Below are 85016 nucleotides of genomic sequence, written 5' to 3'. Positions count from 1 at the left end.
ACCATCAGCACCGGTATCCCCTTTGTCACCTTTTAAGCCGGTCGCGAAATCAGCAGGTGTTTTGTTTTCATTGCCCGGAATCGCTTTATAAATCTCATAAGATGATTTACCATCAGCACCAGTATCCCCTTTGTCACCCTTCAAGCCGGTTGCGAAATCAGCAGGTGTTTTATTCTCATTGCCTGGGATTGCTTTATAAATCTCATAGGACGATTTACCATCAGCACCAGTATCCCCTTTTTTACCATTAATATTTGTCCAGACCCCAAGTAATGGATTATACAACCAGGCCCCACTGTCATTTGTGACCATGCTAGTGCCAGTTGCCGGCCCACCAGGATTTCCAGGAATTCCTGGTGGGCCTGTTTTACCAGACTGATCTTCAATAGAGACAGGCTGACCTTTACTGCCTTTTACGGCAATCCACTTAGTCCCATCATTGTAATAAATTCCTGGTTGAACATCATTATTAGTTACGGTATTGTAAACCATCATACCGGCAACATGAGTTGCTAAGGGAGAAGGACTTGTAGTTAAAGTCAAAGAAACACGAGCATGTAACAAGCCCTTGTTATTACTTTCTAACTCCAACAGCGCATCTTTATACGCTATTTTACTGCCAGATACACTACCATCTTTGATTTTTTGTTGAGCTGCTGCCCCAAACGAGAACACTAGTAAGGGCAAACATAAGAGAAGTTTGTTTTTCATTAATTTAGCTATTTGTAAAACTTAAACTATAAACCTGCCTCTTACTGAAAATTGCAAATCTTACTTTGCCAATAAAAAGCGTTAAGGTAGACAGAATGAACATTCGTGATAATTTATATTCAGGAAGCATTCATTTAGTCACCTGTAACAAAGGTGCTCAAGGAAAGTATCTGTTTAAAAAAAACGGCTACGCACATCTACGCACATTTTTCAACAGACTCAAAAACAACTACTTAAATAAAAAACAGAAGGATAAATATGAATACAAGATGACAACAAAGCTAGAGTAGCTATCCAGGAATGTTAAAATGAACTGATTTACAGCTACGACATAATTTACCACTAAAGCTTAACAGTTTAAATCAACATCAATCATCCAAAGAAATTCGGATTCCACAAATACATAATTAAGAGGGATTTGGTGCTTTCAAAAGCAAAACACAGGAGCAAGCACTCCCGGAAGCAAATAATACAACCTAGACCATTGACATCCAGATATTCAAATCAACCTCAGAGGAAACATTCAGTTTCTTACGAATTCTGAATTTTTTACTTTCCACTGCCCTTACCGATTGACGGGTATAACGGGCTATTTCCTTAGTTTCAAAATTCAAACGCAATAAGGCGCACAGTTCAAGCTCAGTAGCGACCAGTTTAGGACATATTGCTAATAATTTCTTTATAAATAAGGAATCAAACTCTTTAAACTTAACAAAGAAACAAGGATCATTTGTCATCGCTAAATGAACGATATATTTAAGCTCTTCAGCATCGGATTTTGGCAGGCCTGACTGTTCTTTAAGCAGGAACATTTTTTCATTTAACAAACATTCCAGTTCGGTTTTATCTAATTGCTCCTTCTTAAATTTTTTAAAGAAAGTAAGGTACCCTGTGAAAGATAAAATGAAAAACACCAAAACTACAGCCAGAACAAGAATAAAAATCATCATTCTTACCGACTGCTTTTGCTCATCCACCCGCTTGATGCTATTCATTGAGGTTTGAATAGAAGACTTCTCTGCTTTGGCTATGCTGTCAGACACAAGGTTGAACTTATTCAAGTAAAAGGTTGCAGAATCCTGTTTTTTCATCTCTGCATAACTATTCCATAAACCTTCATAAGCATTCCTAACCAAATAGCTGTTATTATGGGCAATAGCTGTCTTCCTACCCTTATTGAAGCATTCAATTGCTTGTGTGTAGTCTTTCTTTTTAAGATACACCCATGCCAGACTATTGTAACCAAGACTCAGTACTACATTATTTTTATCTCTGATTCCTAACTGAATTGCTTCTTTTAAAAAACGACTGGCTAAGTCAAACTGGTGAAAAAGAGACAACGTTGCGCCATAGTTATGTGCCGCGATCCCTAGTCCATTTTTATACTTACTTTTTTCACTAATCTTTTTAAACGCTCCATAAGCCAGCTTATTAAAAAGAATTAAAGAGTCTTTTAAAGAATCAGACTCCTGATAATTGACACCCAAATTTGTATAAATATGGCCAAGACGGTAAAATTTCTCATCCACATCCGGTACTTTCTCTGCATACGCTTTAGCAGCTATCAAGGTCATTTTACCCTCAGAGAGAAAACCAATTTTAGTGAAACAATATCCCTTTATAGTAGTCAGGTGAGCTAATGCAGAAAAGTTATTTAATTCATGTGCCAGAACTTCAGCAGAATCAATAAACTTCAGGCTCGCCTTCCAGTTGCCAGTATCCATTGACTTTGCTGCCATAACACTCAGGGACCTGAGCATCCCCCTTTTGTAAGCTAACTTTTCAGAAGTAGCATAAGCTTGTTGTGCCAGCTTTATAGCATCCGGAGGATTATCTGTTTGATCTGCTTTGAGAACCAACTGTTCTATTTTTTCAAAAGAGTTTTGTGCGAATGCTGGGGTAAAATAGCCTGACAGACTAACCAACAAAACAATTCTTAGGATCATTGTGAACATGGAAATTTATGTTTAAAATTAAAAATTCAGCACTGAAACTGTTCCTAAAACACTCCCGATACCCTCATGAAATACCAACCTAAACCATTGACATCCATATATTCAAATCTACATCAGATGAAACATTCAGTTTCTTGCGAATTCTGAATTTTTTACTTTCCACTGCCCTTACCGATTGACGGGTATAACGCGCTATTTCTTTAGTTTCAAAATTCAAACGCAATAAGGCGCACAGTTCAAGCTCTGTGGCGACCAATTTAGGACATATTGCTAATAATTTCTTTATAAATAAGGAATCAAACTCTTTAAACTTAACAAAGAAACAGGGATCATTTGTCATCGCCAAATGAACTATATATTTAAGCTCCTCAGCATCGGATTTTGGCAGACCAGACTGTTCCTGAAGCAGGAACATTTTTTCATTTAACAAACACTCCAGTTCTGTTTTATCTAATTGCACCTTCTTAAATTTTTTAAAGAAAGTGAGGTACCCTGTGAACGATAAAATAAAAAGGACTAAAACTACAGCAAGAACAAAAATAAAGATCATTTTTTTATAGTACTGCTTTTGCTCATCCACCCGCTTTATACTTTCCATTGACGTTTGTATGGAAGACTTCTCCGTTTTGGCTAAACTGTCAGACATAAGTTTCGCCTTACCCAAAAAAAGTGTTGAAGAATCCTGTTTCTTCAGCGCTGCGTAACTATTCCCAAGGCCCTCATAAGCATCCCTGGTCAGATAATCGTTATTATGAGTTATAGCAGCGCTCAAGGATTTATGATAGTAATCAATTGATTTACTGTAGTCCTTCTTTCTGAAAAACATCTTCCCCATGCTATTATAAGCAAGACCCAGTATGACTAGATTTTGCCCTTTGATTCCTAACCGAATTGCTTCCTGTAAATAATAGCTGGCAGAGTCAAACCGCCGAAAAAGAGACAAGGTTGCGCCATAGTTATGTGCTGCGATCCCTAATGCATTTTGATACCTGTATTTTCCACTAACCTTTTTAAATGAGGTATAAGCCAGCTTATTATAAAAAATCAAAGAATCTTTTAATGTACCGGATTCTTCATAATTGACACCCAAATTTGTATATACAAGACCAAGACGATAAAATCTTTCATCCGGATTCGGGATGCGCTGTGAATAGGTTTCAGCTTCTAACAGGACCGCTTTGCCCTCGGAAAAAAAACCTATTTTAGTAAAACTATATCCTTTTATCGTATTCAGGTGAGCTAATCCACCTATGTCATTTATTTCATTTGCTAAGATTACGCCAGTATCAATAAGCACGAGACTACCTTTCCAGTCACCAAGATCCATTGTCTTTGATGCCATAATCCTTAAAGCCCAGACCATACATTGCTTGCAATTTAATTTTTTAGCCGTAAAATATCCCTGCTGTGCCAACTTTAGCGCATCGCGGGAATTAGGCATCTGATCTGCTTTAACTAGCAGTGCTTTTACCTTCCCGGGAGAATCATTTGCGAATCCTGGTGTAAAATAGCCTAACAGCCAAATTAACAAAACAGACCTCAGGATCATTGTGATCATAAGTGATTAGATTTAATACATATATTTAGCTCAAAACATCCTATAAAATTATCTGTCCAGGAACATCAGACCCATTTTATTCCAAAATGTTTTGACTAAAATAATAATTAATTATTTAACAAATGAGACCGGAAGGCCGTCAGTTCTGTTCATTTTTAATTTACTTTAATTAGAATATTTTATAATTAAAGTACACTAATTAATTGACAATAAGGTTAGCAACGTCCTAAAAAGAGTATTCAGCAGAGAATCTATATGGCTAAAGAAAAAAGCACCCTGCTGTAAGCGTATTTTAGAGTTTTGGCTCATTGATCAACCCTATCTAATTTATATTAGCAATCTTTGGGAAAATCTGTATCAAAAACCGTTGGTTGTCTGCTTCATTCTCTGTGCGCCCAACGCCTCCCCAACCATTACCTGAAATCTGAAGGTCAATCAGGTTCTTATATTCCGTGGATTCAAAATCAATGTTTTGATTGTACTTCCAATAAGCCCAAAGACTTAAAGCCCGCTTATAACTCAAATCGTAATTGTGGTTCAGCGAGTTCGAATATTTATCCTTTGAGGCATAGCCTGAGATCACCAGGATATAAGAAATGTTTTTCATCCCGGGATCACTATCCTTCTTCCGCTTTAACCCATCAATCACCATTTTCAGTTTTTGTCCGGCATCACGAATCTTAACCCGGGTATAGACCGGGTTAATCAGGTCTGCATTAGAAACAATACTGGACTTATCCGGATTAAACTTAACATCGAAGGCCAGTTTATACCGGTTATACTCCTCTTCAAATTTAAAAAGCATCGTATCTCTTTTTAAAGGTTCAAGGTTCGCTTCAACCGTTTCAATAATTTTAAGTTTCTCTTCCAATACCGTATTTTTCCGCTTTAGCTCCACATATGTGAGTACATACAGTACCAGCATGATAAAGAATAAACTGGTCATGAGATCGGCAAAACTCGGCCAGAAGAAATCGTTTTTACCTTTCATTAAGCTTGTAGTTTATGGAAGATTTTCTTAAAAAACGGTTTCCTTACATCACTTTCAATCCGCTGTAAGGTTAGGTTGGAAGTGGTCATACTGGAATTCAATTCCAGAACCTGACTGTATAATTTCTCCGTACCAGCATGGCTGTTCTTCATCGCTTTCACCTCGTTTAAAAGCGCTTCCAGATGTTTTAGATAGTCCAGACTAGATTTTTTCTCTTCCATAACCTCTCCTACAGACTTCGCCTGATCCGCAAAAGATACTTTCAGGTCATTGGAGAAAGCCTCAAATAAAGCTTTGCTATCGATGTTTCTGGAAACTGCTTCCAGACTCAATGCCTCACTGGAATGCTGTAATGAAGTATTTAACTGGTTGAAAGTATCCTGTATGCTAAAGCTAATCTTCACGATAGCCTCATCCACTTTAGCTTTGTGAGTCTCCAGATCATTAAAGTGGCTGGACAAGAAATGAACCAGCTTTTTGTTGTCGTTGAGGTTTTCCTGAATCGTCATCGCGATACTTTCAAAATTCCCGGTTCGCTGTAGTAATTGCGTAGATTGTTCTGTTAGCTTGTACGAATTTTCGATATACCCATTGATGTTACTAAACAGGGAATTGAATTTACCAAACTGGGCCATGGATGTTCTCATCTCCCTGAGAACATCCACATTGTATTGAGTAATCTCCCCCACTTTGGAGCTGTCCATCAGCTCAAGCAATTGTTTTTGCATCAGAATCGAATCATAATTCTTATCAAATACCGTAGATAACCTATCCAGATTCGTATCAAACTTCTCATTGAACTTGAACAGATTGCGTTGCAAAGAATCAAATGTTGCATTCATTCCCTGATTTAAAGAAGGCAAAAGCTCTACCTGAATCATGGTATAGAAATCATTTTTCTTGGATTCCAGCTTATATTTCGAGCCCTTAAAGGTAACAGCCGAATTATAAATCGTTAATAACAGTCCAACGAAACTTGCGATCATCGCCACCTTAACACTACCAAGCAAAATACTAATCCCCTTCCCTATGGCATCGGCTGATTCAGTAGCTCCTCCGCCAATCACACTAGACATGCTAAAAATACCAATAACTACGCCCAACATCGTACCCATCAAGCCCAGATAAAGCGGCGTTGATAAGGTTAAATTAACCTCTTCCTCTACCGTATCTGTATTCCTTTCCACGATATCCTTAATCAGGCTGAAATCTGCAACCGAATGCCTGTTGCGCAAAAGGTATTTATTAAGAGAATTTAAAATATTGTTGAACACCACACTCTTATTATTTGCACTTTCGACCAGTTTTATTTTGATCATCGTTTCCTCAGCAGGCTCCTCTTCCTGGTCTGCATATTCCAGATCCAGCTTTTCAGGGCCTTTTGCGATCTCAAAAATGTCAGCCCTGCTCGAAAAACTGTTTACCTGCCGCTCTGTAAGTTTCAGATCGGCAATGTAGATACTGGATATTTCAGCGATGGAATGGTTAAACTCAGCTATCTTTTTCCTTGTTCTGAAAAAGAAAACAAACTGGCCGGCCAGAATCACCGCGAAGGCCATATACTCTATAATTTCTAAAATCATCCCTAAACGTATTTTATTTGAGCCTTCTGAACCAGTAGCCATTTATTGTCAACCAGCTGAACTCTGCCCATTTTCCCTTTATAAATCATCACTTTTTTTGCACCAGCGTATTTTCCTTCCATTTCCTCTGCAACACTTAGGATTAAGTCATTTCTATTGTGGAGTGCCATGCTTATGGAAGAACTGTCTTCGCAAAACTCAAATAAGGCATCGGTATCGGAGGTCAGCTTAAACCGGTAGATACTTGCCCCTTCCAAAAAGGAAGTTTTGCCATCAACTTTCCGGAATGAACCATCGGATAATGGACTTGGGAAATATAAATAACTGGTAGCATGCGGTTCCTTAACCAGCGTTGATTCCTGCTCTTCAAAAGGATCAGCGTTATGTTTTATCCCAGTGGGTACGGAAACCGATTCTTTTAAATCAGCCAGCTCAACTTCCAATTTAGCCATCTGAATTTCAGCTGCTTTTAGCCTGTCTTTATACACTGAAATATCCGCACTAAGCTTTGCTACCAATGCGCTGGACTCTATAATTATATTATTTAAATGTTTATCTTCTGATGGAGTATTATTCATTTTTCGATTTCTCTTTTTATTTCTTTGCTGCTTAATAAGCCAAATCAAAAGGACAAGCACAGCACCACTTAAAAAGAACACCCCATACTGTAGGTAAGCCTTTTTATCAAAAAAGCTTGATTTGTTCTTTTTTACCGCAGGTTTCTCCGCAGGAACCACCGGAACCGTTTTGCTTTCCACCACAGTTGCGGTATCGGAAATTTGCTTCGTAGTATCTCTTTTTAAAGAGTCCTGAACTGCTGGAACTGCGGAACCTGTTGCGCTTTGAACTTTAGTGGTATCCCTGGCGTTTACATTTATAAAAAATAATCCGCATAGTAAAAATGGCAGGATGGTTTTTGATCTTTTCAACATTATGCTTCCACCTCCACAACAGCCAGTTCATTAATTAATTGCTGGATGGTTTCCACAATAGGAACGAAAAACAAAGTCTCAGATAATTCGGCTGCGACGCTTACTGCTCCCCCTTCCATGGAATTGTTAAAAGCGATCCCGGCCAATAAGTATTGTTTTAAATGTTTGTTGGCAATGTCCTTGAAAACAGAGATCGACTGGTACGAAACCCCGAATTGATCCTCACAATCAAACGCCACCAGTAGTTCAGCAAAATATTGGTTAAATCGCTGTACCTCTTCCACAATTTCATCCTGGATATCCCCATTAGCAGCATCTGCATACGTCAGGTTCCTGAATCCTGAAGAGGTTACACAACTCAGTATTTGCTTAATATCCTTGACATTGGTTTCAGCTGCTCCCTGAAGTGAATGCACGATGCTTCCTTTGGCAGTAATGGCTTTGGGGATGGCATCTTCTACACTGATTTTCAGATCAGTATCAGGATAGGTATCCAGTTCATAGACAAAAGCAAAAATAGCTTTGGTAAACTCACTGATCCTTTTTTTATTCGAAGAGATGATACTCAGAATCTTTGAACCATTGCCACTAAAAATAAGGTCAATCGGAAGCGCCTGCTTATTAGCTCTCATCAACTTTGCAATATGATAGATCTTAGCGGCATAGAAATACAGGAAAACAATCTTTAGCTCTGTATCATCAAATAGTTTCTTGTTAAAATCTAACGCAGCTTTTTCCTTAATTTCCACGTTATTGACCAATGAAAACAAGAAAGCATGGTAATCCGAAGACTTTTGACTGGCATAGATATAATCAGACATGCTCTTTAAACCTGAATTTTCCTGTTCTAAAAGTGCATCAAACTTACCCTTATACTTCTGAACCATTTTATTCGTCTGCCCATTCCCAAATTCACTAAAACCATCTCCGAAAATCGTATTTCCAGCAAAGCGATAGGAAGAAACCATTTTAGGTACATTATTAAGATAGACCACCACATCGGATGTACCTCCGCCAATATCCATCAGCACACTTGTTCCATAACCCTTACCGTTTAAGGCATTGCTATTGCTCGTAAAATAATAGTAGGGTGCTAAAGACTCAGATAACCTGGTGGTCTGCTCCTTTTCATTGATATATTTTGTAAAGAGTCCGTCCCAATATTCGCTCAATTTATCTTTTCTAACCGTAGACATACTGATTGGATAAGTCCAGACGATTTTGGTAGCCGGCAAATTCCCGCCATTTAGCAATACCTTGCTCCTGATCATGAGTATAATCTGCTCCAGAAAAGCCTCAATCCGATCTGCATTGTTCGGATCCTTGCTATCCCATTTCAAATTAGTAAAGAACTTACTGTTAAAATCCAGTTCTTTTTCGAACGCAAAGGGAATATTAAAGTCCAGCAACGCTTTCCCTGCAGTAATTGGAACATGCATTTTACTCTGTGAAAGTGCCGTACGGATGGGGAAATTAAAAGCTGAATCCGCTTTGATAAACTTCGGAATAAATTCCTTCGTGATAGCGTTCCTGATGTCAAGCGCATTTGTTCCGGAAAAGTTATGTTCTACTTCATCCGAACACAGTGATACCGCCTGAATATCCTCCAGGCCGATATGGAAAGGCTGAGGTGCCGAACCATTTATCGAATACTCAATATGGGTATTGGTGGTTCCAAAATCTACTCCAAAAGTAAACTGGTCTCCTGTGTTATGATTGCTATCCCATTTAGGGATCACAATTCCCTTTCCAAACTTACTATCGATCTGGATATAATCGAACGCAGATTCCATGGCATAATACTTAGTCGTCACTTTTGCAAAGTCGCCTTTAACCTTTCTCCCTCTATTTCTCTCCGCCTTCACCTCCAGTGGAGTTTTACTGCTATCGCTATAAAAGGACAACTTATAATCGATATCAAATAAATTCCCTACGATATTTCTATCTACCAATTGCAGGTTATAAAAGGGCTTAACCCCATGATCGTGCCTGATAAAAGGGAAAAGCGTGAGTCCAACTTGTTGCTCCACAATACCACCCTTATTTTGAGCTTGATCGGCAACACTGTCATTATAATAAATCCGCTCAAAAACGATGAAATCATCGCCGTTTTTAATCGGAATCTGTAATAAAACACGTACGCCACCTTTTAATCCTTCCTCAATCAAAATATGAGGCTTACCCGGGCCGGCATCCAAAAGATCGGCAACATTAAAAAACTCAAAAAACAGGGGCTTGATTGGCAACAGGTAACTCTTGGTTTGATCTTCGTTAGCTAGTTTAAGATTCCCGTCAAAATAACGCGCAGCATCAATCGGATACACCAACCTGATTAAATTATCCTCCAGAAAATCGCCATAACTTAAATAAGGATACTTAATATTTAAGCCCGGTAAAGTCCTTTGACTCAGCGAATCTGTATCCTGATATTTCACCTGTGTTTTAGATTCCCAATTGCCATTTACATATTTATAAGGCTTATTGAAATTATTCTGAAGCACCAAAGGCTTCTTAACCTGGCTATACTTGGAGGAATAAATGACAAAGTCACTTTCATCCACCGGAATCTTTGAAGCATCGAGGGTCTTTAAATTTACGCCCAGAACTTCTACAATCTGCCCCACTGATCTGGTTTGTAAACTGGAATAGCTGGCACTAAGCTCCGAAAGGTTTAAGGTATTCAATGTGCTAAAGAGCGTAGGGTTAAGTTTACCCACAAGCTCCAGACTCTTATTCAGGTACTCCCTTACCGCAGCCATTTTTTCGGTTAAAATAACGTTGCTTTTGAAAAGCCAATGGATGTACTTTTGAAAATTCTCGTCTCTTTCATGCAAAGGCACGATATCCTTAAAGAACACCTTCCCTTTTGTACTTTTCAGATTCAGGTTTGCACTATCATTTGCTGTATTAAAAAACAAGGTTAAAGGGGAAGTGCCGCCAATAACTTTATGGTTATACCTGATGATATAAATGTTATCCATCAGCTCAAAATTGAACGATTTTTTGTCCTGTCTCAGGTACATTTCCAAAACATCACCGAGCTTCTGATGTCCCTGGTTTGGGCTTTTCTTCAGCTTATCCAGCTGTTCCGCTTTATTCCAGGCAATGATCTCTAATTTATCCTTATAATTATCGTAGAAAAACAACAGCTCTGCAAGATCAAAACACTGAGATACCGTTCTTTCATCTTCCTTGCTGGCAATCACCCGTTCTCCCCTTTGGAAAAAGCTTAAATCCGGACTTTCCCCAATATTATAAAAGGACTTTCTAACCATATCCATTCTTGCAAATGGACTGGGAATAGCTGTTGGTGCATTTAAAGCATGTCCACCTTCCGGATCAGGAATACCTGAGATTTCTTTTGTACCGAAGGGTGCCGAATCAAACCAATCCTCACCAGAATTTTTTGTAAAACCTAAACTTATAGTCATCTCTTAAACTTTTTGGTATCCGTATTTTTCTTGTGAAATATTCTCTGTTGTGGTATAAAACAGGTTGATCAATTTTTGCTCTGCTGATACGTAGGTAACATCCCTAACCAGCCTGTTTAACTTCATATCATAGCTATCATAATCGAAACTACTCACCAGGAATTTTTTGGCGATAAACCTGCCGTTAACCAATGTCATCAGATCCGCATCCAGATTAAAGGGCTTAAAGGACCTGGAATTGTTTTGAAGTTCATTTAGCCAATCGGAATACTGCTTTAAAAATCCGCTCAGATTAGAAGAGAAAAACTGACTGTTCTTAAATTGCTTGTCAATTGCAGGAGGACTGGTAGACCAGGTCTTGTTTTCAATCGCCTGATCCAGATGGACATTCAGGTACTTATTAAACAACGTAAACTGGGTTAAACATTTACCCAGACGCTGACTTGAACCATCACCAAGATGACCAAAAAACAATTGTTGGAGGTCTTCTTTAATCCCATATTCCCTAAACCTGGTACGCTCAGGTTTGCCATTCTCAGTAAGCAAATCATCAGTATTCAGGTTCATAAAATCAAGGATAGACATGGCCCCTGCCAACTCCACGAAGTGGGCATCATTTTTCTGTCCATTGTTTCCAGGATCATTTTCATACGCCTTTCCCACATAATCATCACCGATATAATACATCGCATTGAGGTCGTCATTCACATTGTTCCGGTAATAATCCAGTGCAGCTTTTGTTTTCTCTACAAAATCAGACTTATTGATCGGGCTGTTTTCGTCCACAGCAATATTAAAATACGGCATTACCGTTAACGCGCCAATGGAAGCATCCCTCAGGAATCCTGCATTGCTAATTCCAGATTGCTCATTCGCATCGCGGATACTCTTCAATATCGTTGGAAAGCCAGCTGCACCGGTTCCACCGAAAATAGAACTGATGATGAAAACACGGTCTTCCCTACCGAAGTTATTGGCGAAGGTTTTAAACTCTTCTGAATGTTTAAACTGGTTCAGGACTACACTGCCTACGTTTGGATTTCCAACAAAACCGATGTCCATTGGAATGTCCAGCAGGTTAACGGGATCCTTCGCATGGTTGATCGTTTTCCCGGAGAAAATCAAATCAGCCAGGGCCATATTCTCCTCATCCAGGGAGTTATAAGAGAAATAATCTTTGAACTTCGTAGATTCTACGTCCTTCAGCTTAAAAGTATAAGTTCCTCCCAGCCCGAGTTTCTGATCCAGGGATTGTAAGGTAGAGACCTTGGTTCCAAAGAAACCATTGTCGGAGCCCACCTTTTCCGTGATCTTCTGATAGTTATTTAAAGTAGCCACTGTCCTTTTCAAATCCTCGTTATCCTTATGGGGATCGATGATGATGGGAACAATTTCGAAGTTATTGCTGGATTTCATTCCAGCAGCCAATAGCATAGTCAAAGACTTGATCACTCTGGAACCAGTCCCGCCTATGCCGAAAATAAATAGTTTAGCCATGATAATTAATAGTTAAGGTTTCCAAAAAGTGGTTAATCTGGCATTTGTACTGAAGTTTCTCGGAAAAGGAAAAGAGGTTAGCAATGCGAAAACAACTAAGCTCCAGCAGGCATTGGCAATTCCAAAAAGCATCAGATCACCAGCGCCAAAATGAAGGTCCTCACAAGCCGGAACGGTGCCGGGGATAGTATAAGCAATTCCGAAATTTAGCGCTGCAGCAATAGCAGCAGTCATCCACCAGGATGCTTTTGAACTGAACTTTGAGGTAAACTTATCGATGATCAGATACATCAGGATAAACAAGCCCAGGTTAACAAATACCATGATCAGGAAAACCTGAAGGTATAAGTCTGTACCTATAAACCCAGTGCAGAGCTCATCCCATCCTTTTAAATGGGTTCCCAGATTACTATGGTAACCAAACCACTCATAAATCATTGCAATAAAATCTGTCATATTATTTGTTAATTTTAATTTTGATGTCGGTTATGATGTTCTGATTTGCATTCGGATAATAGCTAAATGCCTGAGAAACTCCGTTTACGAGATACTTTAAACCGAAGGTTTTTGCCTGCTCTGCCTGATCGGTTTTGATCTTTGAATCGTCGGTTGAACTGTAGCTATTTACCCAGGATGGAACTTTGTCCAGAACTTTGATGCTCAATTCTTCCTTTTGCAGTCTTTTTGTTTTGAGGCTCAGTAGGTGACTAAAGCCGGATAGCGAAGGTGTTTTCTCCTCAATTGGCGTCAAAGGCCTTACCGTAAGGCTATAATTTGGATTACTTAGCTGATACACCCCGGGATCAGTAAAGAACTTTAATCCCCTGATGTTGTTCCTGAAATTAACGGCGACACTAAAGCCAAACTCTCCCTTTTTAGCTTCCGCATTCTCGAGCTCATCAGATTTCACAGGTGTAAAATCCCCGATTTGACCTTTGTTTACCACTATTTTATAGGATACCGGTTCGGTATGCTGCGTACTCTTAAATACAGCCTGATTTAACAGGTGGCTATCGGATTGATTGATGATCTGTCTGTTTAGCACCTCCTTTACCTGATCTTCTGTCCCGATAAACCAGATATAATAAGGGCGATCCATTGCTAAAGGAATCGTGTTCAGCTTATGGTCATAATAGTACCCCTGAAAATAGGCTTTCATTTGAAAAATCACCAGGGCCAGATTCTGCGCGGTTAACTTACTCACTAAGGCATCTTTTACCGCAACCTGCTGAAGTTGAAGATAACTGAGTGCATCTTTCCCCTTTGGTGGGGAGAAAACGAAATCAGAGATTAATATGGAAGGGTTATGCTGATCCGTCCTGGAAAGTACATTTTTGAGGATATCCGCAATATCAGAGGTTCCCTGCTTCCCACCCATTTTCTTAAATGCGGCCGGACTTAGGCCGGTACTAAACGATTGAATATTATTCCCCGGCATTTTAATCACATTGCTGTTGATATAATGCAGGTTTAGTGTACTTGCCCCCTGTTTAACATTAACCAACATATTGTACAGCGAACTCTTGAGATCAGCTTGAGAAACATAGCCATTCATACTATAGGAGTTTTCAAAGAATACATTGACGTTAAAGGGCCTGGCCTTTGCCTTTACCACTGGATTCCAAATCCTGACCTGCTTATTTTTTTTAGTGCAATAAGTTTGTAGATATTGATAAAATGCGGCTGCATCTTTAAATTTATTGTATTTGCTATCCTTTACAACTTTAGCATGTAAGTCTGTAAATTCTTCTTTTGTAATGACCCGATCATCAGTAATCTCCTCGATTTCCTCCTGGAGGTCTAAACTTGAACAACCAGAAACAGCGGTTGCGAACAAGGTGAGCAGCGTTAAGCTTAATGCTTTATTTTTCATTATGAATTGGTGATTTTATCCTTTACCCTGGCGTCGTCTAGTCTGGCCAGCACTGCTGTTAAACTACTTACATGCTTATAAAGGTCATCTACACTTTCCAATTCGTATTTAATTTCCTTTTTGTTTTCATCCAGTACAGCCAGATATTTCTTGTTGTTCAGGTATAATCTACAGATGGTCTTCCGGTTGTTATCATCCAATAAAATCGCGAAATAAGACAGTGCATCCCGGTAAGTAATCCTTTTAGGGTCAATGGTTTCTCTAAGAATAGATTTCACAATAAAAAAGCCTTCGATCTCTTCTTCGGTGGTTACGATACCTGATTCTGGTTCTGCAGCAATGAGTTCTTCGATTTTCACCGCTTCTGCTACATCTTTTTCTTTTTCCTGATTTAAGGCCAGTTTCAGGCGGTCATTGATGGCATCACTAATCAATTGATTAAAAGAGCGCTTAATGATTGGTGCAAACTGTTCTTTCACTCTAGCAGTGATCACCTTTGGATATACCTGCTTGGTAAAGTAAGTGATGAAGCCATCTGATGGCTCTGCAATCTCCTGATGAAGCAAAGTTTTCAATTCATTTAAATACTTTAGTTCACTTGCGGTATTGGTAATATTATCCACATCGAAATATGACTTATGGAATTTTTTCAACTCGGCAATCTCTGTCTCTTTGATTTCGGTTAATTTGAATTCGAAGAATGGAGTGCTGTCCATTTTATTCTTTTCAACCAGGTCGGTATAGAAACGATAAACCAAACCGTTTGTCAGCAAGCCAAACTTGGCGGTGGTGGTATGGAAGTATCGGAACAATTGCGAATTGTGTGGGTCCAGATTCTCCATATGGTGTTTACACTCAATTAAAATGGTGGGTTCAGCATCCTTCATAATCGCATAATCCACTTTCTCCCCTTTTTTAATGCCCAGATCGGCAACATATTCAGGGTTAACTTCAAATGGGTTGAACACATCATATCCCATGATCTGGATAAATGGCATCACCAAAGCATTTTTTGTTGCCTCTTCTGTTTGTATCTGGGGCAACATCTTCTCTACCCGAGATGCCAGTTGCGCTATTTGATCTTTAAAATCCATTCCGCTGTTTATTTTTTAGAGTTTCATGCAGATCAACCGATAACAGGTCAATCTTTCATTTGATCAAAAATAGAGAGTAACGGAGTGGTAATTTTACGGGAACCCGTATTCAGAAAAGATATTTCAAAGGCCATAGTTTATGGCCTTGAGTTTATGTTATTGCACCAAAAATCACGTTCTGCACCAGTTTTCTTTGTTTTCCCATTGCTTCAGTCTCCCTTCAGGATGATCACCATATGCTGATTTATTCTCTTCATCATTCAACCATGGTTTCTTAATGGTTGATTAATCCTTCATAGGTCTAATTGACCTTTTAACCATGGATTGAGGATGGTTAGAGATTGTATTTAAATTTAATAGGTCTTGAATTTTTATCAAAATCAACAAGAGCAGAGACCGAAATAATGACTACATTAACCAGCGGTAACAAGCTGCTTACCAATAAACAACAACACTATGGGAAGTTTACAAAATGGACTGTTTGGTGGATTTAACGGCCGGGTAGGCAACTTAGTAGGCTATGAGCTGAACGGCAAAAACGTCATCAGGACGATTGGTCATAGTACCAGGCCCCTCAGTCCTGCCAGAAAGATCAATTGCGACCGCATGACCATCGTAAACAAGTTTCTCCGCCCTATCAGTTCTTTTATTAAAGTCGGCTTTAGGCTAAAAGTGGTAGGTACGGATAGAAACTTCTATAATGAAGCTGTTTCCTACAATAAAAAACACGCTGTAACAGGTGTATATCCTGATGCGGAACTTGATTATCCTAAGGCAATGTTGAGTATGGGGACACTTTTGAAAGCAGAAAAACCGTCCATACAGTTTGTAGAGGGAGCAATTGAATTTAGCTGGGAAGTTCCTGCCGATCTACCCTGGAAAAATCAAAAAGACCGGGCCATGGTATTACTCTACTGGCCGGACCAGAATCAGCACACGCGTATCCTCAGTGGTTCCCACAGAAAGGATGGAAAACAAATGGTGCAGATTGATGGCAATCTGGCAAATGAACGCGTAGAGGCTTATATTTCCTTTATCAATGATGATGCAACGGAAATTTCGGATAGTGTACACGCGGGAAGTATTGCAAAGCAAACGCAGAAAACTGTACCTCCTGTAGCAAAGTCAGCTTCCACTGAAAAAGTAGCGAAAACTGATAAAAAAGAACTGAACACCGACAAAAAGCACTTTAAAAGTAAAATAAACCCAGTCATCAACACTAAAACTATTGCCAGAATCAAACTGAATTCCTACGTAAATATTAAGAATAAACCCGATATTCCGACCGGATTTAAACCGAAGAAAACAAACCCTGATTACCTGGAATGACCTCAAAAAATCAGCTCCTTAAAAAGAGATTTACCTATGCCTTATTAATCCTTATCGTAATCGCCGCGGGACTCCTTTCCAGGAAAACGACGCTGGTGCCATTATTTGTGGGCGATTTATTATATGCGGTCATGATGTTTTGTGGCATCAGGTTCCTGCTTATTAAATCAGGTTATCAAAAGATAGCCATCATCAGTTTAGCGGTATGTTATGGAATAGAACTTGCTCAACTTTATCAGGCGCCATGGATCAATCAGCTCAGAAGTACGACTTTAGGCGCGTTGGTTTTAGGACGTGGATTTCTGTGGAGCGACATGGTTGCTTATACAGCAGGGATCGCTATCTGTGTTTTTATAGGCTTATACAAAGTACATTTTCAGTTCTACAGAAAGGGCGAGTAAAAGGTTCAGCTGGTGCTGTAATGTGCCTTCGTTATCGTTGTATTCTTCTTCAATTTTATCGGCATGAACTACTTTATTGATCATTCCCAGATTCAGTTTGCTGCTGTGCTGTACACAATATTCCATATTGCTTAAAGCTTCCACCAGGATCCCTAAGCCCGCATCCTGTTGTAGATTTTGCTTTGCAGACAGCGATAAAGAGGCAATGATGGAGTTGATCCGGTAACTGAGGATTTGAATGGCATAGATCCCATGCATATCCAGTTCCTTGCTATTTGGCTCCAAATGCATGTATTGCAGCGTTTCTGAAAATTTAGCCAGCTGGATATAGCTGTTTTTCCGCGCTAGTTTTGAGGCTGTAACGCCAGGTTCTGTACCCGAAAGTTCGGCTTTTACTTTAAAAAGGTAATGGCTATTGGCTTCCAGAATATTCGAAATCAGCGTTTTCAAACCCTTAATCTCCCATATTGGGAAAAGGAATGCCGCAAGAAAAGCAATTGCACAACCCAAAATCGTATAGATCACGCGTTCCATAATGACATGATCACTATGTCCGTCGTAAATGCTCAGGCAAAGGATCACCATGGCGGTAATACAGACCACACTGACCGAATACCGGATGCGGTTAAAAGTGAAAAATCCAAGTAGCAGGAATGCCGATATAATGAGCAAGGCAGCGGTCTGATGAATGATTAACAGTAAAATAATGCCGATCACTGCACCTATTAAAGTGCCGGATAAGCGTTCCACATTCCGCTTCCAGGTCAGTCCGAATCTGGGTTTTGCGACAATAACAATGGTGAGTAGCAGCCAGTAACTGTATTTACCTATAGGAAAAACCAGGGTAATCAGGTAGGCGAAAAAACACAACAAGGCCAGTCGCAGGGAGAACCTGAATACCGGGGCATGGAAAGAAAAGTATGGTTTGATGGCGCTGAACTTCAACAGCTGAGGGGATAAAAAACCGGCATAATCGATGTCTTCCTCTGCCTCCAGATTGTCAGGGATAGCAGATAAGGGTTGATCCTGCTTGATCACCTGGATGTGTAATACGATACCTTCCAGGTTTTTTAATACTTTAAGTATGATGTGCGCATTCGTTTCATCTGTAGCCTGCGAAAGTTTGGTCAGTTCCACACGGGCCTGTTCAAATTTAACCAGTCGCTGGGCCGATTGCGTTTTATTTGGCCTTAAGAACACCCCGCTGAGTACCTGTAACTCTTCTGCCAGGGTTTCTATCAGTTCAATGATCAGCTGTAAGGCGCCGGTTTTATCCAGGCTCTTTCTCACATAGGCATAGTCATAATGGATGGCCGTTACCTGCTCATAGAGGTCGATTACGCTGACAGCCGTCCGCAGCAGTTGTTGTCCGCGTTCATTGCTGGGTTTCATGGCCCTTTTATCACTCAGTAACAGGTTCCTGACCAGCTCCTGCTTTTCGCTCACTTTAATGTGTAAAGCAATCGTTTCACTATAACATTCTTCCAGATTTACTTCCGGATCATAGTAACGGGCTTTAGATTTCAGGAAGACCGAAGTTGCGGTAATACACTCAAAAATGGCCTGATGTAAGGAACGGTATGGCCAGATGACAATCTGAATCAGGCTGATCAGGTAATACCAATATCCACCAAGCAGCACATACCAGCTAAATAATAAGGGGTTTACCGGATGTAAGCCAAGGGTAAAAATCCCGAGGATAATGGCCATCGTTCCGATCAATGCCATTCTGCTTCCAAACATCGCCAGCATAGAAAACACGAAGCTGAGCAGGAAAATACTTCCGGCAGTAAGCCATGGATTTCCCAGGGAAGAAGAAATGATCAGGGCGGTAAAAAAGAAGGATATGATACTGATGATCGCACTTTTAAATTTGTTGGCCCTGTTTCCTGGCGCGTCCGTCAGACTGATCAGCAAAGCACCCACACCTACCCCAATGGCCATATTTGGCTGATGGTAAAAGAACAACAGGGCAAAAGGAAGAATTATCGTGATGGTGTTCCGCAAGGCATCGGTAAAGTATTCTCCGTACACTAAACTGATCAACCTGGCTTTTATGCGATCCCATTTCACCAAATCCTTACTAAACATATTGCGCTATGAATTTATTATTTCGCCGCAAAATTATTGTAAATAAAGCTAATGTGGTTGAAATTGTCCCTATTTATTCTTCTACCCTCGTCTAAAGGCATTTGAGGCCGCTCCAATTCCTACTGCTATTGATCATCTAAGGTTTTCAGGAAGGCGACAATGCTGTTTATTTCCTTTTTACTCAGATTTAAGAGATCCGGCGATAAAGTCTGGTTCTCTAGTTTAATTCCTATCCCGGCACCGCCCCCACGGTTGTAAAAATCCAGCACCTCTTCTAAGGTTTTATAGACACCATTATGCATATACGGTGCCGTTTTAGCAATATTACGCAGCGTAGTGGTTTTGAATGCATATTTATACTGAGGGTAAGGGTTTAAGGTAAAACGACCAGGGTCTTTGTCAATTTTAGCATTTGCAGTATCCGCTTTAGCAGGTACACCCAATACTTCGGCCTCGCTTTTCTCAAACAATGGCGATTGCGTCCCGTTAAAAAGTGGTGCAAAATGACAACTGCCACACTTCGCCTTGCCCATAAACAAGTTAAAACCGGCTTTCTCTTCTTCGTTTAACTTCGTATGATCTCCCTGCATATACTGATCCAGGCGGGAAGAAAATGGCGCCAGAGAACGGATATAACTCGCTAAAGCATGTTGTATTTTCCATGGGTTTGCATTGGTGTTTTCTGCTCCGAAAGCTTTGGCGAAGGCCACTTTAAAAGTCTGGTTGTGGTTTATCCTTTTTGATGCCTCTTCCAAAGAACCATCCATTTCGTGCTTATTATGAACTACATCAAGTGCCTGATCTTCCAGTGTACCCGCTTTCAGGTCGTAGAAAAAACCACGTTGAAAACCTGCATAAGCCAGTGTAGGCGTATTTCTAAGGAGTGGAATCGTTTTTCCGGAAGCGTCTTTTTGCGTACTGCCCGCAGTAACGAGGCCATCAGAAAACGCTTTACCTTCATGGTGACAACTCACACAGCTTTTATTCCCGCCATTGGAAAGGATCGTACTGTTAAAAAGCAATTTGCCCAACGCCACCTTTTCATTTGAAATATACTCCGTATGATTACCTACAAACTTATTGACATTCAAGGCTTCTTTTTGAAACAAACTGATGGCGTCATCAGTCATGGCCGAAGCCCCCGAAACCACTTCAATACGATGATCCCTGCGCAATTGATCCATAGACTTACTGATCGGTTGCAGGTGTTTAGTCATAAAATCCAGGCGGTTAAAGGAATTGTAATCCGGAAATTGCTTCGTGTAACTGATGGCATTATCGATCATTTCGACCTGTTTATCGTTGTTTTTATATTGCTGGATCGTTCTTTTGATCCCCTGTAAAGCAGAAGCCGCTTCGGGTATAGAAGCCAATGCCGTTGGGTTGTCGAATCCGGTAATACCGAGACTGGCAATCCTGAATACCTCCAGCCTTAGCGCATCAAAGACCTGTGCATCGGTGATTTCGTATTGCGCATGGTATCTCCCCACGCGTTTTAGGTTCAACTGCATCTTCCGGACTTCATTGAGCAGCGCCTCCCTGTTTTCTTTGTTGGGCACTTCATAGATCAGTTCTTCCATCACCTGAAAACCTGTAGGTTCCTGGATCAGATTTTCACCGAGTTCTATTTCATCAATCGGGGCACCATTAATAAATACGGCAGTAGTCGGGAAGAAATACTCCATATAGTATTCTATCTTTTTATACTGATTTCTTGCCTTTAGGAAGCTTTGACGGAGCTTTTCTTCCTGCTGTTGTTGTATAGCGGGGAAAAACTCTTCATCTACAATTTGCTGAAGGCTGTCTAGTTCCTGATCAAAAACAGCCTTTACCTGGAGGCTTGGCGCAGGTTCTTTGGTGCTACAAAAAATAGAAAGTAGTGTGGTAATCGTGATTAGGATGGAAAAGATCAATGTCTTTTTTATTCCGGTCATAGGAGAAATTTGTTGAACAAAACATCCCTCCGCAGCGATGAAGCCGGAAGGGATGTTTTTAATAAGATAGCCAGATTTATTTTGCGATACCGCGAACGATTACCACTTGTCCGCCTTCACTGTTATTGGTTAAGCGGGTGGTTCCGCCATCAGCATTTTTGAATTTAGCATCAGTCCAGGTATGTGGGTGTAAGTTCAGCACAAATGTGTCTGGAATACCTGTCAGGGACGACACATCGTACATCGCGCCATATTCCCATGAGCTGGTGCGCTGATCATTTGAAGGATTGTATTTTGCGTTGAAAGCCGTTTCTGTTCTACGGTGGTTCATTTGCAACATCGGTTTTAACGTTTTTGCAGCCATCGAGAACTGCCAGATCGTACCATCATGGTCGTTCTTTTTGTAGTAAGAATCGCCATCTTCCTGGATGTAAACAAAGTTCTCCGTTACACAAAGGTTGTCCGGGTTCACAATGCTTTTTCCTGGATTATCGTTACCATCTACCGCAACAGCTAGTTTACCTTTTAAAGGGTTATTTGGATCCAGTACCAATTTATACACACGGCCCCACATGGTTTTACCACTTACCGCAGTCTCTTTATCTGCCTGACTAACGCCTGTTGCCGTGAAGTACACTTCGCGACCATTAGCAGCGCTACCTTTTCTGTAGTCGATATCTTCTACACGTGCCAGCATTAATGCCTTTTTATCAATCGTTTGTTGTTGTAACTGTGCGCCAGTAGCACTTTTCACATTATCAAGTTCTACAAATTCCACGTCATAATCCTGGCCTTTAGACATATTGGTTTCAATAGGATCATTGTTACTGCGTTTCATCACGTATAACTTACCGCTGTTTAAATCGCCCTGGGTATTCGACAAATACATCGCCAGCTGTCCGTCAGTTTCATCTTCACCGATCAGGACTACCGTTTTACCTGCATAAGCACCTTTTGGAAGTGGCACTGCATTTTCTGCGCTCCATTTTCCTAATGCACTTAAAGTACGTTGACTGTTTTTCTTGTCAGCAGGCGCTAAAGGGTCAATGGCATGGATCATAGATTCAGAACCACTTTCTCCGGCAGTCAGAAATGTAGCTTTAGCAAAGCCATGTTCTTCAGGTGTGGCCAGTGTAGCAGAGCATAAACGCGTCATACCGCCATCCGAATCTACAATGTACTCGCCTTTTACAGGTTTGAAGTTTTTATCCAGATATACCCTGGATACAGATTGCAGGATCTCATGGTTGTTGATCATAATAAAACCTTCCCCTTCCGGGTTTCTTATAATTCCGGCACCATCAGGTTGGGCACCGAAAATGAAGCCTGGAGATTCAGGAAGTACATCATCACTGCTGATCAGGGTGGTGATCTTCAGGTTTTCGAAACCACTCATTGTTTTTAATAAGGAAGGGTTAACAGAAAAATCCTTTAAATCAATCAGGTCTGCGACAGCGGCAATACCATCTGTATTGCTCTTTTTACAAGCAGAGACAGCGATTGCAGTGGCCACAAAAGCTGCGATAGCAAAAGATAATGTTTTGGTTTTAAGTAGGGTTGTTTTCATTGATTTGATTTGTTTTTCGACAGCAAACCTACCCTTCTCATGTTGTGAGAGATTTAACATGATGTTAAATGAAGCATCAAAAACATCCAATTCAGATCAACATACTGTTAAATACGGTCTGATTTTGCAGTATTCTATTTAGCCCATCACTTAACAGGCAAAAAAAAAGGCAATATCCAACCAGGGCCCTAATTAAATTAAGGCCCTGGTTAAATATTTAAAACTGAATTCTTATGCTTTCTTTAGCACCAGGCGCTGATAGCGCGGCAAGAAAATGAGGCTGGAATAAGCCATCATTACATAAATCGGGGTATTACCACCTATAAAAAGGCTGGTAATGAAACAGGCAAGGCCTGTAAAAAGAATAGTATTCGATAGATTTTTGTTAGCTGTTGTTTTTCTCATAATACAATTGTTATACTTATAACGTTGGTTTTAAGGATATGTTTGTTTTTGATTTAAAAAGGAGGGATTTCTGACAATTCAGGCGCAAAGCCTATTCGCGAGTATTGACAACCAAAAACAAAAGGGTAGCAGTATTCAGTTTTTTTCCTAATTTAGTGATGATGAAAATTCTAGCGGTGCTCATGGTCATTTGTTTTGTGGGGTTATCTTACCTCTCTATTGCAGCAAGTAACTGCGGGGAACATACTGAGCAAGAAATTTCAGCAGAGAAAGATCATCATCCACATGAAGAAGCGGAGGAAGATTGTGCAACTTCCTGCTTAAGCTATTGCTGTTCAAGCACAGTTATCTTACAGGAATTAACGTATGCTCATGTTTCTACCCCGGTTTATGAAACGCAGGAATCTCCTCCTTACTATAAATTCTATTGCATAGAACCTTCTTTCTCTATCTGGCAACCGCCAAAATCAGCTTAAACATTTCTTTCCTGAATAAATTACCCATTTAAGAACCATACGGCATACTTCCGTTCTGGCTTATCTGCGCTATTCCCCTAATTTACGAACCCTAAAAACTTAAAATAATGTTTAAAATCTTATTAATTGCTGTATTATTTTGTGCAGCTATCCAAACTAAATCAATTGCTCAAGAGTTGAAATCAGTGGCTGATACCACCATTACAATTAAAGTGAAAGGAATCACCTGTGGTAACGATTTAAAAACTTTATCGGAAAATGTGAAGGTATTAAAAGGCGTCACCGACTGTAAACCGGGTAAGGCAGGGCCGGTTTCTGCTTTCACGATTTCATTCAACCCGACCCTGGTAGATACAAAAAAAATATACCAGGCCATTGAAAACACAGGTGGTTGCAGCGATCCTAAGGAAAAGCCCTATAAAGTAAAGGCCAATTAACATGTATAAATATGTTATTTATTTAGGCTTACTTTCCCCTCTTGGAACTCTAGCACAAACGATTAAAGGAAAGGTTGTTGATGAAAATCAGCAACCAATTCCGCGTGCAACGATCGTCTGGTTACAAGAGAAAAAGGGAGTTACGACTAATGCTACAGGTCAATTTTCTATAGACAAATTGCCCGGCAACCACAAGCTTGTTGCCAGCCATAGCGGTTACCAAAAGGACACGATTGAGCTGGGCAATACGGATACGGTCTTGTTTATATTGAAAGAAAAGAACAATCTGAAAGAAGTAAGGGTGACTGCCGGAAAAGCAGGCACCCTACTTTCAAATTTAAGTCCGGTAAAAACAGAGATTCTGACTTCAACAGAGTTGAAAAAAGCGGCTTGTTGCGATCTGGCTGGTTGTTTTGAAACACAATCGACCGTACAACCACAAACCACCAATGTAATTACCAATGCCAAAGAGTTGCGGATTCTGGGTTTATCCGGGGTGTATAATCAAGTGTTGATTGATGGTTTTCCGATGATTCAGGGATTAACATTTACTTATGGTATTAGCGGGATCCCCGGCACGCTGGTAGAGAACATTCACATTTCTAAAGGCGCCAACAGCGTATTGCAAGGCTATGAAAGTATCAGTGGCCAGATTAATGTGGAAACGAAAAAACCCAATCCCTCAGAAAAGCTGTTTGCCAATATTTATGTGAATAGTTTTTTAGAAAAGCATTTGAATCTGAATACGAGTTTTAAAGCAGGCAAATGGAAAAGTCTGCTTGCCTTTCATACGGTACAACCTGCAAAAAAGACAGACCGGGATAACGACAATTTCCTTGATCTCCCCTTACTGACCAGATATATGGTATTGAATAAATGGAAACTGGGTCTTGAAAAGGACTGGGGATGGAGCGCTGAATTTGCTTTGCGCTACCTGCATGAAAACCGTGTTGGCGGACAAACATTCTTTGATGCGGATAGAGATAAAGGAAGCGATACGGTATATGGCAATACGGTTTCTTTAAATCAACCTGAAATGTGGGCTAAAACCAGCTACCGGTTTAACGACATCCATCGGGTCTCGGTTTATACTTCCGCCTTCCATCAAAATCAATCTTCTTATTTTGGGGCTTTATCCTACAAAGCAAAACAAAGTAATGCTTTTGTAAACCTACAGTATGAGCTTAGTAATACAGAAAATCATACCCTGAAAACCGGTATCAGTTTTAAAAGTCTCAACCTTAAGGAGGATATTCTATTTACCAGTACAATTATCCCCAGGACTTATGACGGAAACTATCGCCGCAATGAAAATGTGGCTGGTGTTTTCGCTGAAAACATGCTGACTTTCCTCGATGGCAAATTGACCTGGATTGCCGGAATCAGAGCGGATCACCACAACAAATTTGGTTGGTATGCGACACCCAGAACCTTGCTTAAATACGACCCGACCTCCACATTAACGCTACGCGGAAATATCGGAACCGGTTGGCGTACAGTTAATTTCTTCAGTGAAAACATTGGATTACTGGCGAGTTCCAGAGACATCCTTTTTCTAGAAGAACTTAAACCTGAGAAAGCATTAAACATGGGTGTTAATGTGACTCAAAAATTTGAATTCGGAGCTATTTCCGGCCATATCAGTATGGATTATTACCGCACTAATTTCCAAAACCAGATTTTCCCTGATTATGATACTGATCCTACCAAGGCATTTGTCAGGAATTTTACCGGTAAAAGTGTAAGTAATGGCTTCCAGACGGATCTTTTTATGAAGTTATTTAAACGGTATGAGTTTAAAGCAGGCTATAACTTTTTAGATGTCTACAGAATGAATAATGGGGTTAAAGAGGTATTACCTTTTAATGCCCGTCATAAAGTTTTAACGGCCTTTAGCTATAAGCCATTAACCAATAAGTTTCATGCGGATGTTAATGTACACTGGTTTGGGAAACAGCGGTTACCGGATACAAAACTGAACCCTGTACCCTACCAAAGGCCTGATTATTCAGAAAATTACACCACGGTAAATGGCCAGTTCACGTATGTATTTAAGGCTTTTGAAATCTATACGGGTTGCGAGAACATCTTCAACTTCCGTCAGCATCAACCGATCCTGAGTTGGCAAAACCCTTTTGGGCCTCAATTCGATACCTCATCAGTTTGGGGACCAACAAGAGGTCGGGAGTTTTATTTTGGAGTACGATTTAGTTTGATCTAGTATTGCTTTTGAGGACTGAAATTTTTGAAATGTATTAAGGGAGGAGGTACAAGTTTACCTCCTCCCTAATGCGTTATTGGCAAACGTTGTTGATGCAGCTTAATGAATCCCTTTCAACAGCCTGTTCCATCTGATTTTATGGAAAAATGTAGCGTCTTTATCCCAGCTCATCCAGATAAAAAGTGCTTTACCAACGATATGATCTTCCGGTACAAAGCCCCAGTATCTGGAATCTATAGAATTGTGACGGTTATCCCCCATCATCCAGTAGTAATTCATTTTGAAAGTGTAACTGGTAGCCGGTTGATCATTGATATACCAGGTATTTCCTTTCTGCTCTACCTTGTTTCCTTCGTAGGTTCTGATGGCCCGATAATATAAGGGCATGGTGTTGCTGTCCAGTTTAACCGTCCATCCCATTGCCGGGATTTTTACCGGTCCGAAATTATCTACATTCCATTTACGGTTGGGATCCAGCGGAAAAAGATCGCCATCATCAATTGTTTCTGGCTTTACCGCTAAGGAAACCGACTTGATGAAATCTAATGCTTTCAATTTATCGATCATTTCCGAAGTCGCATTGGCGATATAAGTAGTTGCATCTACCTGTTCCATTTCATTGACGGCAAAGCCGAGGTCTTTAAACACCTCAAAGTTAATATCGGTAGTTTTAACCTGGATTTTATAAGGCATTTGTCCGGTGTTTTTTAAGGATTCCGGCTGACCATTTACGCTGACCAGCCCTGCTTTCATGCTGACGATATCTCCTGACATCCCAATACATCTTTTGATAATATTCTCTCTTTTATCGATGGGTCTGCTGGTAATGGTATACTGATTATTCACTGTTTTCCAACCAAATTGGCGGACTAGATTATAATAGCTTGGTTCCTGGTTTTCCAGTGCGACCGTATCACCTACAGGCAAATTGAAAACCACGATGTCATTTCTTTTGATATCCGACAAGCCTGGTAAGCGACGATATTTCCATTGTACCCCATCCCAATAGGCTTTTGTTTCAGTAATGGGCATGGTATGATGGGCAAAAGGAAAGGCAATGGGGGTCATGGGAACTCTTGCACCGTAATTAACCTTACTCACAAAAAGGTAATCGCCAATTAAAAGCGTTTTCTCCATGGAAGCACTGGGAATCACATAGGCCTCGATAAAAAACACCCTGATTAAGGTGGCCACGATGACCGCAAAGAGGACCGCATCAAACCATTCTCTCTTTTTACTTTTCTTTTGATCTACAGCGCGTTTTTTAGGGAAGATTCTCCAGTTCATGGCTAATGGTCGGTTAGGTCTATTGGTTCAATACCTTCTGGGTACTGCTTTTTAGAGAAAAAACCATTTCCATTGTTACAGGTTTTGGATTCCTGTAAAAAACAGAGACCACAGTCAGCGAACTGATCTGTGGCCCTGTACTACCCTAACCATAGGTGTATCTTAAATGAACTATAAATTCTTAAATGGTATGGTAGAAAAATATAGCTTATAATCTTTGATCCTTCCATTGTCTACATCCTGTCTTGGCAGAACTCTCATTTCAGAAAGGGTGTAATCTTTACCTAAATCAATGACTAGCTGATGCGGCATTTTAGCTGGCTTTTGCCATGCGGTATGCCAGAAGCTGGTGAACTGTAAATCAAAAACATTGGACGCATTTCCGTCGTCTCCGTTTAGTTCCTCACTATCTGCATAAACGACTTTCCAGTTGTTGCGTGGGATTTCTTTTCCTTTTCCATCTAAAAGCACGATTTCAGCGATAGCCGCAAATTGCTGACCTTGTTGTCCGGATAAAGCTTCCAGGGCAAAATACCTTGCCTTTTGAGGACTAAACTTAACAGACTGCCATTTATCAGTATTATCAAATGAACCTTCCGCGCTTACCTTAAAATCAGCAGCATTCCATACCTGACCGGCTTTCTTATGTACTTCTGGTTTCGGTTCTTTGACCTCATCCAATATCGGGTGATCCAGGAAAGTCAAGTCCGGTTTTGCAACACCATACAGGTCAAAAACAACCACTTCGTTTTCGCCTTTTTTAAGCCAGCTACCCGGTACTAACATGGTTTGTGTTGGGCCGATGTTCCAGAAACGGCTTAAGCACTTTCCATTTACCCAGACCAGACCTTTATTCCATTTACTTAAATCTAAATAAGTATTCAGCAATTGATCCGCAGTAAATTTCCCTTTATAAAATCCAGCCTGCGCTTTCTGACTAGCATAAGGTTGGTATTTGACCGGGATAGTCACATCACCCATCCTTAAGCTATAGTTTTTCCAGTTGCGGACTTCCGTTTTGTTATTGTCCTCATCGATCAGGTACACATTTCCATGGATTCCTTTTCTATCGTGCATGGCCTCCGCATAATTAACCCTCCCTGTGGCTTCCACCAATACAGATAGCTGTGCAGGCTTAGTTCTTGCAGGGATAGCGATACCGAATTTTGCTTTACGTCTGTCCAGGCTACCCAATAATTTACCATCCAGATAAACCAGGGCATAATCATGAATATCTTTAAACTGCAATATAGATTTGCTGCCTGCCGGAAGCGTAGCGCGGTACAATACCGAACCGAAATCCTGGTTTAGATCCTCCATAAACAAGGTGGTATCACTTAAAACCGGTTTAGGTAAATTCTGAGTTAATGCGGCAAAGGAATTGAACTTGACAGGTGCCAGCGCTTGTATTTTAATTGCTGCAGGAATTGGTGGCAGCTGCTCACCTTCCTGTAAATACTGACTAAATAACTCCCTGATCTGGTAGAACTTCGCTGTTGGATTTCCGGCTTCATCGATAGGTGCATCATAATCGTAGCTACTGGTTTGCGGCAGATAAGGCGGATCATTTGCACCGGCATAGGTGCCAAAAGTAGTTCCACCATGAACCATATAAATACTGAATGAAGCTTTTTGATCTAGCATATATTTCAACTCCGACACGATTCTTTTGGTATCACCTTTATGGTGAGGCCTTCCCCAGCTATCAAACCAGCCAGGATAATATTCGCCACACATGAGTGGTCCGGTTGGCTGTATTTCTCTTAGCGCTTTGAAATTTGCTTCCGGTCCGGAGCCAAAGTTGACCACGGCAAATAATCCATCCGGGTGATCTGCTTTCAATTGAGAAGGTCCGTCGCAATGGAACAAAGGAACCGTGAATCCGGCTTCCAGTAAATTGTTCTTGATGATGTTCATATAGGCCTTATCACTACCGTAACTGCCGTATTCGTTCTCCACCTGCACCATTAAGATATTTCCTCCTTTAGAGATTTGAAGCGGCGCTAATTCCTTTCCAACTTCCATCAGGTATTTCTTACTTCTTGCTAAATAGTAAGGATGTTGGGTACGTAGCTGAATAGATTTATCTTTTAGCAACCACCATGGAAAGCCACCAAAATCCCATTCAGCACAGGCATAAGGACCTGGTCTTAAAATCACATACAGACCTTCTTCCTGAGCGATTTTACAGAAAGCTTTTGCATCTGCCTGACCTGTCCAGGTGTATTTGTCTTGTTGATTTTCAATCATATTCCAGAATAAATAGGCACAAACGGCATTGAGGCCCATTGCTTTTGCCATTTTTAAGCGTGGGCGCCATTCGGCTTTAGGAATTCTGGCAAAGTGCATTTCTCCGCAACGGATCACATAAGGCTTTCCGTTGAGTTCAAAATGATCCGGGCCTATTGCAAAGGTTTCAGCTTTCTGGGCTTTTACACTGATGGTTAAGCAGATAATAGCGATTAAGGTAATTAGTTTTTTAAAGTGTTGTTTCATTTAGTGTTATAAATCAATGGTATTTTGGGTGTTATTTCCCCGGTTCTGCGCTAGTTTCCTACACCAACTTCGCTCACCATGGGCTCATCTACAGCTGATAAAATCTTTAGCTTAAGATACCTCGCTTTTACAGGCGTAAATTCCGCAATTTTAAGGTCGGATGTTTTATTCCAGTTGTTGGTTTTAACCTGGCGGAAGTTTTGATTGTCTTCAGAAACTAAGAGCTCAAATTTAGTAATTAGTCCACTGTAACCTTTCAATTGAACCGGTAAGTAATAGAACTTACTAATGTCCTGAGGAACACCCAGATCAAGCACAAGAAAATTATCTTTTGCGCCAGAGAACTTCCAATACGTCTGGAATGCGGCAAATCCGCCAGAATCTCCTACGATATCGCTGATGCCATCAATCATGACACCTGCCGTTTTTTGACTCAGTAATTCGGCCACCGGCGAACCATCATTGGCCGCACCTGCGGGCTCAATAAACACTTGTCCGGCACTGGCAGTTATACCTTTTGGTCTGAGGTAAGTGGTTAAGGTTGCAGCTTGTTTAGGTAAGGGCAAGCGGCTTAAATCTGGTTTGTAGCTGGCCCCTACCTCTTTAAGTCTGGCGACTACTTCTTCATCAAAAAGCCCTTCCTGGTTAGGTCCGATATTGACCATAAAGTTGCAATATAAGGGAACTACTCTTTGTAATTTATCGAGGATATAATCCAGACTTTTAACTTGTTTTTCGGCTCCCGGATGCCAGAACCAACCATTGGTCAGTGTCAATGCCATTTGTGAAGGGTAATTGTTATTTCCCGGCGGATATACGCCTTTGGGTCCTTCGTAATAGATAATATCGGTTTGGAGTGGACTGTTGCCATTGTGTTCGGCAACCAGGCAGTTGGGTTGTAGTTTCTTGATGTGGTTATATATCTTTTGAAAATCGATCAGACGGTGGCCCATTTTCCAGTTCCAGCCATCAAAGATGATTAAGGGGATCTCTCCATATTGGGTTAGCAGTTCGGTCAGCTGGTTCATCACCAGTTCTTCTTCTTTTAGTCCGCCATTTTCAATGCCGTTATGACGGTCCCAGATTGAAAAATACAGGCAGGGTTTAAGTCCCTGATCGCGGAAAGCCTTTACATATTCGGCTACAACATCCCTTTTAACTGAACTATTGGCGACATCGTAGTCTGTATATTTAGAATCCCATAGGCAAAAACCATCATGGTGTTTGGTGGTCAGAATACCGTAAGTCATGCCGGCAGCTTTACAAGCCTTTGCCCATTGATTACAGTCTAGTTTTGTAGGGTTAAATTTTTTAGGATCATGATTGGAGCTTGCCCATTCTTCATCAGTAAAGGTGCCCATATTGAAGTGTAACATGGCCCCAAAACGCAAATCGACGAAGTTGGATTGCAATTGTTGCAGATTGGCAGGCGCGGTGTGAGTTTGGGCGGTAGCGATATTGGTTTGAGCACTGGCGGTGCTTATACCGCATAACCCTAACAGGGCTATACTAATCATCTGCAATTTCCTCATGGTGGTTGGTTCCGGCGTTAAAATTTCTGCGCCAAATTAGCGAACCTGATAAAGAATAACTAGTATCGGATTGTCCAAAACTAAACCTGTATTATCCAGAATCCGGGTTAGGAACTGAATCAGGGCTAATAGGGCAGTTCTTCACAAAAACATCCCTGATTTTCCATGCTGGATATAATCCGGTTGATCTGGATACCGATCCCTTCTATTCTCAGGATATTGTCGCAATCTTCCAGATCAAAGTTGATTCTGAAGGCTGGATATTCGGTTGAAAGTCCGGCTACAACAGCGACTGCCTTTTCAGGACATTGCACATTTGTTTTAAAAACACTGACCATTTTAGAAGCGCACATGAGTTTTCTTATTTTTTCTTTTGACCAAAAGGATTAAACGACAGACCTATATTAAAGTAAAGCGAAGCTTCGGGAATTGCTTTAAAAATGTAATCATTCTGTCTTGCAGATTTTTCAAAGACTTTAGCTTCGATCATATTTTTCATTCCGGACTTAACGGTTGCTATAAATGAACCACCAAGGTGATGTTCGTAGGTTAACCCGGAGTTGATTTCCATCTGATTGAGGCTATAGGTTTTACCGCTTTTATCTACGTTATACAGGTAGAAAAAGGTGTTTTCCAATTCGCTGCCGATGGAGAACCTGCCATTGGCAAAGACATTTTTCCGCAGCAGCAGCCCCTTTGGTAAAATCACATCGGCTAACCAGCCATTGCGAAACTGGTGTTTATAACTAAAGGAAGGAACCACCGGAACAATTGCACCGGGGTCAATCAGGCCGATCAGGCCTACTGCCATTTGCGTCTGTCGGGTTGCTTTCAGTACGATGGTACCGGTTAACACGCCCCTTACTCTTTCAAAATCATGCTCGCTACCATCCACAATTGCACTGGCTGTAAAAACGACCACCTTACCAAAAAGCGTTGCATATCGGGTCAGATTAAGTGATTCTGAATGATATTGAAAGTCTCTCTTATTGTTTTCATTTTCTAATCCTACAGAGACATACCGATAGTTAACAATAGTACCTAAAGTCCATTTTCTGTTACTGATGAAATTAATATTGGCACTGGCTTTTAACTGATAGAAGTTTTCGACCTTTCCTTCCGGTAATGCTGTTCCTAAAAACTTCGAAGAGAAGCGGTACGGGCTAACGGTATTATACTCCAGGTTGAGCACTCTGGCCATGGGAAATTTATCGGCAACATAGGCCTTTATTTTTTCAGGAATACTATCTCTGGTTTGAGAAAACCCGGCTAAACCAGACAGAACTAACACGCTAAAAATGAGCGCAGTTTTATTAAAAACGGGCATATATTTATTTTAGGATCTGGATTGTAGATTGGAAAAAGTCGAAGCAGAACATCTTATCATAAAAAGAGCTGATGTTTCTATTCGCGATGAAACCGGCAAACGGATTCCCACCCTTACACAGTGGATCTTTGATAAAGACGATCCATAATTCGCTGATACAGGTTTTGGCCTTAAAAGCGGCTAAAGCCGAAGAATTGAACAAGGAGAAATCAAATGACAATTGCGCTAAAGCTTTGGTATCAAAGAAAAACACCCCCTTTCTTACCCCCTCATCCTCGATCACATTAATTTTATGGCTCAAGGCATCTTCAATGTTAATGGAAGGCTTATAACTGGAAATGAAACGGCATAAATCGGCGATCTGTATGATCTTATCTTCCTGCTGACTTTCTCCCAGCCAGGGGCGATCTGTAACCTGTTCGGCTAATAATTGAAACTGTTTCTCACTCATAGGATTGGATTAAACTCATCGGATTGAATTAATCAGCCGCAAAGCAACAAAATAGATGGATTGCTATTATTTTATTATACCAAACCTGCTCCTTATTATACCAAAGTCCTACTTAAATCAAATTTGATATAAAAACCAGCCTGTTTGGTATAATTATCCCCCCGGCAAGGGGATATACTTTACTTTTGTAAAGGTGTTTTAATTTAAACCTTTACTCCATTTACCCCCGCTGAATGAATTGCCAAACACAGGAACTTAAAAACAGACAGATTATAGATTTCCTATCGGAAGACCGTTACCGGTTTTTACGTCATGCAGGACTTTTACTTGGACTTTTTGTCCTGTTTTATTATTCTGATTTTTCAGACCAGTTTACCGGAATTTACAAGTATTACCGTCTGGCCTGTATTTACTTCGTTTTCATTGTGATGTTCTACGTCAACATGTACGTATTGGTGCCCCTGTATTTCTTTAAAGCGAAGTATTTACTCTACCTCGCCCTGGTGGTATTACTGGTTTTAACCGGCCTGGCTTTTACTGCACAACTATTAAAAAGTATTGAGCCACACAGAATCCACTGGAGCCCTGAAAATCATCACCAAACTAAAAACTATTATGAAGGGGCAATGATTACGGTGCCAATTATTATGCTCACCACCACCATCAAGCTTTTACAAAGGTGGATCAGGGATAATGACCGGATTACTGCGCTGAATGAGTTAACGCTTCATATGGAATTGAATGAACTGAAGAACCAGATTAATCCGCATTTCTTATTTAATATGCTGAATAATGTGAAGGCACTCATCAGAACTGACCCCGAAAAAGCGTCGATCGTGATCATCAAATTATCCGAATTTTTAAGGTATCAGCTCTATGAAAACAATGAGAAGAAAACGGCTTTAACGTCCGAAATCAATTTCATTTCCAACTTCCTGAATCTGGAAAAAATAAGGAGGGATAACTTCAGTTTTCAGATCGATGACCAAAGCGCTGAATCCTTTTTCAGGAGCGTGTTTATCCCCCCAAATCTGTTCACTACTTTTGTAGAAAACGCGGTTAAACATAGCGTAGACATCAGTGGGAAGGAAGCTTACATTCACTTAAAAATCGTTATTCTGGAGGACAAACTCCATTTCATCTGTCGCAATTCTACCAGTGGAGATACGGGAATTACCGATGAGAAATATAGCGGCTTAGGCCTCATTAATATCAAAAGAAGGTTAGAACTTTTGTACCAGCAGGACTATATCCTTGACCTTAAATCGACTGATACGGAGTATTCAGTCCACCTAATTATTCCAGTATGAATTGTATCATAGTAGATGATGAGCCCTTAGCCCGGGCAGAATTGCAGATCATGATCAGGGAACTGTCTTCCCTGGAAGTGACTGGTGTTTTTTCAAATGCACTGTCTGCCTTAGAATTTCTGAAAACCAATACCGTAGACCTGATTTTCCTGGACATTGAGATGCCGAAGGTGAGTGGACTGGAGTTTGCCGCGCAGATTTCCGGACAAACCTTAATCATTTTTACCACCGCTTATGCGCAATACGCCTTAAAAAGCTATGAGCTGGATGCGATAGATTACCTGCTAAAACCGATTGATAACCATCGACTGGAAAAAGCAATCAGCAAGGCTATGGCCTATAAGAACCTGCTCTCGGAAAGCACAAAAAGCACCTTTGAAGGTAGTACTGCTGACTTTTTGATGATTAAATCAGAACGGAGATACTACAAAATACGCTTTAACGAAATCCGGTTTATTGAGGGGCTCAAAGATTATGTGGTCATTTATACGCAGACGCAGAAGCTGATTACCGCCATGAATCTGAAAAACATCCATCAAAAGATTCCAGCTGATATTTTCCTGAGGGTAAGTAAATCGTATGTCGTCAATCTGAACTTTATCGCTTCTTTTGACAACCATACGATTTACATTGACGACGCGGAAATCCCTATTGGGGAGGTCTTTAAGAACGATTTCTTTGAGAAATATGCCGGGGGTACTCATTTGCTGTAACCGCAATCCTATGCGCAGCATTCTGAACCGGCAGCTCAGAAATCCGGCTAGCTCATGACGCTTTCCGGCCTTTTAAGCTGTCCATTAAATCCTTCCGGTATTCGGAGGGCTTCATACCCGTAATCTGCTTGAAAAACTTATTGAAATTGGTGAGGTTATTGTATCCGCTGGCATAGCAGACTTCTGATATCGAGAATTCTACATTTTGAAGCAGCTTACAGGAATGACCAATCCGGATTTCGTTAACAAACTGGGTCAGTGATTTTTGCGACCTATCTTTAAAAAACCTGCAAAAGGAATTTGTGGTCAGGTTACATAAATCTGCCACTTCTTTTAAATTGATATCGCGTTGAAAATTTTCCATTAGATACTGGTACACCTTATTGATCCGGTTGGTATCTTTTTCATCATAAGGGTTCTTAAAAGCAAGACTTGCCAGGTATTCGTACTCATTGGATTCCGATAGAATTTCAATAATACGAAGAAAAGCCACAATCTTATCAATTCCTTTCTTCTGCGGCAACTTGATCAGGATTCTGGTGACTTCCTGATTTGTTTTCCCATAAAACCTCAAGCCCCTCCCTGCCTTTCTAATCAGCTCATCTACTTGATTTAAGGTATTCTGATCATCGGTTAATCCCAGCAGAAAATCCGGTGGAAAATACACTACCGTGGACTTTACTTTATTCTTTTCCTCTAGTAAAAAAGCTTTATCACTTTGCCAGATATGTGGCAAATCCGGGCCCATTAACACCAGGTCATGGTCTTCGAAATTACCGATATGATCCCCTACGATCCGCTTTCCATAGCTTTTCTCTATCCAGACCAGCTCACATAAATCATGAAAATGAAAAGAGGAAATCAAGCTATTGGTCTCCAGTCGTTTAACCTTCAGGGTCTTACCCCCTGCATGGTTGACCTCAATTAATTCTGGTTTCATTGGCAGATGTTAGATTTAAAAAAGATGCGAACCTAAACATTTCAACCCTAACTAAAACCATCATGGTAAGATAGTTTAGGTATTTGCATTTTAACTTTTAGAAAGTAGTTCGAGCTCCCCGCTATATTTACCCAAAGTCAAGATGTAAGTCTTACTACAAAATTCTGTCTGATCAACAGATTTAAAACCAGCTATAAAAACGGCTTGCATTCGCATAGCCGATCAGCTCATTCCAGACTTACAAGAGAAACCATTGAGCCATAGGCCTTATGCTTAATGAAAAGACTATCCTAAAACCAAACAACCATTGTATGAACACAAAAACCGATTACCTATTTAAAATGAAGCCATGAAAGTAAACAGCAATAAAACTATCACAGGGATAGGGCTAATGACTGTTTTTTCCATGTTATTGGCTTTCTTTCCTGGAACAACTGTGCTCGGAGCGGAGCATTTACCGGCTGTGGAGGCCATTCCTTTACTCCCTGCAATTTTTCAAACCGACTCTTTAATTACCATCAAAGGAACAGTATTAGACAGCGATAAGCTTCCCCTTCCCGGTGCGAGTATTGTAGATAAGAAAAACCCGAAAAGAGCCACGGTGACCGATGCAAACGGTCATTTTACCATCGCCGTGCCGATAAATACCATATTACGTATCGGTCATATTACCCATCTGAACAAAGAGGTAACCGTGACTAAAAATGAGAAAGATCTCCAGGTAAACTTAGAGATTGATTCTAAACCACTGGAAGAAGTCATGGTGGTTGGATTTGGTACCACCAGTATCCGGAAAAACACTACTTCTGTGGCCACTCTAAACCCTAAAACCCTGAAAGACTTACCTTTTGGAGATATGGGTTCTGCCTTACAGGGTAGAGTGCCCGGCGTTATTGTACAACAAGGTTCTGCGGAGCCCGGACAAAACGGGGCCAGTATTTCCATTCGTGGAAATGGGGAACCTTTATACATTATTGACGGCTTTGTCTCGGAGCGCAGTCGTTTTCTATCCTTAAATAAAACGGATATCAAAACCCTGAGTGTCCTGAAAGATGCCGCTTCTACCGCCGTTTACGGGATGAATGCCGGAAACGGGGTTATTGTGGTGACCACCAAAAAAGGGGAATCAGGACAACTGAGCTTTGATTATCAAAACAATTTTGGTTTCAATACCCCTTCATATCCTGTGAAACGCATGGATGCCTATCAGTATGCAGATGCGGTCAACAAGCTCTACCAATCATTGGGACAAGGCCTTAACGCGTTTAAAACTCCGGAAGAAATGCAGGACATCAGTCAGAATCTATCCAGTTATACCAATTGGGAAGATGCCTTACTCCGCAAATATGCCCCACAACAAGAGCATACCGTTTCTGTAAGTGGTGGTTCAGATCGCTTAAAGTTCTTTGGGAGTTTAAATGCTTTAGGACAAGAGGGAATCATGAAATATAACTCCCTGAACTACAATAGATACAACTATCGTTCTAATGTAAGCGGTACTTTTGATAAAATCGGATTAACGGTAGAATTGAATGTAAACGGGACGCAGACCGATGAGAAATACCCTCCTGCCAATGCTTACACCATTTACTCGCGTATCAGAGACCGGAATCCTTTCGAGAAACCATTTACTTCCAGTGGTCAGGTTTCCAGTCAGTTCGACAATCCGGCATTACAATTAATGAGTCCGGGATATGTGAAAATCAGAACGGTTTATAACCAGGTGGCAGGTGCCTTAAACTGGGTAGTTCCGGGTGTGGAAGGCCTGAGTTTTGGCTTTAGCGGAAATTACAATTCTCAGTCCCAAAACAGTGCCGCATGGACACAAACAGCTACCTTTTACGATGAAGCGGGGAATGCCACCAAAGAAGATCCATCCAACATTAGCATTGCCCGTTCCTCACACATGGTGAACCGCTATGATGTCAATGTTAGGGCAGATTACAAAAAGACAATTTTGGGCAAACACAATATAGAGGCTACGTTGGTACATACCAGGCAACACCTGTATGGTGACTCCATCTCTTCCGGGTCCAGAGGTTTCAATACCACAGAAATTCATCAGATACAAAAAGGAGATGCAAGTACTATAACGGGATGGAACAACGAAGGTATGCAAGCCTGGATGGGCTATGTAGGACGTTTTCATTATGATTATGACCGCAAGTATATGGTAGAATTTGCCGGCCGTTATGATGGATCGGACAATTTTCCGGAAGGCAAAAGATGGGGATTTTTCCCTTCGGTATCTGCCGGATGGGCGATCTCTGAGGAGAAATTCTTTGGGGGTATCAAAGATGGCAACATCTTGAATTACCTGAAACTGAGGGGTTCTTATGGACAGATTGGGGTCAACAAAATCGAACACTCGATCTATGCCTATTTGCCAACATATAATTACAATTCCAATGCTTATGTAGTGGATGGGAAACTACAAAACAGTATTACCCCAGGGCCTACTCCCAGCTTAAATATGACCTGGTATGATCAGACCAAATACGACATCGGGCTTGATTTCTTCCTTTTTGGCAACCGCCTGGAAGGTACGGTAGATTATTTCTTCGAAACGACAAAAGGATTTTTATCTCCTGAAAAATTCCGTTATGTAGATCCTATTGGCTATGAACTGCCTTTAGTGGTGTCTGAAGCGGAGGATAGAATCGAAGGTTTTGATGGTGCGCTGAAATACAATGCAAAAATAGGGAAAGTGAATTTTAATGTGGGTTTCAACTTCACGTATTACAGATCTCTGGCTTTCAGAACCAATGAAGATAGTTTAACCCTGGCTAATCCCCGCCTTAGAGAACAAGGAAATGAGAAGTTTTACGTGGGCACAGGCTATATCGGCGCTAAATTCTACAGCAATCCGATGGACATTCTGAACAGCCCTAAACGTCTTACTTCGAGAGACCTGAGACCTGGCGATTTACAGTACCAGGATGTGAACAATGACGGGAAAATTGATGGACAGGATCAAGCAAGATTCGGCCACAATACCAGTCCGACTTTTGTGTTTGGCTTTGACCTTGGCGCTACCTACAAAGGTGCGTCTATCCAGGCTACCATTCAGGGAACCGGTGCCAGACAGACCTATATGAGTAATGTATCTCAGGGCGCAGAGGGCGAAAGAAGGTTAGACTTTGCTTTCCAGAACAACAGCTGGTCGCCGGATAATCAGAATGCCAATTTACCAAGACCGGGTAATCTGACCTTAAACGACAATAACAATTATGCTTCCTCAGACTTCTGGGCACGTAAGTCGAATTATGTACGATTAAAATCGGTTACGCTTTCCTACGACTTTAAGCATGCCCTGCTGAATAAACAGAACTGGTTGCGCAACCTGACAGTTTTTGCTTCTGGTGTAAACCTATTTGCCGTTGGCCCATCCGTAAAATATGGCGACCCTGAGTCTGGCAAAGACGGAGTAAATTTTGAAGGTTATTCTTATCCAATGATGAAGACTTATTCCGCAGGTTTTCAATTAGGTTTCTAAATGATATGAAAATGAAAATATATAAATTAATAGGAGTTCTGGGCATATTGTCCTTTTGTCTGGTCTCTTGTAAAAAGTTCTTAGATACAAAACCATACGATAAAATAACCGCAGACCAAACCTGGACTAGTGAGAACCTGACAACGGCATTTATCTACCAGATCTATGCGGACGTGTTGAGTAGTGATTCCTGGTTGGCGGCTTATGCGAGTCCAAATTCTGCACGTGCAGAAAGTTCTACTAAAAATGCGATGACGGGGACATTGAACGGCCCCTTCTGGTCTAAAGACCGTGCAGAACTGATGACGAAAAATGATGATTATAAATGGTTGAATTATAATTTACTCTGGAGAATCCATACGGCCATGAAAAAGATTCAGGAAAGCACCCTGTTTTCTGAGGCGTATAAAAAACGTTCCCTGGGCGAGCTGCACTTTTTAAGGGCTTCTCATTATTTCATCTATGCCAAATTGTATGGTGGTTTACAGATCATTGACAGGGAATTGAGTCCGACAGAGGACTTACAGATCCCAAGAAAATCGATCAAAGAGACTTACGATTTTATCCTTTCGGATCTGGATATTGCCAGTCAGGCGCTACCCCCTACTGCAGAAAGAGGCAGGGCTTCTACTGCGGCAGCTTATGCGCTGTTGATGCGTGTTGGTGTACAGGCAGCAGCTTATGTGGATGGTGGCAGCACCAATAGTGTGTATTACGACAAGACGATTGCCGCTGGAACTGCCTTAGGATTAAACGCCTCAGGTTCTCAACTGAGCCCTTATGCTAATATGTTCAGGGCTTATGAAACGGCAATTGCTGCACCGGAAATCATCCTTTCCAGAGAACGTTCTAAGATCAATAGCTCACTTCATGACACCCCGATTCAGTACCAGGGATTATGGGCAAATGGTAATTATTCCGCCTATGCGAAAGAACATTTCCCGATCAATGTAACCATGAATTTCTGGGGAATGGACGGTGGTTCCTGGCCAACACAAGACTTGGTAGACGACTATCTAGTGAAGGATGTGGACGGTAGCATCAAGCCATGGATGGATGCTTCTTATGTAAGTACCGGTAAAAATGTAGACGAGAAAATGTATTTCAGCAGCACTAAGAAAAGAGATTTAAGGTTTTACTCTACCATTTTATACGATAGCTGTATGTATTTCAACAATCAGGCCCGTGTATTCTTTAGAAGAGATGGAAATGTGAGTAATGCCAACAGTAAAATCAATGAAGGTTCTGTAGAAGAATATGGTTACAAAGCAGGAAATACGGAGAATTACAACTCTTCTACCGGTTATGCGATGATCAAATACCAATACGATCATATCATTAGTTTACCAAACCCCGGTGATCAGAAATTAGACTATTCCTATTCTGTTTTCAGGTATGGGGAGGCTTATCTGAACATGGCTGAGGCTTACCTGATGAAAGGTGATTTCGCAAATGCGAAGGCCTACATGACGCCAACCATGGTAAAACATGCCGGTTTCGACGAAAGTAAAGTAACGGGTTATTTAGCCGCACTAACCGGCAACACCTGGGGAACGTCTTTATTTGAAGCCTACAAACGAGAAAGAAATGTGGAAATGGTTTATGAAAACAATGATGCGTACTGGTCTCTTTTACGCTGGGGAATGAGAACTTCCGGTGGGGTAAAAAATGGCGAATACGCGACGAACGGTTATGTGATTCCGGAATTACAGGGCTCCTTACGTGGCATCCGGATTTCCAGAGACGGGAAGACTTATTCCTTTTTCCAGGACAACAATTCGGTTGGAGAAGCACGGTTTACGCCTAAGCGTTACCTGATTCCGATTAATGAAGCTTTCCGTTTACAATCTGGTGTAAAACAGAACCCGGGTTGGGATTAACTCTAAAATATAGCAATGAAAAATATAATAAAACCACTGTTTAGTGTCGCAGCCATTGGATTAATGTGTTCCATGTCTGGTTGTTTAAAACAAGGATTAGATGAGTTACAAAACTCCAATCAAAAAGCAATGACTTCTGTAGATTATACCTATCGGTTTTTGTACACGGATACCATTCAAAAAGGAACGACAAAACAAGAGATTGTACCCGATCGTGTTTGTGAGGTGTTGTTTAAAAAGAATGTAGTCAGTACCAAAGAGAATGACCTGGATGGCTTTACCACCACGCTGTCTTATGATATCAATTCAGTCTTAAAAGCGGGGCCTACGGGCTCCGTGACTAAGGCCATGTTGTTTGCTGAATTTGATAAGCAGATCAGGAAAAGTCAATTGAGTAGATTATGGGTGTATGTGACGGTTTCAGATGTAGCCACGATTATTCCTATAGCGGATGCGCCTAAATTAGGCAGTCCGGGAGACTTTTCAAAAGATCATGTGTATCAGGTGAAAGCAGCTGATGGATCGACCAAAAATTACTTCATCAAAACCATCCCAGGGTTTTAATAAACTTACTCATTCGTTCTCCATTAGTTTTTAAACCTAAAAATGGCCTGTATCCTTCTTAAAGGATCAGGCCATTTTTCATAGGTATCAATCTATATTTAGCGCATTAACGCAGTCTGAAAGTCACACTTCCTTTCAATTCTTTATCTTTAATATTGATCCGGTTATCGCTGAACGGGGAGCCATAAAAGCGTTCAGAACCACCGTTACTGTAATCAGCGATCAGGAACTGAATCCGGCTATCCTGCAACCAGCTTCTCGAAGACTGTTTTTCATTGGATAGCACCTTAATCCCTTTGTTGTCTTTATTGCGGAGTTCCGCAGAAATGATGTGCTGTTTGGTAGAGCGGAAATCATTGGAGCCCATTTCATTGGCATCATCTTTCCAATGTGCCGCAGTTGGTTTCCCAAATTCTTCTACCGCAGGTAACCATTTGGCATTGAGCTTTGCAGTTCCGGCATCCCTCGAAATATCTTCCGGAGCGTAGACGGAGAAGTCGCCGCGTCTTTTCCAGTTCAGCTGGTCAAAATCAGTTGGCAACTGAAACAACATCCCATACTGGTAGGGACTGAAAGCCGCCCTATCACTAGTCTTAAGGGTATAATCGACCTTTACATTTCCGTTCTTTAAGAACACATATTTCAGCGTGCCGTTTGCATTGGAATAAGTAGTTTCCATCTTCAGGAGGATACTATCCTGACTTTCCTGAACGCTCAGGTTTTTCACAAACAGGGTGATTAAAGGGTAGTTTTTTATCGGGTAAATATTGTTCTGATAGGTATCTCCGGCAACGTTAGGTTTCCCACCGTCTTCGCTGTTCATTGGTACCAGGCAAAATACGGGCCCTTGTGTCAGGATTCTGGCGCCCTGGTTTTCTGCGCCGGAAATGATGCCTGTTCTTTTATCGATTGTAAACCTGTTTTCACCCTGTTGGATGAAATAAGCCGCAGGACTCTCCTTTAGGGAAAGCCGGGCAAGCGACTGATAGACTTCTGGTTTTTCTGCTTTCAGGATGATGCGTTCTTCGCTGGAAACAAAGCCGGAAGCTTCCTGAAAACTCAGGTAAACTTCCCCGGTTCCTGCATTTACGGGGATTTTCAATTGTCCTTTTTGACGCGGACCTATCGATGATTTAATGGTTCCCGAAGCATTATTGGTTTTATAAGTAATGGTAAGTTCCGACAATGGGATAAAATCATAGCGGTTTTCTACCTCAAGTATCAATTGATTATTGGTGATTTTGAGGCCTTTTAAGTTTTTGATCACCACTGGTGAATAGGCTTTTTTCATGGCCCAATATTCTGGTTTCGGTCTGCGCCAACCGTCTATCGGCCCCCATGGCCCATAACCAAGAATCCTGCCGTCTGGCAAATGGAAAGTATCGTCGATTCCGCTCCAGATGGCACCGCCCAGACTCCCTTTATGGTGGTACATCGTATCGTACATTTTAACCATAGGAAGGCCGAAAGCGCTCCTTACCCCAGGATCTGTGAGTAGTTCCCTCCTGTTGTAAGTACTCAGGTGGGCATATTCGCCAAAAATAGTGGGGCGCTTCATGGTATCAGTTGCTGCTGCGCCATCTATGCCAGGATAATGAAAATTAGCGACATCGGCCTTGCTGCCTCCGTTGTTGTAACCACCCCAGGTTTGATCATGGAAGGCTGTTGGTCGTGTCGGATCAAATGCTTTGGCTTCATCCTGAACTTTCTGCCACAATGGGCTCCAATACGATTCATTGCCCAATGACCAGATAATCACGGAAGGGTTGTTTTTTGCAGCCTGCATTTTCTCCAGGTTTGCGGCAAGCATATAAGGCAGGAATTTTTCATCCTTATAATCCCATAGTCCCCAGATTGGCGAGGCCGAATGCTGGATCCAGGTGATTGAAGATTCGTTTTCTACGAAAAGTCCGATCCGGTCTGCCGCTTCCAGAAACTCTTCTGAAGGTGGATAATGAGAAGTTCTGATAAAATTGCAATTGCCTTGTTTGAAGAGTTCCGCATCTTTGATCTCCAGGTCAGGACTGATGGCCCTACCGGTTAAAGGGTGTATAGAATGTCGGTTTACGCCTCTTAACTTCACCGGATGTCCGTTTACTAAAAGCTCATTTCCCCTGACTTCCACTTGTCTGAACCCTACTTTCTGATGGTTTAGCTGTACTGGCTTACCCTCTATCAGCAGTTCTGTAGTTAAATCATATAGGTAAGGATGCTCGGTATTCCATTGTCTGGGGTTGTTTACCGCAAAACTTTGCGAAGACAGTAAAGATGCTCCCGGACTAAGCGCCTGATCCATAGCGATGGTTTTGTTTAAAACCACTTTACCTGTCTGATCCTTTAATATATACTGTATGGCAGCTTTGCTGCTGTTTTTTGACTCATTACTCAGCTTTGTTTTAAGCTGTAGCGTCGCGTTTTTATATTGTTTATCGAAAGTGGTGACTACACTCAGGTCTGCAATATTGGTTTCGGGCAGGGCAAATAAGGTTACCTTTCTAAGAATCCCTCCTACTGTATGCGCGGCATACTGAGAAGTACAAGCCAGAAAATCACTCACCGTTAAAGCCTGCACTTCTACTTCCAAAAGGTTCTGCCCTGGTTGTAAAAAGTTAGTTACGTCGGCTTCAAAAGGGACAAAACTGCCCTCATGTTCAGCTACTTTATGGCCGTTAATTTTGACTACTGCATGAGAACTTACACCATCAAATTTCAGCTTGATGCGTTTATCCTTCCAGTTGGGTAGCAGAAAAGTTTTGCTGTAAATGGCGGTTTCTCCTGTATTTACAGTAAATCCCTGCATCACCCATTCGCCGGGAACCTGGATCGGTTTCCCTGCAGGTTTGTCTATATTTTCGGAAAACTGCCAGGCGCCATTGAGGGACATTTTTAACGCCGGATCTGCCGGAAATGGCGATAAACGGCCAGGTGCATTGTTTTTTTGAGCGGTCTGTAGCGAATTGCTACTTTGCATTTGTGCTATAGAATTGTTTCCTGCAAAGAGCAGGCAGCACAAAACTATCTTTTGAAAATTCTTCATTTGTTTGTTTTACGAATCGAATACGATCATGCTATGCGGTTAAGGCTGGAATTACCAGGCATCAAAATTCCACAATTTACGGGAATTATGCTACACCTCATTTATCTGCCACTAAACCTTTTTTATCATTTCTATAGAATTGAGTTAAGCATGGGAAGAACTCATTCATTTTTATAACTTTAAAGAATATTATGATCCATTTATACAAACCGCTTGAAAAATTTGTTCATGGAATCGCCTCAGTTGAACCTGATGCGATTGATCAGGCACGTATTAAACTGCTTTTATACATCCTGATTCTATATGTACCCTATTCGGCTATTTTAATTGTGGCCTATATTTTTGGTGGAGAAACGCAACACCTGATCCGGGTAGCTATCATTTTTAGTTCCTGCCTCCTCTTACTAGCGGCGATTTACTTCTTCAAGGTATGGAAAACGGCTTCACACCTTGTACTCTGTAGCCTTACACTGGCGGTATGGAGCAATCTGTTCTATTATGTGCATAACATTAATGTAGCAACGCTACAACTGATCTGGTTTGCCTGCGCACTGGGCTTTTATATGCATGGCTTAAAATGGGGTTGGTTTTACGCAGCAACCAATGTGATACCCGTATTGTTTTACACCGCCAGCGACAGTCAGAATTATTTCTACTTAGGTGCCGGACCGTATATGGTGAGTCAGCAGATTTACCTTTTTGTGATCTCTTATAATTTCCTATGGATTATCTACCTGCATTACTATTTTTTCAAGGTATTTACCCATAATTTCAACAAACTGACGACGACCAAAAACGAACTTAAAGAACTCAATGAAAAGTTAAGGACCACTTTGGAGGATCTTCAAAGCACTTCCAATGCGAGAATGGATTTCTTATCGACCATGTCTCATGAATTACGGACGCCATTAAACGGGGTAATCGGGATTTCGAATGCTTTATTGCTTCAAAATCCACGTAAAGATCAGACAGAAAACCTTGCCGTGCTGAAATTCTCTGCGGAAAACCTATTGCTACTGATTAATGATGTGCTTGATTTCAACAAGTTTGAGTCTAATAAAGTAGAGCTGGAGCATATCCCCTTCGACATGGCTATACTCCTGAAAAACATCAATTCCATCGTACAGCTGAAAGCCCGGGAAAAGATGCTGGATCTCCAGCTTGAGGTCACGAAGGATTTAAAAAATAAGATGATCATTGGCGACCCTACGCGCTTAACGCAGGTGTTATTGAACCTGCTGAATAATGCCATTAAATTTACCGAACGCGGATCGGTTGCTTTGGGTGTACATACGGTAAGCATAAATGAGGATCACCTCAGTCTGAGTTTTGCAGTCACCGATTCCGGTATTGGCATTGCAACCGAGAAACAACAGGACATTTTTGAACCTTTTACTCAGGCCTCCAGCAGTACCAGCAGAAATTATGGTGGCACCGGACTCGGTCTTCCCATTGTGAAAAAGGTATTAATGATGTACAATAGTACAATTAAACTGATGAGTATGCCGGGGGTAGGATCCATGTTCCATTTTGTAATTGAATTTCCATACCAACAGTCTAACGCGGAGAATTCACATCAATTGAATAATAATGGAAAAGAACTGGCGGACTTGAAGGTATTAGTTGCGGAAGACAACCCGATTAATGTGCTCGTGATTAAAAAGACACTGGAGCAATGGAACATTAAACCTGTGATCGCCGCAAATGGAAAAATTGCCTTGCAAAAGGTGGTAGAAAACGATTTCGACATCATTTTGATGGACCTTTACATGCCGGAAATGGATGGTTATGAGACTGCCGGGGCGATACGTAAACTTAGCGATCCGGCTAAATCAGGGCTGCCAATTATTGCATTAACAGCGGATGTGAACAACAGTGTGGCCTTGAAAGTGAAGGAATCAGGCATGAATGACTACCTGTCTAAACCATTTGATCCAAATGATCTTTTTCAAAAACTGAGAAAACTAACCCGGGAGAAATCTGCGGCTTCCAGCTTATAATCTGAGGTTTCCCGGGTATGATCTGAGCCTTCCGAGGTATAATCTGAGATCAGCATTAAGTTTTGGCAAATTTCTTTGTTGCAGCTACACAAAGGATCACCCCGGCAGTTACGCCCAACATCCCCATACTGATCTGTTCATGCAGTAAGGTAGTGGCTAATGCTAAACCAAAAACCGGTTGCAGCAGCTGTAGTTGTCCAACAGCAGCGATTCCCCCCTGGGCTAAACCCCGATACCAGAATATAAAACCAATAAACATACTGAACAGGGAAACATAGGCCAGACTTCCCCAGGCTGCGATACCAATGCCTGCAAATGATTCCGGGCGAAAAAATATCGCTAAGGGTGCCATCAGCGGTAATGCCAACACCAATGCCCAGGAAATCACCTGCCAGCCCCCTAATGTTTTAGACAGTTTTGCTCCTTCTGCATAGCCTAGTCCGCATAAGATAACACCTGATAGCAACAGCAAATAACCGATTGGCGGCCCTTCCAGACCTTGGGAGACTGCAAAACCGATCACTAAAACGCTTCCCAGAATAGAGAAAAACCAGAATACCGGCGCCGGTCGCTCTCCCCCACGGATCACTGCAAAAACAGCCGTAGTGAGGGGTAATATCCCCATAAAAACAATAGACTGCGCGGAATTAACATATTGTAAAGCCATGGCCGACAATAGCGGGTAGCCTACCACGACGCCCAATGCGACAATAAACAGAGAAAAAACCTGTTTTTTGTCGGGCCGCTGCTCTTTGAAAAACAGCAGCACGGCTAAAGCAAGTATTCCGGCAATCGTTGCCCTGGCCAGGGTTAAAAACACAGGGTCGAAATCTAAAACGGCCATTCTGGTGGCAGGTAGCGAGCCACTGAATATCAGTACGCCGATGAAACCATTGATCCAGCCCTTCGAGCTGCTATCTACAGATTTATTTATAGTTATTGCTTCCATAATCATTTAAAACTTAAGACAAAATTGCTCAGAAGCTGTTGACAATTACAGTATCAGTTTTGTATGTTTGCATGGACACAGTTACTTGAATTAACATGAGCAAGGTTTTTAGATATGATGAAATTGCGACCGGGATTGCTGTTCAAATCAGGAATGGCGTTTTAAAACCCGGCGACAAGCTACCTTCTGTGAGGAAGTTATGCGAGGTACATGGGATTAGCATGAATACGGCAAAACGGGTCTTTCTGGAACTGGAAGCCCAATCCTTAATTGAATCAAAACCACAATCCGGATTTTTTGTAAGTAAACAACTTTACCAGAAACTACCGCTATCTGCAGTCAGCCGGCCTTCTCTGATTGCCAATGATACAGAGCCGGAAGAATTGATCACGAAGGTTTATGCCAATATCGGCAATGAAAATCTGACGCTACTTTCTATTGCGGTTCCTTCCGGAAATCTGTTGCCGGTAGCGAAATTGCAGAAAGAGATTTTGCAGGCTACACGGGAGCTAAAGGATGGCGGTACGGCTTATGAACCGCTTCAGGGGAACCTTAAACTACGAAGAATGATTGCGGTCCGCTCTCTGGGATGGGGCGGGAATTTACAGGAAGAAGACCTGATCACAACCAATGGCGGCATGAATGCCCTCGCCCTATGCCTGATGGCCGTAGGGAAACCGGGGGACACGATTGCGATGGAAAGCCCTTGTTATCCGGGGATTTTACAACTTGCGGTAAGCCTTGGGTTTAAAGTACTCGAATTACCTACACATCCCATTACGGGGATAGAAATAGAAGCGCTTAAGAAAGTGATTCCTAAAATCAACATGTGTCTGTTGGTGCCCAATTTCAACACCCCTTTAGGGAGTTGTATGCCCGATGAACAAAAAAAGGAAGTGGTAGAACTCTTATCAAAACACGGTATTCCGCTCATTGAAGATGATGTTTATGGCGATATTTATTTTGGTACGCAACGCCCCAAATGCTGCAAATCATTTGATACGGAAGGGAATGTTTTGTGGTGTGGCTCTGTTTCTAAAACGCTGGCTCCGGGCTATCGTGTGGGCTGGGTTGCCCCGGGTAAATATAAAGAACGACTGCTGAAATTAAAGCTGGTACATGCGATATCTTCTAACTCCGTTATTCAGGAAAGCGTTGGTAATTTTATCAAAACCGGGAAGTATGAAAAGCACTTACAACAGCTTCGGCGGACTTTAAACAGCAATTACCAGCATTATGTGGAAGCCATTGCGGAACACTTTCCCGAAGGAACAAAAATGAGCCGGCCGCAAGGGGGCCTCTCCATTTGGGTAGAGTTTAATCAAGAAATGGATACGACAAAATTGTATGATCTAGCCATCAAGCAGCAGATCAGCATTGCTCCGGGGCGTATGTTTACCCTACAAAATCAGTTTGAAAACTGTATCAGACTCTGCATCGGCCTCCCCTGGTCTGCTGATTTAAAGTTCAAACTGAAACAACTTGGAAACCTGGCAAAAATGATCAAGTAACATTTGTCTATGTTTTTAGACAAATGTTAGGTTTTACTTGCTTGTCTAAAAACATAGACGTAGATTAGGTTTATCAACTAAACCAATCTTACGATGAAACTATTACTAATTGCCAGCTCCATTTGCTGTTTCAGCAGCCTTGCCTTTGCGCAAAAACCAAACAAAGATTTCCTGGATACGGTAAAAATCAGGGCTTATTATGTCTTGTCGAAAAAGACAGCCCCTACTGCCCCTTCGGATCGTAGAGATACCATGGTGCTGGACATCGGAAAGCGGATTTCCAGGTTCTACGACCCTGCCCGCTTAGGCAGAGATTCTGCCCTTTCTGAATTGATGAACGGCCCTAAAGAAGACCTCAAAAGTGTGCAGGTGTTCAAAGGCGATAAATCGAAAGACCTTTCCAATCTTCCGGGTACCAGGCAATCTAACGCCACGGAAGGCGAAAGCTACCAGATTTTAAAAGAGCAACAGGGCATTACGGTGTTTGATTATCTGAGCGACGCTAAAGGGACTAAACTTCAGTATGAAGACCGCTTTCCTAAGCTCAACTGGGAACTGGTGGAAGGGACAGATACCGTTGCCGGTTACACTTGTCAGAAAGCTTTACTGAAGTTTAGAGGTAGAAATTACACGGCATGGTTTAGCACGGATATTCCGGTAAATGAGGGGCCATGGAAATTCTCTGGTCTGCCGGGACTGATTCTAAAAATCGAAGATGCAGACCAGTTATTCTCTTTTAGCCTGATCGGAATGACACAACCAAAATCGGTATTGCCTATTGTACTTGCTAAAGGAGACTTTTTAAAATGTACCCGGACTGAATATACGGAGCGCCGGAAAAAACAAGGCATGGGCCTCCAGCTCAATTATACCAATGGGGTGATGAGTATCGCCGAATTACCTGGCAAATTTGACCCTGTTTTAATGGAATTAGAATGAGGTTCTGGTATTTATTTCTCCTGATTTGTTCAGGTTCTTTAGCCTTTGGACAGACTAAAATCAGCGGAATTCTTAAAAACAAAGAAGACGGCAAAGCCATGTCTGGATTAAGCGTTACGGTGAAGGCGAAAGCGGGTTTGAAAATGCTCAGTTATACCCTTACAGACGATAAAGGGGCCTACCAGCTGGTATTTAATACTCCGGAAGACAGTGTTATGGTCTCCGTTTCTGGCATGAGTATTCAAAAACAAACCCGCTCCCACCCTAATCAAACCGGAGGGCTAAATTTTGACATCACCTATGAAAGTATCGTTCTTAAAGAGCTAAAAGTGACACCACCAAAAATCCGGAGGTTAAATGATACGCTGAACTATGCTGTGGATCAGTTTACCGGCAAAAACGACCGGACAATTGGCGATGTTTTGAAAAATATGCCGGGTATTAAAGTGGCAGATAATGGGACCATCAGCTATCGTGATAAGCCCATCAACAAGCTATACATTGAAAACCAGGACCTGCTGGAAGGGCGTTACGGCATTGCCACCAATAATATCGTGGCCAAAGATGTGGAAACTGTGCAGGTGCTGGAAAATCATCAACCTATAAAAGCGTTGAAAAACAAGGAGTTTACCGATGAGGGGGCCCTCAACCTGAAACTTAAAGATCATGCCAAAAATGTATGGGTGGCCAATGCACAGCTGGGTGCTGGTTTGGCGCCTGTACTATGGAATAATGAGCTTTTTGGGATGTATTTTGGCAAAGGAAAACAGCTGATGACGACTTATAAGGGAAACAATACCGGCGACGATTCCGGAGGGGAATTGAAGCGCTTTTACGGTAGCGATGACAACCTGAACTTTCCGGTTTCGCTGGGAATCCAGTCGCCGGTACCACCTGCTTTGAATAGGAAAAGATACTTATTGAACCGGGACAATGCCTTTTCGCTGAACCGGCTACGCTCTTTTGGAAAGGATTACAAGCTGACGACGAACCTTAGTTATCTGAACGACCGGCAGCGCAGGGACAGTTATTCCCGCTATGAAAATTTCCTTCCGGGGGATAGCACTTTGGTAATAGAAGAGCGTATGAACTCGATTACCCGCTTTCATCACCTGGATGCCAGTCTGAAACTGAATGCCAATACCGCTGCGTTTTACTTTGACAATTCCCTCAATTTCAGTGGGGATTTGCAGCGTAAAGAATATGGAAGTGTAGAAAATGAGCAGTTGATCAATCAGGAAAGAACAGCTCCCTATTTCAAAGTGAGCAATAATTTGAGTATGATTAGAAACTATAAGAAACTTACTTTCCGGATCAATTCCTACCAGAGTTTTGGGAAGATCAATGATGATCTTAACGTGAATCCGATGTTGTATCCCCTGCTGTTTAGCGATCCGGGGGGGCTGACTGGTACTGCGCAATCCCTGAGACAACAGTTGTTTGTTTCTCAAAACAGCCTTAGCTTTAGAATCAAGCATGGAAGGTTTAGTCAGAATTACCTGGCCAGCGCAAATGCAAACCTTTTAACTTTAAATTCGGCGCTGCAAAGTGTGCAGGAAACGGGGGCTTTAGGAAAAAAGACTGATTCGCTGAGTAACCAGCTGCACTGGAACAGGTATGATTTTGGTTTGGCGCCAGAATACACTTATGCGGATAAAAAAACAGATCTAACGCTAAAACTTCCACTGAGTTATATGCAGTTATTCCGGAATGATTTGCTGGCGGATGCTCCGCTTTCCCGGATTGCGCAGGACAGGGTATTTTTTATGCCAACTTTAAGGCTAAATCACAAGCTCAATTTGCTATGGTCTATGTATGCAAATGCGGGTTATTCCCGGAATATTGATGGTGCAGAAAACGGCTTCACTGGCTATATGATGCAATCGTACCGGTATTTGGTGCAAAATGAGGGGCGGTTACCAGAGCGTAATACGCAATCTTATGGAACGGGTTTCAGATACTCCCACCCGATTAAAATGCTTTTTGTAAATCTCTCCGCTACGTATTTCCGCAGCAAAATGAATCTATTGTATGGTCAGGAATTTCAGGGTTTCCTAACGGTAAAGCGGACGCTGGACATTCCTAACACCGCCAATGGCTTTAATTTCATGGTCAATATAGACAAGGGATTAGATGGTGTTTTTCAAAAAATAAGTCTGGATGGCGGTTATAATAATGCTGAAAACACCCAGCTCAATCAAACCGAAATTACCAGATTTGTGAACCGCACTTTTTCTGGAGCTGCGCGGATCAATGGAAAACCTGCGGAATGGGTAGATTTCAATTATGGCATTCGTTATGTAAGTACGGAGAATATCTTGAAGAACGATTCCAGAGATTTTAAGCCCATTCGTGCTGCCACGCAAACTGCCAGAATAAATTTCTTCCCTTTAAAAGATCTGGTTGTTCGTTTAAGCTATGAGAACGGTTATAACAGCGCGGTAACCGGAAGCGGCAGAGCAATGAATTTTGCGGATGCAGGGATAAAATACAACCTGAAAAAGTTAGAATTCAACCTGGAATACAACAATATCTTTAATACCAAACGCTATATCGCTGCGGCGTATAATGGTATCGGTTCTTACTACTCCAGTTACGAGCTCAGGCCGACGCAGGTTTTGATGAAAGTAAGGTTTAAGATTAAGTAAGCGGTTTGATGTCTATAAAAATAGTCCTATATTTAAATGATGAATGGAGTGGTAAATGTACAGCTGACAAAAGCTGAAGAACAGATCATGCAGGTATTATGGGAACTGGGCGAAGGCACAGTACAGGATATCCGTGACCGGCTGGAAGAAGTTAAACCTGCGCGTACTACGGTGGCTACGGTCTTGACTATTCTGGAAAACAAAGGTTTTGCCAGTCATACCAGTCAGGGAAGGGTTAATGTATACCAACCGCTGATCAGCAAAGAAGGGTATTCAAAATCGCAGTTATCAGGTTTACTGAAGAATTATTTCAACAATTCTTTTGCAGCCATGGCTTCCTTTTTTGCCCGGGAAAACAACTATAGTATCGAGGAATTAGACCTGTTAATTAAGGATACAAAAGAAGAATTAAATAAAGAACAAAACGATAAATAACTATGGAAGCACTGGCCTTGTATCTATTGAAATCTGCCTTGTGTATTGCCGTTTTTTACGCGGTGTATTGGTGTTTTTTAAAGTATGAGACCTTCTTTCGTTTCAACAGGATATTCTTAATCGCCGGACTGATCTGCGCGGTTTTCCTACCGCTGTATACCTATACGTATGAAGTAAGACTGGATATAACGGCCGGTCTTGCGGATTCTTTAACTATCCCTGCCCCAGCTGCTGCTCCTGCCTTGAAGGAAAGCTATTTTATTTATTATCTGGCGATTGCTTACGCGCTGGTGGCTTGTGTTTTACTGGCTCGTCATGTGTTCGGACTGATTAAGATCAAAAAGGTCATCGCCAAAGCCGGATATCGTTCCATTAAGGAATGTCGTTTGGTACGTACCCCCGAGTTTAAATCGTCGTTCTCCGTATTTAATTATATCTTTTTTGATACTTCGGAGGAGCTTTCTGATACCGAAAAGAAAATGATTCTGAGGCATGAGCTGGCACATGTGAAACAGCGCCATTGGGCAGATTTATTGTTGGCACAGTTGTTTTGCACTTTGCAATGGTTTAATCCGATGGCCTGGTTATACCTCAAGGCCATCCGTCAGAACCATGAATTTCTGGCTGATGAGGCGGTATTACAACAAGGGAATTCTGTGGCGGGTTATAGAGCGGTGCTAGTGAACCATTATGTGGGCACAAGGGTATTCGCGATTTCCAGCTCCTTTTACCATTTTCCGCAGCAACGGATTAAAATGCTGGCCAAACCTGCTTCTGGTTGGTTCAAAAAAATGGCGGTAGTTATGGTGTTACCTGCTATGGCGGTTTTTCTATGGGCGTTTTCGGAAGCGAAAGTGGTGGAAACAACGAAGTTGGTTGAATCTACCGTTCCTGCAAAGCAACTTTCCATAACGGATTCCAGAACGCATTCCCTACCGGATTTACTTTCTGATACGACTAAGGTTTCCCGCAAGAAAACACTTTCCTCCGGTACTAAAAAGAAGGCCATTCTGGTCAGGAAAAAAGAAAGCCATAATCAGGTAGCTTTACCTAAATCAGCCAGTGTAATTCCCGGTGTGGATCAGATGTTCGCGACACAAGAAATAGTTGTTGAACAAATTAAACCGAAGGAAATCATGTTGACAACGGCAAGTCCTCAAACTAATAAAGCGGAACCTTTATATTTACTGGATGGTGTAGAAGTAACAACAGGTATTAGCAGTATCGATCCGGCTACCCTCACTAGTGTTAGTGTCCTTAAGAATGAACAGGCAATTACAGCTTATGGCGAAAAAGGCAGAAACGGGGTTGTTATCCTATCTACCAAAAAAACATCAAAGCCTGTCGTTCAGTGATTTTAAATATTTAAATCAAATCCTTTCTATTTCCATAAGACCAATCCTTTCTATTTCCTTAAAACAGATAGAATCTTAAAATTTTCCGGAGAATCCTAAAACAAAATCCGGCCCGATGTTATTAGAATATTAGCACATCAGGTTTTAACCCATGAGTTTATAATCAATTGATAGTAGTTTTATCAGCTATTCTCTTATTTTTATAATGCTTTAGGGTTAGCGAGGAACAAGCAGGAATTCAACATATAAAATTTAAAATATGGAAAAAGAATCAAATGACATCAGTAAATGCCCTTTTCACAATGGCAGCATGAAGCACAATGTGGCCGGTGGTGGCACCAGAAACCACGATTGGTGGCCAAACCAGCTAAAGCTAAGTGTACTGCGTCAACACTCCCCTTTATCAAATCCGATGGGGGAAGATTTCAATTATGCCGAAGCATTTAATAGCCTTGATCTTGCTGCGGTAAAAAAAGACCTTCATGAATTGATGACCGACTCCCAGGAATGGTGGCCGGCAGATTTTGGTCATTACGGTGGCTTGTTCATTCGTATGGCATGGCACAGTGCAGGAACCTATCGTGTAGGCGATGGTCGTGGTGGTGCCGGTGCTGCTTTACAACGCTTTGCGCCGCTGAACAGCTGGCCAGACAACGTAAGTTTAGACAAGGCCCGCCGATTATTATGGCCGATTAAACAAAAATATGGCCACAATATTTCCTGGGCGGATCTGATGATCCTGACCGGAAATGTAGCGCTGGAATCTATGGGCTTTGAGACTTTTGGCTATGCCGGTGGTCGCGAGGATCTATGGGAACCGGATGAGTCAGTTTATTGGGGAACAGAAACCAAATGGCTGGGTGGCGACGAGCGTTATGCGCAAGGTTCTCCAGGCGTTGAGGAATCACATGGGGTATTGTCGGCAGACGACGATGCGACCAATAAAATTCACACCCGCAAGCTGGAAAAACCACTTGCTGCGGTACAAATGGGTTTAATTTATGTGAATCCAGAAGGTCCGGATGGCAATCCTAATCCTGTGGCTTCGGCAAAAGATATCCGTGATACGTTCAGCCGTATGGCGATGGATGATGAGGAAACCGTTGCTTTAATAGCTGGTGGACACAGTTTTGGCAAAACGCATGGGGCAGCTTCGGCAGACCATGTGGGCAAAGAGCCGGAAGCGGTTGATCTGGAGATGCAAGGCTTAGGCTGGAAAAACAGTTATCGTTCCGGTGTAGGTCCGGACGCCATTACCAGCGGTTTGGAAGTGATCTGGACGACCACCCCAACCCAATGGAGTAATAACTTTTTTGAAAACCTGTTTGGCTTTGAATGGCATTTAACGACTAGTCCGGCCGGGGCCCACCAATGGGTAGCCACGGAGGCTGAAGCGACCATTCCTGATGCTTTTGACACTACAAAAAAACATTTACCAACGATGCTAACCACCGATCTTGCCTTAAGGTTTGATCCGGTTTATGAGAAAATATCCAGAAGGTTTTTTGAAAACCCTGACCAGTTTGCCGATGCTTTTGCACGTGCCTGGTATAAATTAACACACCGTGATATGGGGCCTAAGGAACGTTATCTCGGCCCTGAAGTACCGCAGGAAGAGTTGTTATGGCAAGATCCGATTCCTGCTGTAAACCATCCGCTGATCTCTGATGCTGATGTTGCGACCCTGAAAGCTCAGGTTTTAGCATCCGGATTAACTGTATCAGAGCTGGTAACTACGGCCTGGGCTTCGGCTTCAACCTTCCGTGGTTCTGATAAGCGTGGCGGTGCCAATGGTGCCCGTATCCGTCTTATTCCACAGAGATTCTGGGAAGTGAATCAACCGACACAACTGCAAAAAGTGTTAGATGTTCTCGAAAAAATACAGAAAGAATTTAATGCTGCAGCTGCTGGAGGCAAGCAGGTTTCCCTGGCTGATTTAATTGTATTAGCCGGTTGTGCAGCTGTTGAAAAGGCTGCTAAAGATGCAGGTCAGGATATCAAAGTTCCTTTTGCAGCTGGTCGTATGGACGCTTCGCAGGAACAAACTGATGTAGAATCTTTCGGTTACCTGGAGCCTCTCGCTGATGGTTTCCGTAATTACCGAAAATCAAGAGTGGCGGTTTCTACAGAAGAACTACTGATTGATAAGGCGAATTTACTAACCCTGACCGTTCCACAATTAACTGTATTAATTGGTGGTATGCGGGTGTTAGGCGCTAATTTTGATGGCAGCAAACATGGTGTTTTTACCACAAAACCTGGTGTGCTGACCAATGATTTCTTTGTCAATTTACTAGATATGAACACCGTTTGGGCGGCCGCATCCCAGGATAAAGAAGTTTATGAAGGTAAGGATCGTAGCAGCGATGCTGTAAAATGGACAGGTAGCCGTGCAGACCTTGTTTTTGGTTCTAATTCGGAATTGAGGGCTGTTGCTGAAGCTTATGGCAGTACGAATGCACAAGGTAAATTTGTAAAAGACTTTGTAGCCGCCTGGAATAAAGTGATGAACTTGGATAGGTTTGATTTAGTATAAAATTATTAGTTAATTAAGCTCCGTTATTTCCCTCCATTGATGGGAAAATAACGGAGCTTTTATTCAAGATATCTTGATATGTTGATATTTTTTATCCCTCAGAATTTCTACTAATCGCAAGTATGTTCTGCAACACTTCAATTGATTAGTTCAGTTCCAGTTCCATTTGAATATTGCAACGCTCATACGGGGTAGATCTGCCGATTACTTTTTTAAAGCCCAGTTTCTGATAAAGGTTGATTGCAGGTTTCAAAGCGGTATTACTTTCCAGATAAATCTTCGCAGCGCCCAACTCTTTTGCTGCATTTACCACTGCCTGGCCGAGTAACCATCCGATACTTTTACCCTGTATCTTTGGAGAAACCGCCATTTTTGCCAGCTCATAATCGTAATCCGGATCGTTCATTTTGATCAGCGAGCATACCCCTACCGGTTCATCGTTGTAAAGGGCTACAAATATTTTCCCGCCTTTGTCCAGGATATATTCTTTAGGATTATCAAGGGCCTTGTAATCCGCTTCTTCCATTTTAAAGTAAGTGGAAATCCATTCTTCATTAAGTGCTCTAAAGGCCGACTGGTATTTATCTTCATAAGCCACGATCTGCACATCTTTACTTTCTCTTAACTTTTTCTGCTCCTGCACCCTTCTGAACAAGGATTTTTGTTCCAGTAAGTACTCCCATTCTGCGAGTGCTTCCCAAAGGTTATGTCTTGCTTCCGAAATAATGCTGTCGATGGCCAGGTCCACATCTGCACACTGTACTTTGATGTGTTTGGAGATTTCGATTCCTTTTGTCGTTAACCCGACTACATTCCGTCGTTTATCCGGGGAGTCGCGGTTTTCCTGCACCAATCCTGCGGCGGTCATTTCCTGAATGATCTTGCTTACAGATGGCTGCGAATGTCCGATTTCATTGGCGATTTCGGTAATGGTCTTTTCTCCATCTTCTGAAAGAACAAAAAATGCAGGGAACCATTTCGGGGAGAATTCTACGTTGTATAATTCATAAATCCGCGCTGCGTCTTCCGTCACCTTTGCGGTCAATAATCTTAAGCGGCTCCCCAAAGCCATCTTACCTGTTTTCTCGAATAGTTCCATACACAAAGTCAATTACATAATCAGTTATGCAAATGTATAGAATATATTCAGATTTGGGCTATGATTTATTTAAGGTGGTTTGGTAAAGTACCTTTCCGGTATGGTGGATCACCTGTGCATTTAACCTGTTCTTATCAATAGAGAAATACATAAAACCATGTTCTGCGGCTTCAAACTTGCTATATCCTATCCCTGAGGTAACGGGCGTAACTTCAGAACCGGCGCCAGATATGAACTGATGCGTAAATCCTTCGGGCTTTAAATGTTGTAAAGAATGGTCATGTCCGGATAGATAAACATCTACTTTATTGCGGTCAAAAATGCCTTTAAGGACTTTTCTCACGGCAAGGGTATCGTAGTTTTTTATCCTTGGTCCGACAGTATAAATTGGATGATGGCCGATCACCATTTTCCATTTGATATGGGAGCCTGCATTTTTAAGGGTCTCCTCCATCCAGGCCAGTTGTTTGTCTGGCTGTTGATCATCAACATAAGGTGCATATTTTGGGTTGTTGTGGAACTCTGGTATCAGCGGACAAGTGTCAATGAAAATCATCAATACTTTATCGCCATTGCTGCCCAGATCAACTTCTTTTGAATAGTAACGGGCAGGCATTTTCCATCTTCTGCTCACTTTGCTGTAACGAATCTGGGCATCAGGATCACTCTGGTAATCGTGATTTCCTAATATAGGATACCAATCGTCCTGTAGGGAGAAGTCGGTATAAATGTTTTCAAATGAATAATGCCATAAAGGGTCCTGTTCGCTAACCACGCCTTTCGGGTAGAAGTTATCACCCAAAGAAAGGATAAAATCATTAGGGCGTTCTGTGGTCCATTTTCCCATTTGTTTAGCCACCTGAATCTGGTGATCGGCCCGGTCCGGCCCCAATCTCCGATAGCCACAAAATGCAGGGAATAGTCGTCTTTTAAGGCATTTGCCGGAGAAAGATCCTCCCCTTCCAGGTGTGTTTCAGCATTAGCCGCTATACCTTGTAGCGGGGCCAATATAGTGGCTCCTAATGCTGTAAAAGCCGTTCCTCTTACAAAATCTCTTCGTTTCATATACCAGCGAAATTACTCAGTTTAACAGCCCCCGCGTTTAAGGAATTGTTAACTTTTCATTAACCTTGCGGCCTGATATAGGTACAGGCCGCTGGTTTATCTGCATTTATTTTTTAGCCATGAAACTGCTTTCCTGATTTTCTCTTTACTTAGCGTAGCGCATATAATGCGATCGTTTCGTTACTTGTTGTTGGAAAAGAAATTCTATCGCCAGATAAGCTTTCTGCTTTTTTACCATTCCTGATGAGCTGCACTTTCTGACCCTTCCATGGGTTAACCATGGTGCAGGGCTTTCCTTTTTCACTGTTGATTTTAAGCTCAGAAACTACGCCATCCTTTAACCTTGCGGAAACCAGGAAAGCACCCCAGGTACGGATATTCCGGAAACTGGCATCCTGACCTTTAGGAATATTGAACAGGCGGATCACATTGCCGGCACTCATGCACAGCATTTCATTTAGCGCATTTTCTACGGTACAACTGTTTTCTATGCCATGCGGATTATTCAACTGAAATCCATTCGGGTAAGTCTTTAAAGCGTATTTATGAAGCTCCTGAAAAACCTCTGACGGATCATACCCTACCCTGATTGCCGCAACAAAAAAGCTATTGCTGGTATTCGAATCGTGCCAGCGTTTCATTTCGCCAATGGTATTCCGGGAGATTTTTAACAACGCTTCTTTGCTGTCTAAATTGATCGCATTTGCCGGATAAATGTGCTGGATTCCTAAGCCATTGCCATCCCACCAGGCTATCCCTTCTTCGGTATAGCGAAAAACGGATTGCCCATTTCTGCTTTGAACAGGAAAATCACTGAGCTTGTTTAAAATATCCTTCCATTTCCCTTGTCTTATCGTGTCTTTTTGCAAAGTAGTACTCAAATCAATCATTAAATCAAACGCATTTCGGATTAGTCCGATGGATAAAATCGGGTTCTTATCCTTACCTGAGCCTTCATGAATGGCATCGCCATAAATCACATATCTACCGTTCTCATACTTCAGGTAATCCTCCCAAAAATTGGCTACCGCCAGGGCATAAGGATAGATTTTCTCCCCATACTTAGGATCATAAGTACTGCGCCAGTATTGCGCCATGTTTAGTAAGCCATAAGCGGTATTAGAGCGTTGTCCGAAGAACAAGCCACCTTCTTCTAAATCGCGCCCGTTCTTGTACTGTAGAAAATCTTTGGTGACTTCAATTCCCAATGGTCCGATGCCAACGGGATATAATATACCACGGGTATTGGTCACGTTTTTCGCGTACCAGGCTCCTCTGTCCATAAAATCAAGCAAAGGTGCGTCATGCGGGGCAGCCTGCTCTAAACGGTTAGCAGCCGCCAATCCATAAAAAGGGGCTTGAAAATTATAGTTTAAATGGTAATCACCATTCCATGCAGGAGAATCTGAGGTGGTCCAGCCAAATATGGGCGGTGGAAATTTAGCATCGCGACTACAAGCCGCCATGGTGTATAAGCCTTGATAATAAGCTTTCATCAGCACCGTATCCGCTATAGAAATGGAAGATTTAGCCCAGTAGGTTGTCCACCAGTTTTGGTGTTGCTGTGCAATTTTAGCAAGCGATTTTTCATTGACTTTCTTAATCTGGTTCAGTACATATTGTTTTGGATCAGCCTGTTTGAAATTACCTTCCACCGCAAGTACGAGGGTTACCGCTTTGCCCGGACTCAGCATCAGCAGCCGTTTATCTGTATTTAACACCTTTAAAGCAATCGCTGCTGAGGTAGGGAGATCGACACTGTCGCGGAAAGAACGGGTTAACCAGCTAACATCCGCAGATTTTCCAGACTCCATTTTTGCCATACTGTTTTCTGGCGCGGTTAGTTCAAGGGAGATTTCAACCGCTTTATCCAGTGCTTTCAGTTCTATAAAAACCAGGTTCTCTGTAGCCGATACCCAGGATTTTACAACTAATTGCTGCTGGTTGTTTTTCAATAAACTGGTAGTTACTCCGTTACTCAGCAATTGCTCCGCGGAGAAAGCAGCGGCTTCCATACCTTCAATTTTTAAACCCAGAATACCGACTACCCGGGGGCCGGATAAACCGTCTGCTTTGGAACGTAAGCGCCAAAAATCATTCTTAGAAAGGTAAAAAGACAGGTTGTTATTTTTATAACCCAAACTCATGGTCAGGTCTCCATTTCCCATTAGCGGCGCATCTACAGACACGTCATATGGGACTTTAAGCGGTGCTTTTGTCCAGGTGTTTTTATAGGTTGGTGATTGCGCAAAAACTGACAATGTCAGCAAGGGAATGAGTAGTACTGCGGAAAAAACTTTCATATCTTATTTTTTTGGTTGAGATCCCATGGTTAACTTTAACTTTCCTCCTTTTAATACTTCAGATTGAAGGATTCTAAAGCCTGTTACCGGTTTTCCATTTAGTGTTGCGGATTGTATGTACTTGTTGTTTTTGGAAGCATTCTCCGCTTCAATGATAAATTCAGCACCTCTATTGTATTTATGGTCTAATTTGATGCGAACTTTAGGATATCTCGGACTACCGAGTTCATAAGAAGGATTGACCGTAGTGCCACCATCCATCTGGAAAAGACCTAATACACTCATGATGAACCAGCTACTCATTTGCCCCAAATCCTCATCACCCAGATAAGCATCATAAGCCGTGGTACCATAATACTGTTCTTGAATTGCTCTGGCCCATTTCTGCGTTAACCAAGGCTGTTTTGCCCAGTTAAACAGGTAAGAAACCTGCATGGTCGGCTGATTTCCGTGATTTACAGGGAACAGGGAGAAATTATCACCGGCAGCATTAAAATTGGCAACCGCTGATTTTTCCATAGCCGAATTCAGCCGCTCTACAAAACGGTCTTTACCCATCATGGAGATTAAAGCTTCCGGATCATGGGGTACAAACCAGGTATAATTGAAGGCATTTCCTTCAACAAAACCAGGGGTGTGAAAGGGATCAAAAGGTTCTATCCATTTGCCTGCTTTATCTTTGGGTCTGATGAAACCGGTATTGGTATCCATCAGGTTTTTCCAGCTTTCAGATCTTTTCAGGAAGTATTTATAGTCTTCTGTTTTATTCAGACTTAAAGCCATTTGTGAGACGGTCCAGTCGTCAAAAGCATATTCTAAAGTATTGGATACCTCACCCATGTGCTGAGGGATATAACCATATTTCATATAAGACTCGATATCCTCCACTCCCACTGTTCCCCCTCCTTCATATTTCTGAGGGCTGGTTGTCATCATTTTCTTTAAGCCGGCATAGGCCGTATCCAAATCAAAATCACGGATACCACTTTGCCAGGTGCTTTGAATTTGCGAGGCTAAATGCATGGCCACCATAACGCCACTATGTTCGATTCCTGCCGGATCGGTATTAAACCAGCCACTGTTTTTATACAGTGAAATCGCAGAACGTGCCCATTTTGAAGACATTTCCGGGGCTACCAGGTTAAAAAGCTGCTGGTTGTTCCAGAACGTATTCCAGTATTCACCACTTACGATGACATCTCCGGGAAGCTCCAGTTTTTTGATCTTTTCCTTTTCATCTACATACCTACCATCTACATCGCTCCAGATAGCTTTTGCACCAAGGGCGCGGTATAAATTGGTATAGAACTTCTTTTTCTGGAGGTAATCATCGGTTTCGATCTCGATTCTACCCAGATATTCGTCCCAGATGTTTCTTGCATTAGTCACCACTTTTTCAAAGTTCCATCCAAAGGGTTTGCTAAGTTCGGTGTCCAGGTTATTTCTGGCACCTGCCAGATCCACCAGGGAAACTCCGGAACGAACCTGAATTTGTTCTCCTGCTTTGGTTGTGAAATTTAAAAACACACCCGCATCGCCTTTTCCGCTTAAGCTGTCGATATCATGGGTAATTGAAGGTTTGGTTTTAAAATCATGATTCCTGTTCCAGTTTCCGATATAGGATTTCACAGGTACAACTTCATCATTTACCCATCCGCCCATACTTTTAAAAGGCTTGTCAAATTCGAGCACAAAATATACGGTGTATTGTTGTTGCAGGGAATAACCGGTAAATGCGTTGTAGTAAGTTGCATGGCCTTCGATCTTTTGATTGCTCACTTTAGTGACTACGGCACTTACTAAATTCTGAGGATATTCTGCCGGTGTAAACAGGTCTACCATAACACGGGCAGTATCCATTTTCGGAAAAGTATAGCGTTGAATTGCCGCATGTCTGGTGGCTGAAATCTCGGCATTGATCTTCGTATCCGTTAGGAATACGCTGTATTTACCCACTTTAGCAGATTCTGTGCTTTTATCAATCCGCGACCGGTATCCGCTATCCGGATTGTCTTCCGTTCCGGGATTTACCTGGACTGGACCACCAGTTGGCATCAACAACAAGCCAGACATCGTCCAGTCTGAAAAATGACTGAAGCCCATAATATTATCTACCGTATATTCATATCCGGCTTTCCAGATTTCGTCCTGGTTATCTGGCGCAATCTGCACCATACTGAAAGGCAAAGAAGGTCCTGGTTTAAACATCCACCTGGAATTCCCTGTGCCCATTAGCAAATCCACGTAATCAGAAGGTGTCTGTAAATGCTGTTTTGAGCGCTTTACTTTGCCGGAATAAATCACCTGATTAGCGGAGATCACTTTCACAAGCGCAGATTTATCCTGAATTACCGCAGGCATTGGAATTTCTAAGATGCTATGCCCCGCTTCTACCAGTTTTTTAGAAACAACTACCCCATCCAGCAGGATTTTCAATTCCTGATCATGGTCCATTTGTTGAATATCAATCAGCAAGGGCTGGATTCTTTTACGGTCTTTTACGATTTCAAAGCCTGCCGGATTTACAGCGGCAATTACGGAGCTGGTCCCTTTGCGGATGCTTTGTGATGGCGCGCCATAAAATCCGAGGTTATCAAATATAGCCCAGGAGCCTTTTACGTTGGCCATCTGAATGGTATTCATCCCTTCTTTAATCCAGGAAGCCGGAACATCGACTTTTATACTTTGGGCTTTTGCCGAACTATAATCGCCATTAATTCCCTTTCCGCTCCCTGCTTTAAGCGCGATTTTCTGTTGATGGCCATTGATATCGATCCTGAAAACCGTCCCTTCTTTCGCGTTTGCATCCGCAAAATTGACCATAAATGTATAGCCGGATCTGGCCGAAGCTTTGTCCAGGTTAAACAAGATCCGGGGGAAATGTCTGGGGTAAAAACCGGCCCAATATCCGCCACCGGCCCAGCTGTCTAAAGCGCCTGGTAATACATAAGCCCAGTGTTTATCCGGTTTAGCATAACCGACGGAATAAACCAGGTTTTCGCCACCAAACTGCTGTATAAATGACTGGTAATTATGACCTGGAGCTAAGGCAAATTCTTTGCCTGAATTATCCTTAACGCCTATTTCCCAAAGCAATTTTGACTGTGCAAAAACTCCTGAGGAGCCCAGGGAAAGGCACAATAAGGTAAGCCACTTTTTCATGTGTTGTTATTTAATTTGGTTTAGGTATGACCGGTATTTTCCGGCTTACAATTTCACAAGGGTAAGATCTTTTGACAAAGCATACTTTCCGCCTTTAGCGGTCTTAACGTCCACAATTTTACCCTTATAACTAACCCTTAAAGGATTACCCAGCTTAGATAAAACTGTCGCCTTGATCAGTTCTCCATTTTTCCAGTCGATTGCAACCTCAAAGCCTCCTCGTCCAACCAGGCCTTTCATCTGGCCATCGGGTAAAGCATTTGGTAATGCAGGCAACAGGCGAATGGTTCCGTTGGTACTTTGTAAAAGCATTTCTGCAATTCCTGCTGTACCGCCAAAATTACCATCTATCTGAAAAGGAGGATGCGTATCAAACAAGTTGTTCAAGGTGGATTTACTCAATAATAAATTGATGCTTTCATACGCTTTATCGCCATCGAGTAAGCGGGCATAGAAATTAATAATCCAGGCACGGCTCCAACCTGTCCCTCCTCCTTTTTGAGACAAACGGCGGCTGATCGTTTTTTTAGCCGCCTCAAAAAACTCAGGTGTTTCCGGATTGATCTGACTTAATGGATACAAACCCAAAAGATGAGACATGTGGCGATGACCTATTTCCGTTTCCTCATAATCTTTGATCCATTCCTGGATGGTTCCGTTAGCAGAGATTTTTACCGGAGGAAGTTTCTTTTGAGTAGCTCTGATGTCGGCAATAAAATCTGCATCAACTCCAAGAACAGCTGCTGCCTCCGCACAATAATCAAAAGCCGCATTGACTGTTTGAATATCGATGGTTGCCGCGTAAGTAAGTGTTGACGTTTCCTTGCTGTTTGGCAGTCTGAATTTATTCTCAGGCGAAGTAGAAGGATTGGTCACCAGGTAACCTTCCGGCGATGGAATCAGAAAGCCCATTAAGAATTGACAAGCCCCTTTTAATATGGGATAAGCGGTAGTCCGAAGGTATTCCTTGTCTCCTGTAAATAAGTAATGTTCATAAACGGGGAAAGTAATCCAGGCGCCATTGGTTGGCGTCATTCCCCAGGTACCATCGCAAATACTTGTGCGGCCAAAAGCATCCGTAAGGTGGTGCATGGTCCAGCCTTTGGTACCATAGGTTTCTTTTGCAGTCACCGTTCCGGGGATGGTAATTTGCTGCATAAAATTAGCAAGCACCTCGCTCGTTTCCGAAAGGTTGCAAATTTCCGCAGGCCAGTAATTCATTTGTAAATTGATATTGGTGTGGAAATCAGAACTCCATGGCGCATTCAGGTCTTTATTCCAGATTCCTTGTAAGTTAGCTGGTAATACGCCTGGTTTACGGGAAGAACCCATCAATAAGTAACGTCCGTACTGAAAATACAGCGCGATCAGGCCATTATCCGTTTTTCCTTGCTTCATCCGGTTTAGCCGCACATCTGTAGGGTATTTCGCTAAGGAATCTGCGCCAAAATCCAGACTTACCCGATCAAACATGGCCTGATGTTCGCTGGTATGTCGCTTGAAAAACGCGACAATTTTGGTATCTTTTACTTTGTTCAGTATCGCTTTACAGGATGCAATCGGACTAATGGCCCGGTCGTAATCCAGTTTAGCCAGGGAATAATCGGTTGCGCCGGTCAGCACAATTTCCACTGACTCTGCATTATGAATCATCAGGATATTCCCTTTTACTTCGAAAGTCCCTTTTTGAAGTTTCAACCTGGCTTCAGCGGCAAATTTCATATGCGCTCCTGCCGGACCTCTGGTTCCTTTTTTTGGGTCAACTTCATCTATGATCTGACCTTCCAATTCAATATGTCCATCCGGAAAGGCTTTCACTTTCACATCTCTCTCCCGACTTAAAGAAATAGCGGCATTGATCAGTGCTTTTTTACTGCCTTCAATGCGATAGAAAATGCAGTTATCAGGAGCTGAAACAAATACTTGCTGTAAAATCCGGTTCCCATTGATGTGGTATGCTGTAGTAGAAATACCAGTTTGTATGTTTAAAGAACGACTATAATTTTCTGGTTTGGCTTCCCATTGAAAATCCAGCTTTAAATCACCCAAAGGTTGGTAAGAACGCACACGTGCCGGTGTTCCCACCATATACAAATTGGCTAAACTATCTGCCTCTTTAAATTTATTATTGAAAATTGCCTGTTGAATTTGAGGCAGATATTGCAGCGCTTTTGGGTTATTCGCATTCACTTTAGCTCCGGCCCAGATGCTTTCTTCATTCAGCTGTAAAACTTCCTGTATTGGATTCCCGAAAACCATGGCACCCAGGCGGCCGTTTCCGATAGGTAATGCTTCATACCAGGTGCTGGCAGGCTGTTTATACCATAAGGTGTTTTTGTTCGACTGTGCAAAACCTTCCATTCCTATTCCCAAAAGGATAGTATAAAAAAGGAGACCTGAAATTCTTTTCATGATTTGTCTTTAAACCTTTTTTGATCCGAAAGGACTTTGAAAAAAACAACTAACATTGGATGTAGTCCAAAGGTTTTATATCCAAAAGCATTTAAATGCCATTTGATCTCCATAATATTTGGTTTTGGTTGGTTTGGTTGTATAGTTAATATTACGCTACCAACCATATTTAAAAGAAAAATCAGCATTCTGATTTTACACAAACGTTTGCATTTTTTTTAAAGCAGGTTCAAAATGATTTATTTCCTCAGAATATTGAATTAAGCGTTATTACAGGAAGAAATCGCTGGTTTAATTTAAACAAATAATTTAATTAATATGAAAGCATCTTGTTTTTCAAAATCATATGGAATAAATAATTCAACACAAACGTTTGTTTTCGCATTTAAGAGCGGCACTTACCTATTGCGGTACGACCATTAAACCGATTGTCACGCTGTTTTTTTATATTTTAACCTAAGCATATTCTTCTAATTTCAGAAAGGCTTCCCTGGCAGGTGTTCCAGTTTGTCTCTCAATACCTGATATTCTTTTTCCAGGCAGCGGAAAGCTTTGGTTCCGATGACTCCCTCCGCGTAGTCCATTCTTTTCTTCTCGTAATCCACAGCAACCTGATCAAAACGGGTTTTAACAGCCTGATACTTCGCTTTTTCTGTTCTTTCCTCCTGGCTATCCGGAACGCCATTCAAATTTCCCACATAAAAACTATCCGAGATTAATTCTTCATTGGCAGATTTAAAACAAAGGTAAACCTCCATTTGCTGCCCCATCATCCAGTCTTTATCCAATGGGATAAAACAGCGCCCATCTTCCCTTTTCCCCGCATTAAGAAAGGTACTAGCGCGTTTTTTCGCCGGGTGACTAACCGCGACCAGCAGGATATCATCGCTGCCGCCATTATCCGAAATACCAGGATCCCAGGTTAAATTAAGGCCATCCCTTCCTTTACTGACGCTCAAATCTGTTGCCATTTCCAGTGTTCCCCTACTCAGCACAACTTTGTTGTAATCGACCTTAATATTGGGGTATTCGCCGGTTAAAGCCTGTTTCTTGTTGTAAGAAGTCGCCAGATTGTGCGGATTTTTAACCGTACCTTCTGACTCCAGCTTAAAACTCACATTGATAAAATCCTTCAGGGGTTTCAGCAGTTCCATCGTTACCGACATTTCCTGACGATTAGCCTTTTGTTTTAGACTCACTTTACCCAGTTTACCGTTAGAACGGCACACCGCCTGTCCTTTTAACATATAGAAAACTGTATTTCCTATTTTCCCCGAAGGGTGCCCAAAAGGGCCAACTTTGCATATTGCCATGATATTCTGGTTAATTGGTCTGAATTGACTGATAACCAAGATACAGAGAAACCAGAATATATCCTATGAATTTACCATAAAGTTGCTAATATTTTTAGCAACCCTACAGAAACCCAGGACAGCCTTTATTCAGCGTTTTCAGGCAATTTTGCCCAACAGAGCCCTAGCAAATCACAGCAAAACGAGCAAAAGAGGTTACAAATTTGAAACCTCTTCTGGAGTTCCTCCTTAACGAGCTGCTGACATTGGAAGGAAATTCGTTATACAGAAATAGTAGCGTTATTTTATCGCTTAACCACGAGATAGCTGCCCACTTCCTTACCGGAATCATCCAGCATACTGACTTCTATTTGCTTGTTAGTCGCTTTAATCTTTGTCAGGGTCCGGGAACCATCCTTTGGTCCACCCCCAATAATGATGGGATAGTTGTTCAGTTTTTTATCCGGCTGATGAACTTTATATCTATGGGTATGCCCGCTTAACACCAGGTCTACTTTTCCACGATTCATGATCGGTTCAAATAGTTGGGTACAATGAACAGATCCATGAGCATCTCCAGAATAACGTGGAGGAATGTGCATCATTACGACACGGAAAGCCGCATTTTTAAATTCCTTCCGGCTAATTTCCTTTTCAAGCCATACCGCTTGCGCTTCTCTGTATTGATCAAAATCTACAATACCTGCATATACGGGATGTGAATCTTCTTTATCTTCACCGGTATCCAGGATCACAAAACGAACAGGTCCCAGTGTGAATGCGGTATTCCCGACATGGTCAAAATAGGCAGGAAAATCACGTGCAAATTTACCTCTGGTTTCATGATTTCCACGCACATATACAAAAGGAGTACTGCTGGCAAAGTAGTCTACACAGGGTTGCAGCATATTATTTATGATCTGCTGCTCATCATTTTGGTAGTCGAAAATATCCCCGTTAAAGAAAATAAAATCACGTTTATTTCCCTTATCCAGATCCAAAAGATGAGCGATAGATTTTGGCCGGTCATGGAGGTCATTCAACATCAGGAAGGAAACTTCGGCTTTCGCAGGATCGGTATTTAAGAAACTTTCGGTATTGCCGGAAATGGTCTCCCCATAAGTCATTTTGTAGGGTTGAAAATCTTTGATTTCCTTCGAGACAATTTTATAATGATAGCTTGTTCCTGGTTTTAGATTTTCCAGTTTAACACAGTTTAAGCGTCCTGCGGGTTTAAAACCCAGCTCACTTTTACCGTAGGCTTTTTTATCCAGCTGATCGGGAGATAAGCCATATTCCACCCAACTGGAACTGTCTTTACTGGTAATCCATAAGATGGAAAGACTATTGCCAAAGTTAGTCTGTAAATATGGTCCGGTAATAATTTTAAACTCCTCAGACTGATCATTTAAAGGACTTGAAATCGCCCTTTCCGGGTTTAATAAGGTGAGTCCACCAAGGACAAGTCCGCCCTTTAGGAAATTCCTTCTGTTTCCTTTTGATAAATTCTCATTCATAGGATTTGGTTGGTTTAGGTTTGATAGCTGTATTAGCTTTTATTGCTTCTTAGACCCAATGCTAATTATAAATAACTATGATTACAAATCCTATCGAAACGCAACCGTTTGCGTATTATAAATGATAAAATACACTATAATAAAATCTGGATTAGGTAAATAAGTTTCAGTATATTGAAACCTAAATTCCTTATAAATCACCAGGCATGAATTCTGTTAAATTTACAGCTATAGCTTTGTTAACCGTGCTGCAACTTGCTACCTGTAAACAGCCCGAAAAAATTGCGGTGATCAACTTCGATGACAACGTAAAAGCTGCAGGTATCACTAAAAACTCAAAGAATGGCCTCCAGGCTATTAATTTTTGTAAAATTATTAATGTAGACTGGGATTCGATCCTGATCATCCCACCGTATACCATGGAAAGTCAAATAGATAAAATAAAGGCAGAAAACATTTCGACTATAAAAAGTGAAATTTTGGCAAGTAGCACCGGAGATGACCATCTCCAGTTAATTGTCTTAAAACAACATAAAGTTGTTGCTTATGGCGAATTAAGCCTGGTCCCTTTGAATTTAGGAAGACTAATGAACACTGGTGCTGGATTTGTTTCTATTTCAAAAGAAAATTGTGCTCATTTTATTGCTGTTCCAAATAAACTGGACTCCTCAACCTATACTGTTAAAATTGACACGTTGAAATAAGGTATCGGATTCATTGAACCTGAACTCAAAGAATTAATTCTTAACACAAAATAAGTGTGTTTTACAATAGGTCCATATCAACGATTACTTATACAACAGGTAACTACCTTCAGAGGGCATACGCGCTGAACTTTCAATAACTGTGATCAAAGAAGTACCAAGCGCATTTTCTAACCGGCTAATCGTCTCCAAAGTTAGATTTTCCTGGCCTTTGAGAATTTTACTTACCTGTTGAGGTGACACCTTTAACAAGGTTGCAAGATTCTTTTGGGTTATGCCCTTTTCGCGAATAATACCATTAACTTTTATCGCTATTGCCTGTGATTTTTTCAACCAATCACCTTGATCACCCCTAAACTTTGCATTTTCATGCCAGGTTGGTTTTTCCTTTGAAACTATCGCTTCAAGCTTCTCAATTAAGTTTTCTACTGCCATATTTATAATTCTAAGAGTTCAAAATCATCTTCATCTAATATCCCGCTTTCTTTTAAGTACGCTTTGGTCATTTCCAGTTTACTGAGTTCCTTTAATAAATGAAAACGATTGTTCATTGTTGGTGTTAATTTTATTGCGCCGCCACTAATTACATAACAAGTTGCGGATATTCTGATTGCATAAATTCTCAGCCAACTGCGTCTCTTTAATCCAACTACCTTGTTTTTCTGAAATGGTACTTGCTTATAATCCTGATTATTTAAAGGTTTAAAATAATTCTGTAAACTATCTCCTTCTCTAATCCGTTCTGCGACATCTCTAAGCCGACTCTCGAGCTGCGCAGCTTCATTCAAAGTGAACTTAACTGCCTCATCAATAGACAACTCCCCGGTATGACCAGCGTAAAAAGCACAATGCAAATCTTTTATATTCTCCTGAAAGAAATCATATAAATATTCAACATCATTCCACTAATCAAATATTCTCGAAAATTCGTCAACTTCGGAGCCATTAAACCGGACTGCATATAACGTTTCTTTACACACAACAAATATAGAAATAATTCTCATGAATCAACTTATAGGTTTACTTTTTTTATATGTAAATTAAAACCTACTGAACCAGACACCTCAGCGGAAATTACACAATAGCGAATATTACTATAAACAATGATAATAAAAATAATAATACAGACTTTATTTTACACAAAAATAAACTTAAAGTAACTATCAAGATTAATTCACAACCTATAAACTTAAACAAACATCCTTAATCTGTATGGAGCACCAACAAAAACAGCCTGTATCATCATTGACGATACAGGCTGTTTCTGTTGGTGTTTATTACTTATTATTTTAACTCTTAACTGTTCTTTAAAGCGAACCTACTTTCTACTTAATTTCCGGTTGCTGATTCGGGGAGCGATGTCTTTTCCTGCAATTAAGATTTCCTCATCCTTATAACCCAATTCTGCCGGTGATTTCCCCATCCAGGAACTGTTTGTACCCTCCAGGCGAACCGTCATCCTGACCGGGTCCACGATCAATGTTGCAAATAAGGAAGACTCATAAGGACAGGTTTGCGTCAGAATCGGATGTTTTTTGAGCACATCATCCGGAAAGTTTTTGTTGAGGTATTGATCACCAACCCAAAAATAAGATGCAGAGTTAATATGAAGGTAATTGATGTTGTTTTTTGTGACTAACTGATCCAGATGGGTATGCCCGTTAATGGCCAGTAAAATTTTATCTGAGAACTGGCTAAGTATTTCTTGAATTTCCGCTGCATTATCAACCGCAAAAGCTCCCGCGAGTGGTTGGTGCGAAACGATAATTACGGGGCCTTTCAGTTCTTCCAGCGTTTGTTTAAGCCAGCTGACTTGTTTTTCCCCAATAAAAGAAGGATAACCATTTTGTTTTGGAGATCCCTTTTCATTGCCATTCAAAATAATAAAGGAAATACCGCCGATTGTTTTTGTATAATATGGAGCTGGCATTTCCCATAAATCCAGGCATTGCTGTGTGGTATGTCCGGCATCAGTATCATGATTGCCAAGCACATGCATCCGGGTTTCATGTGCGCCATTAAAACGATCAACTACCGGTTTATTCTTTAGGGATGGAAATGCGAAGTCGCCCATTTGCAAGAGTGCATCTGGCTTTGTTTTTTCCATATGACTTAAAAATGTATGGAGTCTTTCCATTCCATCAGGCATGAGATCATGGTGTAAATCGGTGATTACACCTATGCTCACAGACTTAGCTATGTTTTGCATCATCGCAGCAACAGTTGAAGGGATTGCAATCGCTATCCCGGCAATTATCCCGCCCCCTATAAAACTTCTACGACCAATGGTGTTGGTTTCCTCTACTTTAGACTTCTTTTCCATTTTTAATTTTAGTTAAAATTCCTCAGAATATGATACTGATCTGGTTTAATCTGCGAGGGCAACACGTTTTGATACGCTAACACGTCTCACCGCAGCCACACTTAGTGCCGAAAACAAACACAAGACAGCAATCACAATAAAAATACTATTGGTATCCCCGGTAACATCAATTGCATAACCGAGCAGGGGTTCACCAAAAGCAGCAAAAAGATAACCTGTCATGTTCATAAAACCTATTCCGGTACCCGTAAGACTGCTTCCAAGAAGATCCGGACTTAAGGGCCAGAAACAGGCTTGTGGGCCATAGACAAAAAAACCAGCCAGCAACATCAGTCCGCCGCCTAACCAAAGGTTATGGATTGGAGAAATATAGACCAGCACTGCAATTACTGCACTGACCGTCATTCCAAAAGCAATGGCCTTGATCCGGTCCTTTTTGAACAGGCTGTCCGAAAGCATACCAAAGGTAAGGGCACCCGCAGCCATTCCTACTGGTAATAAAAAGGTGACCCATAAGTTTCCGGGATTGTCTTTCCAGTTATTACCCAGATAATGAACCGGGACCCAGAAAATAAGTCCATAGCGGGCCATACTTTCAAATCCAAAGCCCAGACAGGCGATCATGAACTTTTTATTGCGCAATACAATGCGATACTGATCTTTCCAGCCAATGGCAGGTATCAGGGGTACAGAAGGATCTGTTTTTGTAAGGGGTTTATCTCTTGCGAGGATCAAAAATACAGTAGCAGAAATCAGCAGTAAAAGCACGGGTAATCTAAAAAGCATACGCCATTCATATCCTTGCTGCAACAGCACAATAGAGATCAGGTAGGTTACCATGGATGACATTCCGGCCGCCATGGTATAGAAGCCAAAGGCCTTTCCACGTTCTCTTTCGTTCCACCAGTTATTGATCAGCTTTGCACCTGGTGCCCAGGCCATCGACTGAAAATAACCATTGCATGCCCAGAGTATCATGATCATGGTAGGGCTGCTGGAAAAGCTAATCGCTATATTTGTCAGGATAGATAAATAGGCACCCAGGGTTACCATCAGCCTTGCGCTAAAACGATCGGCCAGGTTTCCATTGATCAGCTGACCTAAGGAATAGCCGATCAGCATGGAGAAACTAATCCAGCCAATAGTGGTATATGGGATTTTTAAATCCGCAGCCATTCCCATGGCTGCCCAACCGAAATTATGTCTGCCAGTATAGAAAAATAAATAGCAGAACATGGTAACCAGCAGCATTTTCCATTGCTGTGCCCTAAATTTTCTATCCATTGGTTTGGTCTGTTTGTTGGTTTAGATTGATACCTACACGCAGTGGTTTATGCGCTACAGCATATTGAAAAGCTTCATTCGTAGCTAAAAGACTAAATTCTTTAGAGACTACTTTTTCAAAAGGAAAAACCTGATGATTTCTATTGATAAAGTCTACCGCGTAGACAAAGTCTTCAAAATTGTAATTATGCAGGCCTTTGATGGTAATCAATCTGCGGACTACAGATTCTGCATCAACCTGCACTTTTCGGGTGTTAAATACTGCCCCGATCCATATGGCTGTTCCCCCGGTTGCCAGGCTAGCCAGGCCATTTTCCATAGCATCAGCTGAACCGCTCATGTCGAATGCAACATCAATTCCTCCGGGTAGTTTAACCGCAGCATCTGTTAATAAATGAGTCTCGCTTGCACCAAAGCCTAGCGCTTGTTCGAGACGTTGCGCATTGATATCTGCCACATGAATAAATTTAGCGCCGGCATCTTTGCACATTGCTGCGCAAACCATACCCAGTAATCCAGCACCTGTAATGAGGATTGTTTTCTCCTTTAGGCTGCCCGCAAGTCTTAAAGCACCGGCAACTGTTGCTACTGCACAGTTGATGATGGCTGCAACAGGCAAAGGAACTTCTTTTGAAATCCCAAGAACAGCGGTACCCGGTTTAAGGATACAATGGGTGGATAATCCACCATGGAGTGCATCCTCAGCGGTAACCTGCGCATGGCCATATTTAAAAAGCCGCTCTCCTTTTTGAGGCATTCCTTCTTTTGACATCGGAGAATCAGGATCTGAAGAAAAGATACTCCAGGTGACCCTATCTCCCGGATTCAACTGATTTCCCAGATGATCCCTTTGCTGGTGATCCTCAGCAAATGCCATGATTTCTCCAACAATCTCATGGCCCAAAACCGTAGGCACCTTTTCCTGGCGCAACCCACAATAAGTATGCAGGTCGCTCCCACAGATAGAAGTATAGAGATTTTTAACCAATACCTCGCCTGATTTTAAATCAGGGATGGTCTGTTCCTGTAAAGACATTGGTTGCCCTTGTCCAACAAAAACCATAAGTTTTGCTTTCATTAACGTTCTTTTAAGATATGCTTTGTTGACCGGAGCGCCTTTCCTATTTGTCGATTAGTGGCAGGAGCTCCATCAGGTTATTGATAATTTGATCCGGATTAGCCGTTTGAAGTTGACTGGCAGTATGTGCGCCTGTGGTGATGCCAATGCTAAGTCCGCAGCCGGCATTTTGCCCCTCTTCGATATCAATTGTTGAATCTCCAACCTTAACTACCGTACGGCTATCTGTGATATTGAATTGTTTCATCGCAAACTCAATCATATCCGGATCAGGTCTGTTGCCCGAAACGTCAGAAGCAGTAACCAATGCATCGAATTCTACCCCTTCTTTCCATCCAAGTTTTTCAATAATTGAACTTGCCGTAGCTCGGTCATATCCGGTGTTGAGCACAGCTAGTATTTTCCTTTCTCTAAGTGCCGAAAAGATGTCCGTGGCATTTGGTTGAGGAAAAAGTTCTTCTCTGGCATAGGCCTCGGTAAGGGTAACGATAAATTCATCATAGATCTTAGCGATCATTTCTTCATCAGTAACTCCTGCATAAGTTGAAAGAACAGAGCGAATGGCCTGTCTTTTTTCTTTACCAGCAGCCTTGGCAAGTACTTCATCAAGACTAAAGTCGAAACCAGCATCGTTGATGGCATTTCTAAGCGTTTTGTAAACCAGATTGTCTTCGTTCACTGTGGTTCCTGCCATATCAAAAACCACCATTGCTATTTTATTTTCTTCCATATTAAAATTAGATTGGGACACAATTGTTCCGTTCAATGTACAATACTACTAAACATTGTTTAGCAAAACTAAACTTATTTTTAGAAAATAGAATCCTATTTCCTATTAAGCTTATGTTAAATTATCGTTATAAAAGGAATGCTGAAAGCACTAAATAACGCCACAGAAAACATCGTACAATAATCCATCAAAAACAAAGAATAATTCATTGTTCCTCAGGAATAAAGGCAATACTTTAGTATTTCTGTAACCAAATACAAACCGAACCACCATGAAGTATTTTTTTAACCTACTGCTATTGCTTTCCTTATTTTATCAAAGCAATGCACAAACCGAAGCCATTAATCCGGCTATAAAAACACCAAAAGCAGTTTTAAACGACTTCATGGACCAGCGCTTTGGCATGTTCATTCACTGGGGACCGGTGGCTTTGCGCGGCACAGAGATTGGCTGGAGCAGAGGTGGAGGTGTTCCGGTAGCGGAATATGATAATTTATATAAAGAGTTTAATCCGGTTTTATTTAATGCAGAAACCTGGGTAAAAACGGCTAAAGATGCAGGGATGAAATACCTGACGATCACGGCTAAACACCACGATGGTTTTTGTTTGTGGCCAACCAAATTTTCGGACTATAACATCATGAATTCTCCTTACAAAAAAGACATTGTTGGTGAGTTGGCTAAAGCCTGTAAAAAGTATGATATTAAATTTTGCGTTTACTTTACGGTCTTAGACTGGCATGATCCGAATTACCCGATCAACTTACCCGATGGAAAGAACCCGAATCCAAAAGCAGATATGGGCAAATTTGTGACGACTATGAAAAACCAGCTACAGGAAATTGTCACCAAATATCACCCTTACATGCTTTGGTTTGATGGCAATTGGGAAAGTCCATGGAAAAACGAGTATGGGGCAGATATTTACAGCTACCTTAAAACATTAGATCCTAATGTGATTATAAACAATAGAATTGGCGGAGGTCAACCTGGTAGTCACCCAAAATTAGGGCCTGAAATTCTAGGAGATTATGCTACTCCGGAGCAAAAAATCGGAGAACTGAACATGGAAAATCCATGGGAAACCTGCATGACCATTTGTCAACAATGGGCCTGGAAACCAAATGACAAGCTAAAAACATTAAAAGAATGTATTCAGACTTTGGCTAAAACCTCCGGAGGAAATGGAAATCTATTATTTAATGTAGGTCCAATGGCTGATGGCAGAATCGAACAACGCCAGGTCAACAGACTTAAAGAAATGGGAGACTGGTTAAAAATCTATGGCGAAAGTGTTTACGGCACTAAAGGAGGCCCTTTTAAACCGAATGAAGTTTTTGCTGCTACACGTAAAGGCAACAAACTCTATATCCATGTTTTTGAAAGAAAATCTGCTGATTTAATCCTTCCGGCATTAAAAGGAGTGCAAATTAACAAAGCTTATTTACTAAAGGGCAGCAAAATTACCCACCGTCAGGATGCTGATGGAAGCATTACCCTTCAGTTACCTGAACAACTTCCGAATGCAGACGATTCAGTGATTGTATTGGAGCTCAATACAAACGCAGAAGAATTACCTGTCATTTCCTAAACCAGAACCATGATTACTAAAATACAAATTAACGACGCGCGATTCCCTTTGGGCAAAGGTGCTGGTAGTGATGCCATTCACCGTGACCCGATTTATTCTTATGCCGTAACCAATTTAATAGACGACAGTGGCCATATCGGTACCGGTTTTGCTTTTACCCTGGGCGAAGGAAATGACCTGGTTTGTAAAGCCGCAGCTTTTTATGCAGAACAACTCAAAGGAAAAGATATTGAAGAATTGATGGCTGATTTTGGTGCTGTTTTTCATCAGTTTTCTAATGAGCAACAGTTCCGCTGGCTGGGTCCACATAAAGGTGTAGTTCATCTGGCATTAGCCTCCGTAACCAATGCCTGTTATGATTTATGGGCAAAAAAAAGAGGGGTTCCTTTATGGAAACTACTAACCGATTTAACGGCGCAGGAGATCCTGAATACCCTGGACCTCTCCTACCTGGAAGATGAACTGACACGGGAACAGGCTCTGGCTTTATTGCAGAGCAATATCAACAGCAAGTCTGAGCGCCTTCCGATTCTGGAATCCGGATATCCGGGATACGATACTTCTATTGGCTGGTTTAATTACCCGGACGAAAAAGTGCGTGAAAACTGTAAAAAAGCAGTAGCGGAAGGCTTTACCGCCATGAAGCTAAAAGTGGGTAGTACAGACCCGGAACGTGATATTCGCAGGGCACATATCGTTCGCGAGGTAGCCGGAGCAGATATCAAAGTGATGCTGGATGCGAACCAGCAATGGACTTTACCACAGGCGATTAAGATTTGCAAAGAGTTACAACACATGAACCCTTACTGGATCGAGGAACCCACCCATCCGGATGATGTACTGGCCCATGCGACTTTGGCAAAGGCTATTGCCCCTACCAAACTTGCTTTGGGAGAACATGTGCCTAACCGCATTATTTTCAAGAATTATCTACAAACCGGATCTGCTGGTTTCATGCAGGTGGATGCCGTTCGTGTGGGTGGCGTGAGTGAGTTTATTACGGTCAGTTTATTGTGTCGTAAATTCAATATTCCTGTGGTTCCACATGTAGGTGATATGGGGCAATTGCACCAACATCTGGTTTTGTTTAACCACATTTCTATGGGGCATGAGGCCTTATTTCTGGAGCATATTCCGCATTTACAGCAACATTTTGTCCATCCTGTCAAAATTGAAGGCGGTGTCTATCAGACGCCAATGGAGCCTGGAAGCAGTTGCGATTTAATTTCTTTACGTTAATCCGGAAAATGACATGTTAAACTCCCTCGATTTAGGCATCAGCATTTTATATATTCTAGGTATTCTGGCGGTAGGTCTCTGGGCCGGAATCAGTCACCGCCGGAAGAACAAAGCAAATGCCGCCGGCGAATATTTTCTGGCCGGTAAAACCTTGAAATGGCCTGCCATCGGCCTGGCACTATTTGCCACCAATATCTCTACGGTACATTTGGTTAGTCTGGCGCAAAGCGGTTTCGACACCGGTTTACTCAATGGGAACTTTGAATGGATGGCTGCATTTACACTGATTTTGCTTTCGCTGTTTTTTGTTCCTTTTTACATTAAATCCGGAGTCGCCACCCTACCCGATTTCCTTGAAAAACGTTATGACAGATCCAGTCGGGATTGGCTGGCTATCATTTCTGTAGTCTCTGCAATCATTATTCATATTGCCTTTTCTATGCTTGCGGGAGGAATCGTCCTGAAAACACTTTTCGGACTAAATATGTACGTCAGCATTATTGTCATTTGCGTCATTACGGCGATTTACACCATTATTGGGGGCTTAAAAGCAGTAGTAGTTACAGAATCCATTCAAACGGTAGTACTGCTTGCCGGAGCTTTCATTATCAGCTATGCGGCTTTTCAAAAGATGGGTGGCTGGGAACCAATGACTGCCGTTCTTAAAGAAAACAACCAGATGGATAAGCTTTCTATGCTTCGTCCTCATGGCGATAGCAGTGGAATGCCCTGGTACATGATATTTTTAGGTTACCCGATTTTAGGCATTTGGTATTGGTGTGCAGATCAAACGATTGTGCAGCGGGTATTGGGTGCTAAAGATGAGAATCATGCCCGAATTGGCCCTTTATTTTGTGGTTTTATTAAATTATTACCGGTTTTCATCTTTGTATTACCCGGATTATTTGCCTACACCCTTTCCAAATCAGGCCATCTGGACATCAGTAGTCTGGGTTTAGACGACCAGGGAAATGTGAATTCAAAAGGTATTTATACTTTGATGATTACCCAATTATTACCTTCCGGATTGGTGGGCGTGCTGGTTGCCGCTTTATTATCCGGATTGATGAGTCAGGTTTCGGGAGCGCTGAATTCCATATCTACCCTGGTCAGTTACGATATGTATCAGCGTTACCGCCCTACTGCCACAGATAAACAGCTGATCCGCGTAGGTAAAATTGCCGCCGGAATTGCCCTGGTATTTTCGCTTGGTTTACTGCCCTTGCTCAATAGATATGAAAGTATTTTCAGCGGAATCAATGACATCATTGCGCACATTGCACCGCCAATTACCTGTGTGTTTTTACTCGGTGTTTTCTGGAAAGGTGCTTCTGCGGTGTCGGCCAAACTGACCCTCTGGATTGGCTCCGCTTTGGGCGTCATTGTATTTATCCTAAACAAGGTTTTCCCTGAATCATTGATCGGGCATATCCCATTCATGATGATGGCCTTTTACCTGTTCGTTACCTGTGTGATTATCCAGGTTGTTTTTTCTTATGTATATCCTGTCCAACATACTGCAGAAAGCTCCAGATTGTATTGGAAAACACCATGGGAACCACTGAAAGGTCCGGCATGGAAAGGTGTTGGAAATTACAAATTCCTCTCTGCCCTGCTCCTAACTGTTACGGGTGTTTTATATTATATATTCAGATAGAAAAATGAAAGTAAAGATCATCATGGTACTACTGCTGTCGGGACTTTTCCTCAGCAGTTGCCAAATGGAAAAGAAAACTCCTGCTGTAAAGCGATTTGCTTCGGTAACCGGCTTAAAAGCGGATAAATTAACCGATTACAAAGCTTTGCATGCCCATGCCTGGCCGGAGGTTTTGAAGAAAATAAAAGACTGTCACATTGAGAATTACTCCATTTATCTACACAAGATAAACAACAAATACTACCTGTTCAGTTATTTCGAATATACGGGCTCAGATTTTGATGGGGATATGAAAAAGATGGCCGATGACCCCAATACACAACGTTGGTGGAAAGAAACTGACCCTTGTCAGCAACCATTACCCGAAGCTGCAGCAAAGCAGGAAATATGGAGCCCTATGGAAGAAGTATTCCACACAAATTAAGTACACAGAAACACATGCAATTATTATCTGATAAAGTGATTTTCCTAACGGGAGGATCCATGGGCATTGGGCTCGAATGCGCAAAAAGTTATGTCAATGAAGGGGCTATTGTGGTGATCGCAGCCTGGCCTTCCGGCCCTGTAACCGAGGCCGTATCCTTACTAGGTTCCTCAAAAAATCTGGGGATCAGCTGCGATGTATCCAATGCCTCCCAGGTGGCAGATGCAATACAACAAACCCTGGATAAATACGGCCGGATAGATGCGATCCACAACAATGCAGGTATTGCCAGTCCTTCCAAACCTTTACACGAAACCAGCGACGAAGAATGGGACAACCTCATGAATGTAAACTTAAAAAGCGTCTTACTGACTACCCGTTTCGGTTATGAAGCCCTGCGAAAAAGCAAGGGCAGTATCCTCAATACCAGTAGCCTTGTTGGCGACATTGGCCAGGAGAATCATGCCGCTTATACCGCTACAAAAGGAGGCATGAATGCTTTAACCAAATCTATGGCACTGGATTACGCAAAAGATAAAATCCGTGTAAATGCAGTGATGCCTGCCGGTGTATGGACGCCTATGCTGCGCAAATGGAGTCAGGAACAACCGAATTCCAGTTCAATTGAAAAGTACCTGGACGACATCCACCCCTTAGGGTATTGCCCGGAAGGAGATGCCATCGCAGATGCCTGCGTATTTTTACTTTCAGATAAAGCCAGGTTTATTACCGGCACCACATTAGCCGTAAGTGGTGGCGCAGAATTGGGATATAGAAGAAATTACTAATTTACAACCTGCAAATGATCAACGATTCAAGAAATATTTCACTATTTTCAGCAAAATATTTTTTGAATCACAACCAGATATGATCATCGCTAAAAAAAAAGACGGCTTTAATGGCGAAAAGCTAATTAGCTTACCCAAATTCATATATGAACATAATCCTGATCGCCTAAATTTCTTAAATTCATTATACATCACTCATATTGGTTATTTCCCAAAAGCAGGAGGACATTATCGGAATAGACCTAAGGGTTGCGCCGATAATATTCTCATCTATTGTATAGACGGCAAAGGGTCATTTAGTATTGGCAAAGTGCAATATCAAGTCAGTCCAAATCAATTTTTTATTATCCCGGCAACCGATGAGCACGTCCAGTATTCCTCCGACCCTGCTGATCCCTGGACGATTTACTGGGTTCATTTTACCGGAAGCAAATTACCAGACTTAAATGATTCCATCTGTGACTGTTTCAGCCCTAAAACCATCCCTTTTGATGAGCATAAACTAAAGCTATGGAACATCATGTACAATTGCCTGGAAAATGGCTACAGTGCGGAGAACCTCACTTATGCCAATTTAACCTTATATTATTTTATCGCTAATTTTCTCTTTCCAAAGAAAAACACGGAGTTAATTTCCACGCCTAACCCTGAATTAACCGATAAAATTATTGATTACATGAAAGCCAACTTAGCTAAAAAACTCAGTGTGGAAGATTTAGCTATGGAATTCTCTTATTCCGTTTCCCATTTTCAAAATTTATTCAGGAAGAAAACAGGGGTCTCCGCAATCGATTATTTTATACAACTTAAATTACAGAAGGCCTGTCAGCTTTTAGCCTTGACAGACCTTCGGATCAAAGTAATTGCTTCCAGTATTGGTTATTCAGACCCTTATTACTTTTCAAGGATTTTCAATAAAGTAATGGGGATGTCTCCAATTGCCTACCGGAAAATAAACACCATCAGTAACCAGGATTAACTATTTGGCAATCAGTTCCGGCTTACTGATCGTTTTAACGACAAACCTATTGGTCAGTTCTGTTTCCTCAGGGAAGCCACAATCAAATTTGATCGTATGTTTTCCTGGCTTCAAGGTTGGAATGGCTTGTTTCAAGGCAACTTCCTGCTTAAAGCCACCTTTGCTGTTGTAAATTTTTATCGTTGTTCCGTTGCAGACAATGGAATTTCCTGCTTCATATTCGCCCGGCAATTCCAGCTTAAAATACCCATCCAATTCTATCCAGGGATTACTGATAACACCTTCTTTGCCCATAAAAGTAAGACTGAAATTAAGGGGTTGTTCCGCATTATTATTTACGAAATTCCATTCCGAAAAGGTTGGTTGTCCGGGTTGAAGCACTTGTTTAGCATGCTCAAATTTGAATTTCTTAAAGGGGTAAAGGTTCCAGCCCTTATTGTGCTGCTCCAGATGAAAATCGTTTTCAGGATTCTTCAATCTTGTCAATTGATCAGGAGAGAAAATCTTTGATCTATAGGCATCCTGCCAAAGTTTGATCAGGGCTAATAATTCTTTGGTATTCGGATTTTTCTGCAGGTTTTTATAGCGGGCTACCAATGCAAAACCGGCATTGTAACCAGCAGCTCTTGCCATCATCCATTCGATATCTTCTGCTGTTGTGGTGGACGATAGTAAAAACCATCCCAACATATTGGGCATATAATTCCTTTCTAAGAAAGGCTGGTTTTCTAAACGGTAATCCCCCTGAGATTCCCTAAAGCCGCCATACCATGGTTCTCCCCAGTTCCAGTAAGAACAGTTGTGCCAATAATAATGGCTTGATCTACTTGTTCCGTTAACCACCGTATGTTTGGTATCCTTTAACACTTTATCTGCAAAAGCCTGCATTCCATAATCACCTTCCCCTGAAGAAAAACATCCTTCATGGCCATCAAAGTCCATATGTGAAACACCGGTCTCATTAAAAAACCGACTTAAATTCCCTGCGATTTCCTGTTGAAGATTGAAATCAGGGAAGAGCGTATTGTAAGGATAATCCATCATCATCCCTGCTGCTGTTCCTTTGACATGAGCAGCTGCTTTTGTGCCATAAGCGCCACGCTGACAATCCAGTAATTTAAAGGGAGCTGTAGTACTCACGGTACGAAAGCGGATAATTTCCTCCCCGATCTGTACCGCATGTAAAGTACTTGGCTTTAGATTCTTAAAATACTGGTCAGATTCGACCGTTATTTCCGTAGCATCAGGGCTGATATTTGCAGTTAATATAGACGAACCGGTTAAGGCCAGACGCTTGTCGGGCACCGGCGTAACATAAGGGTCATTTGTATTGATAAAGGTGCTCAGCGTGTGTACACCGATACGGATTCCCATTTTTGAGGCTTTATCCACACAGGTTTTCATACCGGCATTCCCGTTAGGAAAGCTGACTGGATTCAGTGCAAAATGCCCCCAGGATAAAAAGGGACTTTCATGA

At 41.7% G+C, this 85016-nt stretch carries 61 protein-coding genes and 1 pseudogene (1 of these 62 only partly in view); 24 read left to right on the top strand and 38 right to left on the bottom strand.

Annotated elements, in window-relative coordinates; translation table 11 throughout:
• The 11 genes and pseudogenes from R2Q66_RS21850 to R2Q66_RS21800 all read right to left on the bottom strand — a co-directional run.
• Positions 1-711, bottom strand: a pseudogene (locus R2Q66_RS21850) (hypothetical protein); the annotation flags it as partial.
• Positions 712-1187: 476 nt separating this feature from the next.
• Positions 1188-2666, bottom strand: coding sequence for a hypothetical protein (locus R2Q66_RS21845; protein WP_316753234.1), 1479 nt, complete (start codon positions 2664-2666; stop codon positions 1188-1190).
• A 79-nt stretch (positions 2667-2745) separates the two neighbouring features.
• Complete coding sequence (locus tag R2Q66_RS21840) at positions 2746-4224, bottom strand: hypothetical protein (protein ID WP_316753232.1); 1479 nt, start codon at positions 4222-4224, stop codon at positions 2746-2748.
• A 322-nt stretch (positions 4225-4546) separates the two neighbouring features.
• Positions 4547-5215 carry a hypothetical protein gene (locus R2Q66_RS21835; protein WP_316753230.1) on the bottom strand — a complete coding sequence of 223 codons (669 nt, stop codon included), beginning with the start codon at positions 5213-5215 and terminating at the stop codon, positions 4547-4549.
• Positions 5215-6798 (bottom strand): hypothetical protein, encoded by a 1584-nt coding sequence (locus R2Q66_RS21830; protein WP_316753228.1) that lies wholly within the window; start codon positions 6796-6798, stop codon positions 5215-5217. The genes R2Q66_RS21835 and R2Q66_RS21830 overlap by 1 nt, the downstream gene beginning before the upstream one ends.
• Positions 6799-6800: 2 nt before the next feature.
• Positions 6801-7730 (bottom strand): hypothetical protein, encoded by a 930-nt coding sequence (locus tag R2Q66_RS21825; protein ID WP_316753226.1) that lies wholly within the window; start codon positions 7728-7730, stop codon positions 6801-6803.
• The gene (locus R2Q66_RS21820; RefSeq protein WP_316753224.1) at positions 7730-11161 is read right to left on the bottom strand and encodes a hypothetical protein; all 3432 of its coding nucleotides are present in this window, start codon (positions 11159-11161) and stop codon (positions 7730-7732) included. Before R2Q66_RS21820 ends, R2Q66_RS21825 begins: the two co-directional genes overlap by 1 nt.
• 3 nt (positions 11162-11164) lie before the next feature.
• The gene (locus tag R2Q66_RS21815; protein ID WP_316753222.1) at positions 11165-12658 is read right to left on the bottom strand and encodes a hypothetical protein; all 1494 of its coding nucleotides are present in this window, start codon (positions 12656-12658) and stop codon (positions 11165-11167) included.
• Between the two features lie 12 nt (positions 12659-12670).
• Entirely contained in the window at positions 12671-13114 is a 444-nt protein-coding gene (locus tag R2Q66_RS21810; protein WP_316753220.1) for a hypothetical protein, read from the bottom strand.
• A gap of 1 nt (position 13115) precedes the next feature.
• Positions 13116-14531, bottom strand: a complete 1416-nt coding sequence (locus R2Q66_RS21805; protein ID WP_316753218.1) for a hypothetical protein — start codon at positions 14529-14531, stop codon at positions 13116-13118.
• Positions 14531-15625 (bottom strand): type I restriction endonuclease, encoded by a 1095-nt coding sequence (locus tag R2Q66_RS21800; RefSeq protein ID WP_316753216.1) that lies wholly within the window; start codon positions 15623-15625, stop codon positions 14531-14533. The genes R2Q66_RS21805 and R2Q66_RS21800 overlap by 1 nt, the downstream gene beginning before the upstream one ends.
• Before the next feature lie 456 nt (positions 15626-16081).
• Here R2Q66_RS21800 and R2Q66_RS21795 point away from each other — a divergent pair, with 456 nt between their 5' ends.
• Both R2Q66_RS21795 and R2Q66_RS21790 read left to right on the top strand, forming a co-directional pair.
• Positions 16082-16954, top strand: coding sequence for a DUF6266 family protein (locus R2Q66_RS21795; protein ID WP_316753214.1), 873 nt, complete (start codon positions 16082-16084; stop codon positions 16952-16954).
• Positions 16951-17355: a DUF2809 domain-containing protein gene (locus tag R2Q66_RS21790; protein ID WP_316753212.1), complete on the top strand. Its 405-nt coding sequence runs from the start codon at positions 16951-16953 to the stop codon at positions 17353-17355. Before R2Q66_RS21795 ends, R2Q66_RS21790 begins: the two co-directional genes overlap by 4 nt.
• Here R2Q66_RS21790 and R2Q66_RS21785 read toward each other — a convergent pair.
• From R2Q66_RS21785 to R2Q66_RS21770, 4 genes are all read right to left on the bottom strand, one after another.
• Entirely contained in the window at positions 17314-19446 is a 2133-nt protein-coding gene (locus R2Q66_RS21785) for an FUSC family protein (RefSeq protein WP_316753210.1), read from the bottom strand. The two genes, R2Q66_RS21790 and R2Q66_RS21785, sit on opposite strands and share 42 nt — an antisense overlap.
• Before the next feature lie 125 nt (positions 19447-19571).
• The gene (locus R2Q66_RS21780; protein WP_316753209.1) at positions 19572-21380 is read right to left on the bottom strand and encodes a cytochrome-c peroxidase; all 1809 of its coding nucleotides are present in this window, start codon (positions 21378-21380) and stop codon (positions 19572-19574) included.
• Positions 21381-21456: 76 nt separating this feature from the next.
• Positions 21457-22947 (bottom strand): hypothetical protein, encoded by a 1491-nt coding sequence (locus R2Q66_RS21775; protein ID WP_316753207.1) that lies wholly within the window; start codon positions 22945-22947, stop codon positions 21457-21459.
• Between the two features lie 231 nt (positions 22948-23178).
• A complete protein-coding gene (locus tag R2Q66_RS21770; protein ID WP_316753205.1) occupies positions 23179-23352 on the bottom strand; it encodes a hypothetical protein in 174 nt (57 codons plus the stop codon).
• Positions 23353-23510: 158 nt separating this feature from the next.
• On the opposite strand from R2Q66_RS21770, the gene R2Q66_RS21765 reads away from it, so the two are divergent.
• The 3 genes from R2Q66_RS21765 (at position 23511) to R2Q66_RS21755 (ending at position 26486) form a co-directional block, all read left to right on the top strand.
• Entirely contained in the window at positions 23511-23828 is a 318-nt protein-coding gene (locus R2Q66_RS21765; protein ID WP_316753203.1) for a hypothetical protein, read from the top strand.
• A gap of 107 nt (positions 23829-23935) precedes the next feature.
• Positions 23936-24265, top strand: coding sequence for a hypothetical protein (locus tag R2Q66_RS21760; RefSeq protein WP_316753201.1), 330 nt, complete (start codon positions 23936-23938; stop codon positions 24263-24265).
• Between the two features lies 1 nt (position 24266).
• Positions 24267-26486 (top strand): TonB-dependent receptor, encoded by a 2220-nt coding sequence (locus R2Q66_RS21755; RefSeq protein ID WP_316753199.1) that lies wholly within the window; start codon positions 24267-24269, stop codon positions 26484-26486.
• A 99-nt stretch (positions 26487-26585) separates the two neighbouring features.
• On the opposite strand, the gene lepB is transcribed toward R2Q66_RS21755, so the two are convergent.
• The 6 genes from lepB to R2Q66_RS21725 all read right to left on the bottom strand — a co-directional run bounded on the left by lepB (position 26586) and on the right by R2Q66_RS21725 (position 33579).
• Positions 26586-27773, bottom strand: a complete 1188-nt coding sequence (gene lepB, locus R2Q66_RS21750) for a signal peptidase I (protein WP_316753197.1) — start codon at positions 27771-27773, stop codon at positions 26586-26588.
• Positions 27774-27944: 171 nt separating this feature from the next.
• Positions 27945-30269 (bottom strand): beta-galactosidase, encoded by a 2325-nt coding sequence (locus R2Q66_RS21745; protein WP_316753195.1) that lies wholly within the window; start codon positions 30267-30269, stop codon positions 27945-27947.
• 50 nt (positions 30270-30319) lie between these two features.
• Complete coding sequence (locus R2Q66_RS21740) at positions 30320-31801, bottom strand: alpha-L-fucosidase (protein WP_316753193.1); 1482 nt, start codon at positions 31799-31801, stop codon at positions 30320-30322.
• 125 nt (positions 31802-31926) lie between these two features.
• Positions 31927-32154 (bottom strand): hypothetical protein, encoded by a 228-nt coding sequence (locus tag R2Q66_RS21735; protein ID WP_316753192.1) that lies wholly within the window; start codon positions 32152-32154, stop codon positions 31927-31929.
• A gap of 8 nt (positions 32155-32162) precedes the next feature.
• Positions 32163-33128, bottom strand: a complete 966-nt coding sequence (locus R2Q66_RS21730) for a DUF6268 family outer membrane beta-barrel protein (protein WP_316753190.1) — start codon at positions 33126-33128, stop codon at positions 32163-32165.
• Positions 33129-33132: 4 nt separating this feature from the next.
• Entirely contained in the window at positions 33133-33579 is a 447-nt protein-coding gene (locus tag R2Q66_RS21725) for a hypothetical protein (RefSeq protein WP_316753188.1), read from the bottom strand.
• 233 nt (positions 33580-33812) lie between these two features.
• On the opposite strand from R2Q66_RS21725, the gene R2Q66_RS21720 reads away from it, so the two are divergent.
• Together R2Q66_RS21720 and R2Q66_RS21715 are read left to right on the top strand one after the other, a co-directional pair.
• On the top strand, positions 33813-34889 hold the full coding sequence (locus R2Q66_RS21720) for a sensor histidine kinase (RefSeq protein ID WP_316753186.1): 1077 nt from the start codon (positions 33813-33815) through the stop codon (positions 34887-34889).
• Complete coding sequence (locus tag R2Q66_RS21715) at positions 34886-35602, top strand: LytTR family DNA-binding domain-containing protein (protein ID WP_316753184.1); 717 nt, start codon at positions 34886-34888, stop codon at positions 35600-35602. The genes R2Q66_RS21720 and R2Q66_RS21715 overlap by 4 nt, the downstream gene beginning before the upstream one ends.
• A 52-nt stretch (positions 35603-35654) precedes the next feature.
• Here the strand turns inward: R2Q66_RS21715 and R2Q66_RS21710 are convergent, their stop codons facing one another.
• Positions 35655-36542 carry an AraC family transcriptional regulator gene (locus tag R2Q66_RS21710; protein WP_316753182.1) on the bottom strand — a complete coding sequence of 296 codons (888 nt, stop codon included), beginning with the start codon at positions 36540-36542 and terminating at the stop codon, positions 35655-35657.
• A 349-nt stretch (positions 36543-36891) separates the two neighbouring features.
• Here R2Q66_RS21710 and R2Q66_RS21705 point away from each other — a divergent pair, with 349 nt between their 5' ends.
• From R2Q66_RS21705 to R2Q66_RS21695, 3 genes are read left to right on the top strand one after another with little or no spacing between them, the layout of a single operon-like run.
• Positions 36892-40038: a SusC/RagA family TonB-linked outer membrane protein gene (locus tag R2Q66_RS21705; protein WP_316753180.1), complete on the top strand. Its 3147-nt coding sequence runs from the start codon at positions 36892-36894 to the stop codon at positions 40036-40038.
• 11 nt (positions 40039-40049) lie between these two features.
• Complete coding sequence (locus tag R2Q66_RS21700; protein WP_316753178.1) at positions 40050-41918, top strand: RagB/SusD family nutrient uptake outer membrane protein; 1869 nt, start codon at positions 40050-40052, stop codon at positions 41916-41918.
• A 15-nt stretch (positions 41919-41933) separates the two neighbouring features.
• Positions 41934-42482 carry a DUF5018-related domain-containing protein gene (locus R2Q66_RS21695; protein WP_316753176.1) on the top strand — a complete coding sequence of 183 codons (549 nt, stop codon included), beginning with the start codon at positions 41934-41936 and terminating at the stop codon, positions 42480-42482.
• A 106-nt stretch (positions 42483-42588) separates the two neighbouring features.
• Here the strand turns inward: R2Q66_RS21695 and R2Q66_RS21690 are convergent, their stop codons facing one another.
• Positions 42589-45519, bottom strand: coding sequence for a glycoside hydrolase family 2 TIM barrel-domain containing protein (locus R2Q66_RS21690; protein WP_316753174.1), 2931 nt, complete (start codon positions 45517-45519; stop codon positions 42589-42591).
• Positions 45520-45710: 191 nt separating this feature from the next.
• On the opposite strand from R2Q66_RS21690, the gene R2Q66_RS21685 reads away from it, so the two are divergent.
• Positions 45711-47519 carry a response regulator gene (locus R2Q66_RS21685; RefSeq protein ID WP_316753173.1) on the top strand — a complete coding sequence of 603 codons (1809 nt, stop codon included), beginning with the start codon at positions 45711-45713 and terminating at the stop codon, positions 47517-47519.
• Between the two features lie 55 nt (positions 47520-47574).
• Here the strand turns inward: R2Q66_RS21685 and R2Q66_RS21680 are convergent, their stop codons facing one another.
• Positions 47575-48468, bottom strand: coding sequence for a DMT family transporter (locus R2Q66_RS21680; protein ID WP_316753171.1), 894 nt, complete (start codon positions 48466-48468; stop codon positions 47575-47577).
• A gap of 95 nt (positions 48469-48563) precedes the next feature.
• Between R2Q66_RS21680 and R2Q66_RS21675 the strand changes: the two genes are divergently transcribed.
• The 6 genes from R2Q66_RS21675 (at position 48564) to katG (ending at position 57892) form a co-directional block, all read left to right on the top strand.
• Positions 48564-49979 carry a PLP-dependent aminotransferase family protein gene (locus tag R2Q66_RS21675; protein WP_316753169.1) on the top strand — a complete coding sequence of 472 codons (1416 nt, stop codon included), beginning with the start codon at positions 48564-48566 and terminating at the stop codon, positions 49977-49979.
• Positions 49980-50072: 93 nt separating this feature from the next.
• Positions 50073-50918: a GLPGLI family protein gene (locus R2Q66_RS21670; protein ID WP_316753167.1), complete on the top strand. Its 846-nt coding sequence runs from the start codon at positions 50073-50075 to the stop codon at positions 50916-50918.
• Positions 50915-53566, top strand: a complete 2652-nt coding sequence (locus R2Q66_RS21665) for a hypothetical protein (RefSeq protein WP_316753165.1) — start codon at positions 50915-50917, stop codon at positions 53564-53566. The genes R2Q66_RS21670 and R2Q66_RS21665 overlap by 4 nt, the downstream gene beginning before the upstream one ends.
• Positions 53567-53602: 36 nt before the next feature.
• A complete protein-coding gene (locus tag R2Q66_RS21660) occupies positions 53603-54001 on the top strand; it encodes a BlaI/MecI/CopY family transcriptional regulator (protein WP_316753163.1) in 399 nt (132 codons plus the stop codon).
• Between the two features lie 2 nt (positions 54002-54003).
• On the top strand, positions 54004-55356 hold the full coding sequence (locus R2Q66_RS21655) for a M56 family metallopeptidase (RefSeq protein WP_316753161.1): 1353 nt from the start codon (positions 54004-54006) through the stop codon (positions 55354-55356).
• Positions 55357-55615: 259 nt separating this feature from the next.
• Entirely contained in the window at positions 55616-57892 is a 2277-nt protein-coding gene (gene katG, locus R2Q66_RS21650) for a catalase/peroxidase HPI (RefSeq protein WP_316753159.1), read from the top strand.
• 145 nt (positions 57893-58037) lie between these two features.
• Here katG and R2Q66_RS21645 read toward each other — a convergent pair whose 3' ends face one another.
• The 7 genes from R2Q66_RS21645 to R2Q66_RS21615 form a co-directional block, all read right to left on the bottom strand.
• On the bottom strand, positions 58038-58991 hold the full coding sequence (locus R2Q66_RS21645) for a GNAT family N-acetyltransferase (RefSeq protein WP_316753157.1): 954 nt from the start codon (positions 58989-58991) through the stop codon (positions 58038-58040).
• Between the two features lie 58 nt (positions 58992-59049).
• Positions 59050-59838 carry a metallophosphoesterase gene (locus R2Q66_RS21640; protein WP_316753155.1) on the bottom strand — a complete coding sequence of 263 codons (789 nt, stop codon included), beginning with the start codon at positions 59836-59838 and terminating at the stop codon, positions 59050-59052.
• A 367-nt stretch (positions 59839-60205) separates the two neighbouring features.
• Positions 60206-62359 (bottom strand): glycosyl hydrolase family 95 catalytic domain-containing protein, encoded by a 2154-nt coding sequence (locus R2Q66_RS21635; protein ID WP_316753153.1) that lies wholly within the window; start codon positions 62357-62359, stop codon positions 60206-60208.
• Positions 62360-62362: 3 nt separating this feature from the next.
• On the bottom strand, positions 62363-65521 hold the full coding sequence (locus tag R2Q66_RS21630; RefSeq protein WP_316753151.1) for a GH92 family glycosyl hydrolase: 3159 nt from the start codon (positions 65519-65521) through the stop codon (positions 62363-62365).
• A gap of 45 nt (positions 65522-65566) precedes the next feature.
• Entirely contained in the window at positions 65567-67933 is a 2367-nt protein-coding gene (locus R2Q66_RS21625; protein WP_316753149.1) for a glycoside hydrolase family 95 protein, read from the bottom strand.
• A gap of 476 nt (positions 67934-68409) precedes the next feature.
• Positions 68410-69246, bottom strand: a complete 837-nt coding sequence (locus R2Q66_RS21620) for a DUF6266 family protein (RefSeq protein WP_316753147.1) — start codon at positions 69244-69246, stop codon at positions 68410-68412.
• Between the two features lie 284 nt (positions 69247-69530).
• The gene (locus R2Q66_RS21615; protein WP_316753145.1) at positions 69531-70742 is read right to left on the bottom strand and encodes a metallophosphoesterase; all 1212 of its coding nucleotides are present in this window, start codon (positions 70740-70742) and stop codon (positions 69531-69533) included.
• 206 nt (positions 70743-70948) lie between these two features.
• On the opposite strand from R2Q66_RS21615, the gene R2Q66_RS21610 reads away from it, so the two are divergent.
• A complete protein-coding gene (locus R2Q66_RS21610; RefSeq protein ID WP_316753143.1) occupies positions 70949-71446 on the top strand; it encodes a hypothetical protein in 498 nt (165 codons plus the stop codon).
• Positions 71447-71530: 84 nt separating this feature from the next.
• On the opposite strand, the gene R2Q66_RS21605 is transcribed toward R2Q66_RS21610, so the two are convergent.
• From R2Q66_RS21605 to R2Q66_RS21580, 6 genes are all read right to left on the bottom strand, one after another.
• Complete coding sequence (locus R2Q66_RS21605) at positions 71531-71881, bottom strand: transcriptional regulator (protein ID WP_316753141.1); 351 nt, start codon at positions 71879-71881, stop codon at positions 71531-71533.
• A 2-nt stretch (positions 71882-71883) separates the two neighbouring features.
• Positions 71884-72300 carry a hypothetical protein gene (locus R2Q66_RS21600; RefSeq protein ID WP_316753138.1) on the bottom strand — a complete coding sequence of 139 codons (417 nt, stop codon included), beginning with the start codon at positions 72298-72300 and terminating at the stop codon, positions 71884-71886.
• 464 nt (positions 72301-72764) lie between these two features.
• Positions 72765-73769 (bottom strand): metallophosphoesterase family protein, encoded by a 1005-nt coding sequence (locus R2Q66_RS21595; protein WP_316753137.1) that lies wholly within the window; start codon positions 73767-73769, stop codon positions 72765-72767.
• A 45-nt stretch (positions 73770-73814) separates the two neighbouring features.
• Positions 73815-75053 (bottom strand): MFS transporter, encoded by a 1239-nt coding sequence (locus tag R2Q66_RS21590; RefSeq protein ID WP_316753135.1) that lies wholly within the window; start codon positions 75051-75053, stop codon positions 73815-73817.
• Entirely contained in the window at positions 75046-76131 is a 1086-nt protein-coding gene (locus tag R2Q66_RS21585; RefSeq protein WP_316753133.1) for a zinc-binding dehydrogenase, read from the bottom strand. The genes R2Q66_RS21590 and R2Q66_RS21585 overlap by 8 nt, the downstream gene beginning before the upstream one ends.
• A 43-nt stretch (positions 76132-76174) precedes the next feature.
• Entirely contained in the window at positions 76175-76861 is a 687-nt protein-coding gene (locus R2Q66_RS21580; RefSeq protein WP_316753131.1) for a phosphonatase-like hydrolase, read from the bottom strand.
• 271 nt (positions 76862-77132) lie between these two features.
• Between R2Q66_RS21580 and R2Q66_RS21575 the strand changes: the two genes are divergently transcribed.
• The 6 genes from R2Q66_RS21575 (at position 77133) to R2Q66_RS21550 (ending at position 83539) form a co-directional block, all read left to right on the top strand.
• Positions 77133-78452, top strand: coding sequence for an alpha-L-fucosidase (locus R2Q66_RS21575; RefSeq protein ID WP_316753129.1), 1320 nt, complete (start codon positions 77133-77135; stop codon positions 78450-78452).
• Between the two features lie 9 nt (positions 78453-78461).
• The gene (locus tag R2Q66_RS21570; protein ID WP_316753127.1) at positions 78462-79691 is read left to right on the top strand and encodes an enolase C-terminal domain-like protein; all 1230 of its coding nucleotides are present in this window, start codon (positions 78462-78464) and stop codon (positions 79689-79691) included.
• Positions 79692-79704: 13 nt separating this feature from the next.
• Entirely contained in the window at positions 79705-81348 is a 1644-nt protein-coding gene (locus R2Q66_RS21565) for a sodium:solute symporter (RefSeq protein ID WP_316753125.1), read from the top strand.
• A 4-nt stretch (positions 81349-81352) separates the two neighbouring features.
• On the top strand, positions 81353-81772 hold the full coding sequence (locus R2Q66_RS21560; protein WP_316753123.1) for an L-rhamnose mutarotase: 420 nt from the start codon (positions 81353-81355) through the stop codon (positions 81770-81772).
• Positions 81773-81786: 14 nt separating this feature from the next.
• Complete coding sequence (locus R2Q66_RS21555) at positions 81787-82560, top strand: SDR family oxidoreductase (RefSeq protein WP_316753121.1); 774 nt, start codon at positions 81787-81789, stop codon at positions 82558-82560.
• 79 nt (positions 82561-82639) lie between these two features.
• Positions 82640-83539 carry an AraC family transcriptional regulator gene (locus R2Q66_RS21550; RefSeq protein ID WP_316753119.1) on the top strand — a complete coding sequence of 300 codons (900 nt, stop codon included), beginning with the start codon at positions 82640-82642 and terminating at the stop codon, positions 83537-83539.
• Here R2Q66_RS21550 and R2Q66_RS21545 read toward each other — a convergent pair whose 3' ends face one another.
• Positions 83540-85016: the 3' portion of a hypothetical protein gene (locus R2Q66_RS21545; protein ID WP_316753117.1), read on the bottom strand. It continues 881 nt past the right edge of the window; 1477 of the gene's 2358 nt are visible here — the last part of the coding sequence; the start codon falls outside the window, past its right edge; the stop codon is at positions 83540-83542.

Source organism: Pedobacter gandavensis, from assembly GCF_032677645.1.
GTDB classification, from domain to species: Bacteria; Bacteroidota; Bacteroidia; order Sphingobacteriales; family Sphingobacteriaceae; genus Pedobacter; species Pedobacter gandavensis_A.
The sequence above is the reverse complement of the archived record's forward strand: the minus strand, read 5'-3'. Positions and strand labels throughout refer to the sequence as shown.

What these genes read in the sequence shown, in the direction of transcription:
- R2Q66_RS21845 (WP_316753234.1), bottom strand. Translation starts at nt 2,666, where the DNA reads ATGTTCACAATGATCCTAAGAATTGTTTTGTTGGTTAGTCTGTCAGGC.
- R2Q66_RS21840 (WP_316753232.1), bottom strand. Translation starts at nt 4,224, where the DNA reads ATGATCACAATGATCCTGAGGTCTGTTTTGTTAATTTGGCTGTTAGGC.
- R2Q66_RS21835 (WP_316753230.1), bottom strand. Translation starts at nt 5,215, where the DNA reads ATGAAAGGTAAAAACGATTTCTTCTGGCCGAGTTTTGCCGATCTCATG.
- R2Q66_RS21830 (WP_316753228.1), bottom strand. Translation starts at nt 6,798, where the DNA reads ATGATTTTAGAAATTATAGAGTATATGGCCTTCGCGGTGATTCTGGCC.
- R2Q66_RS21825 (WP_316753226.1), bottom strand. Translation starts at nt 7,730, where the DNA reads ATGTTGAAAAGATCAAAAACCATCCTGCCATTTTTACTATGCGGATTA.
- R2Q66_RS21820 (WP_316753224.1), bottom strand. Translation starts at nt 11,161, where the DNA reads ATGACTATAAGTTTAGGTTTTACAAAAAATTCTGGTGAGGATTGGTTT.
- R2Q66_RS21815 (WP_316753222.1), bottom strand. Translation starts at nt 12,658, where the DNA reads ATGGCTAAACTATTTATTTTCGGCATAGGCGGGACTGGTTCCAGAGTG.
- R2Q66_RS21810 (WP_316753220.1), bottom strand. Translation starts at nt 13,114, where the DNA reads ATGACAGATTTTATTGCAATGATTTATGAGTGGTTTGGTTACCATAGT.
- R2Q66_RS21805 (WP_316753218.1), bottom strand. Translation starts at nt 14,531, where the DNA reads ATGAAAAATAAAGCATTAAGCTTAACGCTGCTCACCTTGTTCGCAACC.
- R2Q66_RS21800 (WP_316753216.1), bottom strand. Translation starts at nt 15,625, where the DNA reads ATGGATTTTAAAGATCAAATAGCGCAACTGGCATCTCGGGTAGAGAAG.
- R2Q66_RS21795 (WP_316753214.1), top strand. Translation starts at nt 16,082, where the DNA reads ATGGGAAGTTTACAAAATGGACTGTTTGGTGGATTTAACGGCCGGGTA.
- R2Q66_RS21790 (WP_316753212.1), top strand. Translation starts at nt 16,951, where the DNA reads ATGACCTCAAAAAATCAGCTCCTTAAAAAGAGATTTACCTATGCCTTA.
- R2Q66_RS21785 (WP_316753210.1), bottom strand. Translation starts at nt 19,446, where the DNA reads ATGTTTAGTAAGGATTTGGTGAAATGGGATCGCATAAAAGCCAGGTTG.
- R2Q66_RS21780 (WP_316753209.1), bottom strand. Translation starts at nt 21,380, where the DNA reads ATGACCGGAATAAAAAAGACATTGATCTTTTCCATCCTAATCACGATT.
- R2Q66_RS21775 (WP_316753207.1), bottom strand. Translation starts at nt 22,947, where the DNA reads ATGAAAACAACCCTACTTAAAACCAAAACATTATCTTTTGCTATCGCA.
- R2Q66_RS21770 (WP_316753205.1), bottom strand. Translation starts at nt 23,352, where the DNA reads ATGAGAAAAACAACAGCTAACAAAAATCTATCGAATACTATTCTTTTT.
- R2Q66_RS21765 (WP_316753203.1), top strand. Translation starts at nt 23,511, where the DNA reads ATGATGAAAATTCTAGCGGTGCTCATGGTCATTTGTTTTGTGGGGTTA.
- R2Q66_RS21760 (WP_316753201.1), top strand. Translation starts at nt 23,936, where the DNA reads ATGTTTAAAATCTTATTAATTGCTGTATTATTTTGTGCAGCTATCCAA.
- R2Q66_RS21755 (WP_316753199.1), top strand. Translation starts at nt 24,267, where the DNA reads ATGTATAAATATGTTATTTATTTAGGCTTACTTTCCCCTCTTGGAACT.
- lepB (WP_316753197.1), bottom strand. Translation starts at nt 27,773, where the DNA reads ATGAACTGGAGAATCTTCCCTAAAAAACGCGCTGTAGATCAAAAGAAA.
- R2Q66_RS21745 (WP_316753195.1), bottom strand. Translation starts at nt 30,269, where the DNA reads ATGAAACAACACTTTAAAAAACTAATTACCTTAATCGCTATTATCTGC.
- R2Q66_RS21740 (WP_316753193.1), bottom strand. Translation starts at nt 31,801, where the DNA reads ATGAGGAAATTGCAGATGATTAGTATAGCCCTGTTAGGGTTATGCGGT.
- R2Q66_RS21735 (WP_316753192.1), bottom strand. Translation starts at nt 32,154, where the DNA reads ATGTGCGCTTCTAAAATGGTCAGTGTTTTTAAAACAAATGTGCAATGT.
- R2Q66_RS21730 (WP_316753190.1), bottom strand. Translation starts at nt 33,128, where the DNA reads ATGCCCGTTTTTAATAAAACTGCGCTCATTTTTAGCGTGTTAGTTCTG.
- R2Q66_RS21725 (WP_316753188.1), bottom strand. Translation starts at nt 33,579, where the DNA reads ATGAGTGAGAAACAGTTTCAATTATTAGCCGAACAGGTTACAGATCGC.
- R2Q66_RS21720 (WP_316753186.1), top strand. Translation starts at nt 33,813, where the DNA reads ATGAATTGCCAAACACAGGAACTTAAAAACAGACAGATTATAGATTTC.
- R2Q66_RS21715 (WP_316753184.1), top strand. Translation starts at nt 34,886, where the DNA reads ATGAATTGTATCATAGTAGATGATGAGCCCTTAGCCCGGGCAGAATTG.
- R2Q66_RS21710 (WP_316753182.1), bottom strand. Translation starts at nt 36,542, where the DNA reads ATGAAACCAGAATTAATTGAGGTCAACCATGCAGGGGGTAAGACCCTG.
- R2Q66_RS21705 (WP_316753180.1), top strand. Translation starts at nt 36,892, where the DNA reads ATGAAAGTAAACAGCAATAAAACTATCACAGGGATAGGGCTAATGACT.
- R2Q66_RS21700 (WP_316753178.1), top strand. Translation starts at nt 40,050, where the DNA reads ATGAAAATATATAAATTAATAGGAGTTCTGGGCATATTGTCCTTTTGT.
- R2Q66_RS21695 (WP_316753176.1), top strand. Translation starts at nt 41,934, where the DNA reads ATGAAAAATATAATAAAACCACTGTTTAGTGTCGCAGCCATTGGATTA.
- R2Q66_RS21690 (WP_316753174.1), bottom strand. Translation starts at nt 45,519, where the DNA reads ATGAAGAATTTTCAAAAGATAGTTTTGTGCTGCCTGCTCTTTGCAGGA.
- R2Q66_RS21685 (WP_316753173.1), top strand. Translation starts at nt 45,711, where the DNA reads ATGATCCATTTATACAAACCGCTTGAAAAATTTGTTCATGGAATCGCC.
- R2Q66_RS21680 (WP_316753171.1), bottom strand. Translation starts at nt 48,468, where the DNA reads ATGGAAGCAATAACTATAAATAAATCTGTAGATAGCAGCTCGAAGGGC.
- R2Q66_RS21675 (WP_316753169.1), top strand. Translation starts at nt 48,564, where the DNA reads ATGAGCAAGGTTTTTAGATATGATGAAATTGCGACCGGGATTGCTGTT.
- R2Q66_RS21670 (WP_316753167.1), top strand. Translation starts at nt 50,073, where the DNA reads ATGAAACTATTACTAATTGCCAGCTCCATTTGCTGTTTCAGCAGCCTT.
- R2Q66_RS21665 (WP_316753165.1), top strand. Translation starts at nt 50,915, where the DNA reads ATGAGGTTCTGGTATTTATTTCTCCTGATTTGTTCAGGTTCTTTAGCC.
- R2Q66_RS21660 (WP_316753163.1), top strand. Translation starts at nt 53,603, where the DNA reads ATGATGAATGGAGTGGTAAATGTACAGCTGACAAAAGCTGAAGAACAG.
- R2Q66_RS21655 (WP_316753161.1), top strand. Translation starts at nt 54,004, where the DNA reads ATGGAAGCACTGGCCTTGTATCTATTGAAATCTGCCTTGTGTATTGCC.
- katG (WP_316753159.1), top strand. Translation starts at nt 55,616, where the DNA reads ATGGAAAAAGAATCAAATGACATCAGTAAATGCCCTTTTCACAATGGC.
- R2Q66_RS21645 (WP_316753157.1), bottom strand. Translation starts at nt 58,991, where the DNA reads ATGGAACTATTCGAGAAAACAGGTAAGATGGCTTTGGGGAGCCGCTTA.
- R2Q66_RS21640 (WP_316753155.1), bottom strand. Translation starts at nt 59,838, where the DNA reads ATGGGAAAATGGACCACAGAACGCCCTAATGATTTTATCCTTTCTTTG.
- R2Q66_RS21635 (WP_316753153.1), bottom strand. Translation starts at nt 62,359, where the DNA reads ATGAAAGTTTTTTCCGCAGTACTACTCATTCCCTTGCTGACATTGTCA.
- R2Q66_RS21630 (WP_316753151.1), bottom strand. Translation starts at nt 65,521, where the DNA reads ATGAAAAAGTGGCTTACCTTATTGTGCCTTTCCCTGGGCTCCTCAGGA.
- R2Q66_RS21625 (WP_316753149.1), bottom strand. Translation starts at nt 67,933, where the DNA reads ATGAAAAGAATTTCAGGTCTCCTTTTTTATACTATCCTTTTGGGAATA.
- R2Q66_RS21620 (WP_316753147.1), bottom strand. Translation starts at nt 69,246, where the DNA reads ATGGCAATATGCAAAGTTGGCCCTTTTGGGCACCCTTCGGGGAAAATA.
- R2Q66_RS21615 (WP_316753145.1), bottom strand. Translation starts at nt 70,742, where the DNA reads ATGAATGAGAATTTATCAAAAGGAAACAGAAGGAATTTCCTAAAGGGC.
- R2Q66_RS21610 (WP_316753143.1), top strand. Translation starts at nt 70,949, where the DNA reads ATGAATTCTGTTAAATTTACAGCTATAGCTTTGTTAACCGTGCTGCAA.
- R2Q66_RS21605 (WP_316753141.1), bottom strand. Translation starts at nt 71,881, where the DNA reads ATGGCAGTAGAAAACTTAATTGAGAAGCTTGAAGCGATAGTTTCAAAG.
- R2Q66_RS21595 (WP_316753137.1), bottom strand. Translation starts at nt 73,769, where the DNA reads ATGGAAAAGAAGTCTAAAGTAGAGGAAACCAACACCATTGGTCGTAGA.
- R2Q66_RS21590 (WP_316753135.1), bottom strand. Translation starts at nt 75,053, where the DNA reads ATGGATAGAAAATTTAGGGCACAGCAATGGAAAATGCTGCTGGTTACC.
- R2Q66_RS21585 (WP_316753133.1), bottom strand. Translation starts at nt 76,131, where the DNA reads ATGAAAGCAAAACTTATGGTTTTTGTTGGACAAGGGCAACCAATGTCT.
- R2Q66_RS21580 (WP_316753131.1), bottom strand. Translation starts at nt 76,861, where the DNA reads ATGGAAGAAAATAAAATAGCAATGGTGGTTTTTGATATGGCAGGAACC.
- R2Q66_RS21575 (WP_316753129.1), top strand. Translation starts at nt 77,133, where the DNA reads ATGAAGTATTTTTTTAACCTACTGCTATTGCTTTCCTTATTTTATCAA.
- R2Q66_RS21570 (WP_316753127.1), top strand. Translation starts at nt 78,462, where the DNA reads ATGATTACTAAAATACAAATTAACGACGCGCGATTCCCTTTGGGCAAA.
- R2Q66_RS21565 (WP_316753125.1), top strand. Translation starts at nt 79,705, where the DNA reads ATGTTAAACTCCCTCGATTTAGGCATCAGCATTTTATATATTCTAGGT.
- R2Q66_RS21560 (WP_316753123.1), top strand. Translation starts at nt 81,353, where the DNA reads ATGAAAGTAAAGATCATCATGGTACTACTGCTGTCGGGACTTTTCCTC.
- R2Q66_RS21555 (WP_316753121.1), top strand. Translation starts at nt 81,787, where the DNA reads ATGCAATTATTATCTGATAAAGTGATTTTCCTAACGGGAGGATCCATG.
- R2Q66_RS21550 (WP_316753119.1), top strand. Translation starts at nt 82,640, where the DNA reads ATGATCATCGCTAAAAAAAAAGACGGCTTTAATGGCGAAAAGCTAATT.